The organism is Streptomyces sp. CHD11, assembly GCF_018638295.1.
Classification (GTDB): Bacteria; Actinomycetota; Actinomycetes; order Streptomycetales; family Streptomycetaceae; genus Streptomyces.
In genome coordinates this window covers 1-112619 of the sequence record NZ_JABTTS010000015.1, presented here as the reverse complement: position 1 = coordinate 112619, position 112619 = coordinate 1, and the positions used below count along the sequence as shown (strand labels likewise).

The 112619-nt window shown below is 72.0% G+C and carries 102 protein-coding genes, 1 tRNA gene and 5 pseudogenes (1 of these 108 running past the window's edge); 54 read left to right on the top strand and 54 right to left on the bottom strand.

Annotation, left to right across the window (positions count from 1 at the left end; genetic code table 11):
• Positions 1-36, bottom strand: the beginning of a protein-coding gene (locus tag HTV45_RS17840) for an ABC transporter permease (protein ID WP_215206792.1). 813 nt of this gene lie to the left of the window's left edge; the window shows 36 of its 849 coding nt (coding positions 1-36); its start codon is at positions 34-36; the stop codon falls past the left edge of the window.
• Positions 33-1055 (bottom strand): ATP-binding cassette domain-containing protein, encoded by a 1023-nt coding sequence (locus tag HTV45_RS17835; RefSeq protein WP_215206791.1) that lies wholly within the window; start codon positions 1053-1055, stop codon positions 33-35. The genes HTV45_RS17840 and HTV45_RS17835 overlap by 4 nt, the downstream gene beginning before the upstream one ends.
• 132 nt (positions 1056-1187) lie before the next feature.
• On the opposite strand from HTV45_RS17835, the gene HTV45_RS17830 reads away from it, so the two are divergent.
• Positions 1188-2171 (top strand): NAD(P)H-quinone oxidoreductase, encoded by a 984-nt coding sequence (locus HTV45_RS17830; protein WP_215206790.1) that lies wholly within the window; start codon positions 1188-1190, stop codon positions 2169-2171.
• Between the two features lie 516 nt (positions 2172-2687).
• Here the strand turns inward: HTV45_RS17830 and HTV45_RS17825 are convergent.
• Complete coding sequence (locus tag HTV45_RS17825; RefSeq protein WP_308309696.1) at positions 2688-3374, bottom strand: hypothetical protein; 687 nt, start codon at positions 3372-3374, stop codon at positions 2688-2690.
• 156 nt (positions 3375-3530) lie between these two features.
• Between HTV45_RS17825 and HTV45_RS17820 the strand changes: the two genes are divergently transcribed.
• A complete protein-coding gene (locus HTV45_RS17820) occupies positions 3531-4070 on the top strand; it encodes a bacterial proteasome activator family protein (protein WP_215206789.1) in 540 nt (179 codons plus the stop codon).
• A gap of 111 nt (positions 4071-4181) precedes the next feature.
• Here the strand turns inward: HTV45_RS17820 and HTV45_RS17815 are convergent, their stop codons facing one another.
• Positions 4182-5831, bottom strand: coding sequence for a protein kinase (locus HTV45_RS17815; protein ID WP_215206788.1), 1650 nt, complete (start codon positions 5829-5831; stop codon positions 4182-4184).
• Between the two features lie 345 nt (positions 5832-6176).
• Between HTV45_RS17815 and HTV45_RS17810 the strand changes: the two genes are divergently transcribed.
• From HTV45_RS17810 to HTV45_RS17795, 4 genes are all read left to right on the top strand, one after another.
• Positions 6177-7817 (top strand): protein kinase, encoded by a 1641-nt coding sequence (locus HTV45_RS17810; RefSeq protein WP_215206787.1) that lies wholly within the window; start codon positions 6177-6179, stop codon positions 7815-7817.
• 405 nt (positions 7818-8222) lie between these two features.
• Entirely contained in the window at positions 8223-9485 is a 1263-nt protein-coding gene (pdhA, locus tag HTV45_RS17805) for a pyruvate dehydrogenase (acetyl-transferring) E1 component subunit alpha (protein ID WP_215206786.1), read from the top strand.
• Between the two features lies 1 nt (position 9486).
• The gene (locus tag HTV45_RS17800; protein ID WP_215206785.1) at positions 9487-10479 is read left to right on the top strand and encodes an alpha-ketoacid dehydrogenase subunit beta; all 993 of its coding nucleotides are present in this window, start codon (positions 9487-9489) and stop codon (positions 10477-10479) included.
• 10 nt (positions 10480-10489) lie between these two features.
• Positions 10490-11896 (top strand): dihydrolipoamide acetyltransferase family protein, encoded by a 1407-nt coding sequence (locus HTV45_RS17795; protein WP_215206784.1) that lies wholly within the window; start codon positions 10490-10492, stop codon positions 11894-11896.
• 83 nt (positions 11897-11979) lie between these two features.
• Here the strand turns inward: HTV45_RS17795 and HTV45_RS17790 are convergent, their stop codons facing one another.
• Together HTV45_RS17790 and HTV45_RS17785 are read right to left on the bottom strand one after the other, a co-directional pair.
• Positions 11980-12960, bottom strand: a complete 981-nt coding sequence (locus tag HTV45_RS17790) for a Bro-N domain-containing protein (RefSeq protein WP_215206783.1) — start codon at positions 12958-12960, stop codon at positions 11980-11982.
• A gap of 133 nt (positions 12961-13093) precedes the next feature.
• A complete protein-coding gene (locus tag HTV45_RS17785) occupies positions 13094-13975 on the bottom strand; it encodes an alpha/beta fold hydrolase (protein WP_215206782.1) in 882 nt (293 codons plus the stop codon).
• Positions 13976-14086: 111 nt separating this feature from the next.
• On the opposite strand from HTV45_RS17785, the gene HTV45_RS17780 reads away from it, so the two are divergent.
• On the top strand, positions 14087-14590 hold the full coding sequence (locus tag HTV45_RS17780) for a CGNR zinc finger domain-containing protein (RefSeq protein WP_308309695.1): 504 nt from the start codon (positions 14087-14089) through the stop codon (positions 14588-14590).
• 100 nt (positions 14591-14690) lie between these two features.
• Here HTV45_RS17780 and HTV45_RS17775 read toward each other — a convergent pair whose 3' ends face one another.
• A complete protein-coding gene (locus HTV45_RS17775; RefSeq protein ID WP_215206780.1) occupies positions 14691-15605 on the bottom strand; it encodes a D-alanyl-D-alanine carboxypeptidase family protein in 915 nt (304 codons plus the stop codon).
• A gap of 228 nt (positions 15606-15833) precedes the next feature.
• Between HTV45_RS17775 and HTV45_RS17770 the strand changes: the two genes are divergently transcribed.
• Both HTV45_RS17770 and HTV45_RS17765 read left to right on the top strand, forming a co-directional pair.
• Positions 15834-16490 carry a GntR family transcriptional regulator gene (locus HTV45_RS17770; protein WP_215206779.1) on the top strand — a complete coding sequence of 219 codons (657 nt, stop codon included), beginning with the start codon at positions 15834-15836 and terminating at the stop codon, positions 16488-16490.
• Positions 16487-17779, top strand: a complete 1293-nt coding sequence (locus tag HTV45_RS17765) for a nitrate/nitrite transporter (RefSeq protein WP_215206778.1) — start codon at positions 16487-16489, stop codon at positions 17777-17779. The genes HTV45_RS17770 and HTV45_RS17765 overlap by 4 nt, the downstream gene beginning before the upstream one ends.
• 117 nt (positions 17780-17896) lie before the next feature.
• Here the strand turns inward: HTV45_RS17765 and HTV45_RS17760 are convergent, their stop codons facing one another.
• Positions 17897-18721 carry a maleylpyruvate isomerase family mycothiol-dependent enzyme gene (locus HTV45_RS17760; RefSeq protein ID WP_215206777.1) on the bottom strand — a complete coding sequence of 275 codons (825 nt, stop codon included), beginning with the start codon at positions 18719-18721 and terminating at the stop codon, positions 17897-17899.
• Between the two features lie 218 nt (positions 18722-18939).
• Here HTV45_RS17760 and HTV45_RS17755 point away from each other — a divergent pair, with 218 nt between their 5' ends.
• Complete coding sequence (locus HTV45_RS17755) at positions 18940-19758, top strand: carbon-nitrogen family hydrolase (RefSeq protein WP_215206776.1); 819 nt, start codon at positions 18940-18942, stop codon at positions 19756-19758.
• A gap of 363 nt (positions 19759-20121) precedes the next feature.
• On the opposite strand, the gene HTV45_RS17750 is transcribed toward HTV45_RS17755, so the two are convergent.
• Together HTV45_RS17750 and HTV45_RS34355 are read right to left on the bottom strand one after the other, a co-directional pair.
• Positions 20122-20619: an LURP-one-related/scramblase family protein gene (locus HTV45_RS17750; RefSeq protein WP_215206775.1), complete on the bottom strand. Its 498-nt coding sequence runs from the start codon at positions 20617-20619 to the stop codon at positions 20122-20124.
• Positions 20616-20753, bottom strand: a pseudogene (locus HTV45_RS34355) (AraC family transcriptional regulator); the annotation flags it as partial. The pseudogene HTV45_RS34355 and the gene HTV45_RS17750, both read right to left, overlap by 4 nt.
• Before the next feature lie 18 nt (positions 20754-20771).
• Between HTV45_RS34355 and HTV45_RS34350 the strand changes: the two are divergent.
• Positions 20772-20900, top strand: a pseudogene (locus HTV45_RS34350) (cupin); the annotation flags it as partial.
• Between the two features lie 191 nt (positions 20901-21091).
• Here HTV45_RS34350 and HTV45_RS17745 read toward each other — a convergent pair.
• The 3 genes from HTV45_RS17745 to HTV45_RS17735 all read right to left on the bottom strand — a co-directional run bounded on the left by HTV45_RS17745 (position 21092) and on the right by HTV45_RS17735 (position 24735).
• Entirely contained in the window at positions 21092-21343 is a 252-nt protein-coding gene (locus HTV45_RS17745; protein WP_215206774.1) for a DUF6458 family protein, read from the bottom strand.
• A gap of 95 nt (positions 21344-21438) precedes the next feature.
• The gene (locus HTV45_RS17740; RefSeq protein WP_215206773.1) at positions 21439-22737 is read right to left on the bottom strand and encodes a M18 family aminopeptidase; all 1299 of its coding nucleotides are present in this window, start codon (positions 22735-22737) and stop codon (positions 21439-21441) included.
• A 171-nt stretch (positions 22738-22908) separates the two neighbouring features.
• Positions 22909-24735 carry an acyl-CoA dehydrogenase gene (locus HTV45_RS17735; RefSeq protein ID WP_215206772.1) on the bottom strand — a complete coding sequence of 609 codons (1827 nt, stop codon included), beginning with the start codon at positions 24733-24735 and terminating at the stop codon, positions 22909-22911.
• 162 nt (positions 24736-24897) lie between these two features.
• On the opposite strand from HTV45_RS17735, the gene HTV45_RS17730 reads away from it, so the two are divergent.
• The 3 genes from HTV45_RS17730 to aspS all read left to right on the top strand — a co-directional run bounded on the left by HTV45_RS17730 (position 24898) and on the right by aspS (position 28595).
• Entirely contained in the window at positions 24898-25362 is a 465-nt protein-coding gene (locus HTV45_RS17730) for an SseB family protein (RefSeq protein WP_103542740.1), read from the top strand.
• Between the two features lie 170 nt (positions 25363-25532).
• Complete coding sequence (locus tag HTV45_RS17725) at positions 25533-26513, top strand: pirin family protein (RefSeq protein ID WP_215206771.1); 981 nt, start codon at positions 25533-25535, stop codon at positions 26511-26513.
• Positions 26514-26831: 318 nt separating this feature from the next.
• Positions 26832-28595 (top strand): aspartate--tRNA ligase, encoded by a 1764-nt coding sequence (gene aspS / locus HTV45_RS17720; protein ID WP_215206770.1) that lies wholly within the window; start codon positions 26832-26834, stop codon positions 28593-28595.
• Between the two features lie 77 nt (positions 28596-28672).
• Here aspS and HTV45_RS17715 read toward each other — a convergent pair whose 3' ends face one another.
• Positions 28673-29491 (bottom strand): hypothetical protein, encoded by an 819-nt coding sequence (locus tag HTV45_RS17715; RefSeq protein ID WP_308309694.1) that lies wholly within the window; start codon positions 29489-29491, stop codon positions 28673-28675.
• A 161-nt stretch (positions 29492-29652) separates the two neighbouring features.
• On the bottom strand, positions 29653-30018 hold the full coding sequence (locus tag HTV45_RS17710; RefSeq protein WP_215206769.1) for a PH domain-containing protein: 366 nt from the start codon (positions 30016-30018) through the stop codon (positions 29653-29655).
• A 336-nt stretch (positions 30019-30354) separates the two neighbouring features.
• Between HTV45_RS17710 and HTV45_RS17705 the strand changes: the two genes are divergently transcribed.
• A complete protein-coding gene (locus HTV45_RS17705; protein WP_215206768.1) occupies positions 30355-30831 on the top strand; it encodes a hypothetical protein in 477 nt (158 codons plus the stop codon).
• Positions 30832-30891: 60 nt separating this feature from the next.
• Here HTV45_RS17705 and HTV45_RS17700 read toward each other — a convergent pair.
• The 3 genes and pseudogenes from HTV45_RS17700 to HTV45_RS17690 all read right to left on the bottom strand — a co-directional run bounded on the left by HTV45_RS17700 (position 30892) and on the right by HTV45_RS17690 (position 33609).
• Positions 30892-31783, bottom strand: a pseudogene (locus HTV45_RS17700) (hypothetical protein).
• 180 nt (positions 31784-31963) lie between these two features.
• A complete protein-coding gene (locus HTV45_RS17695) occupies positions 31964-32881 on the bottom strand; it encodes a helix-turn-helix domain-containing protein (RefSeq protein WP_215206767.1) in 918 nt (305 codons plus the stop codon).
• Positions 32882-33177: 296 nt separating this feature from the next.
• Positions 33178-33609 carry an ATP-binding protein gene (locus HTV45_RS17690; RefSeq protein WP_215206766.1) on the bottom strand — a complete coding sequence of 144 codons (432 nt, stop codon included), beginning with the start codon at positions 33607-33609 and terminating at the stop codon, positions 33178-33180.
• A gap of 157 nt (positions 33610-33766) precedes the next feature.
• Between HTV45_RS17690 and HTV45_RS17685 the strand changes: the two genes are divergently transcribed.
• Both HTV45_RS17685 and HTV45_RS17680 read left to right on the top strand, forming a co-directional pair.
• Complete coding sequence (locus HTV45_RS17685; RefSeq protein WP_215206765.1) at positions 33767-34648, top strand: helix-turn-helix transcriptional regulator; 882 nt, start codon at positions 33767-33769, stop codon at positions 34646-34648.
• On the top strand, positions 34645-34854 hold the full coding sequence (locus tag HTV45_RS17680; protein ID WP_215206764.1) for a DUF397 domain-containing protein: 210 nt from the start codon (positions 34645-34647) through the stop codon (positions 34852-34854). Before HTV45_RS17685 ends, HTV45_RS17680 begins: the two co-directional genes overlap by 4 nt.
• A gap of 245 nt (positions 34855-35099) precedes the next feature.
• On the opposite strand, the gene metG is transcribed toward HTV45_RS17680, so the two are convergent.
• Positions 35100-36716, bottom strand: a complete 1617-nt coding sequence (gene metG, locus HTV45_RS17675; RefSeq protein WP_215206763.1) for a methionine--tRNA ligase — start codon at positions 36714-36716, stop codon at positions 35100-35102.
• A gap of 102 nt (positions 36717-36818) precedes the next feature.
• Positions 36819-38366 carry a VWA domain-containing protein gene (locus tag HTV45_RS17670; RefSeq protein ID WP_215206762.1) on the bottom strand — a complete coding sequence of 516 codons (1548 nt, stop codon included), beginning with the start codon at positions 38364-38366 and terminating at the stop codon, positions 36819-36821.
• A gap of 277 nt (positions 38367-38643) precedes the next feature.
• Between HTV45_RS17670 and HTV45_RS17665 the strand changes: the two genes are divergently transcribed.
• Positions 38644-40719, top strand: coding sequence for a PhoX family phosphatase (locus tag HTV45_RS17665; RefSeq protein WP_215206761.1), 2076 nt, complete (start codon positions 38644-38646; stop codon positions 40717-40719).
• A gap of 327 nt (positions 40720-41046) precedes the next feature.
• Positions 41047-42048, top strand: a complete 1002-nt coding sequence (locus HTV45_RS17660; protein ID WP_251692282.1) for an endonuclease/exonuclease/phosphatase family protein — start codon at positions 41047-41049, stop codon at positions 42046-42048.
• Positions 42049-42061: 13 nt separating this feature from the next.
• On the opposite strand, the gene HTV45_RS17655 is transcribed toward HTV45_RS17660, so the two are convergent.
• Positions 42062-42508 carry a hypothetical protein gene (locus HTV45_RS17655; RefSeq protein ID WP_215206759.1) on the bottom strand — a complete coding sequence of 149 codons (447 nt, stop codon included), beginning with the start codon at positions 42506-42508 and terminating at the stop codon, positions 42062-42064.
• 141 nt (positions 42509-42649) lie between these two features.
• Here HTV45_RS17655 and HTV45_RS17650 point away from each other — a divergent pair, with 141 nt between their 5' ends.
• From HTV45_RS17650 to HTV45_RS17630, 5 genes are all read left to right on the top strand, one after another.
• The gene (locus tag HTV45_RS17650) at positions 42650-43867 is read left to right on the top strand and encodes a PP2C family protein-serine/threonine phosphatase (RefSeq protein ID WP_308309693.1); all 1218 of its coding nucleotides are present in this window, start codon (positions 42650-42652) and stop codon (positions 43865-43867) included.
• Positions 43868-43930: 63 nt separating this feature from the next.
• Positions 43931-45028, top strand: a complete 1098-nt coding sequence (locus HTV45_RS17645) for a hypothetical protein (protein WP_215206758.1) — start codon at positions 43931-43933, stop codon at positions 45026-45028.
• Between the two features lie 52 nt (positions 45029-45080).
• Positions 45081-45443 carry a hypothetical protein gene (locus HTV45_RS17640; RefSeq protein ID WP_215206757.1) on the top strand — a complete coding sequence of 121 codons (363 nt, stop codon included), beginning with the start codon at positions 45081-45083 and terminating at the stop codon, positions 45441-45443.
• 4 nt (positions 45444-45447) lie between these two features.
• Positions 45448-48270 carry a caspase family protein gene (locus tag HTV45_RS17635; protein WP_308309692.1) on the top strand — a complete coding sequence of 941 codons (2823 nt, stop codon included), beginning with the start codon at positions 45448-45450 and terminating at the stop codon, positions 48268-48270.
• Complete coding sequence (locus HTV45_RS17630; protein WP_215206756.1) at positions 48270-49691, top strand: extracellular solute-binding protein; 1422 nt, start codon at positions 48270-48272, stop codon at positions 49689-49691. Before HTV45_RS17635 ends, HTV45_RS17630 begins: the two co-directional genes overlap by 1 nt.
• A 63-nt stretch (positions 49692-49754) precedes the next feature.
• Here HTV45_RS17630 and HTV45_RS17625 read toward each other — a convergent pair whose 3' ends face one another.
• Complete coding sequence (locus tag HTV45_RS17625; RefSeq protein ID WP_215206755.1) at positions 49755-49919, bottom strand: hypothetical protein; 165 nt, start codon at positions 49917-49919, stop codon at positions 49755-49757.
• A 97-nt stretch (positions 49920-50016) separates the two neighbouring features.
• Between HTV45_RS17625 and HTV45_RS17620 the strand changes: the two genes are divergently transcribed.
• From HTV45_RS17620 to HTV45_RS17610, 3 genes are all read left to right on the top strand, one after another.
• Positions 50017-51360, top strand: coding sequence for a helix-turn-helix transcriptional regulator (locus HTV45_RS17620; RefSeq protein ID WP_215206754.1), 1344 nt, complete (start codon positions 50017-50019; stop codon positions 51358-51360).
• 116 nt (positions 51361-51476) lie between these two features.
• Positions 51477-52241 (top strand): GAF and ANTAR domain-containing protein, encoded by a 765-nt coding sequence (locus HTV45_RS17615; RefSeq protein WP_215206753.1) that lies wholly within the window; start codon positions 51477-51479, stop codon positions 52239-52241.
• A gap of 26 nt (positions 52242-52267) precedes the next feature.
• Positions 52268-52543 carry a hypothetical protein gene (locus tag HTV45_RS17610; RefSeq protein WP_215206752.1) on the top strand — a complete coding sequence of 92 codons (276 nt, stop codon included), beginning with the start codon at positions 52268-52270 and terminating at the stop codon, positions 52541-52543.
• Positions 52544-52551: 8 nt separating this feature from the next.
• Here the strand turns inward: HTV45_RS17610 and HTV45_RS17605 are convergent, their stop codons facing one another.
• Positions 52552-53373, bottom strand: a complete 822-nt coding sequence (locus tag HTV45_RS17605; protein WP_215206751.1) for a hypothetical protein — start codon at positions 53371-53373, stop codon at positions 52552-52554.
• A gap of 438 nt (positions 53374-53811) precedes the next feature.
• Between HTV45_RS17605 and HTV45_RS17600 the strand changes: the two genes are divergently transcribed.
• On the top strand, positions 53812-55515 hold the full coding sequence (locus tag HTV45_RS17600; protein WP_215206750.1) for a glycoside hydrolase family 13 protein: 1704 nt from the start codon (positions 53812-53814) through the stop codon (positions 55513-55515).
• A 124-nt stretch (positions 55516-55639) separates the two neighbouring features.
• The gene (locus HTV45_RS17595) at positions 55640-56389 is read left to right on the top strand and encodes a carboxypeptidase regulatory-like domain-containing protein (RefSeq protein WP_215206749.1); all 750 of its coding nucleotides are present in this window, start codon (positions 55640-55642) and stop codon (positions 56387-56389) included.
• Positions 56390-56434: 45 nt separating this feature from the next.
• On the opposite strand, the gene HTV45_RS17590 is transcribed toward HTV45_RS17595, so the two are convergent.
• Entirely contained in the window at positions 56435-56806 is a 372-nt protein-coding gene (locus HTV45_RS17590) for a DUF6479 family protein (RefSeq protein WP_215206748.1), read from the bottom strand.
• Positions 56807-57933: 1127 nt separating this feature from the next.
• Between HTV45_RS17590 and HTV45_RS17585 the strand changes: the two genes are divergently transcribed.
• Together HTV45_RS17585 and HTV45_RS17580 are read left to right on the top strand one after the other, a co-directional pair.
• Positions 57934-58317, top strand: a complete 384-nt coding sequence (locus HTV45_RS17585) for a MerR family transcriptional regulator (RefSeq protein WP_215206747.1) — start codon at positions 57934-57936, stop codon at positions 58315-58317.
• Between the two features lie 242 nt (positions 58318-58559).
• Positions 58560-58763 (top strand): cold-shock protein, encoded by a 204-nt coding sequence (locus HTV45_RS17580; RefSeq protein WP_004985680.1) that lies wholly within the window; start codon positions 58560-58562, stop codon positions 58761-58763.
• Positions 58764-58875: 112 nt separating this feature from the next.
• Here the strand turns inward: HTV45_RS17580 and HTV45_RS17575 are convergent, their stop codons facing one another.
• Positions 58876-59769 carry a serine hydrolase gene (locus tag HTV45_RS17575; RefSeq protein ID WP_251692292.1) on the bottom strand — a complete coding sequence of 298 codons (894 nt, stop codon included), beginning with the start codon at positions 59767-59769 and terminating at the stop codon, positions 58876-58878.
• Positions 59760-60725 carry a LysR family transcriptional regulator gene (locus HTV45_RS17570; RefSeq protein WP_215206745.1) on the bottom strand — a complete coding sequence of 322 codons (966 nt, stop codon included), beginning with the start codon at positions 60723-60725 and terminating at the stop codon, positions 59760-59762. Before HTV45_RS17570 ends, HTV45_RS17575 begins: the two co-directional genes overlap by 10 nt.
• Before the next feature lie 85 nt (positions 60726-60810).
• On the opposite strand from HTV45_RS17570, the gene HTV45_RS17565 reads away from it, so the two are divergent.
• Both HTV45_RS17565 and bla read left to right on the top strand, forming a co-directional pair.
• Positions 60811-62460: a penicillin-binding transpeptidase domain-containing protein gene (locus tag HTV45_RS17565; protein ID WP_215206744.1), complete on the top strand. Its 1650-nt coding sequence runs from the start codon at positions 60811-60813 to the stop codon at positions 62458-62460.
• Between the two features lie 28 nt (positions 62461-62488).
• Complete coding sequence (gene bla / locus HTV45_RS17560) at positions 62489-63427, top strand: class A beta-lactamase (RefSeq protein WP_215206743.1); 939 nt, start codon at positions 62489-62491, stop codon at positions 63425-63427.
• A 49-nt stretch (positions 63428-63476) separates the two neighbouring features.
• Here the strand turns inward: bla and HTV45_RS17555 are convergent, their stop codons facing one another.
• Together HTV45_RS17555 and HTV45_RS17550 are read right to left on the bottom strand one after the other, a co-directional pair.
• Positions 63477-63797 (bottom strand): antibiotic biosynthesis monooxygenase, encoded by a 321-nt coding sequence (locus tag HTV45_RS17555; RefSeq protein WP_215206742.1) that lies wholly within the window; start codon positions 63795-63797, stop codon positions 63477-63479.
• A gap of 47 nt (positions 63798-63844) precedes the next feature.
• The gene (locus HTV45_RS17550) at positions 63845-64759 is read right to left on the bottom strand and encodes a hypothetical protein (protein ID WP_215206741.1); all 915 of its coding nucleotides are present in this window, start codon (positions 64757-64759) and stop codon (positions 63845-63847) included.
• 317 nt (positions 64760-65076) lie between these two features.
• Here HTV45_RS17550 and HTV45_RS17545 point away from each other — a divergent pair, with 317 nt between their 5' ends.
• The 4 genes from HTV45_RS17545 to HTV45_RS17530 all read left to right on the top strand — a co-directional run bounded on the left by HTV45_RS17545 (position 65077) and on the right by HTV45_RS17530 (position 69001).
• The gene (locus tag HTV45_RS17545; RefSeq protein ID WP_215206740.1) at positions 65077-66198 is read left to right on the top strand and encodes a sugar ABC transporter substrate-binding protein; all 1122 of its coding nucleotides are present in this window, start codon (positions 65077-65079) and stop codon (positions 66196-66198) included.
• 131 nt (positions 66199-66329) lie between these two features.
• On the top strand, positions 66330-66542 hold the full coding sequence (locus HTV45_RS17540) for a DUF4287 domain-containing protein (RefSeq protein WP_215206739.1): 213 nt from the start codon (positions 66330-66332) through the stop codon (positions 66540-66542).
• A 156-nt stretch (positions 66543-66698) separates the two neighbouring features.
• The gene (sigJ, locus tag HTV45_RS17535) at positions 66699-67643 is read left to right on the top strand and encodes an RNA polymerase sigma factor SigJ (RefSeq protein WP_215206738.1); all 945 of its coding nucleotides are present in this window, start codon (positions 66699-66701) and stop codon (positions 67641-67643) included.
• 92 nt (positions 67644-67735) lie between these two features.
• A complete protein-coding gene (locus HTV45_RS17530) occupies positions 67736-69001 on the top strand; it encodes an NAD(P)/FAD-dependent oxidoreductase (protein WP_215206737.1) in 1266 nt (421 codons plus the stop codon).
• A 68-nt stretch (positions 69002-69069) separates the two neighbouring features.
• Here HTV45_RS17530 and HTV45_RS17525 read toward each other — a convergent pair whose 3' ends face one another.
• Positions 69070-69543: a DUF5707 domain-containing protein gene (locus tag HTV45_RS17525; RefSeq protein ID WP_215206736.1), complete on the bottom strand. Its 474-nt coding sequence runs from the start codon at positions 69541-69543 to the stop codon at positions 69070-69072.
• 299 nt (positions 69544-69842) lie between these two features.
• Between HTV45_RS17525 and HTV45_RS17520 the strand changes: the two genes are divergently transcribed.
• The 3 genes from HTV45_RS17520 (at position 69843) to HTV45_RS17510 (ending at position 73386) form a co-directional block, all read left to right on the top strand.
• Positions 69843-72176, top strand: coding sequence for a sensor histidine kinase (locus tag HTV45_RS17520; RefSeq protein WP_215206735.1), 2334 nt, complete (start codon positions 69843-69845; stop codon positions 72174-72176).
• A complete protein-coding gene (locus HTV45_RS17515; protein ID WP_215206734.1) occupies positions 72173-72856 on the top strand; it encodes a response regulator transcription factor in 684 nt (227 codons plus the stop codon). The genes HTV45_RS17520 and HTV45_RS17515 overlap by 4 nt, the downstream gene beginning before the upstream one ends.
• Positions 72857-73044: 188 nt before the next feature.
• Complete coding sequence (locus tag HTV45_RS17510; RefSeq protein ID WP_215206733.1) at positions 73045-73386, top strand: SCO4225 family membrane protein; 342 nt, start codon at positions 73045-73047, stop codon at positions 73384-73386.
• A gap of 426 nt (positions 73387-73812) precedes the next feature.
• Here the strand turns inward: HTV45_RS17510 and HTV45_RS17505 are convergent, their stop codons facing one another.
• Together HTV45_RS17505 and HTV45_RS17500 are read right to left on the bottom strand one after the other, a co-directional pair.
• Entirely contained in the window at positions 73813-74397 is a 585-nt protein-coding gene (locus tag HTV45_RS17505) for a TerD family protein (RefSeq protein WP_215206732.1), read from the bottom strand.
• A 106-nt stretch (positions 74398-74503) separates the two neighbouring features.
• Positions 74504-75079: a TerD family protein gene (locus HTV45_RS17500; protein ID WP_215206731.1), complete on the bottom strand. Its 576-nt coding sequence runs from the start codon at positions 75077-75079 to the stop codon at positions 74504-74506.
• Positions 75080-75451: 372 nt separating this feature from the next.
• Between HTV45_RS17500 and HTV45_RS17495 the strand changes: the two genes are divergently transcribed.
• A complete protein-coding gene (locus HTV45_RS17495) occupies positions 75452-76912 on the top strand; it encodes a DUF5933 domain-containing protein (RefSeq protein ID WP_215206806.1) in 1461 nt (486 codons plus the stop codon).
• A 31-nt stretch (positions 76913-76943) separates the two neighbouring features.
• On the opposite strand, the gene HTV45_RS17490 is transcribed toward HTV45_RS17495, so the two are convergent.
• Positions 76944-77717, bottom strand: coding sequence for a polysaccharide deacetylase family protein (locus HTV45_RS17490; RefSeq protein ID WP_215206730.1), 774 nt, complete (start codon positions 77715-77717; stop codon positions 76944-76946).
• A 509-nt stretch (positions 77718-78226) separates the two neighbouring features.
• On the opposite strand from HTV45_RS17490, the gene HTV45_RS17485 reads away from it, so the two are divergent.
• Positions 78227-79471, top strand: a complete 1245-nt coding sequence (locus HTV45_RS17485) for a peptidase (protein WP_308309691.1) — start codon at positions 78227-78229, stop codon at positions 79469-79471.
• 103 nt (positions 79472-79574) lie between these two features.
• On the opposite strand, the gene HTV45_RS17480 is transcribed toward HTV45_RS17485, so the two are convergent.
• Entirely contained in the window at positions 79575-79745 is a 171-nt protein-coding gene (locus HTV45_RS17480; protein ID WP_103543168.1) for a hydrophobic protein, read from the bottom strand.
• Positions 79746-79943: 198 nt separating this feature from the next.
• Here HTV45_RS17480 and HTV45_RS17475 point away from each other — a divergent pair, with 198 nt between their 5' ends.
• Positions 79944-81242, top strand: coding sequence for a lanthionine synthetase LanC family protein (locus tag HTV45_RS17475; protein WP_215206728.1), 1299 nt, complete (start codon positions 79944-79946; stop codon positions 81240-81242).
• A gap of 521 nt (positions 81243-81763) precedes the next feature.
• The gene (locus tag HTV45_RS17470) at positions 81764-82708 is read left to right on the top strand and encodes a TauD/TfdA family dioxygenase (protein ID WP_215206727.1); all 945 of its coding nucleotides are present in this window, start codon (positions 81764-81766) and stop codon (positions 82706-82708) included.
• Between the two features lie 103 nt (positions 82709-82811).
• Here HTV45_RS17470 and HTV45_RS17465 read toward each other — a convergent pair whose 3' ends face one another.
• Both HTV45_RS17465 and HTV45_RS17460 read right to left on the bottom strand, forming a co-directional pair.
• Positions 82812-83645, bottom strand: a complete 834-nt coding sequence (locus HTV45_RS17465; protein WP_215206726.1) for a PIG-L family deacetylase — start codon at positions 83643-83645, stop codon at positions 82812-82814.
• 678 nt (positions 83646-84323) lie between these two features.
• Positions 84324-85169 carry a DUF4394 domain-containing protein gene (locus HTV45_RS17460; RefSeq protein WP_215206725.1) on the bottom strand — a complete coding sequence of 282 codons (846 nt, stop codon included), beginning with the start codon at positions 85167-85169 and terminating at the stop codon, positions 84324-84326.
• 365 nt (positions 85170-85534) lie between these two features.
• Here HTV45_RS17460 and HTV45_RS17455 point away from each other — a divergent pair, with 365 nt between their 5' ends.
• From HTV45_RS17455 to HTV45_RS17445, 3 genes are all read left to right on the top strand, one after another.
• The gene (locus tag HTV45_RS17455) at positions 85535-86797 is read left to right on the top strand and encodes a CdaR family transcriptional regulator (RefSeq protein WP_215206724.1); all 1263 of its coding nucleotides are present in this window, start codon (positions 85535-85537) and stop codon (positions 86795-86797) included.
• A gap of 244 nt (positions 86798-87041) precedes the next feature.
• Positions 87042-87989, top strand: a complete 948-nt coding sequence (locus HTV45_RS17450) for a hypothetical protein (RefSeq protein WP_215206723.1) — start codon at positions 87042-87044, stop codon at positions 87987-87989.
• A 6-nt stretch (positions 87990-87995) separates the two neighbouring features.
• Positions 87996-88952, top strand: coding sequence for a hypothetical protein (locus HTV45_RS17445; protein ID WP_215206722.1), 957 nt, complete (start codon positions 87996-87998; stop codon positions 88950-88952).
• On the opposite strand, the gene HTV45_RS17440 is transcribed toward HTV45_RS17445, so the two are convergent.
• From HTV45_RS17440 to HTV45_RS17410, 7 genes are all read right to left on the bottom strand, one after another.
• Positions 88913-90196 (bottom strand): caspase domain-containing protein, encoded by a 1284-nt coding sequence (locus tag HTV45_RS17440; protein ID WP_215206721.1) that lies wholly within the window; start codon positions 90194-90196, stop codon positions 88913-88915. The two genes, HTV45_RS17445 and HTV45_RS17440, sit on opposite strands and share 40 nt — an antisense overlap.
• A 62-nt stretch (positions 90197-90258) precedes the next feature.
• Complete coding sequence (locus HTV45_RS17435) at positions 90259-90633, bottom strand: hypothetical protein (protein ID WP_215206720.1); 375 nt, start codon at positions 90631-90633, stop codon at positions 90259-90261.
• Positions 90634-90947: 314 nt separating this feature from the next.
• Positions 90948-91403, bottom strand: coding sequence for a tellurite resistance TerB family protein (locus HTV45_RS17430; RefSeq protein WP_215206719.1), 456 nt, complete (start codon positions 91401-91403; stop codon positions 90948-90950).
• A 136-nt stretch (positions 91404-91539) separates the two neighbouring features.
• Positions 91540-92529 (bottom strand): sporulation protein, encoded by a 990-nt coding sequence (locus HTV45_RS17425; protein ID WP_215206718.1) that lies wholly within the window; start codon positions 92527-92529, stop codon positions 91540-91542.
• A gap of 95 nt (positions 92530-92624) precedes the next feature.
• Positions 92625-92843, bottom strand: a complete 219-nt coding sequence (locus HTV45_RS17420; RefSeq protein WP_215206717.1) for a hypothetical protein — start codon at positions 92841-92843, stop codon at positions 92625-92627.
• A 637-nt stretch (positions 92844-93480) separates the two neighbouring features.
• Complete coding sequence (locus HTV45_RS17415) at positions 93481-94143, bottom strand: response regulator transcription factor (RefSeq protein ID WP_215206716.1); 663 nt, start codon at positions 94141-94143, stop codon at positions 93481-93483.
• Positions 94140-95267, bottom strand: a complete 1128-nt coding sequence (locus HTV45_RS17410; protein WP_215206715.1) for a sensor histidine kinase — start codon at positions 95265-95267, stop codon at positions 94140-94142. The genes HTV45_RS17415 and HTV45_RS17410 overlap by 4 nt, the downstream gene beginning before the upstream one ends.
• Before the next feature lie 299 nt (positions 95268-95566).
• On the opposite strand from HTV45_RS17410, the gene HTV45_RS17405 reads away from it, so the two are divergent.
• Positions 95567-95977 carry a DUF6223 family protein gene (locus HTV45_RS17405; RefSeq protein WP_251692281.1) on the top strand — a complete coding sequence of 137 codons (411 nt, stop codon included), beginning with the start codon at positions 95567-95569 and terminating at the stop codon, positions 95975-95977.
• A gap of 82 nt (positions 95978-96059) precedes the next feature.
• On the opposite strand, the pseudogene HTV45_RS17400 reads toward HTV45_RS17405, so the two are convergent.
• Positions 96060-96401: pseudogene (locus HTV45_RS17400) on the bottom strand (PH domain-containing protein); the annotation flags it as partial.
• Between the two features lie 505 nt (positions 96402-96906).
• Between HTV45_RS17400 and HTV45_RS17395 the strand changes: the two are divergent.
• The 4 genes and pseudogenes from HTV45_RS17395 to HTV45_RS17375 all read left to right on the top strand — a co-directional run bounded on the left by HTV45_RS17395 (position 96907) and on the right by HTV45_RS17375 (position 99889).
• The gene (locus tag HTV45_RS17395; protein ID WP_215206714.1) at positions 96907-97494 is read left to right on the top strand and encodes a hypothetical protein; all 588 of its coding nucleotides are present in this window, start codon (positions 96907-96909) and stop codon (positions 97492-97494) included.
• A 355-nt stretch (positions 97495-97849) separates the two neighbouring features.
• Positions 97850-97940, top strand: a pseudogene (locus HTV45_RS17390) (IS5/IS1182 family transposase); the annotation flags it as partial.
• Positions 97941-99182: 1242 nt separating this feature from the next.
• Positions 99183-99449 carry a CopG family transcriptional regulator gene (locus tag HTV45_RS17380; protein ID WP_006141902.1) on the top strand — a complete coding sequence of 89 codons (267 nt, stop codon included), beginning with the start codon at positions 99183-99185 and terminating at the stop codon, positions 99447-99449.
• Positions 99446-99889 (top strand): PIN domain-containing protein, encoded by a 444-nt coding sequence (locus HTV45_RS17375; RefSeq protein ID WP_006141903.1) that lies wholly within the window; start codon positions 99446-99448, stop codon positions 99887-99889. Before HTV45_RS17380 ends, HTV45_RS17375 begins: the two co-directional genes overlap by 4 nt.
• 173 nt (positions 99890-100062) lie before the next feature.
• Here HTV45_RS17375 and HTV45_RS17370 read toward each other — a convergent pair whose 3' ends face one another.
• Together HTV45_RS17370 and HTV45_RS17365 are read right to left on the bottom strand one after the other, a co-directional pair.
• Entirely contained in the window at positions 100063-100419 is a 357-nt protein-coding gene (locus HTV45_RS17370) for a transcriptional regulator (RefSeq protein WP_251692279.1), read from the bottom strand.
• 711 nt (positions 100420-101130) lie between these two features.
• Positions 101131-101204: transfer RNA gene (locus HTV45_RS17365), tRNA-Gly, on the bottom strand.
• A gap of 507 nt (positions 101205-101711) precedes the next feature.
• Between HTV45_RS17365 and dcd the strand changes: the two genes are divergently transcribed.
• Both dcd and HTV45_RS17355 read left to right on the top strand, forming a co-directional pair.
• Positions 101712-102287 (top strand): dCTP deaminase, encoded by a 576-nt coding sequence (gene dcd, locus HTV45_RS17360; RefSeq protein ID WP_215206713.1) that lies wholly within the window; start codon positions 101712-101714, stop codon positions 102285-102287.
• The gene (locus HTV45_RS17355) at positions 102284-102781 is read left to right on the top strand and encodes a phosphoribosyltransferase (protein WP_215206712.1); all 498 of its coding nucleotides are present in this window, start codon (positions 102284-102286) and stop codon (positions 102779-102781) included. The genes dcd and HTV45_RS17355 overlap by 4 nt, the downstream gene beginning before the upstream one ends.
• 69 nt (positions 102782-102850) lie before the next feature.
• Here HTV45_RS17355 and HTV45_RS17350 read toward each other — a convergent pair whose 3' ends face one another.
• From HTV45_RS17350 to HTV45_RS17310, 9 genes are all read right to left on the bottom strand, one after another.
• Entirely contained in the window at positions 102851-103870 is a 1020-nt protein-coding gene (locus HTV45_RS17350; RefSeq protein ID WP_215206711.1) for a Yip1 family protein, read from the bottom strand.
• Between the two features lie 223 nt (positions 103871-104093).
• Positions 104094-105680 carry a zinc ribbon domain-containing protein gene (locus tag HTV45_RS17345; RefSeq protein WP_215206710.1) on the bottom strand — a complete coding sequence of 529 codons (1587 nt, stop codon included), beginning with the start codon at positions 105678-105680 and terminating at the stop codon, positions 104094-104096.
• Positions 105677-106273: a phage tail protein gene (locus tag HTV45_RS17340; protein ID WP_215206709.1), complete on the bottom strand. Its 597-nt coding sequence runs from the start codon at positions 106271-106273 to the stop codon at positions 105677-105679. The genes HTV45_RS17345 and HTV45_RS17340 overlap by 4 nt, the downstream gene beginning before the upstream one ends.
• On the bottom strand, positions 106270-108228 hold the full coding sequence (locus HTV45_RS17335; RefSeq protein WP_215206708.1) for a putative baseplate assembly protein: 1959 nt from the start codon (positions 108226-108228) through the stop codon (positions 106270-106272). The genes HTV45_RS17340 and HTV45_RS17335 overlap by 4 nt, the downstream gene beginning before the upstream one ends.
• Positions 108228-108686: a GPW/gp25 family protein gene (locus HTV45_RS17330; RefSeq protein ID WP_215206707.1), complete on the bottom strand. Its 459-nt coding sequence runs from the start codon at positions 108684-108686 to the stop codon at positions 108228-108230. The genes HTV45_RS17335 and HTV45_RS17330 overlap by 1 nt, the downstream gene beginning before the upstream one ends.
• Positions 108686-110590: a VgrG-related protein gene (locus HTV45_RS17325; RefSeq protein WP_215206706.1), complete on the bottom strand. Its 1905-nt coding sequence runs from the start codon at positions 110588-110590 to the stop codon at positions 108686-108688. Before HTV45_RS17325 ends, HTV45_RS17330 begins: the two co-directional genes overlap by 1 nt.
• On the bottom strand, positions 110590-111327 hold the full coding sequence (locus HTV45_RS17320; RefSeq protein ID WP_215206705.1) for a LysM peptidoglycan-binding domain-containing protein: 738 nt from the start codon (positions 111325-111327) through the stop codon (positions 110590-110592). The genes HTV45_RS17325 and HTV45_RS17320 overlap by 1 nt, the downstream gene beginning before the upstream one ends.
• Positions 111328-111445: 118 nt before the next feature.
• Positions 111446-111871: a phage tail protein gene (locus HTV45_RS17315; protein ID WP_215206704.1), complete on the bottom strand. Its 426-nt coding sequence runs from the start codon at positions 111869-111871 to the stop codon at positions 111446-111448.
• A gap of 57 nt (positions 111872-111928) precedes the next feature.
• Positions 111929-112619 (bottom strand): extensin (locus HTV45_RS17310; RefSeq protein WP_215206703.1); only part of this gene is annotated, 691 nt, incomplete at its 5' end.

Below are 112619 nucleotides of genomic sequence, written 5' to 3'. Positions count from 1 at the left end.
GAGTTCCTGGCTCTCGGTGCTTGTGGCCGTGCTCATGCCGCCACCTCGTCCTTCTTGGCGGGGCCGGTGCCCTGTGTGGCGCTCCCGCCGGTCTCGCGTCCGGTCAGAGCCAGGAAGACCTCGTCGAGGCTGGGCTGCCCCAGGGAGAAGTTGTCCACGGTGATCCCGTCCCGGGCCAGCTCACCGAGCGCCCGTGCCGCCTGCTCGGCGGCGGAATCGCTCGTCGTCGCGCCCAGGCGCGCGGTGAGGGCCACCGGGTCGGGTTCCAGCTGCACCTCCGCGTGGAGCAGGTCCCGCAGCAGCCGCTCCGCCTCCGGCCGCCGGTCGGCGTCACGCAGCCGCACATGGACCGAGCCGGCGCCGACGGACGCCTTCAGCTCGCCCTTGGTGCCCTCGGCGATCACCTTGCCGTGATCGATGACGGCGATCCGGGAGGCCAGCTGGTCGGCCTCGTCCAGATACTGCGTGGTCAGCAGCACGGTCGTGCCCTGGGCGACGACCGCGCGGACGATGTCCCACACCTGGTTGCGGCTGCGCGGGTCGAGGCCGGTGGTCGGCTCGTCGAGGAAGAGCAGTTCGGGAGTGTTCAGGATGGACGCGGCGATGTCGATACGGCGCCGCATGCCGCCCGAGTAGTGCTTGACCTGCTTTCCCGCCGCCTCCGTGAGGCCGAAGGCCTCCAGGAGCTGGGCCGCACGGGTGCGGGCGGTGGTCTTGTGGTGGCCGAGGAGCCGGGCCAGCAGGACCAGGTTCTCGGTGCCGGTCAGGTCTTCGTCCACGGACGCGTACTGGCCGGTGAGACTCACCAGTCCGCGTACCGCGTCGGCGTCGCGCACGACGTCGTGACCGAAGACGCGGGCCTCACCGCCGTCGGGGCGCAGGAGGGTGGCGAGCACCTTCACGGCGGTGGTCTTGCCCGCGCCGTTCGGTCCGAGGACGCCGTACACCGTGCCGGCCGGCACGGTCAGATCGACTCCGTCGACGGCCCGTGTCTCACCGAAGGTTTTGACCAGGCCCACGGTCTCGATCGCCGGGCCGGACGATTGCGTGCTCATGCTTCGGGTCCTTCCGCGTGCTTGGGCTACGCATGGACAGACCTTCACCGTCGCGCAAACTCATCGGTCCCGCACATGCATTTCCGCCCGCCGCACCCGCGGCCCCGCGTTCCCGCAGGTACCGTCCCTTCCATGCATGCGATCACGATTCCCGAACCCGGTGGGCCCGAGGCGCTGGTGTGGGACGAGGTCCCCGATCCGGTGGCCGGCGAGGGCGAGGTCCTGATCGAGGTGGTGGCCGGGGCGGTCAACCGGGCCGACATCCTCCAGCGGCAGGGCTTCTACAACCCGCCGCCGGGCGCGTCCCCCTACCCCGGTCTCGAATGCTCCGGACGGATCATCGCGCTCGGTGACGGGGTCGGCGGCTGGTCGGTGGGCGACGAGGTCTGCGCGCTTCTCTCGGGCGGTGGCTACGCCGAGAAGGTCGCTGTCCCAGCCGGACAACTGCTGCCCGTCCCCGAGGGGATCACCGTCGACCGGGCGGCGGCGCTCCCCGAGGTCGTCTGCACGGTCTGGTCGAACGTCTTCATGGTCGCCCACCTCCGCCCCGGTGAGACCCTGCTCGTCCACGGCGGCTCCAGCGGCATCGGCACCATGGCGATCCAGCTGGCCAAGGCCGTCGGCGCGAGGGTCGCGGTCACGGCGGGCACCGGGGAGAAGCTGGAGCGCTGCGCGGAACTCGGCGCCGACATCCTGATCAACTACCGGGAGCAGGACTTCGTCGCGGAGCTGAAGCGTGCCACCGACGGGAGAGGCGCGGACGTCATCCTCGACAACATGGGCGCCAAGTACCTGGACCGCAATGTCCAGACCCTGGCCGTCAACGGCCGTCTCGCGATCATCGGAATGCAGGGCGGCGTCAAGGGCGAGCTGAACATCGGCGCCCTCCTCGCGAAGCGCGCCGCCATCAGCGCGACCTCGCTGCGGGCCCGGCCGGCCGTGGAGAAGGCGGCGATCGTGGCGGCCGTACGGGAACACGTCTGGCCGCTGGTCGCCGGCGGTCATGTCCGCCCCGTCGTCGACCGTGAGATCCCGATGCCGGACGCGGCCACCGCCCACCGGGTCGTGGAGGACAGCGGCCACATCGGCAAGGTCCTGCTGATCACGCCGGCCTGATCCCGGGCCTCCTGCTCCGGCGGCCGAATCACCGGACCGCGCCGTGCGCGAGGGGCCGGCCCGGGGCGCCGGGCGGGTACTCGGGCTGCCGCCCGGGCCCGGGGGCCCGCGTCCGGGCTGCCGGGCGGCCCTGGATCGCAGGACCGGGCCGCGGCGTCGGATCGCACCAGGGTCACTGAGTGGGTCCTCGGGCTGCCGCCCGGCCCCGGGGCGGGCTGTTCACCGACCTGGCTTGTCGGGCGCCTCCAGCCGCGAAGTTGTGGGGCAGCCGGGGCCGGGCTGCGCGGGACGGCGGTGTCGGCCTCCGGGCTGCCAGGGCGGGATCCGGCCCCATGTCCGGACCGGGCCGACCGGGCCGACCGGGCCGACCGGGCCGACCGGGCCGACCGGGCCGACCGGGCCGACCGGGCCGACCGGGACGTCGGCCGCGTCCACCGGAGGCGGGTTCTCGCCCGAGTACAGGACGGCCGTCCGGGTGCCCCACCCGATGGAGCAGAGGCGTCGTGCCCGGATGGTTCAGCCCGGGGCCTGGCGCATGCGCAGGGCGACGAAGGCGAGGCCGAAGCCCAGGCCGATGAGGACCAGGCCGCTGCCGAGCGGCAGGATGCGCAGTACGGGCCCGGTGCTCGCGACCGCGCCGGGTGCCGCCGCCTGTGACGACGTGGAGGGCACCGGTACCGCCGCCGGGGACGCCGGTGCCTTCGGAGTGGTGTCCCCGGCGCCGGGTGCCCGGGACACGGTCTTCTCGATCTCACGCCGCGGTACGTCCGGCAGCCGCCCGGTCCCGGTGCCGTCACCGTCGCCCGGCTCGTCCCGCTGTCCGTGCTCGCGCGGCTCCCCGGCGGGCTCGTGCCGTCCGGGCCGTTCCCGCTCCTCGCCCGGCCGGCTCCCGGCCCGTGACGGCCGCTCGGAGGGGGGCACCGGCGTCGGTGACGACGAGGCGGTGGACGGGAGCGTCGGCGTCGGCTTGGACGTGGACGTGGACGTGGACGTGGACGAAGGGAACACCGGGCCGGCGTCGACCCCCGAAGCCCCGTAGGCCTCGGCGGCCCGCGCCGTCACCGCCGAAGCCGTACCGGCGGGCCCGGTGGCGGCGACGTACGGCATCACCGCCGCCCCCGCCCCCAGGACGAGCGTCGTCCCCACTGCACGCAGCCATGGAGTCACGAGCGTGACCTCCCGCGCCGTCCGGTGCTCGGTCACACCGTCGGCAAGATGGGCCGGATGGACGCCAAACAGCCTCGCATTCCGTCAGGGGGCGGGCATTTCGGATACGGCCGTCGGAGCGAACCGCCCGCCTCGCCGCGACTTCCGGGGGCGCCCCCGCAGGCGACCACCGGCGTGCGCGACAATGGCGGTATGGAGATGCCGAGGAACGAACGGTCGCCGGAGAATCCGCAGATCCTGGTCGTCGGCCAGGACGGCATGGCGCTCGGCGGCGGCGGTGGAGACGACGACTCCCGCGAGACCCCGGTGACGGAGCAGGTGGAGCAGCCGGCGAAGGTCATGCGGATCGGCAGCATGATCAAGCAGCTGCTGGAGGAGGTGCGGGCGGCTCCTCTGGACGAGGCCAGCCGGGCCAGGCTCAAGGAGATCCACTCCAGCTCGGTGAAGGAGCTGGAGGACGGTCTGGCCCCGGAGCTGGTCGAGGAGCTGGAGCGGCTCTCCCTGCCCTTCACGGAAGAAGCCACACCGAGCGACGCCGAACTGCGGATCGCGCAGGCCCAGCTGGTGGGCTGGCTGGAGGGCCTCTTCCACGGCATCCAGACCACGCTCTTCGCCCAGCAGATGGCGGCCCGCGCCCAGCTGGAGCAGATGCGGCGCGCTCTCCCGCCCGGCGTCGGCGACGGCCACGAGGAGCCGCCGATGGGCGGCCGCTCGGGCGGCCCGTACCTCTGACCGCCCCGCCGTCCCACGCCCCGCCGTCCCACTGCCCCGCCCGAACAGCCCGAAGGGGCCCGGCATCCGATGCCGGGCCCCTTCGCCGTGCGCTGTACGGCGGCCGCCTGATCAGGACGACGGCGGGTTGCCCGTCGAGACCTTGAGGGTGATCTGCGGTATGTCCTCGGGGTCGACATCCGTGCCCGCGGGCGGGAACTGCTCCCGGACGGAACCCTCGCCGTAGGTGTTCTCGTCCACATGGACGACCTTGAGGCCGCCCCAGCCGGCGGCCTGGAAGCACTCCTTCACCGAGCCGATGTACTTGAACTTGAAGTTGGGGAGCTGGACCTTGTCGGGGTCGTTGTACGACTCCTTGGGCTCCTCGCAGTCCTCCGGGTCGATCGTCTTCCTGGTGTCCGGCCCGCGGTAGCCCTCCGCCTTCGCCGGCGCCGAGGGGCTGTGGCCACCGCCGCCCTGCGGGTCCTCCTCCTCACCGCCGCCGTTCATCAGCAGGGCCCCGATCAGGCCGCCGACGGCCAGCACGGACACCGCGATCGAACCGATGATCACCGGCCTGTTCCGGCCCCCGCCCCCCGAGCCGGTGCCGGACGGCTGCGGCGTCAGGTTGTACGGCGGCGGGGTCGCGGCACCCTGCTGCGGTGAGTACCCCGCCGGGGCGGGCGTCTGGTAGCCGCCGTGCTGCGGATAGCCGTACGCCGGTGACGGGCCGGACGGGGCGGGAGTGCTGTACGGGTTCGGCGGCGGGGCCGGCTGGTACGGCATCTGTACGTTGCCGGAGGGCGGCGGGGTCGCCTGGTCCACCGGCGGGAACACCGCCGAGCCGACCCCGGCGCCGCTCTGCGACTGCGAGCCCGGCACGATGCTCGGCGGGGCCGGCCGGAAGGACTGGGCCACCCGCAGGCACTCCCCGCGCATCGCCTCCGCGCTGGGGAAACGCTCGTTCGGGTTCTTCTTCAGCGCGCGGGCGATCAGCGCGTCCACGGCCGGCGGCAGCGAGCGGTTGACCGACGAGGCGATCGGCGGCTCCTCCTGCACATGCGCGTACGCGATGGCCAGCGGCGAGTCCGCCTCGAACGGCAGCCGCCCGGTGACCAGATGGAACAGCATGATGCCGACCGAGTACAGGTCGGAGCGCGCGTCGACGCCCCGGCCGAGCGCCTGCTCCGGCGAGAGGTACTGCGGGGTGCCGACAACCATGCCGGTCTGCGTCATCGACGTCACCCCGGACTGCATGGCGCGGGCGATGCCGAAGTCCATCACCTTGACCACGCCGCGCTTGGTCATCATCACGTTGCCCGGCTTGATGTCGCGGTGGACCAGCCCCATCTCGTGGCTGATCTCCAGCGCCGCCAGCACGTCCGCGGTGATCCGCAGCGCCTTGTCGGCGGGCATCGCGCCCTGCTGCCGGGTGTCCTCGTCGAGCACGGACCCCAGCGGGCGGCCCTCGACGTACTCCATGACGATGTACGGCGTCGTCATGCCGTCCACGTCGTCCTCGCCGGTGTCGAAGACCGACACGATGTTGGTGTGCGTGAGCTTCGCCACGGACTGGGCCTCGCGGCGGAAGCGCTCACGGAACGCCTGCTCCCGGCCGAGTTCCGTATGCAACGTCTTGATCGCGACCTGACGGTCGAGCACGCTGTCGTAGGCGAGGTGCACCGACGCCATGCCGCCCTGGCCGAGCAGGTCCCGCAGTTGGTAGCGTCCGCCGGCGAGCGCCCGCCCCGCGTACTGGCCCTGTGCGCCGTCCTGGCTCATGTTCCGCTTCCCCCGTAGCCTCTCCGGCTCCGCCGTCGGTGCTGTCTTGTCGTAGATCGTGAGTGTGATTCCCGGCCAGTCTGCCCCAGGCCACTGACACGTCAAGCGTGGTGCCCGATCCGTGACCGTACGCGAAAGAAGCGTCGCGGAAGCGTTACAGCGGTCGTGCTACCGGTACACGGAATTTGCACGACAGTACGGAGTGCGGGTTTCATGACCGGTCCGTCCGGTGCCGGTCGCGGCTGCCGGTCTCGGACCGGAGCCTCACGCGGAGGCTGTAGCGTGGGCCGACGGAGACCGTGACAACACCGCGCGCACCGCGGGCAGAAACGACGGCGAGGACTGATGGCACAGCAGCAGCGCGCTCAGGGCCCGTCCGACCCCGAGGCGACTGGCGGCGGCAGTTCGGACGCGCCGGACAACTTCGGCAACGGCGGGCTCGTCGGCGACGGCCGGTACCGGCTCACCCACCGGCTCGGCCGGGGTGGCATGGCCGAGGTCTTCGCGGCCGAGGACGTACGTCTCGGCCGCACGGTCGCCGTCAAGCTGCTGCGCGCCGATCTCGCCGAGGACCCCGTCTCCAAGGCGCGTTTCACGCGCGAGGCGCAGTCGGTGGCCGGCCTCAACCACCACGCGATCGTGGCGGTGTACGACTCCGGCGAGGACGTCGTCGGCGGCCAGTCGGTCCCCTACATCGTGATGGAGATCGTCGAGGGCCGCACCATCCGCGACCTTCTGCTGAACGCCGAGGCCCCCGGACCCGAGCAGGCACTGATCATCGTCTCCGGTGTCCTGGAGGCCCTCGCCTACTCGCACCAGCACGGCATCGTGCACCGCGACATCAAGCCGGCGAACGTCATCATCACCCACAACGGCGCCGTCAAGGTGATGGACTTCGGCATCGCCCGTGCGCTGCACGGCGCGTCCACGACGATGACGCAGACCGGCATGGTCATGGGCACCCCGCAGTACCTCTCCCCGGAGCAGGCGCTCGGCAAGGCCGTCGACCACCGCTCCGACCTGTACGCCACCGGCTGCCTGATGTACGAGCTGCTGGCGCTGCGTCCCCCGTTCACCGGTGAGACGCCGCTGTCGGTGGTCTACCAGCACGTCCAGGACATCCCCACGCCCCCGTCGGAGGCCTCGGACGCCTGCCCGCCGGAGCTGGACGGCATGGTCATGCGCTCCCTCGCCAAGGAGCCCGACGACCGTTTCCAGACGGCCGAGGAGATGCGCGGGCTGGTCCAGTACGCGCTGCAGATGCTCTACGAACAGGGCGGCCACACCGGAACCTGGAACACCGGCCCGGTCCACCTGCACGAGGGCCCGGCCACCCCGGCGGCCGGTTACGCGGGCGCGGCCGCGCTGCCGCACCCGGATGTCGCCGGCACGGCGGCGATCCCGCAGCCGATCCTGCCCGGCGGATACGGCAGCGGGGACGACGGCGGGTTCGAGGGCAACGGCAACAGGGGCGGCGGACGCGGCAAGCTGTGGATCCTGGCGGTCCTCGCCGTGATCGCCGTCGCGGCGGGTGTCGCGCTGGCGGTCAACAACGGCGCCGAGCAGGGAGGCGGCGGCAAGACCGACACGTCGCCGTCCGTCTCGCAGACCACCGAGGAGAAGACGGCCAGCGAGTCTCCGAGCGACGAGGAGACCGAGGAGACGACCGACCCCGGCACCGACCCGGGCCCGGGCTCCGGCGGCAACGGCGACTGGACGCCGTCCTACGAGCCGTCCTGGACGCCGTCCCAGCCGGAGACGGAGACGCCGACCAGTCCGCCGCCGGCCACCCAGCCGACCCAGTCGGGCGGTACCGAGGACGGTGGCACGGAAGACGGCGGTACCGAGGACGGTGGCACCGAGGACGGCGGTACCGAGGACGGCGGTGGCACCGAGGGTGGTGGCACCGAGGGCGGCGGCACGGGACCCGGTGGTGCCGACGGGGGCGGCGGAGTGCCCGGCGGAGTGCCCGGCGGAGCGGGCTGACCCGCCCGCCCGTTCCGGCGGTACGTCCCTCGCCGGCGAACGCCCTGCTCCGGGCACCCCGTGACACACCGCGCGGCACGCCGTGCCGTCACAGAAGTCGGCTCTTCCCGTCGCCGGGGTGGCCGGGATAACGTGCCGTTGCTCCGGCCTCCTGCAAGGCTGTGACCAGCGCGCCTTCAGGCCTTTCCGGATTTACTTGGAGATCCAAGCAAAATCGCAGGTCAGGTGAGGTTTCACAGAAATGTGCAGCACTGGGTAACGTGCCTGTTGCAGGGCGCTCGCCGGGGCACCTGTCACGCCTGTTCCCGGCCGAGTGGCACCCACCCCGTGCCCGGTGGTCGAGAAGCAGGTGAGCCGCACTGGCCTACCGGCAACCCCGGGGGCCGGACCGACGGAGGAGCACACGTGACCGTGGAGAGCACTGCCGCGCGCACACCGCGACGCAGCGCCGGAAGCAAGGCCGGCACCGCCACCGGCACCGGTACCAAGCGCACCACCACCAGCACCACCAGCACCACCAAGAAAGCCGCCCCCGCCAAGAAGGCCGCCGGTGGGAAGAAGGCCGCAGGTGCCCAGAAGAGCGCCGAGCCCGCCCTCGTCCAGCTGCTGACGCCCGAGGGCAAGCGGGTCAAGAACGCCGAGTTCGACCGGTACGTCGCCGACATCACCGCCGACGACCTGCGCGCTCTGTACCGCGACATGGTGCTCACCCGCCGCTTCGACGCCGAGGCCACCTCCCTGCAGCGCCAGGGCGAACTGGGCCTGTGGGCGTCCCTGCTCGGGCAGGAGGCGGCGCAGATCGGTTCCGGCCGGGCCCTGCGCGACGACGACTACGTCTTCCCCACCTACCGTGAGCACGGCGTCGCATGGTGCCGCGGGGTGGACCCGACCAACCTGCTCGGCATGTTCCGCGGGGTGAACAACGGCGGCTGGGACCCGAACGGCAACAACTTCCACCTGTACACGATCGTCATCGGCAGCCAGACCCTGCACGCCACGGGGTACGCGATGGGCATCACCAAGGACGGCGCGGACAGCGCCGTCATCGCCTACTTCGGCGACGGTGCCTCCAGCCAGGGCGACGTGGCCGAGGCCTTCACCTTCTCCGCGGTCTACAACGCCCCGGTGGTGTTCTTCTGCCAGAACAACCAGTGGGCGATCTCCGAGCCGACCGAGAGGCAGTCCCGGGTGCCGCTGTACCAGCGCGCGCAGGGCTTCGGCTTCCCGGGCGTGCGTGTGGACGGCAACGACGTGCTGGCGAACCTGGCCGTCACCAAGTGGGCCCTGGAGCGGGCCCGCGCGGGTGAGGGCCCGACGCTGGTCGAGGCGTTCACGTACCGTATGGGCGCGCACACCACCTCCGACGACCCCACCCGCTACCGGCACGACGACGAGCGGGCCGCCTGGGAGGCCAAGGACCCGATCCTGCGCCTGCGCCGCCACCTGGAGTCCGCGCGCCACGCGGACGAGGGATTCTTCGCGGAACTGGAGAGCGAGAGCGAGACGTTGGGCAGGCGGGTGCGCGAAGCGGTCCGTGCCATGCCGGACCCGGACCACTTCGCCATCTTCGAGAACGTGTACGCGGACGGGCACGCGCTGGTGGACGAGGAGCGGGCGCAGTTCGCCGCCTACCAGGCGTCGTTCGCGGACGAGGACGGGGGTAAGTGACATGGCGCAGACCGTGACGGGCAAGAACATGGCCCTGGCCAAGGCGATCACCGAATCGCTGCGGCGTGCGCTCGAGGACGACCCGAAGGTCCTCGTCATGGGTGAGGACGTCGGCAAACTCGGCGGTGTGTTCCGGGTGACGGACGGACTGCAGAAGGACTTCGGCGAGAGCCGCGTCATCGACACTCCGCTCGCCGAGTCGGGCATCGTGGGGACGGCGATCGGCCTGGCCCTGCGCGGCTACCGCCCGGTGGTGGAGATCCAGTTCGACGGCTTCGTCTTCCCGGCGTACGACCAGATCGTCACGCAGCTCGCGAAGATGCACGCCCGCGCGCTGGGCAAGGTCAAGATGCCGGTCGTCGTGCGCATCCCCTACGGCGGCGGCATCGGCGCGGTGGAACACCACTCCGAGTCCCCGGAGGCGCTGTTCGCGCACGTGGCGGGCCTGAAGGTGGTCTCTCCTTCGAACGCGTCGGACGCGTACTGGATGATGCAGCAGGCCATCCAGAGCGACGACCCGGTGATCTTCTTCGAGCCCAAGCGGCGCTACTGGGACAAGGGCGAGGTCGACACGGAGGCCATCCCGGGACCGCTGCACACCGCGCGCGTGGTGCGCGAGGGCACGGACCTGACCCTGGCCGCCTACGGCCCGATGGTGAAGCTCTGCCGGGAGGCCGCCGACGCGGCGGCCGAGGAGGGACGCTCCCTGGAGGTGCTGGACCTGCGCTCGGTCTCCCCGCTCGACTTCGACTCCGTCCAGGCGTCCGTCGAGAAGACCCGCCGGCTGGTCGTGGTCCACGAGGCGCCGGTGTTCTTCGGCTCCGGCGCGGAGATCGCCGCCCGGATCACGGAGCGCTGTTTCTACCACCTGGAAGCCCCGGTACTGCGGGTGGGCGGCTACCACGCCCCGTACCCGCCGGCCCGTCTGGAGGAGTCCTACCTTCCGGACCTGGACCGGGTGCTCGACGCCGTCGACCGCTCGCTGGCGTACTGAGGAGAGGGCCGTGACGACGATGACGAACGCGTCCGTACGCGAGTTCAAGATGCCGGACGTGGGCGAGGGCCTCACCGAGGCCGAGATCCTCAAGTGGTACGTCCAGCCCGGTGACACGGTCACCGACGGCCAGGTGGTCTGCGAGGTCGAGACGGCGAAGGCGGCCGTCGAACTGCCCATCCCCTACGACGGTGTGGTCCGCGAGCTGCACTTCCCGGAGGGCACCACGGTGGACGTGGGCACGTCCATCATCGCGGTGGAGGTCGCGGGCGGCGCGGCTCCGCCGACGGAGGCTCCCGCGGCCCCCGCCCCCGAACCCGCCCCCGAAGAGGAGCCGGCGGAACCCCAGGAGAAGCCGGCGGCCCGCCAGCCCGTCCTGGTCGGCTACGGCGTGTCGACGTCCGCGACCCGCCGGCGTCCCCGCAGGACTCAGGCCCCGGACAGCACCGCCGGACAGGCGGCGTCGGCCGTCCAGGCGGAACTGAACGGCCACGGCGCGCCCGCCGTCGGCCGGGACCGCCCCCTGGCGAAGCCGCCGGTGCGCAAGCTGGCGAAGGATCTGGGCGTCGACCTGACGACGGTCACCCCGACCGGCCCGGACGGCATCATCACCCGCGAGGACGTCCACGCGGCGGCGGCTCCTCCGGCTCCCCAGGAGGCCGCCCCGGCCGCCGTACCGGCCGCCGCTCCCGCCGCCCCGGTGTCGTACGACACCGCCCGCGAGACCCGTGTCCCCGTCAAGGGGGTCCGCAAGGCGACGGCGGCGGCGATGGTCGGCTCGGCGTTCACCGCGCCGCACGTCACGGAGTTCGTGACGGTGGACGTGACGCGCACGATGAAGCTGGTCGAGGAGCTCAAGCAGGACAAGGAGTTCACGGGCCTGCGCGTGAACCCCCTGCTGCTGATCGCCAAGGCCCTGCTGGTCGCGATCAGGCGCAACCCCGACGTCAATGCCTCCTGGGACGAGGCGGCCCAGGAGATCGTGGTCAAGCACTACGTCAACCTGGGCATCGCGGCGGCCACCCCGCGCGGTCTGATCGTCCCGAACATCAAGGACGCCCACGCCAAGACGCTGCCGCAACTGGCCGCGTCCCTGGGTGAACTGGTGTCCACGGCCCGGGAGGGGAAGACGTCCCCCGCCGCGATGCAGGCCGGCACGGTCACGATCACCAACGTCGGCGTCTTCGGCGTCGACACGGGCACGCCGATCCTCAACCCCGGCGAGTCCGCGATCCTCGCGGTCGGTGCGATCAAGCCCCAGCCGTGGGTCCACAAGGGCAAGGTCAAGCCCCGTCAGGTCACCACCCTGGCCCTCTCCTTCGACCACCGCCTGGTCGACGGTGAACTGGGTTCCAAGGTGCTGGCCGACGTGGCGGCGGTCCTGGAGCAGCCGAAACGGTTGATCAGCTGGGCGTGAGGCCCGCGAACCGGCTAGGTTCATGAGACAGGAGGGGCGCCGCAAGCTCGGATTGCGGCGCCCCTCCTGCTGTTCCGGTGCGCTCAGACCTGATGGAGCACGTACACCGGGGCCCCGCCGCCCTCGTCCCCGCCCCGCGAGCGGATGCAGGCGTGCTTGCGCAACAGCCGGAGGCAGTCGTTGACCCGCCGCACGGACAGCCCCGTACGGGCGGCGATCGACTCCAGCGGCTCGCGCAGCTCACCGTTCTCGACGAGCACCGGGGCGATGACCACGGCCACCGTCCACACGTCCTCCGTCACCGACAACCGCTCCCGCCAGTCGGCCAGTACCGACTCGGTGGTGGGCAGGGTGGTGAGGCGTCCCCGGGCCGGACGGCGTTCGAGGACGAGGGTGTCGAACCGGTCGGCGATCCGCTCCATCGCCCGCACCATGGCCTGCTGGACGGCGAGGGTGGCCTGCTGGGTGACCAGCAGCTCCCTCTGCATGCTCACCATCTCCTTCTGCAAAGCGATCGACTCGCGCTGCCCGTCGGCCAGCCTCTCGTCCAGCTCGAGGTTGTGGGCCTCCAGCCGGACGATGGCCTCGGCAACCTGCTCCGGCATGGCGTAGGCGACGGGGGCACCGGGTTCGGACGGCTGCACCTCGGCCTCGTCGAGAGAGTAGGAGCCCTCGCGCTGGACGGTCTCGATGACTTCGGCGACCCACTGTTTGAAGGGGGCGCAGGCAGCTTTGGTGCAGGCGTTGACGAGGAGGATGAGACCTTGCAGGGAGATGACGTGCAAGTCTCGACGCCACCCCCTGCCTGCGGGAATGTCGAGACCGTAACCTCCAGTTACGGTCTCGAGCATTTCTCGGTGCTCGTCGGGGACGTGATCCGCGAGAGCCTTCCGGGAATTGGTGTGGCCGAGTTCCTTGCAGACGTCCACCGCCGGGAACCAGTGCGTCCCGTCCGGCATGGTCAGCCGCCGGACCCGTTCTCCGGTCGCTGCGTAGACGAAGTCGCTGACGTCGATGGCCCCGGTGCGTTCGGCGGAGCTGGGCTGCTTGCTGGGCTCGTTCATGTTTCTTACCTCCGCTGGGGAACGTAGAGCGGGGCGGAACGCATATGCCAGCCGATTCGATGATGTTCACGATTGCGAGCGAACGTGATCGATACCGCTGTACCGGCGGGACCGGAGTGTGCAGAGGGCTACGTCACGGCCGGGTCGCCGGCAGTGCGCGGGTCAGGAAGTCGCGGATCCGGCCGGCCGTGCTCTCCAGGTGGCTTTCGAGCAGGAAGTGGCCGCCCCCGGGGACCAGGTGGATCTCGGCGTCCGGCAGGTCCCGGGCGAAGGCGCGGGCGCCGTCGGGGCCGAAGATGAGGTCCCCGGCCCCCCATACGGCCAGCAGCGGAACGCGGCTCTCCCGGAAGTACGTGTGCACCTGCGGGTAGAGGGGCCGGTTGGTGGCGTAGTCGCGGAAGAGGGCGAGCTGCACGAGGTCGTTGCCGGGGCGGCTGATGTCGCGGTGGTCGGCCGTCCAGGTGTCGGGGTCGACCAGTTCGGGGCGGTCCACCCCGTGCAGGTACTGCCAGCGGACGGCGTCCAGGCCGAGGGCGGTGCGGACGCCCGGCTCCGTCGCGGGGCCCGGGTCGTTCGCGTAGGCCCACACCGGGGCCCAGAAGTCGGGGACGAAGCCGTCCTCGTAGGCGTTGCCGTTCTGGGTGATCACCGCGGTGACCGCCTCCGGGTGGCGCAGTGCGAGCCGCCAGCCGATGGGGGCGCCGTAGTCCTGTACGTACATGGCGTAGCGGGTGACGCCGAGCCCGGCCAGGAGTTTCTCCGTGATGTCGGTGAGCGCGTCGAACGTGTACGGGAACGTGTCGGCGGACGGGGCGTCGGAGTGGCCGAAGCCGAGGTGGTCGGGGGCGATGACGCGGAACCGGTCGGCGAGCCGCGGGATCAGCCGGCGGAACATGCGAGAACTGGTGGGGAACCCGTGCAGGAGCACCAGGACCGGAGCGTCGGCGGGGCCGGCCTCCCGGTAGAACACGCGGTGCCCGCGCACGGTGGCGTACTGATGACGGACCTCGATCATGACTAACCCTTCAGTGGGTCTATGGCGGTTACCCGAGCTTCTCCAGTGGACCCGATGCGCGGTAACCTGTCAAACGAGGGAATGTGGTTAGGTGAGGAGGTGGGAGCGGGCGTGATCGACGAACGAGCGCTGCTCGAGGTGCTGAACAGCACCCCGGTGGTGGACGGCCGGCCGCGGGACGAGTGGGCCGACGACGCCGTACTGCGGCGGTGGGCCGAGGAGCACGGTGGCTCCGGTGACGCGGCGGCGGTCGACTGGCTGCGAGCGGCGCGGGACGTGCTCCAGGCCGCGACCTACGGCCCCGTGCCCGAAGCCGGGCTGCGGCGGATACTCGCCGGCGTCCGCCGGACTCCCGAGGTCGGCGCGTCGGGCCTGCGGTGGCGCCTCGACGCGCCGCCCGAGCGGATGCTCGCGGTGGAACTGGTGCTCGCCTGGTTCGACGTCCGGGAACACCGGCCGGGCCGGCTGCGCCCCTGCGGCAACGAGGAGTGCCGTCTCTTCCTTCTCGACCGCAGCCGCGCCAACACCGCGCGCTGGTGCTCGATGAAGACCTGTGGCAACCGCCTGAAGGCCCGCCGCCACCAGGAGCGCGCCCGGCAGGCCCCGGCCCCCTGACCCGCTGCGCCGCACCACTCCGGCCGTCCCGCGGTGCCGGCCGCGCGGGAAGGGGGCCCGCCGGTGTCGGCGGGCCCCCGTGTGCGTGCGTCGGTGCGGGTCAGATCCTGCCGAAGCCGTAGCCCAGGAGCTTCTTCGCGTCCTTTTCGCGCTGGGCTGCGGAGGAGGAGGCGAGGACCGTGCCGATGACCGTCTTGCCGTTGCGGGTCGCGGCGAAGACCAGGCAGTACTTGGACGTCGAGCCGGAGCCGGTCTTCACGCCGATCGTGCCGCTGTAACTGCCGAGCAGCGTGTTGGTGTTGGTCCACGGCGCCATCGTGCGGGTGCCGCCCGTCTTCGTCTTGGTCTTCGCCGTGTACTTCTTCGTCTTGACGATGCCGCGGAACGTCGCGTTCTTCATCGCGCTGCTCGCCATCTTCGTCAGATCGCGGGGCGTGGAGTAGTTCTTGCCGTTCCCGATGCCGTCGAACGAGTCGAAGTGGGTGTTCTTCAGGCCCAGTTTCTTCGCGTCCGCGTTCATCTTGCCGATGAACGACTTCACCCGCGCCGAACGGGTCTTGCCCGTACCGAACTTGTCGGCGAGCGCGTACGCCGCGTCGCAGCCGGACGGCAGCATCAGCCCGTACAGCAGCTGGCGCACGGTGACCTTGTCCCCGACGATCAGCCGCGCCGAGGAGGCGTTCCTCGACACGATGTAGTCGCTGTACGCCTTCTGGATGGTGACGGTGGAGTTGAGGTTCAGGTTCTTCTGCGCGAGCACCACCTTCGCGGTCATGATCTTCGTCGTCGAACCGGTCGAGCGGCGCGTGTCACCCCCCTTCGTGTACAGCGTCCTGCCGTTCGCGTTGTTCATCACGAAGCCGCCCTTGGCGACGATCGAGGGCGCGGCGGCGGCCTGGACGGGTGCGGCCTGCGCGGGCGCCGCGTAGAGGGCTCCGGTCGAGAGCATCGCGCCGGTGGTCACGGCGACGCCCACGGCTCTGCGGATGCGGATCCCCTGAATGCCGATTTTCACGTCAGATACCCCGAATGTCATGAATGGCCTTGTGGTGCGGCCGAGTTGAAGTGCGGCCACACGTCAGGCGCCGCACATATCTGACTCGTGCGCGGAACAGATGGTTGTGCGGGAGATGAGGGGACTTTTCGGGGAGCCCGGTCCGATTCTGGTCCGAGTCCGGTCCGAGCCCGGTCCGCATCGTGGACGTATGCTTCCACGCGTACCTGTTGTATCTATCCTGTCGCCATGACCAGCCCGACCCCCGTGAAGCAACCGCCCGCCGCCGAACGCGTCTACGGCCATGTCAAACAGGGCGTGCTGGAGCGCCGCTACGAGGGGGGCACACTGCTCACCGAAGGCGAGCTGGCCGAGGCCGTAGGGGTCTCACGGACCCCCGTGCGCGAGGCGCTGCTGCGGCTGGAGGCCGAGGGGCTGATCAAGCTCTACCCCAAGAAGGGCGCCCTCGTCCTGCCCGTCTCCGCGCAGGAGATCGCCGACGTCGTGGAGACCAGGCTGCTCGTCGAGGAGCACGCCGCCAGGAAGGCCGTACCCGCGTCGCCCGGCCTCATCGAGCGGCTGGAGCAACTGCTCGCCCGGCAGCGGGAGCAGGCCGTGGCCGGTGACTACGCCGCCGCCGCCGTCACCGACCGCTGCTTCCACGCCGAGATCGTCCGCAGCGGCGGCAACGAGATCCTCTCCCGTCTCTACGATCAGCTCCGCGACCGTCAGCTGCGGATGGGGGTCGCCGTGATGCACTCCCACCCCGACCGCATCGCCAAGACGCTCGCCGAGCACGAGGAGCTCCTCGGGGCGCTGCGCTCGGGTGACGCGGAGGCGGCCGTCGCGGTGGTCGGCCGGCATGTCGGCTGGTTCTCCCACCTGGCCAGGGGTGAGGTGCGATGAGCGGCACACGGCCCGGGGACCCTCCCGGCGGGCGGCGCGCCCTCGCCGTGTGGGGGATCGGCGTCTCCGTCTACTTCGTCGCCGTCATCTTCCGCACGTCCCTGGGGGTGGCCGGGCTCGACGCCGCCGACCGCTTCGACGTGGGCGCCTCCGCGCTCTCCACCTTCTCCATCCTCCAACTGCTCGTCTACGCGGGCATGCAGATACCCGTCGGGCTGCTGGTCGACCGGCTCGGTACCAAGAAGGTGCTGGGCATCGGCGTGGTGCTGTTCACGGCCGGGCAGCTCGGCTTCGCGCTCTCCCCCTCGTACGGCATGGCGCTCGCCTCGCGGGCGCTGCTCGGCTGCGGTGACGCGATGACGTTCATCAGCGTGCTGCGGCTGGGCACCCGGTGGTTCCCGGCTCGGCGCGGACCGCTGGTCGCGCAGATGGCCGGGCTGGTCGGCATGGCGGGCAACCTCGTCTCCACGCTGGTGCTCTCCCGGCTGCTGCACGGCATCGGCTGGACGGCGGCCTTCGCGGGCAGCGCGCTCGCGGGCGTGGTGGTGTTCGGGCTGCTGGTGCTGTTCCTCAAGGACCACCCCGAGGGGCAGGAGCCGGAGCCCGTCGCGCACCGGGGCGCCGCCTATGTACGGCGTCAGATCTCCTTGTCGTGGCGGGAGCCGGGGACCCGGCTCGGGCTGTGGGTGCACTTCACCACCCAGTTCCCCGCCATGGTGTTCCTGCTGCTGTGGGGCATGCCCTTCCTGGTCGAGGCACAGGGGCTGTCGCGGGCGGCCGCCGGTGAACTGCTGACCCTGGTGGTGCTGTCCAACATGGCCGTCGGGCTGGTCTACGGCCAGGTCGTCGCCCGGCAGCACCGGGCGCGGCTGCCGCTGGCGCTCGGGACGGTCGCTGCCACGGCACTGCTGTGGGCCGCGACGCTGGCCTATCCGGCGGACACCGCGCCGATGTGGCTGCTGGTGGTGCTGTGCGTGGTGCTGGGGGCCTGCGGTCCGGCGTCGATGCTGGGGTTCGACTTCGCCCGGCCGGCGAATCCGCCCGAGCGGCAGGGCACGGCGTCCGGGATCACGAACATGGGCGGCTTCGTCGCCTCCATGACGACGCTGTTCGCGATCGGGGTCCTGCTGGACGCGACCGGTGACGACTACGCCGTCGCCTTCTCGTCCGTGTTCGTGCTCCAGGCGCTGGGGGTCTCGCAGATTCTGCGGCTGCGCGGGCGGGCGGTGCGCAGGGAGCGGGAGCGGCTGGTCGCGAGCCGGGTCTCCTCCGTGCACGTACCGGTGTAGGGGCCGCCGTGGGCGCCGGGCGGGGGCGGGCCGCGAGGCCGGCGCCCACCGGGTGCCGTCGCTCCCGGCCTCCCCCGCTCCTGCGGCCCGAGGGCCCGCGCATGCGCGGATGCGCGGCTACGGCGTGACCGCGAAGTGCTTCAGGATCGCCGCCGCCAGGTCCAGGTCGCCCTCCGTCTTCACCCGGTCCGCCGACGCCTCCGGGGTGGTGCGGCCGCAGGCCAGGCGGAGGAAGGTCTCCCAGTCGAGGGTGAGGGTGGCGGCGGGGCCCAGGGCCGGGGCCGTCTCCAGGGTGCCGCGGCCCTGGATGTCGACGCGGATGGTGCGCAGGAACTCCAGCGGACCGTGGACGTCGATCACCACGGCTGAGCTGCGCGGCGCCTGCGCCTTCTCGGCGACCACGCGCGGCAGTTCCGCGAGCAGCACGTCACGGGCGATGTGCGCGCCGGGGGAGTCGAGGTTGCCGGGCCGGCCGAGGGCCGCGCGCAGATCCTGCTCGTGCGCCCACACGTCGAAGGCGTGCCGGCGCATGGACTCCTCCAGCGTCAGCTCCGTGCCCAGCGGGCCGCGCACCTTGGTGCCGGGCTCGCGGGTCTCGTTGCGCAGCTGGCGGTTGCGGCGGATGATCGAGAGCTCCAGCTCGGACGTCATCTCCGGCGCCGTGTGGTGGCGGCGCACGTCGACCTGCATCTCCATGTACCGCTGGTGGTCGTTGGTGACGTGGTAGAGGTCGCGCGGCAGTGTGTGGATGGGGCGGGGGTCGCCGTACATCTCGGAGTCCAGCCCGATGACGTGCGAGACCACGTCACGGACCGACCAGCCCGGGCAGGGCGTCCGCCGGTTCCAGTCGGCCTCCGGAAGTGGCTGCACCAGCTCGGTTATCGCCTCGATCGAGTGGGTCCAGGCGTCGGCGTAGGGCTGGAGGGTGGGATGCAGACTCACGGAAACGGGACCCCTCGGCGGTCGGTACACGGGCAGGTTGTGGCGGCGGTGCCAGTGGGCGGTGGCTGCACTGCGCGGGTGTCTCGGTCTCCCCCGGTTCTCGGCTTCGCTCGAACAGGGGGACCCCCAAGTTACGCTGCGGGGAGGCACCCCGGCAGTGCTTTCGTGTGACGATCGTAGGCCCGCGTGCGCGGGTCGAATGCCAGGACGGTGGTAGTGTGCGCGCTTCCCTGCTTCAAATCGACGTGAACGAGGGTGAATCGGTCGAATCACGTCGGCGTCGGGTCGCCGGGATGGTACGGGATCAGGCCGGAGTCGATCTTGTCGTGCTGCCGGAGCTGTGGACCACGGGCGCGTTCGCCTACGAGGCGTTCGCCGGCGAGGCGGAGCCGCTCGAGGGGCCGACGTACGAGGCGATGGCCGAGGCCGCGAGCGAGGCGGGGGTGTGGCTGCACGCGGGCTCGGTCCCGGAGCGGGCTGTGTCCGACAGCGGCTCCGCCGCGGACGACGGCCCCCTCTACAACACCTCGCTCGTCTTCTCCCCCTCCGGCGACCTGGCCGCCGCGTACCGGAAGATCCACCGCTTCGGCTTCGACCGGGGTGAGGCCGTGCTGATGGGAGCGGGCGACGAGCTGGTGACGGTCCGCCTCCCGCAGACCGTGCTCGGCGTGGCCACCTGCTACGACCTCCGTTTCCCCGAACTCTTCCGGGGTCTCGTCGATGCCGGGGCCGAGACCCTCGTCGTCCCGGCGGGCTGGCCGGAGCGGCGCCGGTCCCACTGGACGCTGCTGGCCCGGGCGCGGGCCGTGGAGAACCAGGCGTTCGTCCTCGCGTGCGGAACGGCCGGGACGCACGCCGGGGTCCCGCAGGCGGGTCACTCGACCGTGGTGGATCCCTGGGGCGAGGTCCTGGCGGAGGCGGGCCCCGGCGAGGAGGTCCTGACGGTGGACTTCGACCCGGCCACGGTGGCGGGCACCCGCGAGCGGTTCCCGGCCCTGAAGGACCGCGTCCTGGGCCTGGCCCGCCCCGGCCGCTGACCGGCGCGGTCTGGCCCGTCTTTGCCTCGGCCGCTGTCCGGCGCGGCTTGGATCGTCTTTGCCTCGGTCGCTGTCCGGCGCGGCTTGGATCGTCTTTGCCTCGGTCGCTGTCCGGCGCGGCTTGGATCGTCTTTGCCTCGGTCGCTGTCCGGCGCGGTTTGGATCGTCTTTGCCTCGGTCGCTGTCCGGCGGTTTGGATCGTCTTTGCCTCGGCCGCTGTCCGGCGGTTTGGATCGTCTTCGCCCCGGCCGCTGACCGGCGCGGCCTGGACCGTCCTCGTCCCGGCCGCTGTCCGGCGGCGGGGACCGCCCCAGCCGGTGGCCGGCCGGCCGGGGTCGCCGTCCCGCTGACCTCCGGCCGGGGTCAGCGGTCCTCCCGCTCCTTCTCCGCCAGGTGGATCACGCACACCGCCACCGCGATCAGCAGCGACGGGTCCGCGTCCTCGCGGACGACGTCGATGCCGTACGTCTCCCGGATGGTCAGCAGGCGCCGTGAGATCACGGCGAGCAGTTCGCCGTCGTACTCGACGGCGAACTCCCGGTCGAGGATCCGGCCGCTGACGTCCAGCTCGGTGCCACCGTCCGCCAGGGCCACCCGGTAGTGGTTGCGCAGCAGCGACAGCCGCTTGCGCCGGACGGTGGCGAGCGGCTCGCCGTCCCGTTCGATCACCATGGTGTCCCGCAGCGCGAACATCTTCTGCCGGATGTCGACGAGCACCCGGCCCGCGGTGTCCTTCAACTCGAAGGTGTCCCGCAGCCGCATGGCCTTGCCGTCGACGAGGAAGACCTTGTTCCCGCGGTCGTCCTCGATCCAGTAGTCGTCCCCGATGCCCAGGATCCGGTCCCGCACAAGAAATCTCATGACGTCAGCACTTCCCCGTGTCCGCCCCCGAAACGCCGTCGGTAGGCCGACGGGCTGAGTCCCGTCTCGCGGCGCAGCCGCGCCCGCAGATCCGCCGCCGTCCCCGGGCCGCCGTGCGTGGCCACCGTATTCACGGTCCCCGCAGCATCGGGCACGAGCCCAGCGCACCCGTCCCCGCCGCGTTCCTTCTCTCCGAACCCACCGGCACCCTCACCGCGGGGGACCGCCATGACAGGATCCCGGCCCGCGTGGACGCGGCGACCGGGCACCCGCTGGACTGACCCCGGAGCGGTCGCCGGCCGCCGGCCCGGTGCGCCGTGCGGTGGCGGACTCGCCCGTCCGGACGGCCGGGCAGGGGCGAGGGCGCGGGATACGAACTCTCCCGCGCCCTCGCCCCTGGCACTCGGCTGCGGAGGGTGCCGCACGCCTCCGTGACGGCGGCCTCTCGTGACGCCGGCCGGACCGCCGCCGCTCAGACGCCGTAACCGTCGCTGTAGCCGTCCCGGGTGCGGGTACGGGTGGTGTCGTCGACGACCGGGGTGGCGGGTGGTACGACGACCCGCCGACGCCGGGCGATGCTGCTGAAGGTCGCGACGCCGATCAGTCCGACGATCATGAAGATGACGCCGACCAGGTCAAGGTTGGCACCCTGCATGTCCCAGTCGGTCGCGAACGTGAGGATTGCTCCCACGGCGATGAGGATGATGCATCCGCCGAGGCCCATAGGTGTCGCCTCCCTGTCCGGTGTTTCCGGTGCGCACCGGGTACCCGGGCGGACGCCTCCCATGCGCCCGCGTGGCAGGGGCGGTTGGCGGCTGACTACCCCTCAAGGAACGCCACGAGCGCGTTGGCCAGCATGAAGGGGTCCTCGGCGCCGCACAGTTCACGGGCGCTGTGCATCGAGAGGATGGCCACGCCGATGTCCACGGTGCGGATGCCGTGCCGGGCCGCGGTGATCGGGCCGATCGTGGTGCCGCACGGCATCGCGTTGTTGGAGACGAAGGACTGGAAGGGCACGTCCGCCTTCTCGCAGGCCGCCGCGAACACCGCCCGGCCCGAACCGTCGGTCGCGTAGCGGTTGTTGACGTTGACCTTGAGGATGGGGCCGCCGTCGACGCGGGGATGGTGGGTCGGGTCGTGCCGCTCCGCGTAGTTGGGGTGGACGGCGTGGCCGGTGTCGGAGGACAGGCAGACGGTGCCGGCGAAGGCGCGGGCGCGGTCCTCGTACGAGCCGCCGCGCGCGAACACCGAGCGTTCCAGGACACCGCCGAGCAGCGGGCCGTCCGCGCCGGTGTCGGACTGGGAGCCGTTCTCCTCGTGGTCGAAAGCGGCGAGCACGGGGATGTAGGGCGGGGTGGGGCCCTGTCCGGCCACCGCCGCCAGCGCGGCCGTACCGGCGTGCACGGAGAGCAGGTTGTCCATGCGCGGACCCGCCACCAGCTCCCGGTCGCGGCCCAGGTAGGCCGGCGGCTCGACGGGGTGGACCATCAGGTCCCAGCCGGTGACCTCGCCGGAGGGGAGACCGGCGGTCTCCTCCAGAAAGGCGATCAGGTCGCCGTCGCGGACCGCGTCGCCCATGCCCCAGACCGGCTGCATGTGCCGCTGCTTGTCGAGCTTGAGGCCGTCGGCGTTCACCGAGCGGTCCAGGTGGATGGCGAGCTGGGGGACGCGCAGCAGCGGACGGTCGACGTTCACCAGACAGGTGGAGCCGTCGCGCAGGGACAGCCGGCCGGCCAGGCCCAGGTCCCGGTCGAGCCAGGAGTTGAGCAGCGGGCCGCCGTAGATCTCCACGGCCACCTGACGCCAGCCGTGCGCCCCGCTGTCGGGCCGGGGCTTGACGCGCAGGGTGGGGGAGTCGGTGTGGGCGCCGACGATCCGGAAGGGGGTGTGGGGGGTGGCACCCTCGGGGACGTACCAGGCGATGATCGCACCGCCGCGCAGCACGTACTTGCCGCCGGCCGTCGCGTCCCAGGCGTCCGTCTCCGCGACCTGCCGGAAGCCCGCCTTCTCCAGCCGCTCGGCGGCGTTCGCCACGGCGTGGTACGGCGTGGGGCTCGCCGCCAGAAAGGACATCAGGTCGTCGGTGTGGCCGCGATCGAAGCGGGGGGGTTCGCTCATGAGGTTCACCTTAACGAGCGCGAGGACCCGCTTCCCTGCGTGGGAGCGGGCCCTCGTGGATCGTCCGTACCGTATGCGCCGGGGCCGTCCGTGACGTCCCCGCGCGCGGCTGTCCGTACCGTATGTACGGGGTCGTGCGTGACGTCTGTACGGGGTCTGTACGGGGTCGTCCTAGAACGCCGCCTCGTCCAGCTCCATCAGGTCCAGGTCGACGCCCTCGGCGGTCTTGCGGGCCTGGGTGACGCCCGGCAGGACGTTGGCCGCGAAGAACTTCGCCGCGGCGATCTTGCCGGTGTAGAAGGCCTTGTCCTTGGCGGAGGCGGTCGGGAGCCTCTCGGCGGCGACCGCGGCACCCCGCAGGAGCAGGTAGCCGACGACCACGTCGCCGGAGGCCATCAGCAGGCGGGTGGTGTTCAGGCCCACCTTGTAGATGTTCTTGACGTCCTGCTCGGTGGCCGCGAGGTCGGTGAGCATCAGGCCGACGAGAGCCTCGAGCTCGACGGCTGCCCTGGCCAGCTGCTCGCGGGCGCCCGCCAGCTCCTCGCCGCCCTCGCCGATCGCCAGGAACTTCTTGATGTCCTCGGCGAGCGAGTTCAGGGCGGCGCCCTGGTTGCGGACGATCTTCCGGAAGAAGAAGTCCTGGCCCTGGATGGCGGTCGTGCCCTCGTACAGGGTGTCGATCTTGGAGTCCCGGATGTACTGCTCGATCGGGTACTCCTGGAGGAAGCCGGAGCCGCCGAAGGTCTGCAGCGACTGGGCGAGCTGCTCGTAGCCCTTCTCGGAGCCGTAGCCCTTGACGATGGGCAGCAGCAGGTCGTTCAGCGCGTGCTCGGCGGAGACGTCCTCGCCCGCCGCCTCCTTCACCGCGATGGTGTCCTGGACGGACGCCGTGTGCAGGACGAGGGCGCGCATGCCCTCCGCGTACGCCTTCTGCGTCATCAGCGAGCGGCGTACGTCGGGGTGGTGGGTGATGGTGACCTTCGGGGCGGCCTTGTCCATGAAGTTCGCCAGGTCGGGGCCCTGGACGCGCTCCTTGGCGTACTCCAGCGCGTTCAGGTAGCCGGTCGAGAGCGTGGAGATCGCCTTCGTGCCGACCATCATCCGGGCGAACTCGATGATGCGGAACATCTGGCGGATGCCGTCGTGCTTGTCGCCGATCAGCCAGCCCTTGGCGGGGTGCTGGTCGCCGAAGGTCATCTCGCAGGTGTTGGAGGCCTTCAGGCCCATCTTGTGCTCGACGTTCGTGGCGTAGACGCCGTTGCGCTCGCCCAGTTCGCCGGTCTCGAAGTCGAAGAGGTGCTTGGGGACGAGGAAGAGGGAGAGGCCCTTGGTGCCGGGGCCGGCGCCCTCGGGGCGGGCCAGCACGTAGTGGAGGATGTTCTCCGACATGTCGTGCTCACCGGAGGTGATGAAGCGCTTCACGCCCTCGATGTGCCAGGAGCCGTCCTCCTGCTGCACGGCCCTGGTGCGGCCGGCGCCCACGTCCGAGCCGGCGTCCGGCTCGGTGAGGACCATGGTGGAGCCCCACTGCCTGTCGACGGCGATCTGCGCGATCTTCTTCTGTACGTCATTGCCCTCGTCGTGCAGGATCCCGGCGAAGGCCGGACCGGAGGAGTACATCCACACGGCCGGGTTCGCGCCGAGGATCAGCTCGGCGTACGCCCAGATCAGCGACGGCGGGGCGGTGGTGCCGCCGATGCCCTCGGGCAGGCCCAGACGCCAGTACTCGGAGTCCATGAAGGCCTGGTAGCTCTTCTTGAAGGAGGCCGGAACCGGCGCCGTGCTGGTCTCCGGGTCGAAGACCGGCGGGTTGCGGTCGGCGTCCGTGAAGGATTCGGCCAGCTCGTTCTCCGCGAGGCGGGTGAGCTCGTCGAGGATGCTCTTCGCGGTCTCGACGTCCATCTCCTCGAACGGGCCCGTGCCGTACAGCTTGTCGCGCCCGAGTACCTCGAAGAGATTGAACTCGATGTCGCGGAGATTCGACTTGTAGTGCCCCATGGCGACGGCTCCGTAAGAGAGAGATCGGCGAGGCACTGACTCCTCGCGCTAGTTCACGTACCAACAAGTAGCTACGATGATGCTACCCGTCGGTAATAAGAAGCAACCCCGATCCGGACATCTGTGACCCACCCCTCCCGCCGGGTCGTTAGTCTGTGCGGCATGTACGGCTACGACCAGAGCGCGGGGACGCAGGCGGGTTACGTCCCGCCGCAGCAGCAGATGCCGGGCGGGTACGGGCAGCAGGCACCGCTGTATCCGGAGCCGTCCGCGCCGTCGCTCGCCGACGCGGTGCGCGCCTTCACCACCGGTCAGATGGCGGCCGAGGACTTCCAGCAGATCTTTGCCACGTCCAAGGTCTACTGCCCACGCGGTGACAATCCCGGATTCCTCGCCCTGCACAACACCCAGCAGCCGGTGATCCCGATGTTCACCTCGCTCAAGGAGCTGCGGCGGTACGCGGGCAAGGAGTCCAAGTACTTCGTGATCACCGGCGCCGAGGTCATCGACCTGCTGCCGACCGGCTACGGCTTCGTGGTCGACATGGAGGGCGAGCACCGGATGGTCTTCGACGCCAAGGCCGTGGAGCAGATGGTCGAGTTCGCCATGCGCCGGATGTATGGCTGAAACCATCGCTGCTCGGACGGCTGGCCTTTGACGCCCGGAGTGACGCCCGGAGTGACGCCCGGAGGGAAGCCCGGAGTGAAGCCCGGAGGGAATTCCCTCCGGGCTTTCTCCGTTCCGGGTAGCAAGAAGTTCAATGCTCAACTAAACTGTGCGTACCCGAGGAGGTACCCATGCCTGCAGTGACCGTCGAGAACCCGTTGACGCTGCCCCGTGTGACCGTGTCCGCCGATGCCGTGGCACGTCCCGTGCTCACCGTCACCACCGCACCCAGCGGATTCGAGGGCGAGGGCTTCCCGGTGCGCCGCGCGTTCGCCGGGATCAACTACCGCCATCTCGATCCGTTCATCATGATGGACCAGATGGGTGAGGTGGAGTACGCGCCCGGGGAGCCGAAAGGGACCCCCTGGCACCCGCACCGCGGCTTCGAGACCGTCACCTACATCATCGACGGGGTCTTCGACCACCACGACTCCAACGGCGGTGGCGGCACCATCACCAACGGCGACACGCAGTGGATGACAGCCGGCAGCGGGCTCCTTCATATCGAGGCGCCGCCGGAGCAACTGGTCATGTCGGGCGGGCTCTTCCACGGGCTCCAGCTCTGGGTGAACCTCCCCGCCAGGGACAAGATGATGGCCCCCCGCTACCAGGACATCCGCAGCGGCAGCGTCCAGCTGCTCACCTCTCCCGACGGCGGCGCGCTGCTGCGGGTCATCGCCGGTGAGCTGGACGGGCACGAGGGCCCGGGGATCACGCACACGCCGATCACGATGGTCCACGCGACGCTGGCGCCCGGTGCCGAGGTCACCCTGCCCTGGCGGGAGGAGTTCAACGGCCTGGCGTACGTCATGGCCGGGCGCGGGTCGGTCGGTGCCGAGCGGCGGCCGGTCCACCTGGGGCAGACGGCCGTCTTCGGCGCCGGCTCCTCGCTGACCGTCCGCGCGGACGAGAAGCAGGACGGACACACGCCGGACCTGGAGGTCGTCCTCCTCGGCGGGCAGCCCATCCGTGAGCCCATGGCCCACTACGGGCCCTTCGTGATGAACACCAAGGACGAGCTCATGCAGGCCTTCGAGGACTTCCAGAAGGGCCGGCTCGGCACGGTCCCCGCCGTGCACGGCATGTCGGAGAAGGGCCCGCAGGAGGCCTGACCGGGCGGGTACTGCCACCGGCGGCGGCAGTACCCCGGGCGGACCGGCCCGGAACCAGGAGCGCATCGGCCGCGGACGGACACGGGAGGTCCGTCCGCGGCCGCGCCCGGCCGACGGGTGGGAGGACGACCCGGGGGTGTCCCCCGGGGCAGGCAGGGACTCGCCGGTGCGCATCTCGGCACTTCAAGAGGAAAGTGCTGAAAAGTTCCTCTGCGCCCGACGGGTCATGACAGCGAAGCGATCTTGGACCGGCCGGTAGGCTGGGGGCAGTTTCACGTGAAACAACGACCCCGATCCGCGAAGGCTGGATGAACGACGATGCATCGGTACAGGTCCCACACCTGCGGCGAGCTCCGCGCCTCTGACGTCGGCAGCGACGTCCGGCTGAGTGGCTGGCTGCACAATCGGCGCGACCTGGGCGGCATCCTCTTCATCGATCTGCGTGATCACTACGGCATCACGCAGCTCGTGGCCCGTCCGGGCACCGAGGCGTACGAGGCGCTGGACAAGCTGTCCAAGGAGACCGTGGTCCGCGTCGACGGCCAGGTCGTCTCGCGCGGTGCGGAGAACGTCAACAGCGAACTGCCGACCGGTGAGGTCGAGGTCGAGGTCGGCGCGGTAGAGGTGCTGGGCGCCGCGGCCCCGCTCCCCTTCACGATCAACGCCGATGACGGTGTCAACGAGGAGCGGCGCCTGGAGTACCGCTTCCTGGACCTGCGCCGCGAGCGCATGCACCGCAACATTCTGCTGCGTACGTCGGTCATCTCGGCGATCCGCCACAAGATGACGGCGCTGGGCTTCAACGAGATGGCGACGCCGATCCTGAGCGCCACCTCTCCCGAGGGCGCCCGCGACTTCGTCGTCCCCTCCCGCCTGAACCCCGGAAGGTTCTACGCGCTGCCGCAGGCCCCGCAGCAGTTCAAGCAGCTGCTGATGATTTCCGGCTTCGACCGCTACTTCCAGATCGCGCCCTGCTTCCGTGACGAGGACGCCCGCGCGGACCGCTCGCCGGGCGAGTTCTACCAGCTCGACGTGGAGATGAGCTTCGTCGAGCAGGAGGACGTCTTCCGGCCGATCGAGAAGCTGATGACGGAGCTGTTCGAGGAGTTCGGCAACGGCCGTCATGTGACGTCGCCGTTCCCCCGCATCCCGTTCCGTGAGGCGATGCTGAAGTACGGCTCCGACAAGCCCGACCTGCGGGCCCAGTTGGAGCTCATCGACATCACCGACGTCTTCGAGGGTTCGGAGTTCAAGGCGTTCGCCGGCAAGCACGTCCGGGCGCTGCCGGTACCGGACGTCTCGGCCCAGCCCCGTAAGTTCTTCGACCAGCTCGGCGACTACGCGGTCTCCCAGGGCGCGAAGGGCCTGGCCTGGGTGCGCGTCGGCGAGGAGGGTGCGCTGAGCGGCCCGATCGCGAAGTTCCTCACCGAGGAGAACGTCGCCGAGCTGACCAAGCGGCTCTCCCTGGCCCCCGGCCACGCGGTGTTCTTCGGCGCGGGCGAGTTCGACGAGGTCTCGAAGATCATGGGCGCGGTGCGGGTCGAAGCCGCCAAGCGCGCCGGTCACTTCGAGGAGGACGTCTTCCGCTTCTGCTGGATCGTCGACTTCCCGATGTACGAGAAGGACGAGGAGAGCGGCGCGATCGACTTCTCCCACAACCCCTTCTCGATGCCGCAGGGCGGCCTGGAAGCACTGGAGACCCAGGACCCGCTGGACATCCTGGGCTGGCAGTACGACATCGTCTGCAACGGTGTGGAGCTGTCCTCCGGCGCGATCCGGAACCACGAGCCGGAGATCATGCTCAAGGCGTTCGAGATCGCCGGCTACGACCGGGAGACGGTCGAGGAGAAGTTCGCCGGCATGCTCCGCGCGTTCCGCTTCGGCGCCCCGCCGCACGGCGGCATCGCGCCCGGCGTCGACCGGATCGTCATGCTCCTCGCCGACGAGCCGAACATCCGCGAGACCATCGCCTTCCCGCTCAACGGCAACGCCCAGGACCTGATGATGGGCGCGCCGACGGAGCTGGACGAGAGCCGCCTGAAGGAACTCCACCTGACGGTGCGCAAGCCGCAGCCGAAGTAGTCACCACGGCAGCAGCGAAGGGGCCCGGAACCACCGCGACGGTGGTTCCGGGCCCCTTTCCGCGTGCACGCGGGCCGTCAGGCCGCCGGACCCTCCTCGGCGAAGAGGTCTTCGGCACGCTCGACCGTGCCGGAGCGGTCGAGCCAATCGTTGAGGCGGTCGAGGTCGGTGCAGGTGGTGATGCGCTGACGGACGTCGTCGGAGAGGGGGAGGCCCCGTACCTCCAGTACGCGCAGGATCCCCCGGGCTTCACCTCGGGCTTCACCCGTGGCCTCGCCTTCGGCCTTGCCCTCCAGGTACTTCTCCTCGAAGAGCGTTCCGTGCCCCGGGAAGTAGGTGACGGCGTTCTCCATCAGTTTCCTCCAGTTCTTCCTGGTCGGAGTGGACTCCAGACCTACCTCTACCACCTCGAACCAGTACTTTGTGGTGTCCCGGTCGAAGGACGCGAGCCCGCGGGCGACCGTTTCCAGTATGGCCGCTGCCCTCCGGCTCTGGCTGTGAACGATGGCCGAGAGCGCCGCCAGGGCCGGCTGCTGGACCACCACCGTCTCGTCGGTGACCTCGGGGACGGTCTGCGGGCCCAGGACGAACGGTCGGGTGACCTGGGTCGACCAAGGGCCCACAGCGCACTCGAACGGGCCCATCGCCCAGGCCGCCGTCGAGCGGTCTCGGCAGACCGCGACCAGCAGTACGGGCAGGTCGTACTTCGCGCGCAGGTAGGCGACGTAGTACGCCCAGCTGTTCGCCTTGTCCGGGTCCTTCTTCGTCTGGGCCTCGACGGCCAGGACGAAGTGCTCACCCATCTCGGGCTCGAACATGAGGACCGTGTCCGCGCGGCGCTCCATCGGGCGGATCTCGGTGACGTCGGCGGAGAGCTCGTGGAAGTCCGTCTTCACGGGCGGCGGAAGGCCCAGTGCTTCGAAGACGGGTGTGAGGGCCTCCGGGTGCTTCCGGAAGAGCTGGTGGGAGGCCTCGTGTGTGGCTGTGACCGTGAGCGCAAGCCTGGTACGCCCATGGCCTATGCGTCCGGCATATGAGGGGCGTTCACCCGATCGGGTCAGCGGGCGACGAACTGGGTGAGGATGGCCTGGACCTCGTAGATGTCGACGCCCTTGGTGAAGGTCTTCTGGAGGGGGGTCGGGGAGCCCGAGATCCAGATCTTCAGCTCGGCGTCGAGGTCGAAGGTGCCGGCGGTCTCCACCGCGAAGTGGGTGATGCTGCGGTACGGGACGGAGTGGTACTCCACCTTCTTGCCGGTGATGCCCTGCTTGTCGACCAGGATCAGACGGCGGTCCGTGAACAGTATGGTGTCGCGGATCAGCTGGAACGCGGCGTGCATTTGCTCGCCGTGGCCCAGGAGCCGGGCGTAGTCCTGCTGGGCCTTGGCCGGGTCGACGGTGTGCGCGTTGCCGAAGAGTGCCATGGAACGGGTCCCCCCACGGGAATGGTGACGACGGCCGGGTGCCGGCCGCTTCTCACACGATCTTCGCAAACGGGAGAGCCCGGGAAAAGGTGCGGCCGTCTCCCGGGCCCTGCTGTGGCGAGCGTGTTACGCGGCCGGCTTCTCCCCGGGACGCGGGAAGAGGACCGCGCCTCGGTCGGGCGGCGGCGGTCGAGACGTATGGGCGCGCCGGCCGGATGCCGTCTCGTACGGACTGAGTAACCGGGCTCCCGCCGTGGCAAGCAGGGTCGGACCGTCCGACACGTCACTTCACGCGACGCGCATGGCGTTGTTCTCCGGGGCCAGAAGCCAGCGGAAGTGGTCGATGACATGTCGGGCGCCGGCCTGTCCGCGAACCTCTGCGAGGCCCTGGTGCGGATCGCGGGTGAGGAGCGCCGTGACTTCTCCCTGTCCTTCGCCTGGTCGTCCGAGATGCCGATGGAGCAGCCCTCACCGCCGGTCGGGATCTCCCACCGGCATGTCGGCGCGCTGGACGTGGTGGCGAAGGACCTGCGGGAGCGGCTGGGCCGGGAGGAGGGGGCGGTCCTGAACGGTGTGGTGACCAAGCTGCACCGGGACGTGATTCCCCGTGAGGCGACGATCTACGGCTCCTTCCTCCACGAGGACGCCCCGCGCCAGCGGAGGGTCCGGGTGGAGCTGCGGGCGGAGGACGTCGACCGGGCCGCCGATGCCTGGCCGGCGGGGCTGGAGGTGGCGGTGGCCGGCGATCTGGAGCCGCGTGGAACGGGTGTCCGGATGCGGCGGGTGACGAGGTTCGTGGTGCGGCCGGATTGAGGAGCGGCGTCGCCGCGCTTCCCCTCCGGGTGGTGCGGGGAGGCGCGGCGACGGCCGTGACTACTTGTCTTCGAAGATCTCTACCGCCGTCGGGGCCGTGACGGCTCGGCGGTGCCAGTGGCGCAGGATCTCGGGGTCGCCACAGGCGGTGATGCGCTCCCGGACCGCTTCGGGGACGGCGATGCCGCGCACGTCCAGGATCTCCAGGATGTCCTCGGCGGCGCGTCGGGCCGCGCCCTCGGCTCGGCCTTCGTCGCGGATTTCCTCGGAGAGGTCCGACTTGTAAAAGGAGAGGTCCACGGCCACCAGTTTCCTCCACAGTTGTGCGGCCGGGTGCTTGCCCAGGCCTTGTGCGATGAGTTCGATGATCGGGTCGGCGAGGTTCTGCGGTGTGTCCCGCAGAACGGTCGTCATTGACTTGAGTATGGCCCCGGCGTCCGGATGTGTGGCGTGCGTGATCGCGGACAGAGTGGCGAGGGCGAGGTCCTTGCGGACTTCGGCGGGGTTGGTGATCACCGGCATGTTGTGCGGTCCCGCGACCAGTGGCCGGAGGGTCAGCACGGGCCACTGGCGCGGGCCGAAGCTGACCTCGCGCGCGGCCCATTCCGCCGTGGCGCGGTCCTGGCAGACGACCAGCAGGAGCGGCTGGAGCCGGTACTTCGTGAGCAGGTACGAGGCGTAGTACGCCCAGCTGGCGGGTTTGTGAGGGTCCTTGGCTCCCTGGGCCTCGGGCCTCGACCGCGAGGAGCAGCGGTTCGCCGTCCTCCGCGTCCAGCCGCAGGAGCGTGTCCACGCGGCGTTCGACGGGGCTGGTCTCGGTGAGGTCGTTGGGCAGGACCGTGACCGAGGTGGGCGGGGGGAAGTCGACGCCGAGGACCTCGGACACCCCGGAGAAGAGGCCCGGGTATTGCTGGAAGATGCGGTGCATCGCCTCGTGGGGCGAGTTGACCATGCGGGTTCCCGTGGGGGTGAGAGGAGAAGGGGCATTGCCTCTGGCACATGCCTTGTGCGTTTCGCGTGGAGCGTAGGGCTGTAACCAGGTCCGACAGGCGCGCAGTTGGTGATGTTCACCTGGACGGATGAAGGCGGCTGCGAGCCGCTCTCCGGCGGGCGGCGGGTCCTGGTCGGCGCGTCAGAGGGCCGTGGGCGGCGGTTGCCGGACGGCGAGGCAGCCCGGGCAGTGGTGGGGGTCGGGGCCGCGGTAGGCGTGGTCGCAGGCGTCGCAGTTGCGGAGGGGGTGCCGGACGGGCGGGGGCTGTTCGGGGGCGCGGTAGGGCGGGAGGGGCGGGAGTTTGGCCGTCAGGCGGTGGGCCAGGAGGGCGGCGGGCCGGATCAGGGGCTCCATGGGCAGGTCACCGGCCAGGGCCTTGCGCACGCTGGTGGGGGTCAGGTCGCGCTCCAGCCAGGCGACGACCCCGGGCGTGAGGTGTTCGGCGTCGGCGGCGGAGAGCAGCAGGCGGGGGTCCTCGCGGCGCAGGCCGGCGAGGACGTCGGTGGCCGCGCGGAGGAGGTCGGGGGAGGTGTAGCCGGGCTTCGGTACGGCGGGGAGGGCGCGTCGGCGAGCGGGTTCCTGCTGCGGGGCGGTGGCCGCGCGGCGGGTTGGGGGGCGGGCTGGAGGGCTGGGCGTCTCGCCCGGCCCGGAGGGGGCGTCGCGTCGGCCGGGCTGGTTGCAGGAGACGGTGCGGGTGACGATGCGGCCGGCCGGGGTGCGTTCGCGGGTGCGGCGCAGGTAGCCGTGGGCCTCCAGTTCGCGCAGCGCGGCGGCGATCCGGGTCGGGCCCTCGGGGAAGCGGGCGGCGAGGGTCTTGATGCCGACGGGGGCGCCGTTGGGGAGGGACTGGATGTGGCAGGCCAGTCCGATCGCCAGCAGGGAGAGGTCCGGGTGCTGGGCGAGGTGGTTGCCGATCACCGTGAAGCGGGCGGTGTGGCGGGCGTTGTCGTGGGTGACGCCGCCCGGGTGCCGCGTCGTGTGGGCGGGCCGGGAGGCGTGGTTTTTGTCGCCGTTACGGGACTGGGCGTGCGGGGACACGCTAGTGTTTTGGGTGTTCATCGGGAAGGGCTTTCTTCCTTGGTGGGCAGGCCCTCGCAATGGGACGTCACTCCCGGCGGGGGCCGTTTGCGTGTCTGGGGCTGTGTGCCGTGCTGTGTTGCGCTGAGCGTAGGGCAGACAACCTGTGGCATATCCACTCCAGTTGGCGATGTTCACCCGCGCGAGTGAGCGTGCGCCGTGGGCGGGAGGGGTGGGGCTTGGTGGGGTTTCTTTCTCTCCCGTGGTCCTTGGGAAAGACGGCCGACGGCACCGGAACACACGCGGCGGGGTTCCGGTGCCGGTGTCGTTTCCGCAGGTCAGGATGGTGGTAGGTCGAGTTCCGCCCATACGGTCTTGCGGGGGACCGGTCCGAGGTCCACGCCCCAGCGGTCGGCGAGGGCCTCGACGAGGAGCAGGCCGCGCCCGGACTCGTCGTCGGGGGCGGGGACGCGGCGGCGCGGGAGGTCGTCACCTCGGGTGTCCGTGACCTCGATGCGGAGGGTCGCGCCGTCGGCCAGGAGGGCGAGGCGGAAGTCGCGTCCGGTGAGCCGGCCGTGGGTGGCCGCGTTGGCGGCGAGTTCGGCGACGAGGTGTTCGGCCGCCTCGGTGATGCGGTGGGGCAGGTCCCGGTCGCGCGTCCAGGCGGTGGCGAGCAGCCGGGCGAGGCGGGCACTGCGGGGCGTGGGTGACAGGAGCACGGTGAAGTGGTCGGCGGGTGAGAGAAGTTGGGTGGTCTTTTCGCTGTTCACGTGACCGAGCGTGGCCGGACGCGCTTACCGTTAACAGTGACAGCGCCGATACGTAGGGTGACTGTCGGAGCTTGTCGGCCGCTGTCCGAGTCGTCGGAAGAACCGGCCTGCGAGTACGGGCGTTGCACAGCACGGCGGGACGACAGAGGGGTGCGGCATGCCGGTGGACGGCGAGGCGGTACGGCTCCGGACCGGGACCGAGGAGGACGAGCCGGGGTGGGAGGTGGACCCGGAGGACGAGTGGGGCATGGCGGTACTCGCCACGGTGGGCCGTCAGTTGAGGCTGCGGCGGGAGGCCGTGGGGATGCGGGTCGCCGACTTCGCCGTGGCGGTCAAGTACGGGGACGACCTGGTCTACAAGATCGAGGGCGGGAAGCGGATTCCCCGACAGGAGTATCTGAGCAGGGCCGACAAGGTGCTGGGCGCGGGCGGGCTCATCGCGGCGGCTTGGGAGGACGTGCGGAAGGTCCGGTACCCGAAGAGTGTGCGGGCGCTGGCGCAGATGGAGGCCAAGGCGGTTGAGCTTGGTGTGTACGTCGGGCTCAGTATCCACGGGCTGTTGCAGACACCAGAACATGCGCGTGCTCTGTTCGACGCATGGCAGCCGCCATACTCGGAGGAGGAGGCGGAGGGCCTGGTAGCCGCTCGGATGGCTCGGAAGTCGATCTTCGAGCGGTCTCCCGCTCCGTCTCTCAGCTTCGTCCTGGAAGAGGCAACGCTGTGTCGGCGCGTTGGGGGCACAATGGTCTGGCGGCAGCAGCTTGAACACCTGCTGGATATGGGGCAGTTGCGCAACGTTACGTTGCAGGTGATGCCTACCGGCGCGGGGGCTCATCCAGGATTGGACGGCAGGATCGAGGTGCTGAAGTTCGCCGACGGCACGGCGGCGGGTCGTTCCGACGGTGCGTTCAACGGTCGGCCGACTTCGGACCCGAAGCAGCTACGGATCCTTGAGCTGCGCTATGGGACCATCCGTGCGCAGGCTCTCACCCCACGGGAGTCGCTGGCCCTCATCGAGCAAGTGCTGGGAGAAACATGATCCGCAAGGCTTCTGCCGGGGACGCTTCTGAACTGGTCTGGTTCAAGAGCAGCTACAGCGACGGCCCCGATGGCAACTCCTGCGTGGAGATCGCGATAGCACCCCGCACCGTCCACGTCCGCGACTCCAAGCACGTGGCAGGCCCTCGGCTTGCACTCACGCCGGATGCGTGGGCGAACTTCGTGACGTACGCGTTGGAGCGCTGATACTCCAATCTCCAGCATGCGCCCCGCACCTGGTCGTCACTGGATGCGGAGCGCGTCGGTGTGCGGCTCGGAACCGCTGGTCCCCCCAGCTTCCACGGACGTCCCCATCCCGACGGTCGTAGAAGTTCAGGGGCGGAGTGGGCGGGCACGTCCTGGTTGGGCGGATCTGCCCCGGCCCGTCGGGACCGCACCGCGAAGGCCCGGAAACAAGCCGTTTCCGGGCCTCTGGACGTACGCGATGCGTGTTACGCGGCCGGCTTCTCCTCGAGACGCGGGAAGAGGACCGCGCCCTTGGTGACCGTGGAGCCGGCGGGCAGGATGCCCCAGGTGCCGGCGTCCTGGACCTTCTGGTCCGCGAGGGCGCCGAGGCCGGGCTCCGCGCCGAGGGAGTCCCAGAGCTTCTGGGAGGTCTCCGGCATGACCGGGTTGAGGAGGACCGCCACCGCGCGGAGGGACTCGGCGGCCGTGTAGAGGATCGTCGCCAGGCGGGCCCTGCCCTCGTCGGAGGTGTCCTTGGCCACCTTCCAGGGTTCCTGCTCCGTGATGTAGCCGTTGACCTGCTTCACGAAGTCGAAGACCGCCAGGATGCCGCCCTGGAAGTCCAGCTCCTCGCCGATCTTCCGGTCCGCCTCCGTGACGGCCTGGGTGAGGCCGGCGTGGATCGCCTGCTCGGCCTCGCCGTCGGCCGCCGACGCCGGGAGCTCACCGCCGAAGTACTTGCCGACCATGGCGGCCACGCGGGAGGCGAGGTTGCCGTAGTCGTTGGCCAGCTCGCTGGTGTAGCGGGCGGAGAAGTCCTCCCAGGAGAAGCTGCCGTCCTGGCCGAAGGCGATCGCCCGCAGGAAGTACCAGCGGTACGCGTCCACACCGAAGTGCGAGGTCAGGTCCTGCGGCTTGATGCCGGTCAGGTTGGACTTGCTCATCTTCTCGCCGCCGACCATCAGCCAGCCGTTCGCGGCGATCTTCCCGGGGAGGGGGAGGCCCTGCGCCATCAGCATGGCCGGCCAGATGATCGCGTGGAAGCGGAGGATGTCCTTGCCGACCAGGTGGACGTCGGCGGGGAAGGTCGCCTCGAACTTCTCCGGGTTCTCGTTGTAGCCGACAGCGGTGGCGTAGTTCAGCAGCGCGTCGACCCACACGTAGATGACGTGCTTCTCGTCCCACGGGACCGGCACGCCCCAGTCGAAGGTCGAGCGGGAGATGGAGAGGTCCTGGAGGCCCTGGCGGACGAAGTTCACGACCTCGTTGCGCGCGGACTCGGGCTGGATGAAGCCCGGATCAGCCTCGTAGTGGGCGAGCAGCTTCTCGCTGTACTCGCTCAGCTTGAAGAAGTAGTTCTCCTCGCTGAGGATCTCCACCGGCTTCTTGTGGATCGGGCACAGCTTCTGGCCCGCGTACTCGCCCTCGCCGTCGAGCAGCTCACCCGGGAGCTTGTACTCCTCGCAGCCCACGCAGTACGGGCCCTCGTAGCCGCCCTTGTAGATCTCGCCCTTGTCGTACAGGTCCTGTACGAACTCCTGGACGCGGTCGGTGTGCCGCTTCTGCGTGGTGCGGATGAAGTCGTCGTTGGCGATGTCGAGGTGCTCCCACAGGGGCTTCCAGGCCTCCGTGACGAGCTTGTCGGCCCAGGCCTGCGGGGTGACCCCGTTGGCCTCGGCCGTGCGCATGATCTTCTGACCGTGCTCGTCCGTGCCGGTGAGGTACCACACCTTCTCGCCGCGCTGGCGATGCCAGCGGGTGAGCACGTCGCCTGCGACGGTCGTATAGGCGTGGCCCAGGTGAGGAGCGTCGTTGACGTAGTAGATGGGAGTCGAGACGTAGTACGCCTTCGCTCCCTGCTTCTCTGATCCAGTGGCCGCCATGGGCGAAATCCTACTGGCCCGGTGGGGGTCGGCTCACACGCGTTTCGGGGGGCGGACGGGATCCGTCCGCCCCCCGAGGGACGGTGAGGGGTGAGCCAGGGGTTACGGGCGCCAGGAGGCCAGTACGCCCTCGTACAGTTCCTTGTCCGTGAGCTCACGGGGGGCGGGGCCCGCGTGGAAGAAGGAGGCGTTCCCCGTCTTCAGCTTGCGGAGGTAGTCGAACGCCTTGTTGTCCTGCTCGCCGAAGGCGACGAAGGAGAAGAACACCTCGGGGTGGCTCTTCGCCGCCTCGGTGAGTGCCTGGGTGGCGGGGGTCTTGGCGTCGGGGGCGCCGTCCGTCTGGAAGACCACCAGGGCGGGGGTGCCGGCCTTCTCCTCGGCGTGCCGGGCGAGGACCGCTTCGACTGCGGCGTGGTAGCTGGTCCGGCCCATCCGGCCGAGGCCGGCGTGCAGCTCGTCGATCTTGTTCTCGTGGTCGGTGAGGGTCAGCTCGCCGGTGCCGTCCAGTTCGGTGGAGAAGAAGACGACGTGGACGGTGGCCTCGGGGTCGAGGTGGGCGGCGAGGGCGAGGGTCTGCTCGCCGAGTGCCTGCGCGGAGCCGTCCTTGTAGTACGGGCGCATGGACGCGGAGCGGTCGAGCACGAGGTAGACCTTGGCACGGGTGCCGGTGAGGTCGTGGGCGGCGAGGGTGGTGGTGGCGGCCTTGTAGGCGGGGGCGAGGGCTGCGGGGGCGGGGGTGTCCGCCTCGGCTTCGCCTTCGGCGGGGGATTCGTTCCCACCCGCACCACCCGTGCGGCTCTCGTCGTCGGGTGCGGGTGGCCCCTGTGGGGTGTCCTCGCCGTCGGCGGCCGCGGGCGCGGTCGTGGGGGCTGCCTCCGGCTCCGGGGCGGGGGCCGCTTCCGGCTCGGCCTCGGCCTTCGCGTCCTCGGCGGCGGCCTTCGGCTCTGCCTCGGTCTCGGTCTCGGCCTTCGGTTCGGGCTCAGCCTCTCCTGCGGGCGCCGGCGTTGCCTCGGTCTCGGGCTCCGGCTCCGGGGCGGGGGTTGCCTCGGCCTTCGGCTCCGGTTCCGGGGCGGGGGTTGCCTTGGCCTTCGGCTCCGGTTCCGGGGCGGGGGTTGCCCCGGCCTTCGGCTCCGGGGCGGGCGCCGCCTCTGCCTTCGGCTCCGGGGCCGGCGCTGTTTCGATCTCGGGTTCCGGGGCTTCCTCGGCGGTGGTCTTCGGTTCTGCCTCGGCCTTCGGGGCGGGAGTCGTTTCCGCGGCGGGTTCTGCCGCGGGCTCCACAGCCGCCTCGGCCTCGGGCGTCGTCTTCGGAGCCGCCTCTCCCGCGGGCTTCGGGGCGGGGGCTGTCTCCGCCTCGGGTCGGGGCTGGTCGGGGGTGTCGGTGGGGTGGGCGGGTCCGGGGACCGTGAGCTTGTCGAACGCGGCGCTGACGAGGTCGTGATCGTCGTCGCGGGGTTCCGGGACCGAGGGAGTGGCGGGTGCCGGCTCCCGGGACGGGGACGGAATGGTCGGGTGCGTGCTCGCGGCCGGCTCGGGCGATGTCGGAGCGGCCGTTTCCTTCGGCTCGGCGGCCTGCGCCGTACCCTCCGCTTCGGCGGGGCTCGCTTTGCGTGACCGTCCGAACGCGTTCCGCAGGAGAGTGAGAATGCCCATGTGCGCAACCCTTCGCGTGAGTTGGTGCCCGTCAATCCCTGGCCAGGACGGACACGTAAGGTTAGCGGCCCGCAAGGGCGATCTTGGGCAGGGTTGGGTTTGCGGAATCGTATATGTCAAGAGCGCGATTCGGCCCACTCGGTGGCGGAACGTGCCCGCCCGTGCACCGTCCGCACTGGTTCCGCAGGTTCACCCGCCGTTCATCCCGGCGCCCGGCTGCCGCACTCATGTCCTCCTACGGTCACGCTGACACCCCGGGCTTCCAAGGAGAGAACACGTGCGAAAGCTGCTGCCGTTGATCGGAACGCCGTCCGGTTCGCACCCCGGCGGGCGGTCCGCCATGACCTGTCGCTTCCGGTGTGGTGACGCCTGTTTCCACGAGGTGCCCAACACCAGCTCCAACGAGTACGTCGGTGACGTCATCGCCGGCGCCCTCAGCCGCCGGTCCGTGATGCGCGCCGCCGCCGTCGTGACCGTCGCCGCGGCCGGCGCCGGGGCGGCCGGCATCGCGGCCGCGCCCGAGGCGCAGGCGGCTCCCGCCGTCAAGGGCGGACGTCACCCGCACAAGTCCAAGGCTGCCCGCGGCCTGCGGTTCACCCCCGTCGCGCCCAACACCAGGGACGCCGTCACCGTGCCGGAGGGCTACCGCCAGGACGTCGTCATCCGCTGGGGCGAGCCCATCCTGCGCGGCGCGCCCGCCTTCGATCCGGAACGGCAGAGCGCCAGGGCGCAGGCCGGACAGTTCGGGTACAACTGCGACTTCCTCGCGCTGCTGCCGCTGCGCGGAGAGCGTGACCGGCAACTGCTCGTCGCCAACCACGAGTACACCGACGAGATGCTCATGTTCCGTGACTACGACCCGGAGAACCCCACCCGTGAGCAGGTGGAGACCGCCTGGGCCGCGCACGGGCTCGCCGTGGTCACGGTGGAGGAGGAGCGGCGCAGCGGCAGGCTGACGCCGGTCGGCCGGCATCACCTCAACCGGCGGCTCACCGCCACCTCCGAGTTCCGGCTCACCGGGCCCGTCGCCGGGTCCGACCTGGTGAAGACGTCCGCCGACCCCAGCGGGCGGAAGGTGCTCGGCACGCTCAACAACTGCGCGGGCGGCACCACCCCCTGGGGCACGACCCTGCACGCCGAGGAGAACTTCAACCAGTACTTCGCCCACGGCAGCAGCGCGACCGACAAGCGGTACGGGATCGGCAGCGGCGGCACCGAGCGCAAGTGGGAGCGGTTCGACAAGCGGTTCGACCTCGCCCAGGAGCCGAACGAGGCGCACCGGTTCGGCTATGTCGTCGAACTCGACCCGTACGACCCCCACTCCACCCCGCGCAAGCGCACCGCGCTCGGCCGGTTCAAGCACGAGGCGGCGACCGTGCGGCTGACGCACGACGGGCGTCCGGTCGTCTACAGCGGGGACGACGAGCGGTTCGACTACTTCTACAAGTTCGTCGGCAGCAAGCGGATGCGGCACGGCAACAGCCGCTCGGCGCGCGAGCACAACCTCTCGCTGCTCGACGAGGGCACCCTGTACGTGGCCAGGCTGACCGGTGACTCGCCGGCCATCGAGATCGACGGGACGGGCAAGCTCCCGAAGGACGGCGAGTTCGACGGCGGCGGTGAGTGGATCCCGCTGGCGACCGCCACCGCCCGCGGTGCCGTCTCGCACGTCGAGGGCATGACCGCCGAGGAGGTCTTCGTCTTCACGCGCCTGGCCGGCGACAAGGTGGGCGCCACGAAGATGGACCGGCCCGAGGACATCGAGCCCAACCCCGTCACCGGCAAGGTGTACGTCGCGCTCACCAACAACTCCAACCGCGGGGTCGGCTCGAACCCCGAGGCGGACGAGGCCAACCCGCGCCACGCCAACAAGCACGGCCACATCCTGGAACTGACCGAGCGCTGGAACCGGCCGGAGAGCACCCGCTTCGGCTGGTCGCTGTTCCTGGTCGCGGGCGATCCGGAGGACCCGGCGACGTACTTCGCCGGCTTCCCGAAGGACTCCGTCAGCCCGATCTCCTGCCCGGACAACGTCGCCTTCGACGACCACGGCAACCTGTGGATCTCCACCGACGGCAGCGCCCTCGGCTCCCACGACGGCCTCTTCGGCGTCGCCACCCGCGGGGACCGGCGCGGTGAGCTCAAGCAGTTCCTGACCGTGCCGACGGGCGCGGAGACCTGCGGTCCGGTCATCCAGGACCGCCGGGTGCTGGTCGCCGTGCAGCACCCGGGCGAGGTGGACGGGGCCACGGTCGACAGTCCCGCCAGCACCTGGCCCGACGGGCCCGGCACGTACGTCCGCCCGGCCGTGGTCGCGGTGTGGCGTGCGGACGGGCGGGACATCGGCGTCTGACGCCCGTGGTCCGGGGGTGGCCGGGGTCGGGGGCCCGGCGCCAGGTCCGCCAGCCACTCCCGGAACGCCGGTGCCTGCCGGGCCGCCCCCCGGTACGCCTCGGCCGGGTCGGGGCGGACAGCCTCCGGCTCCGTGTCCGTACGGGCCCGCCCGTGCCCGCCCCGGGTGTGCGTACCGGGCCCTCGAGGCACTGGGGGAGGCACGACTGCCCGCTGCCGCGCGGGCGCGACCGCCGCGCGGGCCGGCAGCCCGCAACCGGCCGTCACGCGTATCCGTCCTTGGGGGAGGATGCGAAGACACAGCGCCCGCGGACGGAAGGCCGGCCCCTTGGACACTGCCACTGCCGACCCGACGGTCACCGGGGACGGGAGCGGACGGCGGCCCGGGGGAGGGCGGCGGTTCGGTGCCTGGTGCGCCGCGCTGCTGTTCGCCGGGGTGAGCGCGGTCGTCGGCTGCCGTACCGCCGACACCGACGGCATCACCCCCGTGCCCCAGCTGCTCGCGTTCCTGCCCTGGCTGCTGGTCCCCACCGGCGCCGGGCTGCTGTTCACCCTGCTGGCCCGCTGGTGGGCCGGTGCGGTGTGGGGTGTGGTCCTGCTCGGCCTGCTGGCCTGGTTCATCGAGCCGTACGGGAAGTCCGGCGATCCGGGTGGTCGGCCCGTCGCCGAGCTGCGGGTGCTGACCTCCAACGTGGAGTTCGGACAGGCCACCGACGCGCTGATCGACACCGTACGCCGTGAGAAGCCGGACATCATTTTCGTACAGGAGTGCGAGTACAGCTGCGACGCGGCGCTGGAACGGGAGCTGGCCGACAGTCATCCGCACCGGCGGGCCGTGGAGGGCGGAGGCTCCGAGGGCTCGGTCATCCTCAGCCGCTTTCCGCTCGAGGCCACCGAGGGAGTGCCGGGCACCATGGGGATGCCCGGCGCGGTGGCCGACGTCGGCGGGCACTCCGTACGGCTCCAGCTCGCCCATCCCATGCCGCCGCTGCCCGAGCAGGTCCGCCTGTGGCAGCGGGAGCTGGGCGCGCTGCGCGCCGCGGCCGCCGATGCGCCGGACGTCCCGGCCGTGTTCGCCGGGGACTTCAACGCGTCCCAGGACCACGCGGCGTTCCGGCGCATCCTCGACACCGGACTGCGCGACGCGGCCCGGCTCGACGGCTCCGACCGGACCCCGACCTGGCCGTCCCGGACCGCTCCGGCGTTCGGCGCGCAGATCGACCACGTCCTGGTGTCCGAGGAGTTCGCCGCGTCCGGGGCCCGTTTCCTCGCCCTTCCCGACACCGACCACCACGCCGTACTGGTCGACCTGACCCTGCACGTCAGGTGACCGGCGGCGGAGGTCACCCGACGCGGTGGCCCTGGGCGTCCTCGCGGGTGTAGAAGCGGTAGAACATGACGGCGAAGACGCCCGCCGTGACCGCCAGGGCCACGGCCGTGGAGCGCAGGACACTGCCGCCGGACTGGCTGAAGAGGAAACCGACCGCGCTGCCGCAGAAGGCGGCCCACACGGCCGCGTGCACTTCGCGCCGCAGTTTCGGGGCCACCACCATGAGCGTCATGAGGACCACGGCGAACACGAGCGCGGTCAGGAAGCCGAACAGCAGGTTCCAGCCGGTGACCGGCCCGCCGTAACGCCGGTTGGCCGCCGCCCAGAAGCCGTACACGAGCCCGAGCAGCACGGGCAGCGCGACCAGCGCCGCCCGGTGGGCCCGCGCACTGAAGAGATCCGTCGAACTGCCGCCCCGCTCGATCGCCCGCCGCCGGGCCCGGGGTGCCGCGTGCGCCATCAGAGCTCCTCTCTCCTCGCCCCCGTCTACCAGGGCACACCCGCCGGGGTCCGGCGGCAAGTCGGCGGCCCGGACCCGGCGCTTGCCGGTGCTCCCCGGAGACCGGATGCGGCCCGCATCGCCCCGTGATTCGCTGGGGCGGTGAGTCCGGACAGCGGGGGACACGGTGGCCTGCACGACCGGTACCCGTGGGCCGGCCGTCGTGACGGCGTGCACCGGCACGAGATGCTCCAGGTCGGCAGCCGCAGCGTCGCCTGGGTTCCGCCCCTGCTCCTGCTCGTGGTCATCGCGGTGACCGACTACAACACCGGCGGCGAGTTCCGGACCATCTCCTGGATCGTGCTGGTGCCGGGCATCGCCGCCGCGCTCTGCGGACTGTGGGGCACGGCCCTGTTCGCCGTACTGTCGATCGTCACCTACACCGCCGTCGACAGCGCCTGGCCGCACCAGTTCCAGGCGGGGCTGCCGGACTTCATCCTCGTCAGCGTGGGCGGTGTCCTCGCCACGCTCGCCTGTGCGGTGCGGGTGCGCGGCGAGCGCCGCGCGCTGCACATGCGGGACGTCACCGACACCGTCCGCCGTACCGTGCTGCGTCCCCTGCCGCCCGGCTGGGGCGGGCTGGAACACGCCGGGGTCTATCTCACCGCCGACGCCCAGGCCCGGGTCGGCGGGGACTTCTACGACATCCAGCCGGGCCCGCACGGTACCCGGGTGCTCGTCGGTGACGTGCAGGGCAAGGGGCTGGGCGCGGTGGAGACGGCGGCGGTCCTGCTCGGCACGTTCCGGGAGGCCGGCTACCACGAGGCGGAGCTGGCGGTGGTCGCCGACCGGCTGGAGAACCGGATGGTGCGCCACAGCGAGTACCGGTCGGCGCTCGGCCGGGGCGGCAGCGACCGGTTCGCCACCGCCGTGCTGCTCGGTTTCCCGGCGGACCGCGGCGACTTCGTGGACGCCGTCGTCTTCGGTCACGAGCCTCCGCTGGCCGTCGGCCCCGGCGGGGTGCGGATCCTGCCGGGCGTGGGGGGACTTCCGCTCGGCTATCGCGACCTCGCTCCGGGGACGGCGCCGCGGGTGAACCGGGTACCGCTGGACGTGGACGAGACGCTGCTGCTGGTCACGGACGGGGTGACCGAGGCCCGGGACGCCGACGGACGCTTCTTCCGGCTTGCCGAGCACGTGTCCCGCCTGGTGTCGGAGAATCCGCGGACCGCCGCACCGGCCCGGCTGGTCGCCCTCGTACGGGACGGCACGCTGCGGCACTGTCACGGACGTCTGGCCGACGACACCACCGCGTTCGCGGTGCGGCGGATCCGCGCGGCGGGGCGCGAAGGGCACGAAGGGGGACGTTCACCGTACTGACCCCGCCCCGTGCGGCCGCAGCGGTTACCGTGCTGACGTAGCTGATCCACAGGGGGAGGGACCATGCCCGCAACCGTGCTGCTGCTGGCGGCCGCACCGCTGGGCCGCGGGCGGCTGGTGGACGCGGCGTCCGTGCTCCCGGTCCTCGCCGCGGTACCGCCCGCCGTGCTGTCCGGCGCGGACAGCGCGAACGTCGTCGAGCTCGCCGACCCGCTGGAGCCGCAGGCCGTGCTGACCCGGCTGCGGGCGGCCGCCGCCGCCCCGGGACCGCTGACGGTGTACGTCAGCGGCCAGCTCCACCTCGACCGCCGGCAACGGCTCCCGCACCTGGCGCTCGCCCGGACGACCGCGTCCACCGTGCGCTACACGGCGCTGCCCTGGCACTGGTTCCGGGAGGAACTGCGGCTGCGTCCGGCGGGCGCGACGACCCTGATCCTCGATCTGCGCGCCGACGCCGAGACCTGGCGGACGCTGGGGGCGCCGCGGCCACCGGGCCCGACCCCGCCGGGACCGCCGGACTTGCTGGACTGCGGGCGGGACAACGCCGTCTACGGGCGCGTCGCGCCGCCGCCGTCCCGTCGTACGGTCGCGGTACCGGCGTACATGAGGGCGGTCGCGACGATTCTGCGCAGCGGGCGGCGGCCCCCGGTCGAGGAGCTGCACCAGCAGGCGCTGGCCCGGATCGCGCCGGAGAGCGCGGGCGTGGACCGGGTGCTGGCGCAGCCCGGACCGCTTCCCGGCGACCCGCACGCGGCCGTCACCGCCGCCGTGCGCTCCGGCCGGCACGCGGACGCCGACGCGCTCGCCGCGCGTCTGGAGCAGGCGGCCGGCCTCGCACACGGGCCCGTCTCCGAGGAGGCGATGCACTGGACCGAGGTGCGGGCCGATCTGGCGATGCTGGCCGGGGACGCGGTACGAAGCTGCCGTACCTGGCTCTCGGTGGCCACGGCGCGGCTGTCCGCCGGGCAGCCGGTGGACGCGCCCGCCGTCGAGGCCGCCGTGGACCGGGCGCACCATCAGTGGGGGCGGATCGGCGACCCGGTCCACGCCCGTGAACTCGGGCCGGTGCTCGCACAGTTGCGGGGGCACGTGCCGGGCCGGCGGGAGGGCGCGCTGGATCATGTGCGCCGCCAGCTCCAGCAGTTGCAGACACAGGGTTGAGTGACGCGGGAACCCTCCCCAGCGGGCGACTGTGGTGCCATGATGGTGAGCTATGGCTGAGGGGGACGGTGTGGCCACCCAGGGTATTCGCGTACGCCTGGACGGTAGAGCGGCCGAGAGGGACATCGGGGCGCTGCGCAAGTGGCTGGAGCGGGAGCTACCGCTCCACGAACGCATAGACGCGGGCGAGTTACGGATCCACGAGCGGCCCAGGACGGACGGCGCCGGTGCCCCGATGGGGGTCGGCATGGACCTCGTCCTCGTCGTCACGGGGGCGGGCGCGGCCGTGATCTTCGAGGAACTGCTGGAGCAGGTGAAGCGGGCGGTGTCGGCCTGGCGTGCCAACCGGGGCGCCGTCGAGACCGGCGATCCGCCGGACGCCGAGGTCGAACCGGTGAACGTCGACGACAGGTAGGCCGGTGACCCCCTTCGACCCGCGCGGGCGGGTGAACCGGGCGTTGCTGGTCGGCGTCTCGGAGTACGACTTCACGGAACCCCCGCACGGGGTGCCCGGCGACCTCCCCGCGGTCAAGCACAACGTGAACCGGCTGCGGGACGCGCTGGAGCGCGGCGAGGCCTTCGGCGAGGGAGAGATCAGGGTCGCCCACTCGCCGTCCCAGGACGACTTCGGCGAGGCGCTGCACCGGGCGGCGCGGGAGGCGGAGGGGGTGCTGCTGCTCTACTTCGCCGGGCACGGAGCCATCCCCAGCGCGGCCGACGAGCTGCATCTGCAGATGCGCAACGCCCGGGTGGTCGCGGAGCAACGGACCGTCTTCCCCGGCGCGGAGACGCTCACCACCGTGCTGACGGTCCTGATGGCCAGCCCGGCCCAGCGGATCGTGGTGGTCCTCGACTGCTGCTTCGCGGGCAACGCGGCCTGGGTCCTGGAGACCTTCCACGAGAAGTCGCGGGTGCTGCTGCTGATGAGCGTGCAGGCCAACAACCGTATCGACGCGGGCGACGGCCGGACACCGACACCGTTCACCGCCGAACTGGTGCGGCTGCTGGAGGAGGGGACGGACGGCGGGGCACGGCTGTCGGACCTCGCCGACCGGCTGCGGGACCGCATGACCGCGCTCGGCCGCCGCACGATGCGCGGCGAGCCGTGGGTGCCGCTGCTGAAGGCGGAGCGGCGCGTGGACGTGCTGCTGACGCGCAAGCCGGCAGAGGGTCCGACGGGTGTGACGGGCGGCGACCGGACGGGCGGGGGTGTGACGGGCGGGGACCGGACGGACGTGGACCTGGGCCGTCCGGTGGACAATCCCGGATCCGGCGGCTCCGGAGGGGGATGTACGGGTGACCGGACGCGTTCGCCGCTCCTGGGCCTTCTCGCCCTGCCGCTCGACCGGTTACGCGCGTTCGTCTCCCGTCCGGGCCGCCCCCGACCGGCGAGCGGGCCCACCGACGGAACCGGGACCGCGGGCCGGCCCGGGACCACGGACGGGACCGCGACCGGGGACGGAACCGCGACCGGGGACGGAACCGGCGCCGAGGGAGGAACCGGCGCGGAGGGAGGAGCCGGGCGCGGAGCCGGCCGGCGGAGCGTGCTGCGCGTCGTCCTGCCCGCGGTGTTCGCCGCCGGGCTCCTCGGCTTCGGCGGCTACGCCCTCCGGGGGTTCGTCGGCTCCGAGAGCGCCCCCTGCGCCCCGGCGCTGGAGCTGCGGGTGCTGACCGACCCGGATCTGGAGGCGACCGTCCGCGCCGCCGCCGACGCCTATCTCACCTCCGACCAGAACACCACCGGCGACGGCTGCCGGCACACCGGCGTCACCGTCTACAGCGCGGGTTCCTCCGACGTGGTCGGCGCCCTGCGCAGCCGGACCGGCGCCTGGCACGAACCCCACGACGAGGACCTCAACCCGCAGCGCGACATCGGCCCGCAGCCGGACATCTGGATACCCGCCTCCCGCGCCGACGTCGACCGGGCCGAGGACGGCCGGGACACGGACGCCGTCGCCACCCTGGAACCCGACGGGGAACCCCTCGCCTACTCCCCCGTCGTGCTCGCCGTCCCGCAGGCCATCGGCTCCGACGCCCTGCACGACCGCACCGGTCTCACCCTGGCCGAGATGATCGACGACCTCACCGCGCGGCACGAGAACGCCGCCGTGCACCGTCCCGACCCGGAGCACACGGACGTGGGGCTGCTCGCCACGGTCGGCCTGTACGGCGCGCAGGCGCGCGACGTCGCCCGCGGGGAACGCCGGGTCGCCCAGTTCGGACCGCCCTCCCCCACGGCCGCCGACCTGCTGTGCACGCTGCCCGACAACGATGCCGTGGACGACCGCACCGCCGCCCTCGTCCCGGAGTTCCTGATGCGCAGCGGTGTCGGCTGCGAGCCCTCCACGCGCAGCCCGCGTCTCGCCCAGTACCCGCAGGACGTCCCCGGCGTGGAGCCGGTGCTCGTGCGGGTCCGCTGGCGGGGCGCCGACCGCGACGAGCGGGCCAGGGACGCGTCGGTGGACGGCTTCCGCGACTGGCTGACCGGTGAGGGAGGCCGGGCGGTGTTCGCCCGGGACGGTTTCCGTGCCGCGGACAGCCGGGAAGTGCTGGATCCGGACGAGGTCAACGACCACGGCATGCTGAGCGCGCCCACTCCGCTCGACGAGTCGGCCGGACGGGACGCGATGGCGCGGGTGCTGCGCGCCTACCAGGACGCCGGCGGGCCCGGACGGGTGCTGTTCCTGCTCGACAGCTCCGGTTCGATGGCCGACCGGTGGGAGGGGCCGAGCGGCGGCCCCGGTCTGCTGCGGCAGTCGCTCGGCGGACTCGGCGGTCAGGACGAGTACGGGGTGTGGTCGGTGGCGGACACCTCCGGCGGCCGGCCGTACACGACCCTCCTGGACCTCGCCGCGCACCGGCGGGCCGACGCCGAGCGCGCGGTCGGCACCGGCGCCCGGATCCGGGACGCCGAGGCCGATCCGTATGCGGCGCTGCTCGCCGCGCTCGACGAGATGAAGGGCCGCGGGGGCGGCGACGGACGCCCGCAGCTGATCGTGCACATCACCGACGACGAGGACAACGACCGGCTGACCGGGCGGCGCCTGGAGGAGGTCCTGGACCGGGCGGGGACCTCCGGTGTCCCGGTGACCGTGGTGTCCCTGCGGAGCGGCGGCTGCGACCGGGACGGACCGGATCACCGGATCGCCGATGTGAGCGGCGGGCGCTGTCTGGACGCCGGTGACGACCTGGGCGCGGCCCTGCAGGACGAGGTCGCCCGCACCGGAACGGGGGAGGGCTGATGGCCGGAGCGAGGAGAGGGCCGGTGCTCCGGCGGGGCGCCGCGCTGCTGTCGCTGCTGCTGGTGCTGGCCGCCTGCACCGGAGGCGGGAGCGGAAGCGGGGACCGGGGAGGGGGCGGGGACGGCGGGCCGGTCCAGGCGGCCGGACAGGACGTGCCCGGCACGATCGTCGTCGCCAGCGGCCGGGACGTCACCGGCAAGAACGGCATACGCCAGCAGCTCATCGACGCCTGGAACCTGCGTGAGCAGCGGGCCGGTTCACAGTTCCAGGCCCGGCTGGTGGAGCTGCCGGGCAGCGCCGACGAGCAGCGCAGCCAGCTGCTCGGCGCGCTGCAGTCCGGCAGCGCCGACTACGACGTGGTCAACCTGGACGTCACCTGGGTGCCGGAGTTCGCCGAGGCCGGGCTGATCAGGGAGCTGCCGGAGGACCTGGTCGACCGTGACGTCATCCCGTCCGTGGCGGGCACGGCCCGGTGGGACGGCAAGGTGTACGCGGCGCCGTTCAACAGCGATGTCGGCCTGCTGTACTACCGGCGCGACTATCTGGACCGGGCCGGTGTCGAGCGGCCCGACCCGCGCGACGGTCTCACCTGGCAGCAACTGCAGCACCTCGTCGACGCTCTCGACGCCCGGCTCGACCGGGACGCCTACAGCAGCGGCTGGACCACCCAGCTGGCCGCGTACGAGGGACGTACGGTCAACGCGGTGGAGGCGTTCGCGTCCGCGGTGGAGGACTTCGCGCTGGTCGACGAGGACGGCCACTACACGGGGACCGTCGCGGAACTGACCGAGGGGATCGCGGAGCTGGGCCGGCGCACCGCGCCGGCGTACACCCTCGAGGACGCCGCCCGCTCCGACGAGGCGACGTCGCTGAGTGACTTCACCGAAGGGCGTACGGCGTTCCTGCGGCACTGGCCGTACGTCTATCCGGCGCTCTTCCAGACGTTCACCGAGGAGCAGCTCGGGGTGGCCCCGCTGCCCGGGAAGGCGGTGCTCGGCGGACAGAACCTCGGGGTGGCCGAGGCGTCGCCACGGCCCGGCAAGGCGGCCGACCTGATCCGGTTCCTCACCGGCAGGCAGAGCGAACGGTGTCTGCTGGAGGCCGGTTTCGCGGCGACCCGGACCTCGGCCTACGAGGACGGTGAGCGCTGTACGGCGGTCACCGTCGCGCCGTCCCGGTCGGCGACGGGGGAGGGCGCGGACCCGGTGCCGCGCGACAAGGGAGGCCGTCCGCTCTACGCCGCCACCATCCTGAAGGAGGCCCTGCGCGACGCGGTGCAGCGGCCGAGGACCCCGCTGTACGGGGCGTTCACCCAGACCCTCACCACCCAGCTCGGCCCGCTCCTCAGGAACGGCCGGCCGGGAAATGAGGTGCTGGCGCGGCGCCTGGACGCGGCGCTGCGCAAGGCCCTGCCCGGCTGACGGCCGCCGGAAGCAGAAGGCAGGAGGCAGGAGGCAGGAGGAGGGGACCCCTCCGGACCGCCGCTACCGCACCGCCGCTTCCAGGGGCGCGGTGGTCTGCCGGTCCGGCTCGGGGTCGTCGGCCTCGGCCGGGCCCGCGTTCGCCGCCAGGACCAGCGCCGCGACCGCGGCGACGGCCGCGGCGAAGCCTCGGGCGTAACGCTCGGTGGTACGTGTGCGTTCCAGCACGGCGACCTCGCAACAGCGATGGGTTAAACACGTTTAATCCGCGGTTTAACCTAGGGGCTGCCGTACTCGAACGGCAAGAGGCGCCAGGGGAGTTGGCATGGGGGACCGGGACGAGCAGGGAACCATCGGACGCCGGGTGCAGCGGTTGCGGGTACAGCGCGGGATGACCCAGAAACAGCTGGCGGAGCCGGTGTACACGCCCGCGTACATTTCCACGCTGGAGGCCGGCCGGGTACGCCCCTCCGACGACGCGCTGCGCCATCTCGCCGACCGTCTGGGAGTCGAGTTCGACGAACTGGCGACCGGGCGTCCGGCCCGGCTGGTGACCGAACTGCGGCTGCGGCTGACCGAGGCACAGCGCACGCTCGCGGTCGGTGAGGCCGGGGCCGCGGTGGAGCAGTACACCGGACTGCTCACCGAGGCGGAGACGCACGCGCTGGCCGAGGAACAGGCCGCCGCGCTGCTCGGGCTGGGGGAGTGCGCGCTGGAGACCGGTGAACTGGCCGAGGGCCGCGAGTACTTCGAGCGGGCCGAGGCCCGGCTCGGCGACGCGCCGCTGACCGCCCGGGTCCCGGCGCTGCGCGGTCGGGCGGTGGCGCACTACCTCGCGGGGGAGTTGCGGTACGCCGTCTATCTGCTGGAGTCCGCGCTCGACGAGCTGAACCGGGGCGGTCTGCACGACCCGGACGCGCTGCTGCTGCTCTACGCCAGCGTGATCGGGCCCTACATGGACATGGGTGCGCACGCGCGTGCCGCGCAGGCGGCGGAGTTCGCGCTGGCGCTCGCGCCGCAGTCCGGCGACCCGGCGCTGGTGGCGCGGATGCACCGCTCCGTCGCCCGCACGCTGCTCGCCGAGGGCCGGCTGGCCGAGGCGGACGCGTCGCTGGCCAAGGCCGCGGAGCTGTACCGGGGGCTGCGACTGCGCACGGAGCTGGCCAACTGCCACTGGATGCGCGGGTACGTGTACGCGCAGAACGGTGAGCTGGAGCGCGCCGAGACGGAGATGCGCGAGGCGCTGCGCATGCTGTCCGCGACCCGTGCGGCCCTCTACAGCAGTCAGCTGACGGTCGAGCTGGCCGACGTCCTGCACCGGCGTGGCCGTTCGGACGAGGCGGCGGTCCTGCTGCGGGGCGTGGCCGGCGGGCTGTCCTCCGAGCGGGGCGCGGTGCACGCGGCGGCCGCGCACCGGCTGCTCGGCATCATCGCCGAGGACGCCCGCCGTCCCGAGGAGGCGGAGGAGCACTACGTCCGCGCGATGAGTCTGCTGGAGCGCGCGGGCGCCGCCGGTGACCTGGCCGACCTGTGCCGCCTGCTGGGCGATCTGCTGCGCCGCACCGGGCGCGTCGAAGCGGCGCTGGACGCCTACCGCACCGGTCTGGGCCACCGCACGGCCCCGGGCACCACCACCCTGGGCCCGGCCCCGGCCCAGCCCCAGCTCTGACCGGTGCGACGCGCCCTCGCCCCTCCCGCCCTCTCGCCTCGGCCTCCCTGGTGGGACGTGTTTCGGGGGCGGGGCGGAGGGTAGTCGGTGGGCGCTTTCGGACATGGTGGGAGGCGGTGGGTGTGCGGCCCGGGGATGACCCTGGGGTTGACCCGGAGGACCGGGGCCGGGGTGCCGGTCACGGGGCGTCCGAGCAGGTCGCCGAGACGATCGCGGAGGGGCTGCGCGGGGCAGGGCCCGCCGCCGCCCCCGGACGGCTCTGCGCGGTGGCCGTCGCCCTGCTGCCGGTGGACGGCGCGAGCGTGTCGCTGCGCGGCGACGGCATGCCCCTGCAGCTCGCCGCCTCCGGTCCGGGTGCCGCCCGCCTCGGCCAGCTCCAGGCGACCCTGGGCGACGGCCCCTGCCGGAACGTGCTGCGGACCGGCCGCGCCGTGCTGGTCCGCGACCTCGCCGCCGCCGACTGTGCCGACCGCTGGCCCGTCTTCGTCCAGCAGGCGCTCGGCGCCGGCGTCCGGGCCGTGTACGCACTGCCCCTGGGCAGCGAGGACACCTGCGTCGGCACCCTCGACCTCTACCGTGACACGCCCGGCGGGCTCACCGCCCGCCAGCTCCGCACGGCCCGCCTCGTCGCCGGCGTCATGACGGTGGCGCTGATGGACCTGCCGCACGGGCCCCCCGACGGGGACGGACCCTGGCTCAGCGGGCTGGCCGCCGACCACGACCGCGTCCACCAGGCCGTGGGCATGATCATGGTCCAGCTCGGCATCGGAGCCGACGAGGCACTGGCCCGGCTGCGCGGCGACGCCTTCGCCCACGGCCGCACCGCCCTCGAGGTGGCCCTGGACGTCGTCTTCCACCGCCGCCGCTTCGACTCACCCTGAACACACGGCACTTATTCTTGGCTGCCATGGACACAGCTATTCTCTTCCTCATCTGCGTGGTGCTCCTCGGCACCATCACGCTCCAGAGTCATCTCTCCCGCGCCGAACGCCGTGCCGCCCGTGTCGAGCGCAAACTCGACCTGGTACTCCGTCACCTGGGGCTGGAGGAGGAGATCCCGGGACAGGACGAGATCATCGGCCTCGTCCGCCAGGGCAAGCAGGTCCAGGCGGTCAAGCTGTACCGCGAGTCCACGGGCGCGGGTCTCGTGGAGGCCAAGCAGGCCGTGGACCGCCTCTCCTGAGCCGTGGTTCAGACCCGCACCCGCCCCTGGCGGGCGACCTCTTCCAGGCGGTCCGCGCCGAGTCGGGTGACGGCCTGGGTGATCTCGGGGAGGACCGCGCCGAGACCGGCGTTGGTGAGGACCAGGGTGTCCTCCCCGACGCGGACCGCCGCGAGGTCCACGGTGAGCGCGGTCCGCACTCCCCCGGAAGACCCCCCGGTCATCCGCAGACGCAGCGCGGACCGTGCGTCGCCCGCCTCCGGGATCGGCAGCCGGGTCACCTCGACGAGCTGGGCGCCGGCCCGGGTGGCCGTCGCCTCGAAGCGCTCGCACCTCTCGGGAAGGGTGCCCAGCCAGTCCAGGACACGGTCGACGTCGGCCGGAGGATACGCGGCGACCTGGTAGCGCAGCTGGGCGTCGTTGTAGGTGTCGTCGAGGGTGGCCGTGGCGCGCGGGCCGGCCGGGGTGCCGAACAGCTCCTCCGTGTAGAGGGCGTCGAGGAGGCGGCGGCAGTCGGGCCGGTCGGTGGTCGCCTTGAGCAGCCCGTCCCGCCAGGTCGCCGCGCCCCGGCTGGTCATCCAGGGCTCTCCCAGGTCCGCCTCCGTGATCAGCGCCTCCCGCAGCTGTGCCTCGCTCAGCGAGGGCGGGGACGACGCGGCCGGCCGCTCGGTGGCGGAGGCGGCGGAGGAGGCGGACGGTGACGGAGGCGGCGGAGGAGGCTGCGAGACGCCCTCGGGCAGGGGAAGCGGGACCTCCCGGCCGTCGGCCATGCACCCTGCCGTGGTGAGCAGGGCCGCCACCGCCAGCACGGAGACGAGGAGGGCGCGGGCGGCGGCCGGGGCATGGGTCATCGGGGTGCCTCCTGGGGAAACCGGGCCGTCCACGAGCGGACGTGCTCTTACGGCACCACCGGCCCGGTCACGCCACCAGCGAGGCGAGCCGTCCGGGTGAGCGGTCCCGGGACCCCGGTTCCTGCCGGTACCCCGGGCTGTGCCCCGGCGCCTCCGGCCCGCGTTCCGGCGCCGTCGGGACGGGGCCCTCCCGGCCTGGACGTGCAGCGCTGCGTGCGGCTTCACCCGGAGAGGGCCGGCCGCCCGGTGCGGTAGCCGGGCCCGGGACCTGGGACCTGGGTTCCGGGGTCCGGGGTTCGGGGTCCGGGGTCGGCAAACGGGTCGAAAGTGCCGCGCGCCGCACCCGCGGGGAATGGCTCCCCGCTGTCCGTACGTTCACTTTTACGGTGATGTGGACAGATTCTCCGCCGGTACCCGCACACACCCCGAGGAGACCGTGTGACCGACCGCTCCGCCGCGCCCGACGCCCGGCCGCCGCACCCCGCACCCGTTGCCGCGCCCGACCTCTCCTCCCAGAACCCCGACTGGTGGCGGCAGGCCGTCGTCTACCAGGTGTACCCCCGCAGCTTCGCCGACGCCGACGGCGACGGACTCGGTGACCTGCGCGGCGTCACCCGCCGCCTCACCCACCTCGCCGCCCTCGGCGTGGACGCCCTGTGGCTGAGCCCGTTCTACCCCTCCGAGCTCGCCGACGGCGGTTACGACGTCGCCGACCCGCGCGACGTCGACCCGCGCCTGGGCACCCTCGGCGACTTCGACGAGATGGTCCGCGAGGCACACCGGCTCGGCCTGAAGGTCATCGTCGACATCGTCCCCAACCACACCTCCCACCAGCACGTCTGGTTCCAGGAGGCGCTGCGCGCCGGGCCCGGTTCGCCCGCCCGCGACCGCTACGTCTTCCGCGACGGCCGGGGCGAGCGGGGCGAGCTGCCGCCCACCGACTGGCAGTCCGTGTTCGGCGGCAGCGCCTGGCAGCGGGTGCCGGACGGGCAGTGGTACCTGCACCTGTTCGCCGCCGAGCAGCCCGACCTCAACTGGGGCCACCAGGACGTCCGCGACGACCACCGCACCACCCTGCGGTTCTGGTCCGACCGGGGCGTGGACGGCTTCCGGGTCGACGTGGCACACGCCCTGGCCAAGGACCTGAGCGAGCCGCTGCGCGACCTCGGCGCCCACGCGTCGGGCGGCGAGGCCGCCCTCACCGGCTTCCCGCCCGGCACGCACCCCTTCTACGACCGCGACGACGTGCACGAGATCTACCGCGACTGGCGCAAGATCCTCGACGCCTACACGCCGCCCCGGACAGCCGTCGCCGAGGCCTGGATCCCCGGCGAACGCCGCGCCCTGTACGCCCGCCCGGACGAGCTGGGGCAGGCCTTCAACTTCGAGTACCTGCAGACCCCGTGGGACGCGCGGGAACTGCGCCGGGTCATCACCGACTCCCTGGCGACCGCCGCCGCGGCCGGTGCCTCGGCGACCTGGGTGCTCTCCAACCACGACGTGATCCGGCACGCCTCCCGGCTGGTGCTCCCGCCGGGCACCGACGACAACGCCTGGCTGCTGTCCGGCGGCCGGGCCCCCGCCGTCGACCCGGACGCCGGGCTGCGCCGGGCCCGTGCGGCCACCCTGCTGATGCTGGCCCTTCCCGGCTCGGCGTACGTCTACCAGGGTGAGGAGCTCGGTCTCCCCGAGGTCGCCGACCTGCCCACCGAGGTCCTCCAGGACCCGATCTGGGAACAGACGGGGCATGTCCGCAAGGGCCGTGACGGATGCCGGGTGCCGCTGCCCTGGACGGCCACCGGTCCCTCGTACGGCTTCGGGGCGGCCGGTGCCTGGCTGCCCCAGCCGCCCGCCTTCGCCGCGTACGCCGTCGAGGCGCAGGACGGGGTGGAGGGCTCGACGCTGGAGCTGTACCGCACGGCCCTGCGGCTGCGCCGCAAACTGCTGGCCGGCGAGTCGCTGACCTGGGCGGAGGAAGCCCCGGACGGGGTGCTGCAGTTCGACCGCGGCGATGGCTGGCGCTGCGTGACCAACCTGTCCGCCGGCCCGGTGTCCCTCCCGGCGGGCGAGCTCCTGCTGACCAGCGCACCCCTGGAGGGCGGACGCCTCGGCCCCGACACGACGGCCTGGCTCGCCCGCTGACGGAGGGGCCCGCCCCGGCCGGGCCACCACCCGTACGGGTGGCCAGCGCGGGCGGGCCCCGGCGAGGTCCCGTCAGAATCGGTTCCGGGTGTGTCCGGGACGGTCGTACAGGGAGCCGCCGACGATGAACGGGTCCAGCAAGACAGCCGCCGCCGCGCTGACCGCGGCCGGGGTCCTCGTGGGTGCGTGGCTCCCGGCCGGGACGTCCGCCGCGGCCGGTGGTCCGGGGCAGCCCCGGGTCCTGTGGGGTGAGGTGACGATCCCGCCCGGACGGGACGGCATCGTCGAGGCCGGGGGCCTCACGGGCACGCCCCCGGGCACCGGTTCCACGCTGACGCTGACCGCGCCGGCCGGGACCCGGGTCACGGCCGTCCCCCTCGACGCCCCCGGCTACCGGGGTGCGGTCGCCGCCGACGGCCGTACCGCCGTCTACACCGCGGTTTCGGAGCGGCAGCCGTGGCGGGAGGGTGCCTTCCCCTTCGTGCTGGCGGTGCCCTCGGACGCGGAACCGGGCACCCGGCTGAGCGGCTGTGTCCTGCGGCTCGCGGACCCCGGCGGCCTGGTCGAGGCGTCCGGCGGCTGTCAGGTGACGGTGGGACTGGCCGAGCCGGTCCTGGCCCGCCCGGAGTCCGGGGTGCCGCTGGAGGAGCGGCCGGCGATCGCGGGCCGGGCCCACCCGGGCGCGCAGATCACCGTCTCCGACCAGGACGGCGACGAGGTGTGCGCCGACACCACCGGTTCGGACGGCCTCTGGGCCTGCACCCCGGCCCGGGCCCTGCCCGGCGGGCCCAACCGGCTCCAGGCCACCGCCACCCTGAACGGGGTGAGCGCCTCGAGCGAGCAGATCCAGATCACGGTGACGGCCCGGAGGTAGCGCACCGCCCGCCCCACCGCGGGGCGGGCGCCGGACGGTCCCGGGTCAGACGTGTCCCGGGCCTCCGCTGCCGAAGGCTCCGCTGGACCCGGGCAGCCAGCGCTTGCGCTTCTGGTCCTGGCCGGTCCTGGACCCGGAGCGGTGGATCTCGTAGGGCATGAGCCGGGACCCCTTCCTCTCCACCCGCGGCATCTCGTCCGGCTCCCGCATCTCCCGCATCTCGCGGACCGCGCCGCCCTCCGGCAGCTTCGGCTGGTCCTCGGGGCTGGGGCGGGGGGACTCCTGGTCCATCACCCGCATGCCGACCCGTACGGCCCAGATCAGCGCGCCGGCCACGATCAGCCCGCCGAGGAAGGCCGCGGTCACGTTCCACACGCTCTGACTGGCGGCGAGAAGTTCATACGTTGCGGTGCTCATACTTCCGAGTATGGACGAGGAAATGAGATAAAGCTCCCTATATGTCCGGATCCTCGAAGGGGGCGATGGAGGGCCGGTCCGCTCGTTCGGCCCGCCCCGGCGGGCGGGCGCCCCCGGCCCGTGGCAGATTGCGGCCAGCGGGAAGGCCGGGACGGGCCGTCGCGTCCCCACGTGTGCAGCTCGGGGCCCGGCCCCGGCCTTCCTGTACCCGCCCGCTGTCGCGTCCCGCGCCGTCGTCCGGGAGGCCGTCCCCTCCACCTCCGTGATCGCCTCCCCGTCTTCGTGATCGCCTCCGGGGCGCCGGCGGCCCCCTCGGTCCCCGTGCGCGGCGGATCCCGGAACCGCCGGCCCGGCCGTCGGAGCCCGGTCCAGGAATCCGGCATGAGGGGCACTTCCCGCACTCCCCCACCCGCGCCGCCTCCGGTGACGCCGTCTTCCACGACCGGCTGACGGGCACCATGGCGGCCGGCGAGCGCGCCCGGACCGCGCCGGACGCCCGGATCGCGCCGGACGCCCGGACCGGGCCGGACGCCCGGACCGGGCCGGCCGGCTATCTCCGGACGGTGTTCGTCACCCTGGCGGCCGACCGGGGCACCGACGACCTCATCACCACCCGTTTGCCGGACGCCGAGGTCCTGCGGGCCGTGCACGCCCACAACCGCCGGACCGTGGAGATCCTCCCCGGCCGGGCGTCTGACCAGGGCGAGGTGCGCCCCGACGCCATCACCGAGGACCTGCTGTCCGCCCCGGCCGCCCCGTTTCGCCCCTCACCGCGGCCGCCACGCCCGGCGCATGGCACCGTCCGCCTGCCCTGTTCCTCGACGGATTCCGTGCCACGCCGCCGGCTCCCCTTCCCGGCAGGACCCTCACCGAGCCCGAACTCGGTGTCCTGCCCGGCGAGATGGGGCCGCACCCCAGCCGCCCGCCCGAGGCCGCGAGGGTGCCGGACGAGGCGTAGCGGCCGCAGAAGGACCTCCGGGACACCCGCCGACCGCGCCTCCGCGGCACGGTCGGCAGACATCTGTCGCCGCGGCGACAGTTTTTCCACCCGGGCGACTAGAGTTCCCCTGTGGGGAACCCGTCCCCGTGGCGGACCGTGCCCCCTGTGGTCCGCGGAAAGGCGCGCAATGTCCCCGGAGAGTCAGCCGTACGACGACCGCCGGCGGCCGGACCGGGACCGGCTCCCCGTCGCCGACCGGCTGGACGACGACGACTTCCCGGCCTACACCATGGGCAGGGCCGCGGAACTGATCGGAGTCGCCCCCACCTTCCTCCGGGCTCTGGGCGACGAGGCGGGGCTGATCGACCCGGCGCGCTCGGGGGGCGGCCACCGCCGCTTCTCCCGCCGTCAGCTGAGGCTGGCCGCCCGGGTCCGCGAACTGGTCGACCAGGGCACGCCGGTCGACGCCGCGTGCCGCATCGTCGGCCTCGAGGAGCGGCTGGAACGGGCCGAACGGGACAATGAGGAGCTGCGGCGGGGGGAGGCGGGCGCGGTCCCGGAGCACCGGTAAAAAATCTGTTCCCGCTGGCACAGTATTTCCGCCCCCGCTACCGAAAATGTCTTTCGCTAAACACGCCGTCGGGGTTTAATTCCAGTGATTTTCCTCGCTTGCCGCGGATATGAATCGTGCTAGGCTGACGTCAGTTGCAGTTGTGGTTGCCAGTTTGCTACCGGTTCTCCGGGCAGGTGATCATCGCGACGATGGAGGGATTCGTAAAGTGCGAGTTCCGACACTGTCTCAGGAGATTTGATATGGCCACCGGTACGGTGAAGTGGTTCAACTCGGAAAAGGGCTTCGGCTTCATCGAGCAGGACGGCGGCGGCGCTGACGTGTTCGCCCACTACTCGAACATCGCCACCTCGGGCTTCCGTGAGCTCCAGGAAGGCCAGAAGGTGACCTTCGACGTCACTCAGGGCCAGAAGGGCCCGCAGGCGGAGAACATCGTTCCCGCCTGATCCCCTTCACAGGGATTGAGGAGCAGGGCCCGCACTTCGGTGCGGGCCCTGCTTTTTGTTTTGTACCTGTCCGTTCACCCGCATTTCGCCCGGAGGCCCGCCGGGGGCCGGGTCAACGGGACCGCAGCCGTGCCGCCCGCAGCGCGTCCACCGCGATCCTCGCCGCCGTCCCGATCACCGCGTCCGCCGCGGGCAGGGTGGCGGCGGTGTGCGCGGTACGGGTGAACACGGCGACGGCGTAGCGGCCCCCGTCCGGATACTCCACGACACCCACCTCGTTGCGCAGTGTCGGCAGAGTGCCGGTCTTCCCCGCGACATGGACGTCGTCGAACGGAAAACCGGAGGCCAGACGGTGTGGCCACACCTGGAGCCCCATGATCCGTCGCATGGCGGTGCCGTGCTCCGGGGTACAGGCCTCGTCCCGCCACAAGGCGGCCAGCAGACGGGTCATCTCGCGCGGGGTGCTGCGGTTGGTGCGGGCGGGGTCCAGTGCCCGCAGCCGGGTGATGACCCGCGGATCGGCGAGTGCGCGGGCGCCGTCGGGACCGGCATCCTCCCTGACGGTGGCGAGCATGTCCCCGAAGGACTGCACGGCGCGCGTGCGCGCCAGTCCGAGCCGGGCCGTCGTCGCGTTCACGGCGTCCAGACCCACCCGGCGCAGCAGCAGGTCGGCGGCGGCGTTGTCGCTGACCGCCATCATCAGATACGCCAGATCGCGCAGGGACAGCCGGGCCGTGTCCAGCATGGCGGCGATCCCGGTGGGGCCCGTGGTGCGGCCGTCGGGCGGGCAGGCGACCTGCTCGGTCAGGTCCAGCAGGCCCGCCGCCGCCTGCTCGTGCAGCGTGACCAGGACACACAGCTTGTGGACACTGGCCGTGGGAACCGGCTGGTCCGCCCCGGCGTCGAGCTGCCCGCCGGAGTCGATGTCGAGGGCGTGCAGCCGGCCGGTGACCCCGGCGTCGGCGAAGGCCGCGTGAATGCGGGCGACGGCGTCGGTCACAGCCAGTACTCCGATGCCGGGCGCAGGTGCAGGGGGCGGGTGGGCACGTCGGGGGTCGCGCCGGCGGCGGTGCGCAGGGCGTGTGTGGCCGCCTCGGCGAAGGCCTGCACGGCGGCGTCGCCGCGCCCCCTCGGCCAGGCGGCGGAGTGCCGCAGCGCGGGCGCCCCGCCGGTGAGCGGACGCCACAGCACGTCCGGGTCGCCGTCCCCGGCGGGAGGCCGGGCGTCGCGCGGGCACAGGGCGACGGCCCCGGCGGACAGCACCAGCCCGCGGACGAAGGCGTCGCCCTGGCCGTGGCGCACGGCGGCGGGGGTGAAGCCGCCCCGGGCACAGGTGGTCAGCAGGTCGTCGTAGAGGGCCGGAGCCGCCGTACGGGGAAAGAGGATCAGGTCGTGGCCGGTCAGCGCGGCCAGGGGCACCTCGTCGAGCCCGGCCGCCGCAGCCCCGCGCGGCAGCAGCACACCGAGCTCCCGGCGCAGCACCGGCCCCAGTTCCAGGCCGGAGACATCGCACGGATGGTGGACGATGCCGACATCGAGTTCATGGGCCGCGAGCCCGGTGAGCTGCTGCGCGGTGGGCAGTTCGTGCAGTTCCAGCTCGAGTCCGGCGTGGCGGCGCCCGAAGTCGGCGAGCAAGGCGGCGACGGTTGCGCCCGACAGGTCCGGAGGAAGGGCCGCCCGCAGCAGCCCCGTCTCACCGTCGCGCACCCGGCGCGCGGTGGCGAGGAACGAGTCCGACCGGGCGAGGAGTTCCCGGGCTTCGGCCAGCAGCAGCCGCCCCGCCTCGGTGATCGTGACCTGACGGCTGGTCCGCTCGAACAGCCGGACGCCCAGCTCCCGCTCCAGCCGCTGCACGCGCTGCGACAGCGGTGGCTGGGCCATTCCCAGACGGGCCGCCGCACGCCCGAAGTGTGACTCTTCTGCAACAGCCACAAAGCACTCCAGGTGCCGCACCAGATCCACGACCAGTCATCATATCGGGTATTAATCAATCTGTGATCGATAGCAGTCTTGGACGGACGCTCGCCACCGCTGCTGTTCTCTCCGTATGAACTCCTCCCTCTCCTCCCCCGGCCTTCCGCCCGACCTTTCGCCCGGCGGCCCCCGCCGGCTCCGCCGACGCAGGACGGCCACGTCGCTCACCGCCCTGGCCGCGGTGGCCGCGGTCGCCCTGGGCGGGGCGTACGCGGCCGGCCTCGGCCCCTTCGCGAAGGACACCGGGCCCGACCCCGAGGCGGTGGCCGAGGCCCGCGCGTTCCTCGCGGACTGGGCGGCCGGACGGCTTCCGCGGGCCGCCGCCCGTACCACCGGACCCGACCGCGCGGAGCAGGTGCTGGCGAGCTTCACCACCGGACTGGAGATCGGGAAACCGAAGCTCACGGCCGGGAAAGCCGAGGAGACCGGTGACGGCGCCCTCACCGTGCCCTTCACCGCGCGGATGCCCGTCACGGGCCTCGGCACCTGGACGTACACCTCCGAGCTGCCGCTGCGGGAGCAGAAGGGCGGCGGCTGGAAGGTGGACTGGACGCTGTCGCTGGTCCACCCGAGACTCACCGGCACGGAGAAGTTCCGCCTGGAGCGCGAGGAGACGGCGCCGGTCGAGGCCACCGGCCGGGACGGCGAGACCCTCTCCGCCGCCACCCATCCCTCGCTCGCCCCCGTCCTGGACCAGCTGGCCCGGGGCACGGACGGCGGCGGCCCGCGCGGTGCGGTGCGGCTCGTCGACCGGGAGACCGGGGAGGTGCTGCGCACCGAGGCGTCCTTCGGGGGGCGGAAAACGGACGGGGACGACGGCCCCGTCCGCACCACCCTGCACGCCGGCTGGCAGTCGGCCGCGGAACGCGCCCTCGGGAAGGCCGGCGGCCGACACGCCGCGCTCGTCGCCCTGCGCATCGACGACGGAGAGATCCTCGCCGTGGCCAACGCGCCCGCCTCCGGCTTCAACCGCGCCGTCTCCGGCACCTACGCGCCCGGCTCCACCTGGAAGATCGTCACCAGCGCCGCCCTGCTGCTCAAGGGCGCGGTCGCCCCCGACGACGTCGTGGACTGCCCCCGGTACCTGACCGTGGGCAAACGGTTCCAGAACGTCGAGACCTCCGAACACCCCGGCGCCACCTTCCGCAAGGACTTCACCGAGTCCTGCAACACCGCTTTCATCAGCCTGCGCGGAAAGCTCGGCGAGGGCGAGCTGGGGGAGGTGGCGGAGAAGTACTTCGGGGTCGGCCAGACCTGGCACGTGGGCGTGCCCTCGTACGACGGCTCGGTGCCGGTGCCGCGCGACGCGACGGAGAAGGCCGCCTCGATGATCGGGCAGGGCCGGGTTCAGGCCAACCCGTTGATCATGGCGTCGGTCACCGCCACCGCCGTGTCCGGCACCTTCCACCAGCCCTCGCTGACCGGCGGCACCGAGGACACCACCGGCACGACCCCGCTGCCGCCCGGGGTCGTGACCCAGCTGCGCGCGCTGATGCGGGCCACGGTCACCGAGGGCACCGCCCGTGTCCTGGCCGGCCTGCCCGGCGACATCGGCGCCAAGACCGGCACCGCCGAGGTCTCCGACGACCAGGACAACAACGGCTGGATGGTCGCCCACCGGGGCAATGTCGCCGTGGCGTGCGTGGTCGAGGAGGGCGTCACCGGGGGCGGCTCGGCGGGGCCGGTGATCCAGGCCCTGCTGTCCGCCGTACCCGAGTCCTGACCGTACCGTCCGAGAGCGAGCACCTTCCATGACCTCATCTCTGTCCCGCCGTGCGGTGATGCTGGCGGCGGCCCTCGCCCCCGTGGCCGGATGCGCCGCCGACGACGACGCCCCGGCACGTGAGCGAGGCCGGGGCGGCACGGCGGCACCCGCGCCGTCGCCGTCCGCTTCCACCGCCCCCTCGCCGTCCGTGCTCCGCAGCCTCACCGACCTCGAACGCGAGTACGACGCCCGCCTCGGTGTGTACGCCCTCGCGACCGGGACCGGGGCCACCGTCGTCCACCGCGCCGACGAACGCTTCGCGTTCTGCTCCACCTTCAAGACGCTCGCCGCGGCCGCCGTCCTGGACCGCCGCCCGCTCGCCCGGCTGGACGACCGGATCACCTACACCCGGGACGACCTTGTCGACTACTCGCCCGTCACCGAGAAGCACACCGCGACCGGTATGACCGTCCGCGGCCTCTGCGAGGCCGCCGTCCGCCACAGCGACAACACGGCCGCCAACCTGCTGCTGCGCGACCTCGGCGGCCCGCGCGCCCTCACCGCCCACCTGCGCGGACTCGGCGACCCGGTGAGCCGCCTCGACCACTACGAACCCGAGCTGAACGGCAATCCGCCCTCGGACCCGCGCGACACCACCACCCCCCGGGCCGTCGCCACCGACTACCGGGCCCTGCTGACCGCAGACGCCCTGCCGGCCAGGAAGCGGGCCCTGCTGACGGACTGGCTGGTCCGCAGCACCACCGGCGCCCGGCGCATCCGGGCCGGTGCGCCCCGGGGCTGGAAGGTCGGCGACAAGACCGGCACCGGTGACTGGGGCCGGGCCCACGACGTGGCCGTCCTGTGGCCCGGCCGCGGCGCCCCGCTGGTGCTGGCCGTCCTCACCGACCGCCCCGGCCGCGACGCCGAGCCCAGCGATCCGCTGATCGCCGAGGCCACCCGCCGCGTGCTGACCGTCCTCGCCTGAACCGCCCCCGGCCGGCGGGCCCCGGACGGGACGAGCGGCGCCTTCGCCGTCAGCCCTGCCTGGGCGCGGCCTGCTGGACCACCTCGAAGGACCACAGCGTGGCGTCGGTGGCCGCCGGGCGGGGCTTCTCGCCCTGCGCCCCGCCGTGCGCGGCCTGGCCGCGGCCCTCCATCCAGCGCTGGAAGTCCTCCTCGGACCGCCAGCGGGTGTACACGAGGTAGGTGTCGGTGCCCTCGACCGGCCGCAGCAGCTCGAACCACTCGAACCCGTCCGAACTCTCCACCGCCCCCGCCCGCGCGGCGAACCGCCGCTCCAGCGTCTCGCGCTGCTCGTCCGGGACCGTGAGTACGTTGATCTTGACGATGCTCATGTCCCGATTGTTCCGCAGCGGCCGTACAGCGCGCGCGGGGGGCCCGGTCAGCCGAGACAGATCACCAGGAGGCAGAGCCGGGAAGAGTCGGGCGCGGCTGCCGGCGGGGTGGCGGGGGCGGGCCGGGAGCTCTCGCCCTGGTCCGTGCCGCCGGTGCCGGTGCCGGTGCCGCTGCTGTCGTCGGCGGCCGGGGGCGGGGTCGAGGGCGTGGGGCGGGTGGCTGCCCCGGAGCCGGAGCCGGAGCCGTGGCCGGGTGCGGCGCCGGAGGCCGAGCCGTGGGCCTGGCCCGTGTCCGCGTTCCCGTCCCTGCCCGTTCCCGGGCGCGCGCCGGAGCGGGAGACCGCGTCCGGGGCGGCCGTCCGCGGCGGGGGCGCCGCGTCGGTGCGGGTGCCGGCGGGCGCGCGGGGCGGTGCGGTGGAGGCCGGTGCGGGGGTGTCCGCCGTCCGGCGAATGTCGTCGGCCGCGGCCGACCGCGGCGCGCGGTCCGGGGAGGCGGTGGGGGACGCCGGGGCGGCGGAGCCGTCCGCGGGGCCCGTCGCGCCGCCCAGCCCCTTGAGGTCGGGTGCGGTCGTGGCCTGGGTGCGGTCACCGGTGCCGGTGTTCATCGAGGTGAGGGCCAGACCGCCGCCCACGAGGGCCACGGCCGTGGCGACCAGGGCACGCCGCTGGGTCTTCTTCCAGCGGGCCAGTTGCCGCCGCCGCGCCGCACGGCCGGTGCCCGAGGACCCGGGCGCCTCCAGTGGCGCGTCTGCCGGTACGCCGCCCGGCCGCCCCCGGACGGGCCCAGGGGCGGCCGGGGAGCCGGGCGCCGTGACGGCGGCGGGCCCGACCTCGGTGGTCGCCGTACCGGGCACGGTCCGGCCGCCGATGACGCCGGGCGCGATGTCGGGTGCGTAGGCGCCGCAGCCGGGGCAGACCAGGGCGCCGTTCAGATGCCGGCGGCATGTGGAGCAGTAGTCCATCCGCTGTCTTCCTGGGGTTGTCGTACCGGCCGCCCGGAAGATGCCGGTACGGAGCAGGGACAGCCACGCTAGCCAGGCCCACGCCCCACTGTGTGCAGCCCGTGTGCCTCTCCTGCGCACATTCCCGGCGTGCCGCGCGAGAAGGTCGTGAGCGTGTGTGCCGCACCACCGCACAACGGACACACCGCTCATCAACAACCCGGGTGTGGCCGGAAGTCGACCTTGACGTTCCCTCAGGTGCCGCGTTGGCTGTCCAGCCACTCGGCCGCCCACGCCGTACGTCCGCCCGGAAGGCATTCCACGTGAACTCCCGTACCATGCATGCCCGTTTGACCCCGCGCCGCCGCGTCCTGCTGGCGACCGCCACGCTGTCGGCCCTCGCGCTGACCGGCTGCGGGGCCCTGGGCGCGACCGAGGACGGGGCGGAGCCGAAGGCCAAGACCTACGACATCACCGTGGGTCTGCTGCTGCCGGACACGGACACGGCACGTTTCGAGAAGTTCGACTATCCGCTCATCAGGGACCGGATCTCCTCCCTCACCAACAAGCAGGGCACGGTCGTCTACGCGAACGCCGAGGGCAGCGAGGACCGGCAGAGCGAGCAGTTCGAGCAGATGATCGCCGACCGCGTCGACGTGGTCCTGGTGGACGCGGTGGACGCCAAGGCCATCGCGCCGGCCGTGCGGAAGGCCAAGGAGGCGGACATCCCCGTCATCGCCTACGACCGTCTGGCCGAGGGTCCGATCGACGCGTACGTCTCGCACGACAACGAACTCGTCGGCCAGGTACAGGGCCGCTCCCTCGTGACCGCGCTCGGCGACGACGCCAAGACCAGCGAGGTCGTCATGATGAACGGTGAGCCCGCCGACCCGAACACGGCGCTGTTCAGGAAGGGCGCGCTCAGCGAACTGGAGGGCAAGGTCCGCATAGCCAAGACCTACGACACCGAGAAGTGGCTGCCCGAGGTCGCCGCGAGGAACATGCGCGAGGCGATCAAGGAGGTCGGCGCCGGCAACGTCGCCGCCGTCTACTCCGCGAACGACGGTATGGCCGGCGCCGTCATCGAGACGCTCGAGGACGCCGGGGTGACGGATCTGCCGCCGGTGACCGGGCAGGACGCGGATCTCGCGGCGGTGCAGCGGGTCGTGGCGGGCACCCAGCACATGACGGTGTACAAGTCGTTCCTGCTGGAGGCCACGGGGGCCGCCGACATGGCGGTGGCCAAGGTGCAGCAGCGCTCGATCCAGTTCGACGCGCTGGCCCGGGACCGTATCGACAGCCCCACGCGGAAGGACATCCCGGCGATGCTGGTCCCGGTCGTGGCGCTCACCAAGGAGAACATCGAGGACACGGTGCTCGAGGACGGCGTCTACACCGTCCGGGACATCTGCACCGCGGACTACGCGGACGCCTGCGCGGAGATCGGCCTCACCTCCTGAGCCTCACCTCCTGAACCGCGCCCGTCCGCGGCGGTGTGGCGGGGGTAACACCCCCGCCGCGATCACTTCCGCCGCGTCCGCCGGTCATCCCTGACGAGACCACAGCGCGAGCGAGAGAAGGAGCGGCCGGCATGACCGCACAGGCGAAGGGCCCCGCGAGCTATTTTCCGTCGATCGAGAAAAAGTACGGCCGTCCGGTCACGGAGTGGAAGGACCTCCTCCGCGCGTCGCCGCTGACCCGGCACATGGAGCTCGTCGCCTGGCTCAAGACCGAGCACGGCCTGGGCCACGGCCACGCGGGCGCCCTCGTCGCCCACACCCTGGCCGAGGACAGCGGCGCCTGACGCCCGGCCGGGGGTGCCCGCCCCCGACACCGGTGCCGGACGGCGGCCCCACGAGGTTCACCGACAGCGTCCCGGCACCGGCCCGGGAGCATGCGCGCCGGACCGCCCTCCGGGTCTCCCACGGCCCGCCCGCGCCGCCGGAGTTAGGATCCGGGCATGGCCCTGAGTGCGCGCGACGTGGAGCGGTTCATGGTCTCCAGGCCCCGTCTGGAGGCCATCGCCTACCGGCTGCTCGGGTCCGCGAGCGAGGCCGAGGACGCCGTGCAGGAGACGTTCCTGCGATGGCAGGCCGCCGATGTCGGGCGTGTCCGGGTCCCCGAGGCGTGGCTGACGAAGGTGCTCACCAACGTGTGCCTCAACCAGCTCACCTCCGCCCGTGCGCGGCGCGAGACCTATGTGGGCCAGTGGCTCCCCGAACCGCTGATCGCCGGGGACCCGATGCTCGGCCCCGCCGACACCGCCGAACAGCGTGAGTCGGTGTCGTACGCGGTCCTCGTCCTGCTGGAGCGGCTCGCGCCGAACGAGCGGGCGGTGTACGTGCTGCGGGAGGCGTTCGACTACCCGCACCGGGAGATCGCGGAGATCCTCGACCTCACCGAGGCCGCCAGCCAGCAGATCCTCCACCGCGCCAAGCGGCACCTCGCACAGGGCAGGGCCCGTACGGACATCGACGGGGACGCCGCCCGGCGGGTCGTCGAGGAGTTCCTCGCGGCCGCCGCCAGCGGGCGGACCGAGCCGCTGGTCCGGCTGCTCACCGAGGACGCCGTCGCGGTCGGTGACGGCGGCGGGAAGGTCCCGGCGCGCGCCAAGGCGTTCGAGGGCGCGCTCGCGGTCGCCACGTTCATGCGCGGTCTGTTCACCCCGGGCAAGGCCAAGCGTGCCCTGGTCGGCGGCTCGCCGGGGATCTACGCGACGACCGCCAACGGCGGCCCCGCGCTCGTGGCGGTCGTCGACGGCCGGGTCGTCGGCGTCATCTGCCTGGAGGTGACCGCCGACGGCATCGCCGGCATCCGCAGCCAGGCCAACCCGGACAAGCTCGAGCGCGTGACCGAGCGCTGGGCCGCCGGCGAGCACGGCGAACCCCTGCTCCACGCGTTCTGACCGGTGTGTGACGCACATCACATTTCATCCCTGTCAGGAAACGGCGGGCTGCCCGGTTCAAGGGGCGAACCCGCAGACGACAGGAGCAGGCCATGCAGCACCGCATCATCGTCCTCGGCGCCGGCTACACCGGAGCGTCCGCCGCCGGCCGCCTGGCCAGGCGGCTGCGCCGCGAGGACGTCTCCCTCACCCTCGTCAACGCCGAGCCCGACTTCGTCGAGCGCGTCCGCAACCACGAGCTGGCGGCCGGGCGGGAGCTGAAGCGCCGGCCCCTCGCCGACATGCTCGCGGGCACCGGAGTGGGACTGAGGCTCGCGCAGGTCACCGGCGTCGACGTCGACCGCAGGACCGTCACCGTCAGGGACGCGGGCACGGACACGGACGCGGACGGCGACGGCGTCGTCGAGTTGGAGTACGACACCCTCGTGTACGCCCTCGGCAGCCGCTGGACCGACCAGGGCGTCCCCGGCACCGCCGAGCACGCCCACGAGATCGCGGGCCGCCCCGGAGCACTCCGGGTGCGCGAGCGGCTCGCCCGCCTGGACGCCGGGCAGCCCGTTCTCGTGGTCGGCGGCGGTCTCACCGGCCTGGAGGCCGCGACCGAGTTCGCCGAGGCCCGCCCGGACCTCGATGTCGCCCTCGCGGTGCGCGGCGGCCTCGGCGACTGGCTCTCCCCCAAGGGACGCCGGCATCTGCGCAAGGTCGTCGACGGACTCGGTGTCACCGTGCACGAGGGCGCCGACGTCACCGCCGTCGGGGCCGACCGTGTCACGACCGCAGACGGCACGTCCCTCCCGGCCGCGCTCACCGTGTGGACCACCGGTTTCGCCGTCCACCCGATCGCGCGGGCCACCGCCCTGGAGACCACCGGCGCCGGGCAGATCGTGGTCGACGCGACCATGCGCTCCGTCTCGCACCCCGAGGTGTACGCCATCGGCGACGCGGCCATGGTGACGGGCCCCGGTGACAAACCGCTGCGGATGTCGTGCGCCTCGGGTGTCCCCACCGCGTGGCAGGCGGCCGACGCCATCGCGGCACGACTGACCGGGGGGAAGCTCCCGAACGTACCGATCCGCTACTTCAACCAGTGCATCTCGCTGGGCCGCAAGGAAGGACTCATCCAGTACGTCACCGCCGACGACCGCGCGGTCGACACGGCCCTGACCGGACGGCTCGCCGCCCTCTACAAGGAACTCGTCTGCAAGGGCGCCGCCTGGGGCGTGGCCCACCCGACGCTCGGCATGCCGACCCGGCGCCGCGTCGTACGGACCTCCGCCCCCGGGGCCGCCGAGGCGCCCGGGACCGGCGGGGCTCCTGCGGCGGGCCCGAAGGATCCGGCGGCCGAGGCAGCGGCCTGACCCTCGCACACCCGTGCGAGGGCCGGGGCTGACGGGAACCGGGCTGGGCCGCCCGGGGACCGGGCGGATCAGCCGGTGAGCTCGGCCGTGGCGGCGCGCGGCACGAACGCCGTGCCGCCGTCCTTCGCCGTCGCCAGCACCGAGACGTACCAGGTTCCCTTGTCCAGGTCGGCCGCCTCCTCCCGCGTCACCTTCAGCGTGTAGGTGCAGCGGGAGGTGGCGTCCGTGGTGGGGCTGCAGGTGGCGCTGTCCACGTGCAGCATCTCCGCCTCGGTCGGGTCGAGCTTCGAACGCGCGGGCCAGGCGACGGCCTTGAGGCCCTGGATGCCGGAGTCGTCGCTCGTGTCCGCGGTGAAGGTGAGCGAGCCCGCGGCGGTGCCGGACGGGGCGACGTAGCGGACCGTGGTGTTCTCCACGGTCGGCTCCGTCTTCTTCACGGTCGGCTCCGTGTCGGACGAGGCGGCCATCGCGAAGCCGCCGGCGGCCACCCCGCCCACGACGGCGACGGCGACGAGCGACGAGACGAGAATGCGCTTGGACATGGGATTTCCTCCTGGGATGTGTGTGGTGGGCAGCGGGTGCGGTGCACCCGCCCGCCGGATGGAACGCAAGGGCGTCCGGCGGGCGTTGCCGCCGTCGGTACCGCCTTCCCGATGTGATCGAGCCTATGGACAAGGCGGCCCGCGGTCCTCGGGCCGAGGGAGGATCACCGTCTTGAACCGGAGATGGAGAAGGCCCGCCGGTCGTCCACCCGCCTCCCGTCTCCAACCCAGGTAAGAGGACGGAATCCCCCTCCAGCCGGAGCCGGAGCGCCCGTCCGCGGCCATAGCCTTGGCCCATCATGAAGCGAATCGACGACCGGCTGCTCCCGGTCCTGCTGCTGTGTGCCCAGGCCCTGGTGTGGCCGGGGGCGGCACTGGTGCGCGGGAATGTCCCGACCGCGTTCGCCCTGCTCGTGGCGGCGCTGGTGGCCGGCACCGTCACGGCCGTGCTCCTCCTGCGCCGCGCCCGCCCGGTCACCACCCTCGTCCTGGTCGCCGCCGCGTGCGCCCTGGGCGCCGGACCGCTGCCCGCCGGGGCGACGGCGGTGTTCGGTACGGCGGGTGTCGCGCTCGCCCTGTTCACCGTGGTCACCGAACGCGACACCTTCACCGCCGTGTTGTGCGTGGTGACCCTCGCGCTCTGGCAGCTGCTGTACGGGGTCACCCTGCACGGGGTCAGCGACCGCGACGGTCTCGACCTGGTGCTCACCGCCCTGCTGTACGCCACTGCCTGCGGCGCCGGACTGCTCGCCCGGCGCGCCCGCCGCGCCCGGCAGGCGTCCGAACGGCGGCTGAAGCGGGCCGAGTCCGAGCGCCACCGGCTCCCTGCGGTCGAACGGCGGCGTATGGAGAGGGAGTTGCACGACGTCAGCGCCCACCATCTGACGGCCGTGGTGGTCACGGCGGGCGCCGCCCTGGGCCTGCGTGACCGCCGCCCCGAACTCGCCGACGAAGCACTGCGGTTCGCCGTCGACACCGGTCACGAGGTCACCCGGGCGCTCGGCGCGGTACGGGCCCCGGCGCCCTCGGGCGAGGACCTGCCGTCACCTCAGGAACGGCTGCTCGACCTGGTCGCCGGGTTCCGGCGCCTCGACCAGCGGGTGGACTGCGAGATCGACCCGTTGCCGGACGGCACCGTCGCGGAAGCGGCGTACGGCATCGTGCGCGAGGCGCTGACCAACGTGGCACGGTACGCCCCCGGCGCGCCCACACGGGTGCTGTGCCGGTACGGCGACGACCGTACGGACGTCGTGGTCACCAGCGGCGCGCCGCTCCCCGGCACACCGGCGCACGGCGCGGGCCTCGGCGGTGGACGCGGGCAGGGCTTCCTGCGGTCCCGGGCACGGGAGGCGGGCGGCACCCTGACCACCGGCCCGACGGCGGAGGGCGGCTGGGAGGTGCGCGCGGAGCTGCCCGGCCGCAGCGCCGCCCCGGTGGAGCGGTCCGGTCCGCGCGGCTACCGCGTGGCGCAGACGGCGGCGGCCGCCGGACTCCTCCTGCAGCCGCTGCTGCCGGTGCTGGTCATCCGGGCGGAGAGCACCCCGACGGGGTCGCATGTGTCGGCCGGTGTGCTCTTCGCACTGCTGGCCGCCGCGCAGGCGGTCACCCTGCTGTGGTTGCGCCGGGCACCGGGCACCGCCCACGGAGTCCTGTTCGCGCTGGCCGCGCTCTGGCCGGTGGCGATGGCGGCGGGCGACTACGACGGGACGGTCCTCCTGCCGCCCGCCCTGAGCATGCTGGCCACCTGCGCCGCCCTCGCCGTCCACGCGACCGGCCCGGCGGCCGGACACCGCCCCGGTGCGCTCGAAGGGCCTGCCGCCGGACACCGGCGCCCGCGGCTGCTCCTCACGGCCGCCGCCGCGGTGGTGCACGCGGCTGCCCTCACCGCCGCCGTACTGGACCGGGGTGCGACGCTGCCCGGCTGGGCGGTCGCCGCGGGGGCGGCGGCCGGGGCGGCCCTGGCGGCCGGCGCGGCCCACGGGTACGGAGCCCTGCGCGGCCGCCGGAAGCGGGCCGCCCGGGGCAGCGCGGACAGACGCCTCGCCGCCTGGACCGAGGAAGCCGTCCGGGACGCCTGGGCGGAGCGCCGCCGGATCGCCGGCGGGCTGGAGACCACCGTGCTGGCACGCACCGCCGCCATGGTCACGGAGGCGGAGGCGGGCCGGCTGGACGCGACCGCGGAACGCGCCCGCGAGGCGCTGGCGGCGATGCGCGCCCTCCTCGACACCGTCCGGGACGGCGAGGCGGAACGTGAACTGCGCCCCCAGCCCACCCTCCAGGCGCTGGACCTGCTCGCCCGCCAGTGCCGGGCCACCGGCCGCGAGGTGCGGATACACCTCACCGACCGGGTACCGGAACACCTGCCCAGCGCCGTCGACCTGGCCGCCTACCACGCCGCCGAGACCCTTCTCGCCACCGGCGACGACCAGCCCGCGGTACTGGAACTCGACACCGCGGAGGATACGTTGACGATCACGGCCACCGGGATCGCACCCGCCGCCCACCCGGCCGTACGGGAGCGGCTGGCGGCCCGGCTCGCGGTGCTGGAGGGCGCCCTGACCACCGGGCCCGCGGACACGGTCCACCTCCGGCTGCCCCTCACCGCGGGCGGCCGGGAGGGGAGGGAACGATGAGTCTCAGGGTGCTGGTCGCCGACGACCAGGGCATCGTGCGGGCGGGATTCGCCGCCGTGATCGACGCCGAGGAGGACATGACGGTCGTCGGCGAGGCCGCCGACGGGGCCGAAGCGGTGCGGTTGACCGTGGAGTTGGCGCCCGACGTGGTCGTCATGGACGTACGGATGCCCGAACTGGACGGTATCGCCGCCACCCGGATCATCACCGGCCGCCCGGACGCCCCGCGCGTGCTGGTGCTGACCACCTTCGACCTGGACGCCTACGTCTTCGACGCGCTGCGCTCCGGTGCGTCCGGCTTCCTGCTCAAGGACGTGTACGCCGCCGAACTGCTGCAGGGCATCCGGGTGGTGGCCGCGGGCGAGAGCGTCCTCGCCCCGTCCGCGACCCGCCGTCTGATCGGCCACTACGCGTCCGGAGCGGTCGCCGGGACCGAGGCGGGAAGAGCCCCCGGTGAACTGGACAGCCTGACCGACCGGGAGCGGGGCGTCCTCGCCCTGGTCGCCACCGGCCTCAACAACACGGAGATCGCCGCCCACCTCGGCATCACCGTCGGCACCGTGAAGTCCCACGTCAACGCGGTGCTGCGCAAGCTGGGGCTGCGCGACCGGGTCCAGGCCACGATCCTCGCCTACGACCTCGGCCTCACCCGCCCCAACCCGCCCGGCCCTCACCTCTGACCACCCGTGCCCGTCCGGCGTCCGGCTCCGGCCGTCCGTCCGTCAGCCCGGCGTCCGGCACCGGTCGGACCACCCGCCCCTGTCCGGCATCCGCCGGCACCCGGCAACCGTCCGACGGCTGCCCCGGTCCCGTCCGCCCCGTCCCGTCCGACTGCCCAAACCCTCACCGGAAGCCAGGAAACCGCGCCATGACCAGCACACACAAGGAGCCCACCGCCGTGACCGGACCCGGTCGATCCCTCACCAGCCGGCTGCGCCACGTCTTCGGCGACATCGCCGCCCTGGTCTACCTGGGGCTCATCGTCGCCCTGGTCATATGGGCGTACACGGCGAGCACCGGGACCGAGGACGCGTCCTTCGCGGGCGTCATCCCGTTGCTCGCCACCGCCCCGGCCAGCCTCGTCCTGCTCGTCCTCCCGGAATTCCCCGGGATGTTCGAACTCGCCCTCGTCGTCGGCGCCCTGGTCAACGCGGCGGGCATCGGCTGGTGCTCCCGGCGGCTGCGCCAGGGCGGCGGCGCGGCCCGGTAGAACCGTCCCGGAGACGGTCCTGTCGCGGCGGCTGTGCCGTACGCCCCGGTGGGAGCTGAGCCGCGTCACGATGCGGAGGCCGCGGCCGCACACGGCAACTCGGCCGCTCCGGCCGGGGCTCCGCGGACGACGGCGTACGGCACCGCGTACGGCACCGCGTACGGCACCGCGTGCGGCCGCCCGCGCCGGGCCGCGAGGGCCGGGCGCGGGCGCGTCCCGCACGCGGTGCCGGTGAACCGGTGACGCCGCCGGCCGGACAGGCCGAGCCGGTACTCCGGGGCCTCGTGGACCGGGACGGACCGCGGGGCTGTGCGGCGGCCCCGCTCCGGCCGGCCGCTCCCGTCCGGGCGGTCAGCGCACCGGCGGGCACGAGACGGGAGGCGTCCCGAGCCGCGGAAGAGGCGCGAGGGGCGACTTGTACCCGTCCTACTTGGTGACGGCGAAGCGCATCAGGGCGTGCTCGTCGCCCTGCTTGATCTTGCCCGTCTCGTTGATCACCTCGAGCTTCCAGGTGCTGCCGACGCGTACCGCCTTGGCCACGGCACAGCCGTTGTCCTGGCTGAGCAGGCTGGGCCAGATGTCGGCGACCTGCTGGACGCTTCCGCCGGTGGCGTCGTAGACCTTGAAGCTGATGTTGCGGGCCTTCTGGAAGTTGCTGCCCTTCTTGTAGGCGGCGGCGACGAACACGATCGACGTGATGGCGCCGGGAAGCCGGGAGAACTCGACGGTCACCGTCTCGTCGTCCCCGTCGCCGTGTCCGGTCTGGTTGTCGCCGCTGTGGAGCAGCGAGCCGTTGCCCATGGGGTCGAGGGAGTCGAGACCGGCGAGGCGCACCGGTTCGGAGCCCTGCATGGCGACGGCGATCAGGTCGAGGTCGGTGCCGGTCTTGCGGCGCAGCTTGCCCAGCACGCCGCCGCTGCTGCCGGCGGTGGGGTCCCAGGAGACACCGATGGACAGGTGGGTGACCCCGTCCAGGTCCGCGGGGCCGTCTTCCTTGGTAAGTGTGATCATGTGTAAGTCATCCTCCGTTGTGGAACTACAGGCCAGAGTCTGCCTGCTGCCGTGAAGATCCGAAATGGCGGGTCTGTCACGGCCGCGGCAACCGAGCCGTTCCGGTTCAGACGCCGACCCCGAAGTCGGCGGCGATACCGGCCAGTCCCGACGCGTAGCCCTGGCCGACGGCACGGAACTTCCACTCGGCGCCGTTGCGGTAGAGCTCGCCGAAGACCATGGCCGTCTCGGTGGAGGCGTCCTCGGACAGGTCGTAGCGGGCGATCTCCTTGTTGTCGGCCTGGTTGACGACCCGGATGAAGGCGTTGCGGACCTGGCCGAAGCTCTGGCCGCGGTTCTCCGCGTCGTGGATGGAGACCGGGAAGACGATCCGCTCCACCGCGGCCGGCACGGCGGCGAGGTTCACCTTGACCGCCTCGTCGTCGCCCTCGCCCTCGCCGGTGAGGTTGTCGCCGGTGTGCTCGACCGAGCCGTCCGGGCTGGTGAGGTTGTTGTAGAAGACGAAGTGCGCGTCCGAGGGCACCTTGCCCGACGCCTCGAGGAGCAGCGCCGAGGCGTCGAGGTCGTAGTCGGTGCCCGTCGTGGTGCGCACGTCCCAGCCCAGACCGACCAGTACGGCGGTCAGGCCCGGGGCCTCCTTGCTGAGCGAGACGTTGCCGCCCTTGGCCAGGGAGATTCCCATTGCGTACTCCTTCTCGGCAGATGGTCGGTTCTGTACACCCTATCTTCTACATGCATGTAGAGGTCTGGGTGGTGGACACCGGACCGGAACCCGGATCGTGCGCCCCCCGTCTCCCTTCGGGCCGGCCGCTGCCGGCGGGCGGACGCCAAGGAAGCGGCATACCCGACAAACGTGACGTACGCGGGAGGCCTGAGAGAACGGGGAGAGAACAGTTCCGGTCAGAAGGTGGGACGATGCCCGCCGGACATGAGCACCATCGAACGAAGCTGACAGAAGTTGAGACATATACCGCCGCAGAGCCTTCCGCTCCGACACATACGCGCGGAATCCGATCCCTCCGCCCGGAGCCGGCCACGGGCCGCCCTGTGGATCCTGGCCGCCCTCCTGACCCTCGGATTCCTCGTCGCCCTGGAGATCGCCGCGCGCCACTACGGCGCACCGGGACCGATCACCACGCAGGCACGGGAGGTGATCCACGCCCCCAAATCGGGCGGCATGCTGTACGCCGCCATGGCGCTGATGCTCGTGGTGCTCACCTGGCGGCAACGGCTCATCGCGGTGGCCGCGGCGATCGGCGTCGACCTCGCCTTCCTGGTGGTCCGGTGGGCGGCCGGCATCGACACGGCCGGCGGCCACCCCGTCGGCAACGGCGCCCTGTGGGTGATCCTGGGCGTCGCGGCCCTCGCCGTCACCCGGCGCACCGGCCCGGAACGGGTCCTGCTGCTCAAGGGCGCCGGACTGGCCCTGCTCCTGATGGCCGGCCGCAAGACGGGCGACACCTGGCTGCTCATCACCTCCAGGACCCGGCCGATGGTGCTCGACCCGTACGTGGCCACCGCCGACCAGGCGCTGGGCAACCCGTCGTGGCTGGTGGGGCGCGTCGTGACGGCCACCGGCTCCGTCGGCTTCAACCTCCTGGACTTCGTGTACGGCAACCTCGCCGTCGCCGCCGTCATCGCCGCGCTGTACCAACTGCGCCACGTGGTGACCGAGCGCCGCTTCCCCCGCCACCACCTGGTACGTACGTTCCTGGTGATCGGCATCGTCGGACCGGCCTTCTACATGATCTACCCGGTGGTCGGACCGCTCTACGCCTACGGCACCGGCACCGAACACTGGGCGGACGTCAGCCTGTGGGCCCCGGACATGCCGCCCACCGCACCCTGGGCCGTGGCCGACCTCTGGCCGCTGACGCCACCGCCGATCGGTGAGCCGCACGCCGTGCCCTTCGACGGGATCACCCCCCGCAACTGCATGCCCAGTCTGCACACGGCGTGGGCGACCGCGATCTTCATCCACTCCCGCAGGGGCCCGCGCCTGCTGCGCCACGCCGGAACGTTCTGGCTGGCCGGCACGGTCTGCGCGACCCTCGGATTCGGCTACCACTACGGAGCGGACCTGCTCGCCGGCGTCGTCTTCACGCTCACGATCGAGGCGGCCCTGCGAGCCTACGACCGCGGCCGGGACCGCTCCGGGCTCCTGCTGGCCGCCTACGGCGCCACCGTCTTCACCGCGCTTCTGCTGTCCTACCGGTGGCTCCCCCTGCAGATGGCCCAGCACCCGTGGCTGGCCGGCCCCCTGCTCCTGCTGGCGACGGCCTCGGTGGTCCACGGCTACGTACGGGTCACCGGACAGTGGGCGCGGGACACCGCGCCGGCCGGCCTTCCCGGACCCCGGTCCGCACAGGCCGCCGTGGACCCCGGGCCCCCTCCCCGGGAGGCCGCGGGAGCCGGGGCCGGCGAGGCGCGTCGGGTACCCGCCCCGCGTGGCGACGACAGCCCCGCCGCCGCCGGCGCCGGTGGTACCCCGGCGGGGACCGACGCGGCACCCTGATCCTCCGGCCGGGCCGGGCGGGCGACGACCGCTAACGCACCGGGAAACCGAAGGAGTAGCCCTGCTCCTCGAGCCAGGGGAGTACGCGGCGCAGCGCCTCGACGGTCTGGGCGCGGTCGCCGCCCGCGTCGTGGAAGAGGAGCGTCGGCCCGTTGGGCAGCTCCCGCTCGACGGTGGCGACGATGGCGTCCGCGCCCGGCTGCTCGAAGTCCTTGGTGTCCACGTTCCAGCCCAGCGGGCGCATGCCCCGGGAAGCGGCCAGCTCGCGGCTGTACGGAGTGAACGCCCCGCCGGGCGCCCGGTAGTACAGGGACCGTACCCCTCCGGACGCCTCGGTGATCATGCGTTCGGCGTCGAGGATCTCCCGCGACTGGTAGGCCTCGGACTTCCGGTCCATGGTGGTGTCGTGCGACACCGAGTGGTTGCACAGCCGGTGTCCGGCCGCCACCACGTCCTTCACCAGGTCCGGGTGGGCCTGCGCCTGCGTCCCCGTCACGCAGAACGTGGCCTTCACCCCGTGCTCACGCAGCAGGTCGAGCACCTGGGGAGTCCACTGGGGGTCGGGACCGTCGTCGATGGTGATGTTGACGCCGCGCGGCCCCGCGTCGGAGGCGTGCACGATGGTCTTGTCGACCCGCTCGACGCCCCCGGCCGGTGTCGCGGAGGCGGATGCCTGCGGCCGCGGTCCGCCCACGGCGTCGGCCTGCGCGGTCCACACCGAGGCGCCGACGGCCAGCGCCGTCACCCCGAGTGCCGCCCCGGCCACCTTGCCGTACCAGCCCCGCCCCGCCCCGTGCCGTGCCATGTCCGCCCCGCTTCCGCCTGGTCGCCCGTCGCTCCTGCCCCCCTGGGGCCACCTGGCAGGACGAGGGAGGGGCGGTTGTGGATGCGTCCGTTACGGATCGCGGACGAACCCGTGGAAGTACGCGAACAGGACCTGCGAAGTCCGGGCCGCCGCGCCCGACTTGGGCGGCCCTCTCCTACGGCACTTGGGCGGCCCCCTCCTACGGCGCCGTCCGCCGTCACGGGACGCCGTGTCACCGGGCGCGGAGCCATGAGATGGCTCACACAAAAAACGCGGCCTCCGTAGGCAACTGTCGTGTTCACACCGTTTGTTCACACGCTGTGGAAGCTTTTCCGGCGACGGCGCGGGAAACCCCCTGTGACCCTGATCATGAAGCCTTTACGATCGCCGGGGCACCGCGCGACGTGCGTACTTCCGTCAGCGCGCTGTCCCCGCACACTTTTCCACCACCGGACCGGGGGTCCTCCGTGAAGATTCGCTGTGTACTTGCCACTGCCGTAGCCGCCGCCGTGACCGCCCCGGTCGTCCTCCTCTCGGCCGCGCCCGCCTTCGCCGACGAGCGGCCGACCGCCCTGGGTCAGCGGGCGCAGTCCACGATCGAGGAGCTCCAGCGGGCCGTCGACCGCGCGCAGAAGGAGTACGACGCCGCCGTGCTCGCGGTGGAGGAGGCCATCACGTTCCTCACCGAGGGCATGGAAGAGGAGACCCACCCCACCAAGGCCGCGGTCATCGAGGCCGAGAAGGCCGCCGAGGCCGCCGCCAAGGTCGAGACCGAGGCCGGCCAGGCCGTGGTGGACGCCCGTGCCGCGCTGGACGAGGCCGCCACCGACGAGGAGAAGGCCACGGCGCAGACGGCGCTGGACAAGGCCGAGAAGGCCGCCCTGGAGGCGGCTCAGGCCAAGAAGGCCGCCGACACCGAGGCCACCGAGGCGCGGACCGCCCACGAGGACGCCCGTGTCGCCCAGACCCGCAGGATCGGCGCTCTGCAGAAGGTGCAGGACGAGGCCGAGGAGAAGCTGGACGACGCGAAGAAGGCCCTGGCGGACGCCAAGGCCGGGGAGGAAGAGGAGCCGGGCGGCGAGTGCGTCCCCGAGCCCCGGCTCACCACCGTCGTCAGTGGGCTGGAGGACAGGATCGTCGGCGGAACCACGGAGAACTTCACGCTCCGCGTCACCAACGGCACCAGCCGGACGATGGACGAGGTGTACCTCTACACAGCCGTCCACGCCTTCGCCAACAAGAGCGCCAAGGAGCTCGGCTCGTACCTGGACCTGGAGTGGTCCACGGCCGCGGACCCGAAGTGGCGCGATGCCGGCGTCCTGAGCGGGCCGTCCGTCGGCGCGCTGGAACCGAAGGCATCGGCCGACGTCAAGCTGCGTCTGAAGGTCGACGCGGACGTCCCGGCCGGCCAGGGCGTGGCGCTCGTCGCGGCCGACTACTTCAACGAGGACGGCTCCTGCGGCGGATACCCGGACTTCGAGCAGTACGAGTTCAGGATCCTGGCCAAGGGCAGTGACCCGGGCAAGGACAAGGACGCCGAGGACACGCCCGGCACGACCGACAACACCACCGGCCAGGGCGGCAGGTCGGCCACTCCGGCGAGCACCACCGCGGGCGGCGTCACCGGGACGCTCGCCGCGACGGGTGCGGGCGACACCGTGCAGCAGGCCGCCCTGGCGGGCGGCGCGGCGCTCGTGCTCGGCGTCGGCGCGATGGCCGCGGCCCGTCGCCGCACCGCGCGCACCGGCGCCTGACCGGCACTCCCGACGCGAAGAACCGCCCGGCGGACGCACAGAGCCGCAGGGCCCGGCCACCACGTGGCCGGGCCCTGCGCTGCGGATGAGGCTCAGGTACGGATCACCATCGGTACCAGCGGCCCCGGCCCCCACCTGCCGAGGTGGAGCGCATGACGAAGCCGAGCAGCCAGAGCACCAGAACGGCGATGGCGACCCACCAGAGCACCTTCACGGCGAAACCGGCACCGAAGAGGATCAGGGCAAGAAGCAGAACGAGTAGCAGGGGAACCATAGTTATCAACCTCCTGGACCCCGATTGCCCGCTGTAGCCACCCTCACTCACGAATCTCACCTTGTTTGTGAAGGAAAAACGGGGGCACCAGGGAGGCCCCGCCACGACGGTGTACCGGCCGCCGGAGAGAACCGCGGAGCGACGGCGTCGTCCGGGAAATGCCGGGAGGGGCCCGGAAGACCGTGCGAGAGTGGGCACATGACGTCACCGGGAGCCGCCGCCCTGACAGTTGACGAAGTCGAGGAGCTGGCGGTGGAAGGGCTGCGCCGGCTGACCGGGGCGGCGCGAGAGACCCCCGGAGGGGGCCTCGCCTGGCCGGCCAGATCTTCGGACGCAGCGTGCGACCCGACCCTCTACAGCGGCACGGCCGGTATCGTCCCCGTGCTCCTGGAGGCGTGGCAGCACTTCGGCGACGACTCCTACGCCGATGCCGCCCTGCGCACGGCCCGCGGCCTCGCGGACTCCGCCGACGGCATCGACGACGACTCCCTCTACTTCGGCCGCACCGGAATGGCCCTCGTCCTGCGGGCCCTGCACCAGGAACTCGGCGACACGGCCGCCGGCGCCGCCGCCGACCGCGCGCTGCACCTCGTGCGGTCACGCTTCGACGGAACCCGCTGGGGCGAGCTGTTCGAGCTGATGGGCGGCAACGCGGGAATCGGCCTCGGCGCCCTCATGGCCGGCGACGCCGAACTGGCCGTCCTCGCCATGGAACCGTACGCGCGGACGGCGGAGCGGACCCCGGCAGGCGTTCACTGGGCGCACCGCCCGGGTACCGCATCCCGTCTGCACCACATCTCGCACGGCACCCTCGGCATCGTCCTGGCGCTCGCCCGGGTCGGCGGGGCCACCGGCCGGGCGGACCTGGCCGAGCTGGCGCTGGCCGGTGCCGCGGACGTCGTGGCCCGTGACGAAGCGGGACCGGAGGGCTTCCTGGTGCCGCACTCCACCCCGCAGTTCCGTCCCGATGTGATCGAGCCCGTCAGCTACGGCTGGTGCCACGGTCCGGCCGGTGACGCCCAGGTCTTCCGACTGCTGCGGGACGTCACGGCAGACCCCGTCTGGTCCGCCCTCGCCGACCGCTGCCTGCAGACGATCACCCACTCCGGCCTGCCCCGCCGGCTGCGCCCCGGCTTCTGGGACAACAACGGCCGCTGCTGCGGCACCGCGGGCGTCCTCGCCCTGGCCTGCGACCGGATCGCCGAGCAGCAGGATCCGTACGACTTCGCCCACGTCCTCGTCGCGGACCTCGCCGTCCGTGCGATCCGGGACGGCGACGGCGCCCGCTGGTCCAACGTCGAGTACCGGGACGCCCCGAGCGACCTCGAACCGCGTACCGGCTGGGCGATGGGCAACGCGGGCATCGTCCGTGAACTCCTCCGCTTCGTACGGCTGAGCCGCGGGGGCGACCCCCGGTACGCCTTCACCTGGCCGGACCAGCCTCCGGTACCGGCCCGGCCGGCGACCCGCTCCCTCGGTGCCGGCGCCGTGTCGTGACGTGACGGGCCCTGCCCTTGTGCGCCGCCGCGGGACGCAGACGTGGCGGCAGCCACCCGAGTCTTCCTCTCGTGCGGTGGCTTGTCCACGGGGTCGAGGCCCCATTGACAGGACAAAGGGTGGACCACACAATCAGCGGCATGACCGGACACTGGTTCGACACCACGGCGGGACCCCTGCGCGTCCCGGACCGGACCGGATGCGAGCGCTCCGGCCGATAGCCGGATCGCCGCCGAGCCGCGTGCTCGCAGCGCCGTAGCCCAGGCCCGTACCGGCCACTTCCCCGATGTGCCCCGGATACCGACGGCTCGGGGCGCCCGGGTCTGACTTCCCGGCCTCTCGATCGTCCGGACGACTCCGGTACTCGCGCGTCGCACCGCCGTCCCCCTTCGGCCGCCGCGCTCAGGGCCGCCGCGTCTCCGGCTGACCGCCATCTGCCATGCCACCTGCCGTGCGTCTTGCGCCAGGCGCCACCTGTCACGCGCCGGGCGCCACGCACCACGCGAACGAGGAGAGACCCCATGACGGTGACCGTGACGAACGCCAGACCCACGACGGCGCTGCGCGAGGCGCGGGTGCCGGAGGGCGGGATGCACGAAGGCGCGCGTACGCTGCGGCGGCTGCCCGACGGGTGGCGGGAGCGGCCCTACGAGCACTTCGAGCTCGTGCCCCAGGCGTGCACGATCGGGGCGGAGGTGAGGGGCGTGGACCTCTCCCGCCCCGTCGGCGCGGCCCTGCGGGAAGAGCTGAACCGTGCCCTGCTGGAGTGGAAGGTGCTCTTCTTCCGCGCCCAGCACCTGACCTCCGACCAGCAGCGCCACTTCGCCCGTCACTGGGGTGAGTTGGAGACCAATCCGCTCCTCGCCCGCGGTACCGACGAGGAGGTGGTGCTCTTCGACAAGGGTGACGGCGCCACACCGACGTTCGAGAACGTCTGGCACGCCGACGTCACCTTCCGCGAGCGTCCCGCGCTCGGCGCCGTGCTGCAACTGCGTGAGGTGCCGCCGTCCGGCGGGGACACGATGTGGGCGGACATGGCCGCCGCGTACGACAACCTCCCGCAGGAGGTGAAGGACCGCATCGACGGTGCCACCGCCGTGCACGACTACATCCCCGGCTTCGCCCGCTTCTACGGCCCCGAGCGGCTCGCCCCGTTCCAGGACCTCTTCCCGCCGGTGGAGCACCCGGTCGTGCGCCGCCACCCGGAGACGGGCCGGCGCATGCTGTTCGTCAACACCTCCTTCACCACCCGGATCACCGGGATGGAGAGGGAGGAGAGCGACCGGCTGCTGCGCTACCTCTTCCAGCAGGCGCACGTTCCGGAGTACCAGGTGCGGTTCCGCTGGCAGCCCGGCGACGTCGCCTTCTGGGACAACCGTGCCACCCAGCACTACGCGGTGAACGACTACGGACCGCACCGCCGCGTGGCCGAACGCGTCGCCATCGCCGGCGACCGCCCCTTCTGACGACACCCCGGTACGGCCTCGGGCCGGGTACGGCGCGAGGCCGTACCCGGCGGCGGCGGGGCCCACCGAGGTGTCCATGGCCGACGCCGGCCGGCCGGGCGGATCAGCGCAGTCCGGCGAAGAGATCGTTCTCGGGCACGGCCGCACCGGTGGCGTCCTTGACACGAACGAAGGTCTCGACGCCCATCAGCTCGCCGAACCTTTCCTTGCCCATCCTGAGGAAGAAGATGTTCTCGCCCTGACTGGCGTGCGCGGCCAGCGCGTCGAACTTCTGGCCACTGAACGCGGTGGTGTCCACCCACGTGGTGATCTCATCGTCGGGGAGGCCGATCTCGGCCATCGCGGCGGCCTCGGCGGGATCCGGATCCGGCATCTCCGGATGGAACTCGCGCATGATCTCGCCGAACCGCCGCATCCCCGAGCGGGGCATCGTGGTCCAGTACACCTTCGGTGTCGACGTGGTCATCTCCAGCGCCGCCATCGTGATGCGGTGGGCCTGGATGTGGTCGGGGTGACCGTAGAAGCCGTTCTCGTCATAGGTGACGACCACATCGGGCCGGTAGTGAGCCATGAGGTCCGCGAGCCGGGCGGCGCCCTTCTCGACGGGGGTCTGCCAGAAGGACCCGGGGGCGTCGTTGCTCGGCCAGCCCATCATCCCGGAGTCGGCGTAGTCCAGCATCTCCAGGTCGCTGACCTTCAGGACGCCACAGCTCGCCTCGAGTTCCCGGCGGCGCATCAGGGCGACGGCCGCCGGATCGTGCCCGGGATCGCCCGGCTTGACGCCCCCCGGCCCGTCACCGCAACCGCCGTCGGTACACGTCACGAGAACTGTGCGGATGCCTTCCGCCGCATACCGCGCGAGGATTCCCCCGGTCCCGGTGGCCTCGTCGTCGGGGTGGGCGTGTACGGCCATGAGCGTCAGGGGCCGGTCGGTCATGAAGCAGTCCTCCTGGGGAAAACATCCTGGTCCGGGCTGCGCGGCGGGCATGCCGCGATCCGGGGCCCGGCTCCCGGTGGGGCGGACGGGCTCATGCGCTCCCCGTCTCCCCGCACGCGCGGCACCGGCACCTCGGTCGGTGCAACAACGCGGGCCGGACCGGCTGTTCCCACCCGGGCCGCCCGGCTTGACCGCCTCGGCCGGGCGCCGGATCCGGCGGACGGTGTCGTGGTGCCGGCGCGCGGCTCGCCGGTCGTGGTCACGCCGGTGCGCCTGGATCTCGGGGGCGTTCGCGACGGTCCGGTCGCAGAGGCGGGCGAACGGCTCGCGCGGGGATGCGCCGAGGGAGGTCAGCGGGTACTCGACGCCGACCGGCCAGGACCGCCGCGGCGCAGCTCATGAGCGCAGGCCTGGTCGGCGGCGCCCGGACCCGGGACGGCGGACAGGACCTCGAGGCCCTGTTCCGCGGTCTCGCCGGGTAGCCGAACGTGCGCCTGTGGGGCCGACGGCCGACGGCCGACGGCCTCGGGGCGTGGTCGGGGCCAGGGGCGGCGTGCTGTCCTGGGAGACCCGATCGCGCATGACCGCGACCGGGTGTGCCCGCGGAGCCACCTTCCCGGTTCGCCGCGGCCCGGGGGCAGCCGGGCCGCGGCGGGTGGGTGACCTGCGGGGAGGGGCTCAGCTTCCGGTGAGGGAGATGGCCAGGTCCGTGATGTCCAGGGGGAACTTGGACCTGGAGGCGTCGGTCACGGGCGTGGCCTCGCCGGTGAGGAGGTTGATGCTGTAGAGGGAGGGCCGGTCGGCGCCGGGGGCGGTGAGAGTGGCGAAGGCGGCGTTGCCGGTCGTCCTGCCGCCCGACAGGGTGCTGAAGATGTCCATCCCGGCGTTGATCTGCGCGCCGATGCCGAGGTCGCCGGCCGGAGCCAGCGTGCCGTTGTTGGCCGGGGACTGGAGAACGATCTGGTCGCTGGTCGTGTTGATGTCGAACAGCGTGGTCCCGGTGCCCCCGTTGAGGTCGTTGTTCGTATAGGCGGCGGCGGAGACGCCCTTGGTCGTGCCCTCGGACGGCGGGGTGGTGAGGTTCAGGTCCTGGACGGTCGTGTGGTCGTTGAGGTTGTGCCGCAGGTTCTGGCCGTTGTCGCTGATCACCCGCAGCCGGTCGGCGGCCGGGTTGAAGTCGACGCCGAAGTTCGTGCCGTGCAGCGCGTACTGGAGCTGGGACACCTTGGTGACCACGACGTCCGTGGTGGCCGGCGGGGTCTTGATCGTGTAGATGCCGCCCCTGTTGCCGACGCCGTACATCAGGCCGTTCTGCACCCGGAAGTCGATACCGATCAGAGCCGAGTCGCCGGTGAGCCCGACGACTTCCCTGACCCAGTCGAGCACGTTCGGCCGGTCGGTCGTGAACGTGGCCATCAGGGTGCCGTCCCCCGTGATCCCGAACGCGCGCAGGCTGGGAGTGGCGGCGGGAGCGGCCGAGCCACTGCCCGGCGCGCTCAGCATGAGCGCTGTCGACGTGGTCATGACCGCCACCGCCGCCGCGATTCTCTTTCTCGTTCCTGATGTCACCGGTAATGCCCTCCCGTGTGAACAAGCACCATTGAGTCGCGCGCAGATGAGAGAAACGCGCACCGATTCCCGTGCTGATCCGGCAGTGGTGGCCGGAATGACTGCCGTGATGTTCCCGACGGGCCGGTACGCGGTTCCCATTAAGGCCAGGTCACCGTGTCTCCACAAGTGAGACAGACGATGGGAATGTCCCGTTCCGGGGATTTTGCGCACTGTGGCAAAGCGTCCCGGACGCGGTCGTCTCCCATGTGTGAGAAGTGATGAATGCCGTCCGGATTTCCCCTGTCGGCTTCTTCGGCCGGAATGGCATGCTCGCGCCCATGGGCAGCTTCTTCGCCGAGTTGGCCCGGCAGGCACCGGCCAACGCGCGCCGGGAGGTCGAGGCGTACGCGCGCGAGATTCCGGAGTTCGGGTTCCTTGGCTCGAACTCCCGGGCGCGGGCCGAGACGCTGGAGTACGCGTTGTGGCTGCGGCGCCGTACGGTCGACCTGTCGTCGGACAACAGCGAACTGAGCGACGACGACCTCGGCTACATCGCGTCGATCGGCGAGGTGCGGGCCGCAGCGGGGATGCCGCTCGACGCACGGCAGCGGGTCCTGCGACTGCACACCTCACTCATGCTGCGCGAGATCAACGAGGCGACCGAGGCCCAGCGCGGCGCCGGTGTCGACGAACTCATGCGGATGATGAACTGGTTCGCCCCGCAGGGAGAACGCGGTATCCGCGCCTACAGTCAGGGATTCGTGACGGCGCTGCGGCACCGTCTGCCGTACGTCGAGCAGGCCGCCCTGCTGGCCCGGTCGCTGCTGAACGCGGATCCCATCGCGGCGGAACTCGCTTCGGCACTGGGCATGGAACTGCCCGAGCGCTGCACGGTGACGGTGATCCGGGTGCCGGACCGTCCCGTCGGTGACCGTGACCTGGAGGGCGAGATCGAGAGGCTGGTGAAAGCCCACCAAGCGCCGGCCATGTGGTGTCCGGGCAGGGGGAACAGGAGCGGTGAGCTGATCGTCCTGGTTCCCTTGCATCCCCCCACGCCCCCTCAGGCGGCCGAGGGGCCCGGTACAGCCGGGGCCGCGCAGCCGCACTCCGCCCCCGACCTCGGCCCCGACCGCTTGCCCGACCTCGTATCCGGTCTCGTACGGGACTTCGCCCAGGCTCTCGGCCGCCCCTGCGCCGCCGGTACCGTCCCCTCACCACTGTCCGAGGTCGCCGACGCTCTCGCGACGGCCCGGCGGATCAGCAGGGCGGCGCCGCTGCGACGGGCGTCCGCTCGGCTGCGGCCGTACACCGTCTCTGACGTGTTCGTCGAACTCGCCGTCGCGGACGCGCCGTTCCTCGACGCGTGGCTCCACGCCGTGGGCCGGAGCCTGCGACCCGGCCCGGACCTCCTGGTCACACTTGACGCGTACTACCACCACGACATGCACCGCGGTACCACGGCGGCAGCCCTCAACGTCCACCCCCGCACCCTGGACTATCGCCTCCGCCGGGTGCGGGAGCTCACCGGCATCGACCCCGGCTCGACGCGCGGCGTGCGCATCCTCAGCTCGGTCGTCATGCGGCACCTGTCGACAGCGTGACCCCGAACCGGGCGAACATCCGGAGCCGGGATGCCTGCCGGGACGGGCCGCAGGGAGGTACGTGGCCCGGGTCCGGTGACGCCGGCGCCGGGATGTCCCCCACCTGGCGCGTACCGCGATGCCTTGACGGCTTGTGCTCCATGGGCGGGTCAGCTCGGTCGGATCCGCCCGGTGGAGGGGTTCCAGGACGATATGGTCGGCTGCCGGTGGCCGGTCCGTCGCGGGAGTGACGAGGGGGAGGGCGATGTCGGGGACCTCGCTTGGCACAAGCCTCCTGCTGACGGTGCTCGCGTTCGTCGCGTGGACCGGGTACCGGGTGGCTTCCTTCGGCGGCATGTGTCTGGTTCTGGCCGGTGGAGGACTGGTCCTCCAGGAAATGGTCGGGTGGATGCCCGCCGAGCACGTGGAGCTGCTGGTCGGGCAGTTCGGGGTCGTGGCCGTGGCAGCGGTCGTCGCCATTCCGTTCGGTCTGCGTCGCCACCATGACGGGTTCTCCGGCATGGTCACGGCCGTCGTGTTCGCCGTGGTCTCGGTCGGGATCCTGCTGTTCACCGAACCGGCCCCGTTCCTACGGATCGTGCCGGCGGCGTCGGCAGCCGTCCTCATGCTGATCGCGGTGCACGTTCTCGGACAGCTGTCGGTGCTGCCGAGGGCAGCCGCCGGGACGTACCTCCCGGTCCGGCGGATGTGGCGGTGGAGCATGCTGACCGCGTCGGCGGGCATCCTGGTTGGCGCCGCCGGCGGAATGATGCCGCAGCCCTGGCTCGCGCTCAGCCTGCTGTTCCTCGGCTTCGCCGGCTTGGCGGTCGCGCTGCAGCTTGCCGCTTTCACGTTCATCCTGGTCCGCAACGGCGCGTTCGCGCAGGCGTGGGCCAAGCCATGGTCGCCCACCCGGCGGGCGGCCACCGTCGATCTGGTCGTGTGGGTCGCGGTGGATGTCGGTGCTCTGGTGATGCTGGGCGTTCCGCTGGTCGTCCGGTCACCCGCGCCCGTCACGGCCGCGCTCCTCGTCGCGGGCTCGGCCTGCGTGGTCACGGGCGGCGTGACGCTGCGGAGGATGCTGGACCGCGCTGCTCACCATCGGCGCCACCGGGAGACGCCCGCGAACCTGCCGGCCGCATCGGCGCTGCGGGAGCTCATGGAGTCGGAGCCGGTGTACCGGCTGCTGCCGGGCATCGCACGGAGGGGGTGAGGAACCTTGGACGCCGACACGATCCAGGCCGGCACAGCGGTGGTGGCAGTGTGGCTCTTCCTCCCCGTCCTGTCCCGCGGCGACGCCGTCAAGCCCGCCGCGCTGTGTCTGGCCCTGGTGACGGGCGGGCTGCTGTGGGAGTCCTCCGACCCCTGGATGCCGGCGGACCTGCAGCCGGTGCTTCTGAAGTCGGCCGTGGCACTCCTGGGGTTCGCGACGGCGGTGATCGTCATGAGCATGCGCAGTGGAGACGGCTCGCGGTCCGGCGTCGCGCTCATCGGCGCGGCGGGGATCACCGGTGTGGTGCTGCGGTACGACCTCGGCGAGTACCGGTCGATGGTGATCCTGAGCGCGACGGTCCTCATGGTCGTGGCGGCCGGCGCAGGCGGGCACATCCTGCTCGTGCGGCACGTCCTGCGCCGGGAGGAGCCGCAGGCCGCGGCGAGTGTCCACACCCTGTGGGTGACGGGGATGACATGGGCGGTGCTGCTGTCGTGCGGACTCACCGCGTGGCGGTTCGAGACGATGCCGCGCTGGGCCACCCTGCTGGTGGCGACGGCGTCCGCCGCGGCCGGGATCGCGATGCTGACGGTCGGCCAGACCGTCGTGCTGATGTGGCGGCACCCCGGGTTCGCCGCGGCGTACGCGGTGCCGATGTCCCAGGCACGGATCGACGTCCGGGGTGCCATGGCCGGTGGCGTCCTGCTGCTGTCCCCGGCCGTTCCCCTGCCCGGGATGGTGCGGGCCCTGGGTGGTGGCCCCGACTATGTCGGGGCGGTGACCTGGATGAGCACGGCGTTCGTCGTGATCGGGGTCTGGCGGGTCATGCGCGTCATCCGAGGTGAGGCCCTTCGGCAACGCCGCAACGCCATGGCTGGCCCGGCTGCGGCGGGGGTCCGGGAGCTGGCCCTGGACGATCCCGTCTATCGCCTGCTGCCAGGGGTATCGGGCAGACGTCGCTGAGACCGCTCGAATTCCTTCAACGCGGCTTGGACCGCACGGCGTTCGGAGGCAGGCAGGTCACCTCTGCCCAGCATCCCCTTCAGCACGCTCCGCGCCTGGCCGCCGTACCCATGGCCGACGAGCTCGGTGACGGCGGCGGTCTGCTTGTCGACCGGCAACCCGCTGGCGGACAGCCAGATCGCCATCATCAGTCCCCACAGGACGTCCGGGTCATCGGCGGTTCCCACGTTCCAGGAGTCGGCCAACTGCGACTCCCAGAGCCGGTCTTCCTCGACCAGCGAGCTGAACTCACGCATCCTCCTCAACGCCTGGTGCACGTCGCCGCTCACGCCGAGACCGCGCAGTGTCTCCACGACGGTCCCCGTCTCGCCGAGGCGGTCGAGCTCGGCCACCATGCGCAGCCGGGCCAGCACCGGCCAGGTGTGGTCCCGGGCGGCGTTGCGGAGCACGAGCCGGTCCCGGGTGTCCTCACCGGCACGCCGTACCAGCAGGTCGACGTGCCGGAACGGATTGCCCTGCGGACCCGTGCTCCGGGGAACGGGATCGGCGCCCACGTAGGCCGCGTTGTGCACGAGCGCGAGGTCGCCGGCCGTGTTGCTGTGGACCTGTCTGGGCTCCGGCAGGTTGCTGCCGCGCAGCGTGCGGAGCAGATGCCGGTACACCGCGCCGACCGACAACAGGCTGCCCTCTTCGGCGATGCCGTTGCGCAGGGTGTCGATCAGCTCCCCGGTGAAGACGGTGTACCGCTCGCCCTCGTTGAACAGCGACTGCAGGTCACCCGGCGCGGAGGCGAGGGTGTAGGTGCCCGACAGTTCCACCTGGCCCAGCAGGTCGGCCTCGGCGCTGCCGAGGGCCCGGATCGCCCGTCCCGAGTAGCAGCAGTCGAGGATGAGGACCCTGGTCCGGGCCGGACTCGCCTGAACCGCCTTGCGCAGCAGACTGATGGGCAGTGCGGTGTACTCGGACATGTCCGGGTCGGTGTCTTCACAGGCGAGCAGCAGCTCGCCGTCCTCGCCGATCAGACCGTGGCCGGAGAAGTACACGACGAGGACGTCTTCGGCTTCCCGGCACCACGCGGCGATCTGCCGGATCGCGAGATCCCTGGTGGGGTCGGCGAGCGTGTGGCACGTGTCCGCGCCCAGCCCGCCCAGCCCGGGATCACGGAAGATGCGAGCCAGTCCGTCGACGTTGCCTGCCACCGGTGGGATGTCCGGCAGCCCGTACCGGTAGTGCGCGGTGCCCACGAGGACCACCCGTGACCGATCCGGGTCGGCAAGCCGGAGGCGCCCAGTCGCCACAGGCCGACTCAGTCCTCGTCCAGAGTGCGGGAGAACTCCGTCACCATCTCCTGCAACTGGGCCATTTCGGCCGCCCGAACCCGATCCGCGGAGATCGTGACGCTGCGATCCCCCTTCTTGACGGTCGCGGTGATCTTGGTGCCCCGATGGCGCATCCACACCGACAACGTGCCGATCAACGCGGTCACCGCACCGCCACCGCCCGCGGCGACCGTGATCGTCTCGAGCACCGCCCCCATCTGACCGGGCCCGGGCTCCTCCCGCCGCAACCGCGTCCGCCCGGCGAAGTCGTCGTGGCCGCTGAGCCACCGCTGCAAGGACAGCACCTCGTCGATACCGCCGTCGACTGTCAACCTGAGGCTGCTCGGATCTTCGACTGCCATGGTTATCGACGCTAGCAGTCACCCAGTGGCCGAGTCAGGGGTTCGCACAGTGTCGACCGGGCCGGTCACGCGGCCATCAGCGGTTGGCCCGCCGGGACTCCCGGCACCGTCCCGGGCCGGCAGACCTCCGCCTGCGTGCTGGGCTCACATGCCGGAGAGCCGATGGTGCGGACGTGGCGCGCCGCGAGGGGTGGGCGGACCCGCCGGAGCGGCACGCGACCGTGATCGCTCCGGCGTGAGCACCCGCGTGAGCGCCCGCCTGCTGGTCAGAGATGGAACCTGCCTGCTGGTCAGAGATGGGACCCGTCTGCTGGTCAGAGATCGAACTCGTGCGGCGGGAGGTCGAGGGCGTAGCACGCCTCGCGAACGACGGCCTGCTCGTCCTTGTCGAAGTCGCCGTCGGCGCCGCCGATCACGATGCCGATCTGCACCACGGCCCGTGCCTCGGCGGGCTTCTTCTTCGCCTTGGCGATCTCCTGGAGGACGCTGACCTTGCCGAGGGCGAAGTCGGCGGCGAGCTTGTTCAGGTTGTCCTCGAAGCGGCGGTGCAGGTCATCGGCGGGGAAGTTCTGCAGTACGTCGTTGGTGGCGATGAGTTGGGCGACGCGCTGGCGTTCCGAGGGGTCGACGGTGCCGTCGGCTGCGGCGACCAGCGCGCACATCGCCATGGCGGCGTCGCGGAAGGCGCCGCTCTTCAGGTCGTTCTTCTTCGCCGTGAGCTGGGTCTGCATCTGCGACGCGGACTCCTTGAAGCGGTCCCACAGGGCCATGAACACTCCAAACAGATCAAAGGGAGCCCCTGCGCGGTGCGCCTCGGGGCGGTCGAGAGCTCGTGCTGCGGCCGGGAAGCGGATGGCGGAGCGCGCGGCTCCGTCCCCGCACCTGGCGTGGGATGCCGGCTGCCGCTCAGTCCTCGCTCTCGTCGTCGTCGCCCTCGAAGAAGTCCCCCACCTCGTCGACGACCTCGGCGGCGACCATACCGCCGACGACACCGACCGCGAGTCCGGCGGCTCCGGCGGCGATCGCCGTGCCCATACCGGGGCCGGAGCCGTGGCGGTCGCCGTCGTGGTGGTGATCGCCGTGTCCGTGGTGTCCGTGTCCGGCGGAGGGCGCGCCGTGCCCGTAGGCGGACCGGTGCTCGACGACCCGGCGGATCCAGCCGTCGACCTCGGACGTCCAGTCCCGGGTGTCGTGGTGACCGACGGTGAAGCGGGTGAGCGCGTCGTGGCCGGAGGAGAAGAGGCCGCCGCGCTTGTCGGCTTCCAGGACCACCTCCAGGCCCGCGGGGCCGGCCAGGAAGGTCAGCTCGACCTCGTTGATCTGGTGCGCGTACCGGGGTCCGGGGTGCAGCTCGATCTCCTGGTAGAAGGGGAGCTGCTGCCCGGTGCCGCCGATGTGTCCGTATTCGAGGTCGGCGGACCTGAAGCCGAAGCCGAGCTGTCCGAAGGCCTCCAGGATCGCTGCCTGGACCGGCAGCGGGCCGACGGTGAGCTGGTCCAGGTCGCCCTTGTCCTTGGCGCCGGCGACCGCGAGTTCGGTGCGCACACCGAGCACGATGCCCAGGGGCTGCCCGTACAGCTCGGTGACGGGTGTCTCCCAGGGCAGTGTGATGTCGAAGGGGACGCTGCGCGTCTCTTCGGCGGCCAGCCGGAAGCCGCCGCCGACGGTGAACCGGTCGAAGACGACGGCGCCCTCGCTCTCACCCTCCTCGTGCTCGGCCTCGACCCGGGCCACGAGGTCGAGCGTGACGTGCTCGATGTCGAAGTCGGCCTGGCCGCCCTTGAGGACCACCTGACCGCTGAGTGCGCCGCCGGGCAGAACGGGAGCCGGGTCGAGGACCGTGTCGACCGTGGGGGCGCCCACACCGAGAGAGCCGAGAAGTCGCTTGAACACCATCGTGGCGTCCACTCCTTACGCGTGCTTGTTCTTCGTCAGGAAGGCGCCGACCGCCCGCATGGCGGCCGACGGCACCACCGCCGTTGACCGGTCGGCTACTTGGCCGCCTCGAGAGCGGCGAGAGCCTGCGCCCAGCGGACGTACTTCAAGTCGGCCAGGTCCGCGACGGTCTTGACGCCGAACGCCTCCTGGAGCAGCTCACCGTCGCGGTCGGAGACCCCCTTCAGGGCTCCGACGGGAGCGGCGAGTATCTCCTGCAGGCTCTTGTCCGCCCACGCCTTGTCCAGCACCTTGTCCAGGTCGATCGAGGCCATGTGTGTCGTCTCCAGAGGTGCGCGGCCCGGGTCGGCCCAGGGCCTGTTTCTACAAACGAGTAGAAGCATAGAGTCGGCTCGGCGGATGAAGGGCGCGGTGCGGGACGCCTCGCCGGGAAAGGCCGAAATACACCCCTGGGCCGACCAGAGGCTGGTGGGCGCGAAGGCCGTTCCCCGGGGGGGCGGAGCGCCGGAGATCGAGGGGACGCGCGCCGGGGGTGGGGACCTGGTTCCAGCCAGAACGGCCTGCTGTCTGCACGTACAGGTGGGGAGACGGCGCCTGTCCGCCGGATCGGCGCACCACTCCGGTCACCGTATTCACCGGTCGGTTGTGCGCCGAGGGCCCTTCCGGCGCACCCGGCCGGCGCCGGGGCCGGTCCTGCTCTGGTCGCCTCCGCGCCGGGCGGGCGGGCGGGCTTGCTCGGTCGGGCACGATGACGCCCCGTACGCGCCGAGCGGCGAAGCGCCTCGCGCTCTCAGCCACCGCCGCCCACCACGGCCCGACCGTCCTCCACGACGATGCCGACGCAGCACTGTCACCCGGCACGCATCCGGCCTGACCGTGCACACCGTCCACGACGTCGTCCGAGCGCCGGAATCGTCCGTCCCGCCCTGCGCTGCCGCGGGTACGCCGGCATCAGTGGTTGCGCGGGGTGACCAGGCCGGACTCGTAGGCGAGGACCACCAGTTGGGCGCGGTCACGGACGTGGAGCTTGGCCATGGCCCGGTTGACATGGGTTTTCGCGGTCATCGGACTGATCACCATGTGTCCGGCGATCTGGTCGTTGGACATGCCCCGCGCGACCAGGGCGACGGCTTCGCGTTCACGGCTGGTCAGTTCTTTCAGCTCCGTCCGGACACCGGTCGGAAGGGGTCGGCTGATGTGTCGGTCGATGAGCCTGCGGGTGACCGAGGGGGCGAGCAAGGCGTCTCCGCGCGCGGCGACGCGTACGGCGTGGAGGAAGTCCTCCGGCACGATGTCCTTGACGAGGAATCCGGCAGCGCCGGCGCGTAGCGCGTCGAAGACGTACTCGTCCATGCCGTAGTTGGTCAGGATGACGACGTGCACCCCGGCCAGGGACGGGTCCGCGGCGATGCTCCGGGTCGCCTGGATACCGTCGACGACCGGCATCTGGATGTCGATGAGCGCGACGTCGGGCAGGTGGTCCCTGATGAGAGCCAGCCCCTCCCTCCCGTCACCGGCCTCGGCCACCACCTCGATGTCGTCCTCGAGGTCGAGGAGTGCGCGGAAACCGCTGCGAATCAGCGGCTGGTCGTCGACCAGCAGGACACGGATCATGACGTCCCGTTCAGGGGGAGTTCGGCCTGGACGGTGAAGCCGCCCTCCTCACGCGGCTCCGCGCGCAGCCGGCCGCCGAGGGCGGTGACGCGTTCGCGCATGCCGGCCAGTCCGACGCCGGGCACCGGCGCGGAGTCCGGCGTCGCCCCGCCGTCGTCGTCGATGCGCAGGGCGAGGGTGTCCTGGCGGCACTCGATCCGGACCGATGCCGTGCCCGCGCCGGCATGCCGAACGATGTTGGTGAGCGACTCCTGCACGATCCGGTAGACGGTCCGGCCCACCGCGGCCGGCACCTCGTGCCGCTCTCCTTCGATCGTCAGGGTCGCCTCCAGGCCAGTGGTGCGGGTCCGTTCGACCAGCTCCGGGACGTGGTCGAGCCCACGCGGCGGCGTCGTGCCGTCGTCGCGCACCGCCTCCAGGGTCGCCCGCAGTTCCCTCGACGCCTCGCGCCCCGCCTCCCGGATCGCCAGCAGCGCCTCCGGCACCTGTTCGCCGCGCTTGCGGGCCGTGTGAACCGCGACCTCGGACTGCACCTTGATGACGGAGATCTGGTGGGTGAGGGAATCGTGCAGTTCCCGCGCGATGTGCAGCCGCTCCTGGTCCGCGCGGCGCCGCGCGGTCTCCTCCCGGCTGCGCTCGGCCTCGTCCGCCCTCCGCTCGGCCTGCCGCAGCGCCTCACCCGCGGCACCGGCCGCGATGAGCCAGGCCAGCTCGAGGGCGCCCCTGGCCCGCGCGAATGCCTCGCCCGTGTCGTGCAGGCCCGAGGTCAGGGCCGCGAGGGGGAGGAGGGCCAGCATGGCCAGGCTCGCCGCCACGGTGGTGGTGCGGTGTCCCGCTCGTACGGTGGCGTACACCGCGAACAGGTAGGCGACGGCGGGTACGTCGAAACCGGCCGCTTGGTAACCCACCGCGCACAGCCCGGTGACGGCGAGGACGACGACCGGAGCCCGGTGGCAGGCCGCCAGTGCCAGGCCGCCTGCCACCAGCAGCGCGTACCCGAGCAGGTCGAGCCCGGTCGCCACGCTCCGCCCGGACATCCCCGTGAGCAGCAGGGCCGACGCCACCCCGACGGCGATCGCCCAGTCCCTGATACCGGCGCGGACACCGAACCGCCTCGCCCTCATGCGCGCACCCTAGCCGGAGGCCGCCGGGGGCGAGTCCCGCTCGTGGTGGAGTACCTGGCTACCGCGCCCGCAGTACCTCCGCGGGGCCTGCGGCATCCGCGGTAGCCAGGTGCGCCGTCGGCGGCAGCGCGAAACGCGTCCGTCTGCGGGACGACCGGCGGGGTCCCCGGCAGACATGCTCGGGTGACATCCGCACCTCGGGAACGAGACGCACGAGACGCACGAGACAGGAGAGAGACATGCGCCCATCACGAGCCCCGGGACCGGTCCGACGTGCGCTTGCCACGGCCGGAGCCGCCTTGACCGGACTCCTCGTGCTTGCCGCACCGGCGGCCGCGCAGGTCTCGGCCCAGTCGGCCGAGGCGGAGCCATACACCCTGACTGCCGCACGATTCTGGGCCACCGCGGCAGCACTGCTGGCGCTGGCCGGCGTGGTCATCGGCGCACTGGCTCTGGCCCGCTCGGGCCGCCGTACCGGCAGGGGTGGGACGGCGAGGGCTGTCACGGCCCTGGTGGCGGGCCTGATCTCCGTGGTCGGCGGCGTGCTGAACCTGGCTCTCGCCGACGGTGGCCCCGGCACCGGGAACGGAGTGGTGGGCGGCGCCGCTGCCCTGGTGCTGGGGCTGATTGCCACGGTCCTCGGCAGGCTGGCTCTGGTCCGCTCCGGCTCGCCGCGGCCCGGGGGCAGCCGGGCCGCGGCGGGTGGGTGACCGGCGGGAGGGGTTCAGCTCCCGGTGAGGGAGATGGCCAGGTCCGGGATGTCCAGGGGGAACTTGGACCGGGAGGCGCCGGTCACGGCCCGGGGCTCGCGTGGTGCGCGAGTTCCGCTGCCTCCAGCACGCGGATGATGCGCACCAGGTCGGCCGGGGCGGCCGCGAGGCGGACCGGCTCGCCCGCGTCGTCGAGTTCGGCGATGTGCCAGCCGCGGGGAACCGAATCGCCGTCGTCGCCCCGGACACGCCGCACGTCCTTGACGGTGAGCCGCTGCGCCGGGATCGGCCTCGCCGCGAACCGTCCCGGGCCGGAGTGGGGCGTCACGGCGGGCGGGCCGCCCCCGATGACGATGTGGGTGCCGAAGCCGTGCGGGTTGTAGTCGGTGTGCTCCAGGAAGCGCGCCGTCAGAAACATCTCTCCCTCGCCCGACTCCCGGACCGCTCCGATCGCCGCGGCATCCGCGGGTGCAGCCACCGGCGGGGGACGAGTCACCCTCGTACGGCAAGGACCGCGTGGGCTCGGGGACGCGCCAGACGATGGGGACCTGCTCGTCGAGTGGAAGCGAAGGGCCGCCGACGCAGATGTAGCGGATGAAATAGTGCACGGCCAGCCGGAATGCTGAAGTGACCCCTTGAGCACCGAAACCGCATCCCCTTCGGCCAGTCCTTGAGGCAGTCGCCGTCGCGGATCTCGCCGTCCGGCTCGACGGCCGGTGTCCAGGCCGGGGCATCGATGCATCTTCCATGATCGGGAGATGCACCGCACGTTCCACAGTCGGTCCACACCGGCCGTGCGTGAGGTCCGGATTCCGTGTCCGGCCAGTCTCCGGGGACAGGAGCGGGCGGGTTGCCATTGAACCGTCGGCACGACGAGACCGTTGCGGCTCACGTCATGCTCGGCAGCTTATTCGGTCAGGAGAGGTGAAATGGCGTCAGAACGGGCCAAGGAGCTGGAGCAGAAGCTCGAAAATATAGAATACGACATGGAGCGCGTCGGTGGATGGCAGCAGAACCATAACGATGCGATCGTACAAATGGGCCAGTATTTCGACTACCTCGGAAACGACCCGCTCCGCCAGGCTTCCGAGGCGGAGGGGGTCACCGATCAACGATATGAGGCATCCAGGAGCACCTCCGGGATGTGGGCTGAGCGCGAGAGCCAGCAGTGGGAGTCCTACCGGCAGGGAACGGCGTCATTCGTAGACGTACAGCAAGTCCATACGCAGTACGTCAATTCTATGGAGACAACGGTGGAGGCCGCTCGCGCCCACGAACGCAGCATGCGTCAGCACGCAGCAGTGCAGGAGGAGTACGTAGAAGTGGTGAGGAACAACATCCTGGCCGAGGAAGCCAGGCAGAGAGAGATGGCACAACAGAATAGGCTTGCCGAGCATGTACGCAGGCATCAACCCGCCGGCAATTCACGCGACCCGGGAGGTTCCTCATCCAGCCGTCGCCATGACCCGAGCACCCGCGGGCATGGCGCCAAAAAGAAGAAACACGGCCGCCGATAAAGCGTCGCTTCCTATGGTGCGGTCGGTCGTCGAAGGTGCGTGACGGATCTCGTTGAGCGGTTGGTGCCGGATGAGTTGTGGGTGCTGTCTCGGCGAAGGGTGCCGCCGACTGGGGTGAGGCGTCGGCAGGGCGGGGGCCGACGGCGGTCAGGTGACCGCGAGATCCTGGCGGCGGTCGTCTTCGTGGCCATGGCCCGAACACCGGCGGCAGTTGCCGCCGGTGTTCGGGCCGGCCTGGCCCACCGGCTACCGGTGTTTCGCCCAGTGGAGCCGGGACCGGGTCTGGGCCCGGATCCACGGCGTCATCCTGGACGAACTCGGCGCCCGTGGTGAGCTGGACTGCTCGCGGTGCGCGATCGACACCCAGAGCGTCAAGACCTCCACCAGTGTCCCCGCCTCCAGTCAGGGCACCGATTGCCGGGAAGAAGATCATGGGACGCAAGCGGAGCGACGGATCGGCGCATCGCCACCGTCGCCCAGGTCGACGCGCTCGCCTTCGTGATCGGTATCCGCCGACGGCTCATGGTTTACCTCGGCGCCTACGGTCCGCTGCGGCCGGAGGAGCCGGCGGGTCTCCACCGTCGGGACATCGACGTCGACAACCTCGTGATCCGCGTGCGGGTCGCCGCGCCGGAGCGGACCGACGGCAAGCGGGCACCCGGGCCGACCAAGGGCGGTTTCCAGTGGTCGTCCTCCCGGCCTTCCTCCGGAAGGAGGTGAGGCGACACCTCGACTGGTTCGGGGAGAAGGGCCCGGATGGGCTGGTCCTCGTGAGGGGCAGTACGCGGCCTTCCGGCGAACGACCTTCGGGCGGAAGTAGCGGCGGGCCCGTGAGGTCGCCGGTCTTCCGGACGGCTTCCGCTTCTACGATCTCCGCCAGACCGGGCACACCCTGTCGACCCGTTCGGGTGCCACCCTCCGGGACACGATGGTGCGCGCCGGCCAGTCCTCCGAGACGGCGCTGCTGATCTCCGCACTCCGAAGAGGACCGGCAGCCGGAGGTCGCCGCCGGACTGGACGACCTCATACGCGCCGAGCGTGCGCAGCACCACACCGACGACCGTGCGCACCACAGGGAGGAGCCGTCGGCGGGCTAATGGTGCGGTTGTGGTGCGGCATCCGCTCACCGGTCTGGACAACAAAGAACCCCCGGGCCGATGACCTGGGGGTTTCACATGGAGCGGGTGACGAGAATCGAACTCGCGCTCTCAGCTTGGGAAGCGACGGCGCTTGCGCGAGCGTGAGGCTGCTGACCTGCGTGGATTCAATGTGCTGCGGTAGGCGTGGGCGTCCTGTGGCACCGCTGTTGACCGTAGGTGTCCGCTCTGAAGGGCACACTGTGGGCACGACACTGCGAGGTGGAGGACCACTGCTCTGATGTGGACTGCCCGGTGTGCGGGCTTGGGCATGCGCAGAGCGACTGAGCGCGGCAGTTGCGGTCGCGCATGGCTGCCGGGCCCTCGCCTCGGCTCGGAAGATCACAGAATGCGGGATCACCCCTACGGACTTCGACCTCCACGAGAAGTGGTTCGGTGCGAGATGCGGCGAGCACGTTGCGGGGCCACAGCTCGATGCCGCACACCCATGGTGAGCGCGGCCAGTTTCGTCGTCTGCGATCGCGGCATCCGATGAGCCGACGGACGAGGCACCTACGTGCGTCAATCCGGTACATGGACTACCCTTGGTACATGTCCATGAAGCGCACGAACGTCTACGCCGACCCCGAAGACCTGGCGATCATCAAGGAGGCCGCGAAGCGTCGGGGGATAAGCGAGGCCGAGATCATCCGCCAGGGCATCCACCTCGCGGCCATGGCGAACAGGGTCTGGGACGAGCCGCTGTTCTCACGCACCTTCGAGGGGACGGGACGCACACCCTCCAGATCGGAGGTGCGTGACACGGTCGCCGACGCTGTCCGCCGTGAGACCGACCCGGACTCCGGAACCGCCGCGTGATCATTGTCATCGCCGACACGTCCGGCCTCCTGGCGGCCCTGGACTCGGCCCACCCCGAACACCGGGCGGCCAACGAGGCGATCATGGCGGCCGGCCTCCTGGTCATGTCCCCGCTGCTGCTGGCCGAACTGGATCACGTCGCCACGCGCGAGCTCGGCAGGACGGCCGCCCTCGGCGCGGTCGACGACCTCCGGCGCTGGATGAGCCGGGGACGTATCGTCATGCCGGAGATCACGGAGGACCACCTGGGCGCCGCCCAGTCCGTCCGTGTCCGCTACCGTGCGCTGGACCTCGACCTCGCTGACGCGGTCAACGTGGCGCTCGCTGCCGACTACGACACGGACGCGATCCTCACCCTCGACCGACGTGACTTCCGGGCCGTACGCCCCTTGGGCCACCACAAGGCGTTCCGGGTACTCCCCGACGATCTCCCGCTCTGATACGACGAGAGTCGAACTCGCGTTCTTCGCTCGGGAGTGACGGTGCTCGGGCAACTCGTGCGGCTCTGGTGCGCACGGATGTTGTGCAGCAGGGTGGGAACGGTCGCTGAGAACACATGCAGTCGTGTCTCCACCATGCTGTCCGCGCTACGTCGGCCTCACTTCCGTGAGGTTCACGCAGTGGCCTGGGCTGCGTGAGCCAGCTCGTCGAAGGAGCTCTCCCACACCTCCCGGACATCACGGCTGACCAGTGTGCGCAGTGTGGGCCATAGGCTGACCAGAAGGTCGCGACTGAGGAACTGGACCAGATCGTCTTGCGCTCCCTCGGTCAGGACGATCCGGCAGCAGTTCATCCACAACCGCGGCTGATCGAGATCGAACGTGGTCAGCCCCGGCCGCGCCAGATGCAGCGGCAAGGTCACTGTGCCGTGCTGAGGGCCGACGAGCTCGGAGAGGGTGGCAGGCGCGCCGAGCGGACTTGGCACGGCGAAGACCAGAGGGACCGGGCTGTGTTGCCATACGTCGATCATCCAGGAAGAGCCTGCGGTGGGGCTTCTTGATCCGCAGACTGGCGCAAGCCCTTCTCAGGTAGACCCTTAACAAGAGATGCTCTTCACCTCTCGGTGATCGGGTAGCAAAAGAGGGTGACGGTAGCCGCTGCCGCCCCTTGCCCACCAGCGACGAATCAGTGCCGTGCTGGATGCCGTGAACGCGCAGATCACCGCGCACCGCGAACTCATCCAGGCCGCGACTCAGCACCGCAGCACACTCGCCGCGCATCTGCTGACCGGCGTTCTGGTCCCCGAATGACGCACTCCTCTCCTTTCAGTCCGTCCGCGAAGGAAGACTTCTGTGAAAGCTCCGCCGTCCGAGTCACGATCCGGAACGAGGTATCTGTGGCTGCTCGTGGCAGCGCTGTTCTCGCTCGTGGTGGCTCTTGTCGCTGGGATCCTGAAGACCAGCACCGGAGCCGCATTCGCTGAGGCAGTCCTTTACGGCGGCACTGCTTTTGCCACGTCGATGGGCCTCTGCGTGCTTGTCCTGTCTGCAGTCGGCCAACTCTGAACAAGCTGACACGCTTTTCGGAACATCCTGCTGCGGCCGCGCGCGTTCACCTCTGCTGGGAAGCACCGCGTGCGCGGGCCACAGCTCAACCGTCGGACAGAGTGTACAAACGGTGCGAATTCCCTGATCGGTCCAGACAGTAAAGAAGGCCCGGGGCTTGACCTGGGCCTTCTCCATGGAGCGGGTGACGAGAATCGAACTCGCGCTCTCAGCTTGGGAAGCTGATGTTCTACCATTAAACTACACCCGCGTAAGATCCGGACCGCCGTACGAGTGCTGTCCGAATGCTCGCTCACTCTACCCCATGGCAGGCCCCCGGTGTGCAGGACCCGGGGGTCTGACGGTGTTTCAGGGCATGGACGCGGCTGCGGAGGGCACGTGTTGGGGCGTACCGTGAAGCGGTGGCGCGCGGGCGGGGTGCCGCCTGGAGGGTCGCTCCTTTGATCCCGTAACGTGGCTTTTGTCGTCAGGGCAGCAAGCCGGCAGCGGCTTTTGGGGAAGGGACTCTTGGACTTGATGGAGCGCACCGTCGTCCGCTGTGCCGATGGGCACGTGTTCAACGCCGACTCGTTCCCGATGCAGCAGGCCGATCGACTCGGCCCCGGCCGGCTCCTGCGGTGTCCGCGCTGTGCGCGCCTCCGCAGTGTCGTACCGGTCACGCTGCAGAGGCGGTAGGGCGGGACAGGCAGAGGCAGAGGCGTGGGCGCGCGGGACGGCCGGTGGTGGGCGTTCCGCGCGCCTTGCGTATTCTCGGGGCGTGCTTCTCTCTGACAAGGACATCCGGGCCGAGATCGACGCCGGGCGGGTGCGGATCGATCCCTACGACGAATCCATGGTGCAGCCGTCCAGCATCGACGTACGCCTCGACCGCTACTTCCGGGTGTTCGAGAATCACCGCTACCCCCACATCGACCCCTCTGTCGAGCAGGCGGATCTGACCCGGCTCGTGGAGCCGGAGGGCGACGAGCCATTCATCCTGCACCCCGGTGAGTTCGTGCTGGCCAGCACGTACGAGGTCATCTCGCTGCCGGACGATCTGGCCTCGCGGCTGGAGGGCAAGAGCTCGCTCGGGCGGCTCGGGCTGGTGACGCACTCCACCGCCGGGTTCATCGATCCCGGATTCTCCGGGCACGTGACCCTGGAGCTCAGCAACCTCGCGACGCTCCCCATCAAGCTGTGGCCCGGTATGAAGATCGGGCAGCTGTGCATGTTCCGGCTCAGTTCGCCGACCGAGCACCCGTACGGCAGTGAGCGCTACGGCTCCCGGTACCAGGGGCAGCGGGGGCCGACGGCCTCGCGGTCCTACCTGAACTTCCACCGGACGCAGATGTGAGCGGAGTGCGGGAGAACCTCAGCTACGAGCAGTTCGGTGTCGCCGTCCGCGAACTCGCGCAGACCATCGCCGACGACGGATACCGGCCCGACGTCGTGCTGAGCATCGCGCGGGGCGGCGTCTTCGTCGCAGGCGGGCTCGCCTACGCGCTCGACTGCAAGAACATCCACCTGGTCAACGTGGAGTTCTACACGGGGGTCGGGACCACGCTCGAGATGCCCGTCATGCTCGCACCGGTGCCCGACACCATCGACTTCACCGACAAGAAGGTGCTGATCGCGGACGACGTCGCCGACACCGGCAAAACGCTCAAGCTCGTCCGCGACTTCTGCCTCGACGCCGTGGCCGAGGTGCGCAGCGCCGTCGTCTACGAGAAGACGCAGTCGCTGGTGAAGTGCGAGTACGTCTGGAAGCGGACCGACGAGTGGATCGACTTCCCGTGGAGTGTGCAGCCGCCGGTGGTGCGGCGGGACGGGCAGGTGTTCGACGCCTGACGGTGGCGGCAGGCGCCGAACGAGGAAAGGGCTCCCCGCGGGGAGCCCTTCTCGTGTGTGGCCGCCGGGTCAGAAGGTGCCCAGCTTCACGATCGACAGCAGGGCGAGCAGCTGGATCGCCGACGCGCCCAGGGCCTTCGGCCACGGGAGGTCGTGGGAACGGCTGACCATGATGGTGAGCAGGGCGCCGCCCGCCACCCAGGTGGCCCAGCCGAGGAGCTGGACGAAGGACGCGTCGCCGCCGGCGAACATGGCGACGACCAGCCGGGGGGCGTCCGTGAGGGACATGATCAGCATGGAGAGGCCGACCGTGGGCTGCCAGGCCCCCGTGCCGCCGAGCTGGCGGGCCAGGGTGTGGGTGACCACGCCGAGGACGAACGAGCTGATCACCAGCGCGACGGCGGTCGTCAGGACGATCGGGACCGCGTTCGAGAGGGTGGCGTTGATGGCGTCCTCGCGGGCACCGTCGAAGCCGAAGACGGCGAGCAGGCCGTAGAGGAACGTGACGACGAGGGCGGGGCCCCACATCGCGTAGTCGCGCATCTGGAGGAAGGTCGGCGAGGGGGACAGGACGATGCCCTTCAGCAGGTCCTTCCAGCGCAGCCGGGGGCCGACCGGGCCGGGGTGCGGGGCCGAGCCTGCCTGGTAGGTGTCGCCCTGGTGGTAGGGGTCGTCGTTGAGGGAGAAGGCCTGGGTGTGGCCCGCGTTGTTGGCCGCGTAGGGGTCCGGTGCGGCGCCGTGGTGTCCGCCGTCGCCGAAGTACTCCGGCTCGCCGTAGCCGGCCGGGCCTCCGTGCCCGCCGCGGCCCCCGTGTCCGCCTGGGCCCCCGTGCGCCTGCGGCCAGGGGCTGCCGCCTCCACCACCCTGTCCGTATGCCGGAGGCTGCGGCGCCTGGGGGTAGCCGTATGACGGCCCCGGCGGCGTCTGCTGTCCGTGCGGAGGGTGTTGCGGTCGCGCGTTGGGAGCGCCGTTGTTGTTCCGGCCGCGTCCGATCCTGAATCCAGCCACGACATCGAACGTACCTGGTCCCCGGCGGCCGTGTGCCGGACCCCGGCTTTCGGGCAGGCCTTTGCGGCCGAGCTGTGACATCCCCTAAGGGACCGTCAGCCCCCGGGTCCGTCGTCCGAAGGGGGGTGGGGCGTTCCGGTCCTCCGGAGGATGGAGGACCGGGAGAGACGGGGGAGGGGAAGGGGGTGGGGAGGGGAGGGGAAAGAGGGGTGGGGAGGAGGTGGGGAGGGGGTGGGAAGCGCGTGGGTGCGGCGCAGGGGCCGCCCTGGTGGGCGGCCCCTGCGCGTTACCGCCCCGGCGGGGGTCAGCTGTTGTTGCTCGACGGGCCGAAGAACTCGATCTCGGCGATCGCCACCTGCTTCTTCGGGTCGGCTCCGTAGGCCGAGCGCAGGACGAAGCGCACGGTGGTCACCTCGCCGACCCGGAACTTGCGGCGCTGGCCGCCGGCGCCCTGGTCCAGGGTGATGGTGCGGGTGATCTTCTCGCCGTCGGCGAGGGTGATCTGGGCGTCGAGCTGACGCGGGAGCGCCGACGCCGAGAGCTGGTCCGGCTTGGTCGAGGTGCCGGGGGTGATCACGAGGTCGAGCAGGCGGGTCGGCTGGTCGAAGGTGGCCTCGACCCACTCGCCCTCGGCGGCCTGTGAGATGCCGGGGCCCCACCACGTGTTGTTGAGCTTGTCGAAGGCGAGGGGCGCGCCGTGACCGGAGAAGGAGCGGGACGCCTTGACGCTGGACGGGCCGATCGGGGCCCGCTTGGCGAAGTGGTCGCGGGTGGCCTGGATCATGGCGCCGAGGTTCACGACGAGGGTGATCACCAGGCCGATGACGACGGCGGCGACGACCCAGTTCCAGATGTGGCCGAAGCCCCGGCGCAGTCGCGGGCGCTCGCCGGCCCAGGCCGACTCGCCGTTGCGGCCGCCGAACATCCGGCGCCACCAGGGCGGCCGTCCCGGGGTGTCCTCGCCGCGGGTCATCGACATGGCGCAGCGGGAGCAGTAGTGCCGTTCGGGGCGGTTGAGGGTGGAGCACCAGGGGCAGGGGATGCCGCCCTCGGCGTCGGACTGGGGGCCCACGGCGCGCACCTGGGGGCGGTGGGCGACGGGACGTCCGGGCAGGACCGGCGCGACGGCGGGTTCGTCCGGGCTGCGGGGCTCCGGGTCGGCGACGGGGACGAGGAGGGATCTGGCCCGCTCGGCGGCGGCCGCTGACGCGGCGGTGTCGTCCTGGTGGCGGTGGTGGTGCTGGGGCGGCGGCTCGGGGGAGTCCGTGACGTGCGGCAGGGGTTCGGTGTCGTCGTCGGGTGCCGTGGTGTGCGGGCCGGCCGGACGGTGGGAGGCGGGTGCGGCCGGGTTGGCCGGGTTGGCCGGGGTGGTGCGGTCCGGTCCGGCGTGGTGCCCGTCGTTCCCGTCGTTCCCGTCGTGGTGCCCGGTGGCGTGGCCGTACGGGGTGGGGGGCGCGGTTGTGCCCGGTGCGCCGGTGTGTGACGTCGCCGGGGCCGCTGAGGGCGCGGTGCTGTGGGGGGCGGAGTCCGCCGGTGCCGTCCGGGGGGCCGGGATCGAGGGACGGGCGCGGTCGCCGGAGTCGTCCGGGTGGTTCTCGTCGGAGCGGGCGGGCTCGTGGGCGGTGTCGTGGGCGGTGTCGGTGCGGCCCGCCATGTTCGTCCGGTCGTCGGTGCCGGGAGCGGTCGTGGTGCGGGCGGGGGCGCCGGTTGCCGCGGTGTGTGCCGTGGGCTCGGAGTGCGGGGTGGGCTCGGTGCGTCCCGGCCGGCCGTGGCCGGCCCAGCCGAGGACGGCTCCGCAGGAGTCGCAGAAGGACTGGCCGGGTTCCGCCGGGGTGCCGCAATCGGCGCAGCTGGGGGCGGCCCGGCCGGGTCCGGAGGAGGGGCTGGTCATCTGTCGGTGGTCCTTTCGGCGGTGGTCGTGGCGGTGACCTCGACCGTGTACGGCATGTGGGCGGGGCGGGCGGCCGCGACCAGGGTGTCCAGCCGGTGGGTGTCGGCGGCGGTGGGTGTCGGCAGCGCCAGGGAGACGTGCAGGTGCGGGCGGCGGTCGCCGGGTACCGGGCCGAGCGGGCGGGCGTGCCACTCGGCGGCGCCGCTCTCGGTGATCCGCGGCGCCACGCCGAACACCAGGCGCACCGCTTCGGACAGGCCGCGCCGGGTGCCCCGTACCCGGTGCAGGTAGGTGGCGGCGGCGACGGCGGCCCGCAGCCGCTGCTCCCCCGTGAGGCCGTCCGCCGGGGCGCCGTCGGTCTCGATGCCGTCGGTCTCGGCGCCGACCCAGTCGGCCAGCCAGCGGGTGAAGTCGAGCGGGGCGAGCGCGGGGTCGAAGTAGGAGTCCAGGTTGTCGAGGACGACCAGGAAGGGGGCGAGGACCTCGTCGAGCCCGGCGACGAAGTGGTGCGCCAGCTCGTCCTCGGCGAAGATCGCGGGCAGCATCGCCCCGATCGGCGCGGAGGAGCCCAGCCCGTCGATGGAGCCTCTCACGCGCCGTCCCCGATCACGCGGACCCGGTGGTCGAAGGAGAAGACGAGGGACGGGGCGGACAGGTCGATGCGGTCGGTGGCCTCGCCGCGCTTGCCGGTGATCGGGTCGGCGGGGTGCAGGAGGACCTGGTCGACGAGTTCCACGCCGGGGACGCGCTGGAGGACGGCGAAGATCTCACCGGCCTGTACGGGCCGTCCGAACGGCCAGCCGGTGCCGTCGGCGCCTCCGGTGAGCGGGTCGAGGTGGTGGTAGAGGGCGTCGTGGGCCTGGCGGCGGACCCGGTCGGTGTCGGTGCCGCGGAAGGCGTGCACGGTGGCGACGACGGTGACGCCCTGGTAGAACGGCGGGCCCACGGCGAGGCGGGTGCCGATCAGCCGGCGTTCGTCGAGGTAGCGGGTGATGCGGGAGAGCAGCGCGTCGCCGGGGACGAGCTGTTCGAAGCGCAGTCGGCCGCCGGGGTCCGGCACGGCCTGGGGGACGACCAGGACCCGGACCGCGTAGGCGCCGTGTTCGCTCTCCTCGCCCTCCAGGCAGGTGATGCGGGCGGTGTCGGGGGCGGCGCGGCGGGCGAGTTCCTCGTAGTCGCGCAGGGTGACCGCGCGTTCCTGGGCGCGCAGGGTGATGGGCGCCCGGGTCTTGGCCTCCTCGACGGTCTCGCCGTCGACGCCGCCGCGTGCGGCCTCCCGGTTGACGACCTCGGAGACGTACGGCACGGAGCGGCGCAGGACCCGGACGGCGCCGCGGGCGACGTTGCCGGACCTGCCGCCGCCGGTGCGGTAGCGGCGGGCGCGGATGACGGCGCCCTTCGGGGGGACGGCGCCGTACTGGCGCAGGGTGCCGTCGGGTTCGCGGACCGCGGGGCCGAAGGCGATCTCGCCGGTGGTGGCGTCGAGGGTGATGTGCCGGTCGTACGGGCGGGAGCCGGCGAAGTGGGGGACGACGTCCCAGTCGGTCCAGCCGTCGTGCTCGGCGGTCTGCAGCAGGACGGGCGGGGTGTCGCCGACGACGGGCGAGTGGGCCAGGCGCAGCCGCTGGCCGGGCAGGCCGGTGGATTCGCCGAGGGCCTCGTCGCGCACGGTCTCGGCGTGCACGGCGCCGGTGGTGCCGCCGAGGGTGTACACCTCGGCGGCCCGTACGGACGGGGAGGTGGTGTAGAAGGGCTGGCCGGTGAGGGGTTCGGTGACCCGGCAGCGCAGCCAGCCGCCCTGGTGGCCGCCGTTGCGGGAGAGCACGTGTCCGCCGGGGATGTGCAGGACGACCTCGCCGGGCCGGTTGAGGCCGCCGGTGACGTCGCGGTCGACCTCGCACTCGGTCCAGCCGTCCTCGGTCCACGCCTCCCACACCAGCGGGGGCTGGCGCGGGTCGACGCCGACGCCGTCGACGCGGCTGTCGAGTTCCAGGGCGACGACGCAGTGCGGGACGGCGGCGCTCAGGCCGAACAGCATGCAGTCGCCGGGGCGGGGGGCCTCGGTGAAGCAGAGGACGTCCTTGGCCTCGGCCAGGTCGTCGGTGCGGTCGGCGACCGGTTCGCCCTGGTTCTGCACGGCGAGCCGGCCGAGCGAGCAGGGCACGACGGTGAGTTCGTGCTCGGTGGCGAAGACCACGGCCTCGTCGCGCTCGGTGCGGGTGGTGGCCACCTCGGTGCCCTCGGGCAGCACCACCGGTTCGTCCTGTGGCGCGGACAGCCAGAAGGTGACGTCGGTGCGTGCGGCGGTGGGCGGGAAGAGGGTGATGCCGACGAGATCGAGGAAGGCCAGGTGGTTCTTCTCGGGCACCCGGTTGAGGCGGTACACGATCTGGTCGGCCATGTGTGCGACGGCCTCGACCAGGGTGACCCCGGGGTCGGAGACGTTGTGGTCGGTCCACTCCGGTGCGCGCTGCTGGATGTAGCGCTTGGCGTCGTCGACGAACTGCTGGAAGCGGCGGTCGTCGAGGTGGGGAGAGGGCAGGGCCATCAGCGGTCGCTTTCGGGGAGGGGGCCCGACTGGCCCGCACCGGCCGTGCCGCTCGTGCCGGGCTCGTCGTGGGAGGGGATGACGTAGAAGGGGAAGACGAGGCTGCGCGGGTTGTTGGTCCCGCGGACGGAGTAGCGGACGTCGATGTGCAGGACGCCCTCGCCGGGCCCGGCGGTGACCTCCACGTCCTCGACCTCGATGCGCGGTTCCCAGCGGTCGAGGCTGGTGTACACCTCGTGCTGGATGCGGCCGGCGGTGGCCTCGTTGACGGGGGCGAACACCAGGTCGTGGATGGCGCAGCCGAACTCCGGGCGCATCGGGCGTTCGCCGGGCGCGGTGGCCAGGATCAGCCGGATGGCCTCCTGGATCTCCATCTCGCCGCTGACCAGGGCGATGCCCCCGGTGGGTCCGATGCGCAGCGGGAACGCCCAGCCGGCTCCGACGAACTGCTCGGCCATCAGATCACCGGCTTTCCGTTGGCGGTGAGCAGCCCCATGATCGGGACGGTGGCGGCCCGAATGCCCACGGCGGCCGCCGCGTTGATCTGCACGCTGCCCATCGCGGAGAGGGTGGCCAGGCCCATGGCCTTCATGGAGAGGGCGCCCTTGGCGTCGACGCTGACGGCGCCGACGGACGAGCTCAGGCTGACCGTGCCGCGGCCCTTCAGGGTGAGCGGGCCGCCGCTCTTGATGGTCACGGACCGTTTGCCGTTGAGGGTCAGGTCGGTGCCCGCCTCGACGGAGACCGAGCGGCTCCCCTTGATGACGACGGTGCCCTTGCTGTCGACGGTGATCTCCGTCTTCGTACGGTCCAGGTTGATGATCAGCTTGTCGTCACCGGACGCGACGCGGACGCCCTGTTTGCGCGCGCCGGTGGTCTGGCTGAGCAGGTCGACGCGGTTGGCCTCGCGGTCGGACAGGGTGTGCCGGATCGCCCGCCGTTTCACGCCGTCGTGCAGCGGGACGTCGCGGACGGGGGACGGCTTGTCCACGCCGTTGTAGAGCCCGCCGACGACGAACGGGTGGTCCAGGGCGCCCCGGTCGAAGGCCACCAGCACCTCGTCGCCCACGTCGAGCGGGAAGATGCCGCCGCCGCGCTTGCCGCCGAGCTGGACGGTACGGGTCCAGTCGGAGACGTAGGTGTCGTCCAGCCACGGGAACCGCAGCTTGACCCTGCCCTGTTTGAGCGGGTCCTGTACGTCGGTGACCAGGGCATTGGCGACACTGGGCAGACGGGGTGCGGCCGCCGCGGTGCCCCCGCCGCCGGAGGTGAGCCCGAACAGTGAGCGCCACTGCCGGCCGCTGACGGTGATCCACGTCTCGTAGTGCTTGCCGTCGCCGAACACGTGCCGGGCGGACGTCACCGTGTACTTGCCCTCGAAGGGGGCGCCGACGTCGGTGAGGGTCACGGGAACCCCGGGGCGCAGCTTGGGGTTGCCGCGCACGACGACCTCCAGCTCGGCGAAGGACGAGGTCACGTCGTCGGCGAGGGAGTCCGCGGCGAACTTCACCTCGTTCTGCCGGTCGTAGGGCTTCTCCGTCTCCACGAGGGTGACGACCCCGAACGCCGAGGCGGCCTTCTGGGGGGTGGTGCCGATGGAGATGCCGGCGTTGGCGGTGGTGGGCGCGGTCGCGGTCAGTTCCTTCTTCGCGACGACGTCCCAGCCGCGTGCCTCGACCTGCCCGAACTGGTCGGCGGAGGTCACCGCGGCCCGGCAGCGCAGCACGTCGGTGCCGGCCTGGAGGACGAACGGGCTCTTCTCGCCCGGGGTGCTGGTGGGGGGCGCGCCGGCGGCGGGGTCGGGGCTGACGAACCGGAACTCTCCCTTGGAGTCCAGGGACATCACCATGTCGTTCTCGTCGGCGAGCCGGGAGAGGAAGTCCCAGTCGGTGACGTTGGCCTGGCTGATGAACTCGTAGACCGTCCGGGTCGACTGCACCTTGCCGACGGTGACACCGTCCTGCCCGGCCAGGGTGCGGGCGATGTCGGACGCCGTCTGGTTGCGGTAGGCGGCGACCCGGCGGCGGCGCATCATGCGGTGGCCGCGGTCGTAGCCGCGGATCACGGTGAAGGTGCCGGTGCCGTCGTAGTCGGTCTCCATGCCGGTGACCTCGCCGGTCAGCAGCGGGTCTCCGGAGCCCTTGCCGTGGGCGACGGGGGAGATCACCACCTCGGTACCGAACTTGATGCTCAGTTTGCCGAGCACCAGCCCGTGCGCGTCCCGGAACGTCACCCGGAAGGCGCCGGGCACCCCGGCGCCCAGGTCGACCCAGCCGCCGACGAGCAGCGGGGCGAAGTAGGACGGTACGGGCTTGCCGTCGAAGGTGACGTCGACGATGTTGGAGAAGGAGGGCTTGACCATCAGAACGCGACCTCCCCGGCCGCCGGAAGGATCAGTTCGGTGCCGTTGGACAGCCGGGAGGGGTCGTCGATGGCGTTGGCCTCGGCGATCGAGCGCCAGGCCGCGGCGTCCCCGTACTCCCGCCAGGCCAGCGACTGCAGGGTGTCGCCCGCGACGACCCGGTGCACGCGCCGCGCGGTGAGCGCGCCCGAGGTCGGGTTCTGGCCCTTGGTCTGGCCGGGGATCTCGTTCAGCTCCACCTGGCAGGCCGCCCGGATGGGCACGCCCGTGGTGCCGAACAGCGTGTAGTTCGCCCCCACGCTGCCGATGTAGGCGGTGAACCGCGCCGTGGAGAACGACCCCCATTCGAACACCACCCAGGGGGTGGAGGGCTGGTCGGCGGCGATGCTCTTGGAGGTCACCTCGCAGCAGGAGAACAGCGCCTCGACCTTCTTCAGCACGCTGGTGTCGCCGGGGTCACCGGAGGAGTCGAGGAAGATCTCCATCGACAGGCTCCGGCCCTCGGCCCCCATGAACTCGGGCAGCGCACCGTCCCGCAGGGCGGCGGAGGGGGTGCTCTTCCACTGGGCGCGGCGGGTGAGGGTCAGCTGCGAGGGGTTGAAGTCGAATTCGAAGTTCTTGATCAGGCCGCCCGGTGTGGTGCTGTCGCCGATGGGGGGCTCGTGGATGGACAGCGTGGCCCGCACCAGGCTCTTGCCCGCGCCGCCTCTGGAGCCTTTGCCTCCCTTGCCTGCCATGGTCCTTCGTCTCCGTCCTCGGTGCTGGTGTGTCCGTGCTCGTGGATGTGCTCGTGGGGTGGGGCGTGGGGGTGGGGCGTGGGGGTGGGTGCCGGACCGTCGGTGGTCCGGAACGCGGTCAGTCCGTGAATCCGTGGTGCGCGATCTCCAGGACCTCCGTGGCCACGCCCGGGTTCGCCGGGTCCAGGGAGGGGCCCTGCCAGTTGACCGGCAGGACGTCGATCAGTCCCCAGCGCGCCACCTCGGAGCCGTCCGCGCGCAGCGCCGAGATCTGGGCGGTCGGGCGGGTGACGCCGGTCGTCACGGAGGAGATCCAGGCGGCGACCTTCGAGGTTTCCGGGGTCAGCGGACGGGTCAGCCGGATGGTGGAGAAGGTGACCCTGGTCGGCAGTTGCCACATGAACCCGTTGTTGCCGCCCTCCTGGTACTGCTCGACCTCCACCGTCGAGGCCAGGCCCTCACAGCCGTTGAACGCGCCGAGGTTCTCCCCGTCGATGGTGAGGGTGAAGAAGATGGAGGATCCCGGATCGAGATCGCTGGGCATCTGACGGCCTTTCGCAGGGGGCGGGACGGCGGGCGGGGCGGTGGCGCCGGGGAGGAATCAGGTGCGGGGGTCGCGGAGTCTGCCGATGCGTTCCCGGTCCATCCGCAGTTCGGTCCGCAGGAGGCGGGTGAGCGGTCCGAGCAGACGGTGGGTCAGCTCGTCGATCTGCCCGTCGCTCAGGGCGCGCGGATCGAAGGACCCCCCGGCGCGCGAGCCGCCCCCGGCGCCGGGGTACGGGTCGTGAGGGCTGTACGGCGGGGGCTGGCCGCCGGGGTCGTACGGCGGAGGAGACCCGGCGTCGTACGGCGGAGGGGGCCCGGGGTCGTACGGCGGGGGCGGCTCGGGGGCATGCGCGGGCGGAGTGTGCGGTGTCTGCGCCGGCGCGCCGACGGCCCGCTTCCACAGCGACTTCAGCGCGGCGGGTACGGCCAGGCGCTGGACCGGGACCGGCAACGGGGGGAGTGCCGGGGAGCCGGGGGCGTGCAGCCGGGTCACCGAGGCCTCGGCCGCCGGGGACGGGTCCGCCACGGCCGCCCGCTGCACGGAGGGCACGGAGGAGACGGCGGCGGCCGGAAGGACCGGGGTGAGGGCGGCGGGGGCACGGAGCGGGACCGGGGCCGGGGCCGGGGATGCGGACGGCCGGGGTCCGGCAGCCGGGGGTACGGGCGTGGGCGTGGGCGGGCGCGTGGGCACGGGGTTCTTCACCGGGCTCGGCGGCGCGGCGGTGCGCGGGGCGGGGGCGGGGGCG

Coding starts and splice junctions, on each gene's coding strand:
- HTV45_RS17835 (WP_215206791.1), bottom strand. CDS start 1,055: ATGAGCACGCAATCGTCCGGCCCGGCGATCGAGACCGTGGGCCTGGTC.
- HTV45_RS17830 (WP_215206790.1), top strand. CDS start 1,188: ATGCATGCGATCACGATTCCCGAACCCGGTGGGCCCGAGGCGCTGGTG.
- HTV45_RS17820 (WP_215206789.1), top strand. CDS start 3,531: ATGGAGATGCCGAGGAACGAACGGTCGCCGGAGAATCCGCAGATCCTG.
- HTV45_RS17815 (WP_215206788.1), bottom strand. CDS start 5,831: ATGAGCCAGGACGGCGCACAGGGCCAGTACGCGGGGCGGGCGCTCGCC.
- HTV45_RS17810 (WP_215206787.1), top strand. CDS start 6,177: ATGGCACAGCAGCAGCGCGCTCAGGGCCCGTCCGACCCCGAGGCGACT.
- HTV45_RS17800 (WP_215206785.1), top strand. CDS start 9,487: ATGGCGCAGACCGTGACGGGCAAGAACATGGCCCTGGCCAAGGCGATC.
- HTV45_RS17790 (WP_215206783.1), bottom strand. CDS start 12,960: ATGAACGAGCCCAGCAAGCAGCCCAGCTCCGCCGAACGCACCGGGGCC.
- HTV45_RS17785 (WP_215206782.1), bottom strand. CDS start 13,975: ATGATCGAGGTCCGTCATCAGTACGCCACCGTGCGCGGGCACCGCGTG.
- HTV45_RS17770 (WP_215206779.1), top strand. CDS start 15,834: ATGACCAGCCCGACCCCCGTGAAGCAACCGCCCGCCGCCGAACGCGTC.
- HTV45_RS17765 (WP_215206778.1), top strand. CDS start 16,487: ATGAGCGGCACACGGCCCGGGGACCCTCCCGGCGGGCGGCGCGCCCTC.
- HTV45_RS17750 (WP_215206775.1), bottom strand. CDS start 20,619: ATGAGATTTCTTGTGCGGGACCGGATCCTGGGCATCGGGGACGACTAC.
- HTV45_RS17745 (WP_215206774.1), bottom strand. CDS start 21,343: ATGGGCCTCGGCGGATGCATCATCCTCATCGCCGTGGGAGCAATCCTC.
- HTV45_RS17740 (WP_215206773.1), bottom strand. CDS start 22,737: ATGAGCGAACCCCCCCGCTTCGATCGCGGCCACACCGACGACCTGATG.
- HTV45_RS17735 (WP_215206772.1), bottom strand. CDS start 24,735: ATGGGGCACTACAAGTCGAATCTCCGCGACATCGAGTTCAATCTCTTC.
- HTV45_RS17730 (WP_103542740.1), top strand. CDS start 24,898: ATGTACGGCTACGACCAGAGCGCGGGGACGCAGGCGGGTTACGTCCCG.
- HTV45_RS17725 (WP_215206771.1), top strand. CDS start 25,533: ATGCCTGCAGTGACCGTCGAGAACCCGTTGACGCTGCCCCGTGTGACC.
- aspS (WP_215206770.1), top strand. CDS start 26,832: ATGCATCGGTACAGGTCCCACACCTGCGGCGAGCTCCGCGCCTCTGAC.
- HTV45_RS17710 (WP_215206769.1), bottom strand. CDS start 30,018: ATGGCACTCTTCGGCAACGCGCACACCGTCGACCCGGCCAAGGCCCAG.
- HTV45_RS17695 (WP_215206767.1), bottom strand. CDS start 32,881: ATGAACACCCAAAACACTAGCGTGTCCCCGCACGCCCAGTCCCGTAAC.
- HTV45_RS17685 (WP_215206765.1), top strand. CDS start 33,767: ATGCCGGTGGACGGCGAGGCGGTACGGCTCCGGACCGGGACCGAGGAG.
- HTV45_RS17680 (WP_215206764.1), top strand. CDS start 34,645: ATGATCCGCAAGGCTTCTGCCGGGGACGCTTCTGAACTGGTCTGGTTC.
- metG (WP_215206763.1), bottom strand. CDS start 36,716: ATGGCGGCCACTGGATCAGAGAAGCAGGGAGCGAAGGCGTACTACGTC.
- HTV45_RS17670 (WP_215206762.1), bottom strand. CDS start 38,366: ATGGGCATTCTCACTCTCCTGCGGAACGCGTTCGGACGGTCACGCAAA.
- HTV45_RS17655 (WP_215206759.1), bottom strand. CDS start 42,508: ATGGCGCACGCGGCACCCCGGGCCCGGCGGCGGGCGATCGAGCGGGGC.
- HTV45_RS17645 (WP_215206758.1), top strand. CDS start 43,931: ATGCCCGCAACCGTGCTGCTGCTGGCGGCCGCACCGCTGGGCCGCGGG.
- HTV45_RS17640 (WP_215206757.1), top strand. CDS start 45,081: ATGGCTGAGGGGGACGGTGTGGCCACCCAGGGTATTCGCGTACGCCTG.
- HTV45_RS17630 (WP_215206756.1), top strand. CDS start 48,270: ATGGCCGGAGCGAGGAGAGGGCCGGTGCTCCGGCGGGGCGCCGCGCTG.
- HTV45_RS17620 (WP_215206754.1), top strand. CDS start 50,017: ATGGGGGACCGGGACGAGCAGGGAACCATCGGACGCCGGGTGCAGCGG.
- HTV45_RS17610 (WP_215206752.1), top strand. CDS start 52,268: ATGGACACAGCTATTCTCTTCCTCATCTGCGTGGTGCTCCTCGGCACC.
- HTV45_RS17605 (WP_215206751.1), bottom strand. CDS start 53,373: ATGACCCATGCCCCGGCCGCCGCCCGCGCCCTCCTCGTCTCCGTGCTG.
- HTV45_RS17595 (WP_215206749.1), top strand. CDS start 55,640: ATGAACGGGTCCAGCAAGACAGCCGCCGCCGCGCTGACCGCGGCCGGG.
- HTV45_RS17590 (WP_215206748.1), bottom strand. CDS start 56,806: ATGAGCACCGCAACGTATGAACTTCTCGCCGCCAGTCAGAGCGTGTGG.
- HTV45_RS17585 (WP_215206747.1), top strand. CDS start 57,934: ATGTCCCCGGAGAGTCAGCCGTACGACGACCGCCGGCGGCCGGACCGG.
- HTV45_RS17580 (WP_004985680.1), top strand. CDS start 58,560: ATGGCCACCGGTACGGTGAAGTGGTTCAACTCGGAAAAGGGCTTCGGC.
- HTV45_RS17565 (WP_215206744.1), top strand. CDS start 60,811: ATGAACTCCTCCCTCTCCTCCCCCGGCCTTCCGCCCGACCTTTCGCCC.
- bla (WP_215206743.1), top strand. CDS start 62,489: ATGACCTCATCTCTGTCCCGCCGTGCGGTGATGCTGGCGGCGGCCCTC.
- HTV45_RS17555 (WP_215206742.1), bottom strand. CDS start 63,797: ATGAGCATCGTCAAGATCAACGTACTCACGGTCCCGGACGAGCAGCGC.
- HTV45_RS17550 (WP_215206741.1), bottom strand. CDS start 64,759: ATGGACTACTGCTCCACATGCCGCCGGCATCTGAACGGCGCCCTGGTC.
- HTV45_RS17545 (WP_215206740.1), top strand. CDS start 65,077: ATGCATGCCCGTTTGACCCCGCGCCGCCGCGTCCTGCTGGCGACCGCC.
- HTV45_RS17540 (WP_215206739.1), top strand. CDS start 66,330: ATGACCGCACAGGCGAAGGGCCCCGCGAGCTATTTTCCGTCGATCGAG.
- sigJ (WP_215206738.1), top strand. CDS start 66,699: ATGGCCCTGAGTGCGCGCGACGTGGAGCGGTTCATGGTCTCCAGGCCC.
- HTV45_RS17530 (WP_215206737.1), top strand. CDS start 67,736: ATGCAGCACCGCATCATCGTCCTCGGCGCCGGCTACACCGGAGCGTCC.
- HTV45_RS17525 (WP_215206736.1), bottom strand. CDS start 69,543: ATGTCCAAGCGCATTCTCGTCTCGTCGCTCGTCGCCGTCGCCGTCGTG.
- HTV45_RS17520 (WP_215206735.1), top strand. CDS start 69,843: ATGAAGCGAATCGACGACCGGCTGCTCCCGGTCCTGCTGCTGTGTGCC.
- HTV45_RS17515 (WP_215206734.1), top strand. CDS start 72,173: ATGAGTCTCAGGGTGCTGGTCGCCGACGACCAGGGCATCGTGCGGGCG.
- HTV45_RS17510 (WP_215206733.1), top strand. CDS start 73,045: ATGACCAGCACACACAAGGAGCCCACCGCCGTGACCGGACCCGGTCGA.
- HTV45_RS17505 (WP_215206732.1), bottom strand. CDS start 74,397: ATGATCACACTTACCAAGGAAGACGGCCCCGCGGACCTGGACGGGGTC.
- HTV45_RS17500 (WP_215206731.1), bottom strand. CDS start 75,079: ATGGGAATCTCCCTGGCCAAGGGCGGCAACGTCTCGCTCAGCAAGGAG.
- HTV45_RS17490 (WP_215206730.1), bottom strand. CDS start 77,717: ATGGCACGGCACGGGGCGGGGCGGGGCTGGTACGGCAAGGTGGCCGGG.
- HTV45_RS17480 (WP_103543168.1), bottom strand. CDS start 79,745: ATGGTTCCCCTGCTACTCGTTCTGCTTCTTGCCCTGATCCTCTTCGGT.
- HTV45_RS17475 (WP_215206728.1), top strand. CDS start 79,944: ATGACGTCACCGGGAGCCGCCGCCCTGACAGTTGACGAAGTCGAGGAG.
- HTV45_RS17470 (WP_215206727.1), top strand. CDS start 81,764: ATGACGGTGACCGTGACGAACGCCAGACCCACGACGGCGCTGCGCGAG.
- HTV45_RS17465 (WP_215206726.1), bottom strand. CDS start 83,645: ATGACCGACCGGCCCCTGACGCTCATGGCCGTACACGCCCACCCCGAC.
- HTV45_RS17460 (WP_215206725.1), bottom strand. CDS start 85,169: ATGACCACGTCGACAGCGCTCATGCTGAGCGCGCCGGGCAGTGGCTCG.
- HTV45_RS17455 (WP_215206724.1), top strand. CDS start 85,535: ATGGGCAGCTTCTTCGCCGAGTTGGCCCGGCAGGCACCGGCCAACGCG.
- HTV45_RS17450 (WP_215206723.1), top strand. CDS start 87,042: ATGTCGGGGACCTCGCTTGGCACAAGCCTCCTGCTGACGGTGCTCGCG.
- HTV45_RS17435 (WP_215206720.1), bottom strand. CDS start 90,633: ATGGCAGTCGAAGATCCGAGCAGCCTCAGGTTGACAGTCGACGGCGGT.
- HTV45_RS17430 (WP_215206719.1), bottom strand. CDS start 91,403: ATGGCCCTGTGGGACCGCTTCAAGGAGTCCGCGTCGCAGATGCAGACC.
- HTV45_RS17425 (WP_215206718.1), bottom strand. CDS start 92,529: ATGGTGTTCAAGCGACTTCTCGGCTCTCTCGGTGTGGGCGCCCCCACG.
- HTV45_RS17420 (WP_215206717.1), bottom strand. CDS start 92,843: ATGGCCTCGATCGACCTGGACAAGGTGCTGGACAAGGCGTGGGCGGAC.
- HTV45_RS17415 (WP_215206716.1), bottom strand. CDS start 94,143: ATGATCCGTGTCCTGCTGGTCGACGACCAGCCGCTGATTCGCAGCGGT.
- HTV45_RS17410 (WP_215206715.1), bottom strand. CDS start 95,267: ATGAGGGCGAGGCGGTTCGGTGTCCGCGCCGGTATCAGGGACTGGGCG.
- HTV45_RS17395 (WP_215206714.1), top strand. CDS start 96,907: ATGGCGTCAGAACGGGCCAAGGAGCTGGAGCAGAAGCTCGAAAATATA.
- HTV45_RS17380 (WP_006141902.1), top strand. CDS start 99,183: ATGTCCATGAAGCGCACGAACGTCTACGCCGACCCCGAAGACCTGGCG.
- HTV45_RS17370 (WP_251692279.1), bottom strand. CDS start 100,419: ATGATCGACGTATGGCAACACAGCCCGGTCCCTCTGGTCTTCGCCGTG.
- HTV45_RS17350 (WP_215206711.1), bottom strand. CDS start 103,870: ATGTCACAGCTCGGCCGCAAAGGCCTGCCCGAAAGCCGGGGTCCGGCA.
- HTV45_RS17345 (WP_215206710.1), bottom strand. CDS start 105,680: ATGACCAGCCCCTCCTCCGGACCCGGCCGGGCCGCCCCCAGCTGCGCC.
- HTV45_RS17335 (WP_215206708.1), bottom strand. CDS start 108,228: ATGGCCCTGCCCTCTCCCCACCTCGACGACCGCCGCTTCCAGCAGTTC.
- HTV45_RS17330 (WP_215206707.1), bottom strand. CDS start 108,686: ATGGCCGAGCAGTTCGTCGGAGCCGGCTGGGCGTTCCCGCTGCGCATC.
- HTV45_RS17325 (WP_215206706.1), bottom strand. CDS start 110,590: ATGGTCAAGCCCTCCTTCTCCAACATCGTCGACGTCACCTTCGACGGC.
- HTV45_RS17320 (WP_215206705.1), bottom strand. CDS start 111,327: ATGGCAGGCAAGGGAGGCAAAGGCTCCAGAGGCGGCGCGGGCAAGAGC.
- HTV45_RS17315 (WP_215206704.1), bottom strand. CDS start 111,871: ATGCCCAGCGATCTCGATCCGGGATCCTCCATCTTCTTCACCCTCACC.